The organism is Microbacterium galbum, from assembly GCF_032464915.1.
Taxonomy (GTDB): Bacteria; Actinomycetota; Actinomycetes; order Actinomycetales; family Microbacteriaceae; genus Microbacterium; species Microbacterium galbum.
Map to the genome: position 1 here is coordinate 507946 of NZ_JAWDIS010000003.1, position 115343 is coordinate 623288.

The window sequence follows — 115343 nt, forward strand, 5'->3', positions numbered from 1 at the left end:
AGGCCACCGCGGTCGAGGATGCCCCCACTGTCGTGCGTTACCCCAAGGGCAAGGTCAACGACGACGTCGAGGCGATCGAGCGCCTGCATGACGGAGTCGACGTCCTCAGTCGCGGTTCGGGTGAGGACGTCCTCCTGGTCGGCATCGGCCCGATGGTGCACCTGGCCCTCGAGGTCGCAGAACGGCTCAAGGCGCAGGGCATCGGCGCCACCGTGATCGACCCGCGCTGGGCCATCCCCGTGCAGCCCTCGATCGTCGACCTGGCGCGGGAGCACCGTCTGGTCATCACCATCGAGGACGGCATCCGCGTGGGCGGTGTCGGCACGCGGGTCCGTCAGGTGCTGCGCGAGGCCGGAGTCGACACGGCGGTCGACGAGCTCGGCATCCCCGATGAATTCATCGATCACGCCACGCGCGAGCAGATCCTCGAGGATGCCGGTCTCACGGCGTCGAAGATCGCCCACGACGTGGTGGCCCAGGTGCTCGGCACCCGCATCCCCATGGCCCGCCAGACGCCCACCGGCTCGATCCCGACGATCGAGGAGTGGGAGAAGTCGCGCCCGTAGGCGCGTGAGCAAGCGCGAACGGGCCGGGATGCCGATATCCCGGCCCGTTCTGCTTGTTCGGCGCCGATCCGCCGTCACCAGTACAGGGGAGCCGACGAGAACAGGCTGAGATCGCAGCAAACGGCCTGCCCTCGTCGCACAGCCTGTTCTCGTGATCATGCCGCGGGCACGCCTCGCGCACCCTCGCCGTCACGAAAACAGGGCGATGCACCGAGAACAGGCCGAAACGGCCGGAATCGCCCTGTCCTCGTCGCGCACCCTGTTCTGGTGACGGCGCTCGACTTGCGCGAACGACGACGGCGCCGCCCCCGAGGGGACGACGCCGTCGCGAGGGAGAGTCTCAGCCTCCGATGCCGCGGATGGGCGGGTGGTGGAACGTGTCGCCGAAGGCGCGCTCCGACGCCCCCTCGCGGTCGAGGTAGGGCGAGGCCCCACCGTCGATGAAGGGCCAGCCGGCGCCGAGGATGAGGCACAGGTCGATGTCCTGCACCTCGGGGACCACGCCCTCGTCGAGCATGATCTTGATCTCCTGCGCGAGGCCGTCCTGCACGCGGGCGAGGATCGTCTCGGGCGCGACGGGCGTCTTGCCGGTGACGAGCACCTTCTGCGCGGCCTTGGTCCAGCCGGTGACACGGCCGCCCTTGTCCTTCTCGACGACCTCGGGGAGAGCGGCGAGCTCGTGGAAGTTCTCCGACGAGAAGAACCGGTCGGGGAACGCGTGCGCCATGGTGTCCTGCACGTGCGCGGCGACCTTCCAGCCGACGAGGTCGATCAGCTGGAACGGACCCATCGGCAGGCCGAGCGGTGCGAACGCCTTCTCGACGACCGTGATCGGCGTTCCCTCGTAGACTGCCCGGGCCGCCTCGCCCATGACCTTGGCCAGCAGACGGTTCACGACGAAGCCGGGCGCGTCCGCGGTGAGCACCGCGTTCTTACCGAGGCCCTTCGCCACGACGAACGCCGTCGACAGAGCGGCGTCGGAGGTGGCATCCGTCTTCACGACCTCGATGAGCGGCATGACCGCGACGGGGTTGAAGAAGTGGAAGCCCACGAGACGCTCCGGGTTCTGCAGCACCGAGCCGATTTCAGCCACGGAGAGCGACGAGGTGTTCGTGGCCAGGATGGCGTCGTCGGCGACGATCTTCTCGATCGCGGAGAACACCTCCTGCTTCACGCCGACCTCTTCGAAGACGGCCTCGATCACGAAGTCGCAGTCCGCGAACTCGCTGCGGTCGGTCGTGCCGTGCACGAGCGCGCGCAGCTGGTTGGCGGTGTCGCCGTCGAGGCGCCCCTTGGCCTCGAGCTTGCCGATCTCGTCTCGAATGGATGCCACGCCCTTGTCGACGCGTCCCTGGTCGAGGTCGGTGATGATCACCGGCACCCGGAGCTTGCGCACGAACAGCAGCGCGAACTGCGAGGCCATGAGACCCGCGCCGATGACGCCGACCTTCGTGACCTTCTTCGCCAGCGCCTTGTCGGGGGCCCCGACCGGACGCTTCGCGCGCTTCTGGACGAGGTCGAAGGCATACATGGATGCCGCGAACTGGTCGCCCGTGATGAGCTCGGCCAGCGCCTCGTCCTCGCGGGCGAAGCCCTCGGCCTTCGTACCGCTCTTCGCCTTGTCGAGCAGGTCGAGCGCGACGTAGGGGGAGCGGGGCACGGTGCCGATCTTCGACTCGAGCATTCCGCGGGCCATCTTGATCGCGATGGGCCATTTGGTCAGGCGCTCGAGCTTGCCCGGCTCGTTCTTGCGCTCGACCTTGACGCGGCCGGTCAGCACGCCGTCAGCCCACCGCAGCGAGTCCTCGAGGTAGCTGGCCGCCGGGAAGAGGGCATCCATGATCCCGAGGTCGAAGGCCTGCTGGGGCTTCAGCATCCGGTTCTGCTTGAGCGGGTTCGAGATGACGACCTCGAGCGCATTCTCGATGCCGATGAGGTTCGGCAGCAGGTAGGCGCCGCCCCAGCCGGGGATGATCCCGAGGAACACCTCGGGCAGCGCGATCGCCGCCGCCGAGGAGTCGACCGTGCGGTAGGTCGAGTTCAGCGCGATCTCGAGGCCACCGCCGAGGGCGAGGCCGTTGACGAACGCGAACGAGGGCACGCCCAGCTCCGACAGCGAGCCGATCACCTGGTGTCCGCGCTGCGCGATGAGGCGGGCGACCTCCGTGGAGGGCAGCTTCGCGACATCGGACAGGTCGGCACCGGCGGCGAGGATGTACTGCTTGCCGGTGATCGCGACGGCGTGGATCTCGCCCGCGGCGGCGCGCCTCTTGAGCGTCTCGAGCGTCTGCCCGAGTTCGGCCAGGGTCGCGGGCCCCAGGGTGTTGGGCCGGGTGTGGTCGCGCCCGTTGTCGAGCGTGATCAGCGCCAGCACGTTGCCCGAGGGCAGACGCACGTCGCGGACGGGGGAGTGGGTCACGACCTCGTCTCCGGTCAAGGCGTCGAGAGGCGAGAAGTCGATCGAGGTGTAATCGGTCACTTGCGCTTCTTCTTTCCGTCGAAGAACGGGTTCTCCCAGATGACCGAGCCGCCCTGGCCCAGGCCCACGCACATCGCGGTGAGGCCGTAGCGCACGTCGGGTCGCTCGGCGAACTGCGCCGCGAGCTGGATCATGAGGCGGACTCCGGATGCCGCGAGCGGGTGCCCGACAGCGATCGCGCCGCCCCACGGGTTCACGCGCGGGTCGTCGTCGGCGATGCCGAAGTGATCGAGCAGCGAGATCACCTGGATCGCGAACGCCTCGTTCAGCTCGAAGAGCCCGATGTCGTCGATCGTGAGTCCGGCCTTCTTCAGCGCCTTCTCGGTCGAGGGGATCGGACCGATGCCCATGATCTCGGGCTCGACGCCCGCGAACGCGAACGACACCATGCGCATCTTGGGCGCGAGACCGAACTCCTTCACCGCGTCGGCGCCGGCGAGGAGGCTGATGGTCGCCCCGTCGGTCAGCGGCGACGACGTGCCGGCGGTCACCCGACCGTGGGGGCGGAACGGTGTCTTCAGCGTCGCGAGACCCTCGACCGTGGTCTCGGGACGCCGCCCCTCGTCCTCGGTCGCGAGGCCCCAGGCACCGTCGGCATCCTTCACCGCCACCGGCACGAGATCGGGCTGGATCTTCCCGGCCTCGTATGCCGCCTGGACCTTGTGCTGACTCGCGGCGCCGAAGCGGTCGGCACGCTCCTTGGTCAGGTGCGGGAAGCGGTCGTGGATGCGCTCGGCCGTTACGCCCATGTTGAGGGCGCCCGGGTCGACGAGCTTCTCGGTCACGAAGCGGGGGTTGGGGTCGACGTTGCCGCCGATGGGGTGGCGTCCCATGTGCTCGACACCGCCCGCGAGGGCGAGGTCGTACATGCCGACGCCGATCGAGGCGCCCATGGTCGTCACGCTCGTCATGGCGCCGGCGCACATGCGCTCGATCGCCAGCCCCGGCACGGTCATGGGCAGACCCGCGAGGATCGCCGCCGTGCGCCCGAGGGTCAGCCCCTGGTCACCGGTCTGCGACGTCGCGGCGATCGCCACGTCGTCGATCCGGTCCTTCGGCACGTCGGCGTTGCGCTCCATCAACCCGATGATCGCTTTGACGACCAGGTCGTCGGCGCGGGTGTTCCAGTACATGCCCTTCTCGCCGGCGCGCCCGAAGGGGGTGCGCATTCCGTCGACGAAGAAGACGTCCGTCATCTCGGCCACTCTGCCTCCATAGTTTGGGATGACCCCAGCCTAGGAAGAGCACTCGACCGCGCCGAATCGGTTGTCCGAACCTACGAATCCGTGCCAGGGGCCTCGTCGGCCGGTTTGAGGGAAGCTACAAAGCTATCGACGATCACCTGTGCAGTCTGGTCAATCTGCCACGGGCGTGCGCCGAGATCCGCGAGAGCGGCCCCGACGTTCTCGACCGTGAGGTCGGCCGGGGGCGCCCATGCCAGACGGCGCAGCGACTCGGGGGTGAGCAGGTTCTCGGTCGGCATCCGCAGCTCCTCCGCCCGCGCCTCGACCGCGGGACGCGCGGCCTTAAGGCGACGGTCGGCCTCGGGGTTGCGGTCGGCCCACGCGCGCGGCGGCGGAAGGGTGTCGCTGGGCACTCGGTCGGCGGGGAGGTCCGTGGTCTCGCGTCCCGCCACGATGGCGTTCCACCAGCGGTCCAGCTGCGTACGGCTCGCCCGACCGTTGAACTCCTTGACCGCCGCGAGCGCCTGCTTGCTCGAGGGATCCGCGAGGACGGCCGCCACCAGGGCGCGATCGGGCACGAGTCGACCGGGAGCGACGTCCTGCTCGCGGGCGAAATCCTCGCGCGCCTGCCACAGCGCCCGGGCGATCGCGAGGGAGCGGCGCCCCCGCACGGTGTGCAGGCCGCTCAACCGGCGCCACGGGTCATCGCGCGGAGGCTTGGGCTCGCGATCGAGCACGGCCTGGAACTCCTGCCGCGCGAATTCCGTCTTCCCCTGCTCCGCCAGCTCGGCGACGAGCACGTCCCGCACGTCGATGAGGTGCTCGACGTCGAGACCGGCGTACTCGAGCCAGGATGCCGGCAAGGGGCGCGTCGACCAGTCCGCGGCAGAGTGCGCCTTGGCGAGCGTGATGCCGAGGGTCTGCTCGACGACGGCGCCGAGACCCACCCGCTCGTGGCCGAGCAGGCGCGAACCGAGCTCGGTGTCGAAGATCACCGGCGGCTCGAGACCGCGCTCGCGCAGCGACGGCAGATCCTGGCTGGCCGCGTGGAAGACCCACTCCGCCTCGCCGATCGCGTCCTGCAGGGGGGAGAAGTCGTCGATCGTCGTGGGATCGAAGAGGAACACGCCGGCATCCCGGCGGAACACCTGGATGAGATAGGCGCGCTGCGAATAGCGGAAGCCCGAGGCCCGCTCGACGTCGACCGCGACCGGCCCCGTTCCGGCGGCCAGCGCCTCGCACGCGGCAAGGAAGCCCGCAGCATCCTCGATGACGATGTACTCAACCACGCGTGGGCCTCCGGGCTCCGAACACGGCAACGCCCTCCGACCCCGGGGGGAGGCCGGCGAGCATGCACACGAGCTCCGCCCACGCCTCGAGGTGCGGGCGGAAGGGACCGCGCGGCGACCATGACGCGCGAAGTTCGATCTGCGACCCCTCACCCTGGGCGGCGAGAGCGCCGAACCCGGTCGAGAGGGTCTTGGTGGCGGTGCCCGACTCGGAATGACGGTCGGCTCCGCGCGAGTCCAGCGCGTCGATGAGCCACGACCAGGCGACGTCGGCCAACAGAGGGTCGACCCCGATCTCCGGCTCGAGCGGCGCCTGCGCGAAGCAGACGATGCGCCACGCCCCTCCCCAGGGCTCGGGCTCCTCGGGGTCGTGCAGGAGGATGAAGCGACCGGTGCCGAAGGGCGAGTCGGTGGCGTGCTCCTCGGGGCGCACATCACCGGCGAGGGCGAGCGAGAAGGGCGCCAGACCCGCCGGGGAGGGGATCTCCCGCACGACGAGGTCGTCACGGAACGTCGTGGCACGCACCTCCTCGGCGGCACGCGCGAACGGTCCGGCGGCCTCCGCCGGGCGATGGTCACTCACGGCAGCAGACTAGAGTGAGGCCTCGATGAACGCTCCCAGGCGCGCCGCGGGTCCCCGCGCATCGCGGCGCCGCATCACCGGTTTCCGCATCGCCCTCTCCTCCCTGGGTCTCGCCCTGGCCGCCTCGGTGGGCGCACTCAGCGCCGTCTCGCTGCGCGTCGCCCGCACCGTCGTGCGCCCGGCCGGCCGTCGCCCCGACACCCGCATCCTGCGCCTGGACGCCGCCGCGCAGACCATCACCCTGGCGCGAACGCCCGACACCGCGCTGCCCGGCCGATACGGACTCTTCACCGTAGGTTCGGCCGAGTACCTGCGCCTCGGCGCCATCGTCGGCAGCGAAGAGACGAGCGTCACCCGCAAGCTGCTCACCCACGTCGCCGCCGACAGCGATCTCGCTGCCGAGGCCGCATTCAGCGGCTGGTACTACGACCAGCCCGGGCAGCTGCATCTGCCGTTCCACGATGTCGACATCGAGACCGCAGTGGGCCCGTGCCCCGCATGGGAGTTCCCCGCCTCCGACCCCACCGACGTCTGGGTGATCCAGGTGCACGGTCGCGGCACCACCCGCGCCGAGACCCTCCGCGCCGTCCCGGTCTTCCACGCGCTCGGCATCACGAGCCTCGTCGTGTCGTATCGCAACGACGGCGACGCCCCGACGAGCCCCTCGGGCACCTACGGCCTCGGCGCGACCGAGTGGCGCGACCTGGATGCCGCGATCGGGTACGCCCGACGGCAGGGGGCGCGCCGCGTCATCCTCATGGGATGGTCGATGGGCGGTGCGCTCGCCCTGCAGGCGGCCCTCGAGTCACCGCACGGCGACGTGATCGCCGGTCTCGTGCTCGACTCGCCCGTCGTGGACTGGCGCACGGTCCTCGCGTTCCAGGGACGCATGATGCGTCTGCCCGCGCCGGTCATCGTGCTGGCCCAGACCACGATCCGCTCCGGCTGGGGCGCGGCGATGCTGGGCGCTGACGAACCCATTCCCCTCGATCGGCTCGACGTGGTCGCCCGCGCGCGGAGCCTTCGGCATCCCCTGCTCATCCTCCACAGCGACGACGACGGCTTCGTCCCGTCGGACGCCTCGCACGCGCTCGCGACGGCCCGGCCCGACCTCGTCACGATGGAGGCGTTCACGACCGCCCGCCACACCAAACTGTGGAACTTCGACGAGACGCGCTGGTCCGACGCCATCGCGCGATGGCTGCGCGAACAAGGTCTTTCCCGAGAGAGCTGATCCCGGATGCCGGAACCCGGCGGGACCACCGAGATCGGCTCGACCCCGAGGGGGGAGCGCTTCAGGCGGCGCGCTTGGCGCGCACCTGGCGCTTGGCACGCATGAGCATGCCGGTCATGCCGGCGATGCGGAGCGGGCTCACGGCGCGGGTGAGACCGATGCTCTGCGGGAAGTCATCGGGCACGGCGAGCATCTCGTCGGCGCTCAACCCGGTCAGCCCCTGCGCGAGGATGCTGGCGAACCCGCGCGTGGTCGGCGCCTCGGCGGGCGCCGTCGCGTGCATCGCGACGCGGTCGTCATCGTCGACGGTGACGATGATGAACACCGGCGACTGGCATTCCGCCACCCGTTCAGCGAGCTCCGGGTGATCCGCGTACTCCGCGGGCACCTCGGGCAGCTCCTGGGAGAACTCCAGCAGCAGCTGCAGGCGGTCGGGCTCGTCGAGCTCGAGGAACTCCTCGCGGATCTCGGCGAGGCGGGCGGGGAGGGCGATTTCGGACATCACCGTCATCCTCCCACGCCCACCGCGGCCGGGCTCAGCGACCCGGGACCTCACCCGGCTCGGCGCCGGCGACGATCGGCACGCGCACGGCGCTGCCCCACTCGGTCCACGAGCCGTCGTAGTTGCGCACGTCGTCGAAGCCGAGCAGGTGCTTGAGCACGAACCAGGTGTGGCTCGAGCGCTCGCCGATGCGGCAGTACGCCACGATCTTGTCGCCGTCGGCCAGGCCCGCACCGTCGCGGTAGATGGCATCCAGTTCGGCACGCGACTTGAAGCCGCCGTCCTCGGCGACCGCCTTGCCCCACGGCACGCTCTGCGCGCTCGGGATGTGACCGGCGCGCAGCGCGCCCTCCTCGGGGTAGGCGGGGGCCGTGGTGCGCTCGCCGGAGTACTCCTCGGGGGAGCGCACATCGATGAGGGGGTTGCCGAGGTGGGCGAGCACGTCGTCCTTGTAGGCACGCAGCAGGGAGTCGTCGCGCTCGACGACCGGGTAGTCGGTGGGCTCGACGACGGTCTTTTCGGTGGTGAGGGGGCGTCCCTCGGCGATCCACTTGTCGCGGCCGCCGTCCAGCAGCCGCACGTCCTCATGGCCGAACAGCGAGAACACCCAGAGGGCGTACGCGGCCCACCAGTTGTTCTTGTCGCCGTAGATCACGACGGTGTCGTCGCGGGAGATGCCCTTGCCGCTCAGCAGCTTCGCGAAGCCCTCGCCGTCGACGTAGTCGCGCACGACGGGGTCGTTGAGCTCGGTGTGCCAGTCGACCTTCACCGCCCCGGGGATGTGACCCGTCTCGTACAGCAGCACGTCCTCGTCGGACTCCACCACGACGAGCCCCGGCGCCCCGAGACGCTCCTGCAGCCATTCACCGGTGACGAGTCGGCCGGGCTCGGAGTACTCGGCGAATTTGGGGGAGGTGGTGTCGATCTCGACGGTCACGGAGAACTCCTCTTGTCGGGGCGGCAGGAACGGCGGCATAGGGTGGACACCGCACCATCGACCCTAGATCCGCGGCAGGGGGCACGCACCCCTCCCGTAAGACTGCGACACAGGACGGCCATGACCTCTACGCCCGCGACGACCGGCCTCATCCACCTCACCGATCGCGAGCCCGCGGTCACGGGCGCCGAGATGGTGAGTGCACTGGTGCCGCCGCCGCAGTTCGACGGGGCGACGTTTGAGTCGTACCGAGCGGACGACGCGTACCCCTCGCAGCAGGAGGCCAAGGAGCTGCTTCAGGCCTTCGCGGGCAAGCACTCGGCCCCGGCCAAGAAGGGCGGGTTCTTCCGCCGCGCCGAGAAGACGCCGCCCATCAAGCCCGGGGTCTACCTCGACGGCGGGTTCGGCGTCGGCAAGACGCACCTCCTCGCGTCGATCTACCACGCGATGCCCGCCCGCCGGAAGTACTTCGGCTCCTTCATCGAGTACACCGCCCTCGTGGGCGTGCTCGGCTACGCGAAGGCCGTGGAGCTGTTCCGCGGTTCCGACCTGCTGTGCATCGACGAGTTCGAGCTCGACGACCCGGGCGACACGATGGTCATGACGCGGCTCCTCGGCGAGCTGGTCGCATCCGGAACCCGACTCGCCGCGACCTCGAACACCCCGCCGAACGCGTTGGGCGAAGGTCGCTTCGCGGCGCAGGACTTCCTGCGCGAGATCCAGTCGATGTCCGACAGCTTCCGCACGATCCGCATCGACGGCACCGACTTCCGCCAGCGCGCCATCGACGGTGAGGCGAAAGTGCTCTCCGGCGACGAGTACCGGACAGCGCTGGATGCCGCGGCCTCCGGCTCGGTGGCCTCCGACGACGCGTTCACCGACCTCGTCGGGCACCTGGCTCGGGTGCACCCGTCGCGCTTCATCCGCCTGATCGACGGCGTCGACGTCATCGGTCTGCGCGATGTCGAGGTGCTGCACGACCAGTCGGCCGCCCTTCGCCTGGTGGCCTTCGTCGACCGCGCCTACGACGCCCAGATCCCGATCCGCGCCACGGGGGTCGCGCTCAACTCGGTGTTCGGCGACGAGATGCTCGCCGGGGGATACCGGAAGAAGTACCTCCGCGCGGTGTCGCGCCTGGTCGCGCTGACGCACTCCTGAACCCGGTTCATCAGCGCCTCCCATCGGCGCGAAACGCGATGTTTACCGGAGGGCCGCGCCTGTAACCTTCGCGAAACACGGGGCGGACGGCGGTGGTAACCGCGACTGGGAACACTGAGGGGACCCGACGCTTTACCTGCGTCCCTGCAGAGAGGTTTCCTCCGAGATGGATCAAGGCAACACCGCATTCATCCTGATAGCAGCGGCACTCGTGCTGCTCATGACGCCAGGACTCGCGTTCTTCTACGGCGGCCTGGTCAAGGCCAAGAGCGTCATCAGCATGATGATGATGAGCTTCGGCGCCATGGGCCTCATGGGGGTCCTCTGGGTGCTCTACGGCTACTCGATCGCGTTCCCGACCACGGCTGAGGGCACCACCCAGTTCCCGTGGGCGATCGACCCCAGCAACTTCAGCCTCGCCGGCGTCCTCGAGACGCCCGAGGGCGCGGCCTACCCGCCGCTCGCCTTCGTCGCGTTCCAGGCCACCTTCGCCATCATCACCGTCGCCCTGGTCTCGGGTGCCATCGCCGACCGCGCCAAGTTCGGCGCGTGGATGATCTTCGCCGGCATTTGGGCCACCGTGGTGTACTTCCCGGTCGCCAGCTGGGTGTTCAACTTCGGCCTCGCCGACGACGCGTCGTTCTCGTACGGCGGCTGGATCACGCACGGTCTGCAGGACGTCTTCGGCGTCGGCGCGATCGACTTCGCCGGTGGAACCGCTGTGCACATCAACGCCGGTGCCGCCGCCCTGGCCCTCGCTCTGGTGCTCGGCAAGCGCGTCGGCTTCCAGAAGGGCGCCCACGTCCCCCACAACCCGCCGTTCGTGCTGCTGGGCGCCGGTCTGCTGTGGTTCGGTTGGTTCGGCTTCAACGCCGGCTCCGAGCTCGCCGCCGACGGCACCGCCGCGCTGGCCTTCGTCAACACCATCGCCGCCCCGGCCGCAGCTCTCCTGGCCTGGCTGATCGTCGAGAAGATCAAGGACGGCAAGCCCACCTCGGTCGGCGCCGCCTCCGGTGCCGTCGCGGGTCTGGTCGCCATCACGCCCGCCTGTGCCGCCCTCACGCCGTTCTGGGCCATCGTCCTGGGTCTGCTCGCCGGTGCGGTCTGCGCCCTGGCCATCGAGCTCAAGTTCAAGCTCGGCTTCGACGACTCGCTCGACGTGGTCGGCATCCACCTCGTCGGCGGTCTGATCGGAACCCTGTACCTGGGCATCTTCGCCACGGGCACGGGCCTCATCAACAGCGGTTCGTTCAACCAGCTGATCGTCCAGGCGATCGCGGCCCTCGCGGTGCTCGTGTACTCGTTCGTGCTCGCCTTCGTCATCGGCTTCGCGATCGAGAAGACGATCGGCTTCCGCGTGAAGAACGAGGACGAGATCGCCGGTATCGACACCGTCGTCCACGGAGAAGAGGGCTACGTGCTCTCCGACGTGCGCGGCTGAGTCCGCTTCACCCCGAGCGGGGCGCCACCGATTCGTCGGCGGCGCCCCGTTCCGCGTGTCTAGGGTGGGCCCATGGGAACGACTTCTCGCGTGCTGTCGGCGCTGCTCGGCCTCTTCCGGTCCGGATCCGCGCCCGCCACCCCCGCCCGCCCCCCGCGCCCGGCCACGGCCCCTACACGGCGCCCAGCGAGCCCCTCACGGCCCGCCACCGCCTCGACCGCGCCCGCAGGCACCGAGACCGTCGGGATCGATCCTCCGCGGCGCCTGACGCTGTCGTACGCCCCGGAGCGCGACGACGCACCCGACGGGGGAGAGATCATCTGGACGTGGGTGCCCTACGAGGAGCGGGACGGCCGCGGAAAAGACCGCCCCGTGCTCGTCCTCGGCAGAGCGGATGCCACCCGGTCCTACGCCGTGCGCCTGACGAGCAAGCCGCACGACGGCGACCGCCAGTACCTGTCGCTCGGCACGGGGGAGTGGGACCCGCAGCGCCGACCGTCGTGGGTCGACGTGGAGCAGGTGTACCTCGTACACGACGCGGGCATGCGGCGCGAGGCGGCCGCCCTCGACCGGAAGCGCTTCGACGCCGTCGCGGCAGCCCTGCAGAAGCGGTACGGGTGGTCGCGGGCGTGAGCGAGATGCTCCTCGACGGACCGAGGGGACGACGGCTGTGTCTCGAGTACGCGTGTCGCGATCCGCGGCTCGCCGACCTCGTGAGCTCCTACGCCTTCCACCATCGGGACGAGCGGTCCACGGTCATCGCGTTCGACGATGGGGAGCCGGCACCGATCCCCGACCCCGGCGTGGGCGACATCGCCGACGTGCTGGCCGCGGCATCCGCGGCTCCGCTCGACGACGTCGCCCTCGCGGCCGCGCTGCGCGCGACGGTCGATGTCGCGCGGTACTGGCAGGAGCCCGACACCCTCGACGGGCTCTGCTCCGATCCACGCGTCATCGGAGCGCTGAGCCCGCTCGCCCGCGACCTCCTCCGCCACGCGGGGGGCCGGTGGAACCGCGAGCGGAACGAAGAGCAATGGGCCGTGCAGTGGCGGCGGCCCGAGGCGACCGGGCCTCTCGCCCACGACGCCGCCAGCGCGCTCGCGGCGTGGGACGCCGGCATGCGCGCTCTGGAGGAGAGCGCGCGTGAGGAGTGGCCGAGCGATCCGACGGCCCGCCTGTCGGGCGAGTGGTGGTCGGTGCCCGTGCGGCTGCTGTCGACGCGAGGGAGCGTCGACGCGGCGCTCGACCTCGTCGAGGACTCCCTCGGCGAGGAGGTCGCGACGGTGGTCCCGGTCGTGGGATCGGGGCGCACGCTCGAGATCCGCGGCGCCGCGGACTGGGCGGCGCTCTGCCGGCGGTACCCCGTCGAGGTGACGGCCTCGCGCCGGCACGACTGGTTCCGCACGACGGGGCGCGACGGGCGCTGGCTCGTACCCGACTGGGGCCGCGTCGCCCACGAGTGGGAGGCCGTGCACCTGACCACCCTCGGCTACCTCGCCGGCGCCACACGAGCCATCACCGTCGACGACGAGTACGCGAGCGTCATCGCGGGATGGGAACCGGATTCGACGATCTGGCTCGCTGATGCGGTGGTCGAGAACGGTGATCGACAGGAGTGGAGACGCGATCATCCGAATGCCGCGTGGACGCGGGTCGCGTGAGTCGACACCCCGGGAACGACGAAGGCCCCCGGATGACCGGGGGCCTTTTCGGTGGGCGATACCAGACTCGAACTGATGACCTCTTCCGTGTGAAGGAAGCGCGCTACCAACTGCGCCAATCGCCCGCATCCCGAACGGGACTCATCGATCGTACCGGATGCCGAGAGGTGCTCCCGACCATTCCGGGAGACACGCGCGGGGCGCACCTCGTTTTGCGCGCGCGCTCAGATCGGGTAATGTCTTACGAGTGCTCGGGGCAAGCCCCGGGAACGAAATGCGGATGTAGCGCAGTTGGTAGCGCACAACCTTGCCAAGGTTGGGGTCGCGAGTTCGAGTCTCGTCATCCGCTCGAGTGGAGGGAACTGTCATCAGCACGGCTGGTGAACAGATCACGACACGTGGGTCGAACCACATCACGGTGGCGTGGCCGAGCGGCTAGGCACCGGCCTGCAAAGCCGTTTACACGGGTTCGAATCCCGTCGCCACCTCAACTCACAAGAGAACAGCCTGTATAGGCGCGATTGGCGCAGCGGTAGCGCGCTTCCCTGACACGGAAGAGGTCACTGGTTCGATCCCAGTATCGCGCACCGAATGAAACCCCCGGTTCGCCGGGGGTTTTTTCGTTCGCGTCATGGGGGATGACGAGCCGGCATCCCGGGCGCCTGTTCGCGCGAAAAGACGCCCTGCCGAATCAGGTCAAGCGTGGCCGGCGCCGTCGACGCGATCTTCGCGCGAGGAAAGTGCTCGCGGCCTCACGTGCGAGCTCCTGACGGGTGGGCGGATCGGCGTCACCGTGCCGAAGCCGACTTCGAGTTCCTCGTCGCTGAGGAACTCGTCCACCGGCGATGGCATCCCGGGCGAACCGGGGGAGTGGTCGTTCCCGCCGCCAGTAAGGGGGGCTGCGGAGTGCCTGGCGGCGGGAACGAGACGACGCTAACCCATGTCCACCGAAAGGGGGACACGAATCCACCGGTCTTGCGGCACCGTTGCGCATTCCTTGCGCCGGCGTTGAGGTTCGGCATAGTCGCCGCACAGGCGGGTCGATCAGATCACGTCGAGGCTCTCGAGATACTGCGCCACTCGCTCCTCGTCGACGACGTCCAGCGGCTGGCCGTTCACCCGGCGGACGGATGCCAAGGTCGTCATCGACTCGTTCGTCAATCCGAACCGGTACGTCTTCAGTGACACGACCACAGGCCCCACCTGCGGGACGTCATAGCTCCCCATGACCGCGAGCGTAGGGGCGCGGGAACACCACATGGAAGCGCTCCCATGAACAGTCTTCGCAATCCGGCCGCCCTCCGGCGTCTCGCGCAACCCCCGAGTGGGCTGTTCGTACCTCGCTAGCGTGGAACCATGACGGTCCCCGACACCCACTGGCGTGAGATCGCCTCGTCGCTCTTCGTTTCGCTCGGCACCTTTCGCAAGAACGGCGCACTCGTCGCGGTTCCGGTGTGGATCGCCCGCGACGGCGACGAACTCGTCGTCACCAGCGAGCGTTCCACGGGGAAGGTCAAGCGCCTGCGCAACGATCCGCGGGTCGTTCTGCGCCCCTGCAGCCGCATGGGGTCCATCGACCCGGATGCCATCACCGTCGAGGCGCATGCGCGCATCGCGGGGCCCGCGACCGACGATGACCGGGCCGATCGCGCCCTACGCCGGAAGTACGGCCTGCAGTTCCGCATCATCCTCGGCGTCGAGGCGCTGGTCCGGCGCATCCAGCGCAAGCCCGGTGATCGGGTGATCCTGCGCATCTCGCGCGCCGGCTGACGTTCGGCATCCGTCCGGGATGGACGCATCGCGCGACCCACTACCCCCGTAGCGACGGAGGAACAAGGGGGTTTGCGCCGGACGGCTGGATGGGGGACAGTGCACGAAGAGACGGCGATGGAACCCCGGCCATCAGCGTTCGACTTCTCGCCGAGAGATGCGCACTCCGGGGCGACGATCGCCCGGGGGTCATCATGGGCAAGTTCATCTACGACGGCGACGTCAAAGTCGATTTCGAGGACCGTCTCCTTGCGCACCTCCAGGCGGTGATCATGGCCAAGGTGCGTCGCGGGGAGTCCTTCCCCTTCACCTGGAAGGACGACATCAGCACGGGCGGAGGACGGACGACGGTGTACATCCACCCCAACGTCTCCCTGGTGTTCAAGTACCACGGCAGCCGGACGCCGCAGCTGAGCCCGGCATGGCTGCACGCGCTCACCTACAACGCCAACTCCGGGCGGGGCCTCTACGTCATCCCCGAACCCGACGAGTTCTCGCCGCGCGAGAGCCTGCAGCGGGAGGAGATGGTCTTCCGCGAGGTGCCGAACGAGCAGGCCCCCGCCCCCGCGCAGTCCTGAGAACGGGAATGCTCGGCGGTCGCGCGGCGGTTACGACTCGCATGACCTCCTGGACCGATGCGAAGCCCTTCTTCGAGACGAACGCCGTCGCCCACCTTTCCACCCTCATGGCGGACGGCTCTCCTCACGGGATCCCGCTGTGGGTGGGTGTCGACGGGGAGCGTCTCATGATCTTCACCGAGGTGGACACGCTCAAAGACCGCAACATCCGGCGTGATCCCCGCGTCGCCATCTCGGTGACCGGCACGGACAACCCCTACGCCATGGCGTTCGTTCGCGGCGAGGCGGTCGAACGCATCGACGGCGAGGACGCGCTGCCGTACGTCGACCGCATCTCGACCCTTTATACGGGTGAACCGTACGGCCTTCGCGACGGCCTCGCCGTGTGGTTCATCGAGCCGCGCAAGGCGTGGTCGCGCACCTACGAGGACTGACCCTCAGAGCGCGAGCGGCAGGACCCCGAGCAGCAGGATCAGGGGGGCGATCACGGCGCCGAGCACGATGAAGCGACTCCAGCGCACCTCGACACCCGCCGCCACGAGCCGGTCGTGCCACAGCAGCGTCGCGAGCGACGCCCATGGCGTGACGATCGGCCCGGCGTTGACGCCGATCAGCAGCGCCGCCAGACGCACGGGGGAGCCCGCGACGGATTCCAGCGCGAGGTACGCGGGCAGGTTGTTGATGCCGTTGGCCACGAGCGCCCCGACTCCGGCGAGCTGCCAGAGCGACCCCAGGTCGTCGCCCGTGCCCGCGAGCACCGAGGTGACCCGTCCGATGCCGAGGGCCTCGAGGGCTCCGACCGCGAGGAACAGCCCGCCGGCGAACACGAGCAACGACCAGGGCACCAGCCGGATGCCGAGGCTCTTCGGCGCGCGCAGGGCGAACGCGACGACCAGCACGACGGCAGCGGCGACCGCCGGCATCCACGGTTCGAGACCGACCACGAGCAACGGCAGCAGCGCGAGCGTGACGATACCCGCCACGCGCAGGAGAACGGGGTCCGAGACGGTGGGGGCGGCGGCATCCGGGTAGGTCCGGGGGAGACGACGGAGGAAGACGACCGTCAGAACCACCACCGACACCGCGATCGCGATGACCGCGGAGGGACCGAGCAGGGCCAGGAACGCCACCGGATCGTGTCCCCCGCCGAGGGCCTCGGATGCCAACAGGTTGGTGAGGTTCGACACGGGCAGCACGAGCGAAGCGGTGTTCGCGAGTACCACGGTCACGAAGGCGAACGGCAGAGGATCCATCCTGCGTGCGACCGCCATGGCCACCACGACGGGTGTCAGCAGCACCGCGGTCGTGTCGAGGGAGAGGAAGGCGGTCGCCACGGTCGCGAGCAGCACGACGAGAGCCCACAACAGGGCGGTACGTCCTCGCGCGATCTTCGCCAGACGCGCCGCGACCACGTCGAAGAGCCCCGCTTTGGACGCCAGTTCCGCCACGATCGTCACGGCGACGACGAAGAGCAGGATCGGCCACACGCGATCGGCGACGGCGAGGGCGTCGGCGGCGGGGAAGGCGCCGGTGAGCAGCGCGATGATCCCGAGGATCCAGAGCACGCCGCCGATGATGGCCAGAGTCACCGCTCCACTATGGGGCACGTCCGGTGCGATCGAGGCCACGCCCGCCCGGTAGCCTGGAACAGACCCCTTCAGGAGATGTTTTGTGACTGATTTCCCCGCCGATGGCTTCGCCCTCTTCCCCGACCGCTCGGTCGTCGCCCTGCGCGTGAACGGGGAGCTGAAAGACCTGGCCACGACCGTGACGGCCGACGATCAGGTCGAGCCGGTCACCATCGACAGCGCCGACGGTCTCTCGATCCTGCGCCACTCGACGGCGCACGTGCTCGCGCAGGCCGTCCAGCGTGTCAAGCCCCAGGCCAACCTCGGCATCGGGCCGCCGGTCACCGACGGCTTCTACTACGACTTCCAGGTCGACGAGCCCTTCACCCCCGAGGACCTGAAGGTCATCAAGAAGGAGATGGAGCGCATCGTCCGCGAGAACCAGCGGTTCGTGCGCCGCGTCGTCTCCGACGACGAGGCTCGCGCCGAGCTCGCCGACGAGCCGTTCAAGCTCGAGCTGATCGGGCTGAAGGGCGGGTCCGCCGAGGCCGCCGAGGGCGCGTCCGTCGAGGTCGGCGCCGGCGAACTGACGATCTACGACAACGTCACACGCGACGGCGAGACCGCGTGGAAAGACCTGTGCCGCGGACCCCACGTGCCCGGCACCCGTCTGATCGGCAACGGCTGGGACCTCACGCGTATCGCCGGCGCCTACTGGCGCGGTAGTGAGAAGAACCCCCAGCTGCAGCGCATCTACGGCACCGCGTGGCCCACGAAAGACGAGCTGCGCGCGTACCAGCATCGCCTCGAGGAAGCCGCGAAGCGCGACCACCGCAAGCTCGGCAAGGAGCTCGACCTCTTCTCGTTCCCCGACGAGATCGGTCCGGGACTCTCGGTGTTCCACCCCAAGGGCGGCATCATCCGCTACGAGATCGAGCGCTACATGCGCGAGCGCCTGCTCGCGAGCGGGTACGAGGTCGTCAACACCCCGCACATCACCAAGGGCGACCTGTTCATGACGAGCGGGCACCTGCAGTGGTACGCGGACGGCATGTACCCCCCGATGGTCCTCGACGAGGTCGTGGATGCCGACGGGCACGTCTCGCGGGAGGGCCAGGAGTACTACCTGAAGCCCATGAACTGCCCGTTCCACAATCTGATCTTCCGCTCGCGCGGACGCAGCTACCGCGAGCTCCCCCTGCGCCTCAGCGAGTTCGGGTCGGTCTACCGCTACGAGAAGAGCGGGACCCTGTCGGGCCTCACGCGTGTGCGCGGCATGACCCAGGACGACACGCACATCTACGTCACGGCCGATCAGGTGAAGGACGAGCTGACCCACAGCCTCGACTTCGTGCTGCAGACGCTCCGCGACTACGGTCTCAACGACTTCTACCTCGAGCTGTCGACCAAGGAGGACGGCAACCCGAAGTTCATCGGCGACGACGCCCTCTGGACCGAGGCGACCGAGACCCTCCGCGAGGTCGCCGAGGCCTCCGGACTCGAGCTCGTTCCCGACCCGGGCGGGGCGGCGTTCTACGGACCGAAGATCTCGGTGCAGGCTCGTGACGCGATCGGCCGCACGTGGCAGATGTCGACGATCCAGCTCGACTTCAACCAGCCGGAGCGCTTCGAGCTCGAGTACACGGGCCCCGACGGCGAGAAGCACCGTCCTGTCATGATCCACCGCGCGCTGTTCGGGTCGGTCGAGCGCTTCTTCGCCATCCTGCTCGAGCACTACGCCGGGGCCTTCCCCGTGTGGCTCGCGCCGGTGCAGGTCGTGGCCGTGCCCGTCGCCGCCGAGTACGGCGACTACCTGCAGGGCATCGTCGCCGACCTCAAGACCAAGGGCGTGCGCGCCGAGGCCGACCACAGCGACGACCGCATGCAGAAGAAGATCCGCACCCACACCACGCAGAAGGTGCCGCTCATGCTGATCGCCGGCGAGCAGGACCGCTCCAACGGCACGGTGTCGTTCCGGTTCCGTGACGGCACGCAGCTCAACGGCATCCCGGTCGACGAGGCCGTGGCGCGGATCACCGGCGCGATCTCCGAACGCACGCTCGTCAACACCGCCGAGGACCTGGCATGACGGACGATCCGGATGCCGCCGCGGCGGGCCCGTCGCCGGTGACCGGCGCGACGGCCCCCGTCGGCGGGTCCGGATCGCCGACGACCGACGCCGAGCTCGTCGACGCGATGACCCTGCCCGGCGTTCCCGACGAGTTCCAGCGCCTGTGGACTCCGCACCGCATGGCGTACATCTCCGCGGGGCGGGAACCGATGGAGCAGAACTGTCCGTTCTGCGCGGCGCCGGACAAGAGCGATGAAGACGGGCTGATCGTCGCGCGCGGGAAGACCGCGTACGTGCTTCTGAACCTCTTCCCCTACAACTCGGGCCATCTGCTCGTGTGCCCGTACCGTCACATCGCCACGTACGATCAGGCGACCGACGAAGAGGTGGCCGAGATCGGTGCCCTCACCCAGCGCGGAATGCGGGTCCTGCGGGCGGTGTCGAACTGCGACGGCTTCAACCTGGGGATGAATCAGGGAGCGATCGCGGGGGCCGGGGTGGACGCTCACCTGCACCAGCACATCGTTCCGCGGTGGGCGTCGGATGCCAATTTCTTCCCCATCATCGCCAAGACGAAGGCGCTGCCGCAGTTGCTCGGCGACGTGCGTCGGACGGTGTCGGAGGCCTGGAACGCCTGAACCGGCGTCATCCACAACCCCGCTCGGCGCGGGCGGCCGCCTGGTTATGGTGTTCCGATGAACGCTCGAAATCGCCCCTTCGTGCTCACGCTGACACTGACCGCCGTCGTCGTGGCGACAACCGCGTGTCTTCCGCTTCCGAGCCCGCTCGACCGCGGAGAAGCCGGTGAGGTGTCCGCGGCGACCCCCACCGCGGCGCAGCCGTCCACGCCCGGCGACGAAGCGACCGCCGATCCTGACGACTTCGCCGACGTCTTCGCCGAACGGGACGAGTTCTTCCGCGCGCAGCAGCTGCCGATGGATGGCACGCCGCTGGTCGCGGTGACACCGGCTCAGCAGGACTTCATCGCGCAGCAGCGCGCGTACGTCGAACAGCAGGGGCTCGAGTGGACGGCATCCGATGAGAATCTCGCCCTCGCCCTCGCGGGCGACGCGTGCGAAACCGCGATCCTGAGCCGTCATCAGGTGGACTCGTCGACGCTCATCGCCCACGTGACCACGTCGCCGCTGTTCGCTCAGCTCATCCCCGCCGAGCTCGACGGCGACGCCCGCACGCAGGCGGAGGCCCCGATCGCGAGCGTGATGGTCTTCGGGACGACGTTCCTCTGTCCCGACGACGGTACGCAGTGGGTGACCGCGTACCGCGAGGTGTACGGGGGCTGAGGCCTCGCCGCCCCGCGGCTCGCAGGTCGGGCTCGGTCCCTTCGACAGGCTCAGCGACATCCGCTTGCGCAGGTCACGCACGCGGGTCGGCGCCTTCGACAGGCTCAGGGGCTCCGCTCGCGCGGGTCGCGCACACGGACCGGAGCCTTCGACGGGCTCAGAGGACTCGACGGGCCGACGAGAGCAGAACCGGTGGCCGAGCCCGTCGAAGCGGCAGGGCCGTCGCCGGGGTGCTAGCGCACCTGGCGCACGGCGAACTGCAGGCGCGGGTGGGCGTAGGCCTCTTGCGACTCGACGAGACGCAGCTCGCGCGAGCCCGACTCGTACGTGTTCGACAGCAGGTCGAAGACGCTCGACGCGGTGCGGGCCAACGCGTCGGCCGCATCGCCGGAGCGGCGGTAGTGCGCGGTGAAGAGCGCCGCGGTCACGTCGCCCGAGCCGTTCGCCTTCATGGGGATGAGGGGGGTCTGCACGATCCAGGCGCCGGCATCGTCGATCACCATCATCTCGATGGTGTCGGCCTCCCGGTCGGGGCGCTCGACGCTCGTGACCAGGACCGTGCGCGGGCCGCGCTCGCGCACGAGATCGGCGGATGCCAGGGTCGAATCGATGCTCCCGGGCTCGGTGCCGGTGAGGAAGCCGAGCTCGAACTGATTGGGCGTGATGATGTCGGCCACGGGCACCACGCGCTCGCGCAGCAGCTCGGGGATGGCCGGAGCGACGAAGCAGCCCGACTTGGCGTTGCCCATCACGGGGTCGCAGGCGTAGACGGCATCCGGGTTGGCCTTCTTCACACGCGAGACGGCGTCGATGATGACGTCTCCGATGCCCTCTCCGCCCTGGTAGCCCGAGAGCACCACGTCGATCTCGGGGAGGACACCGCGGTCCTCGATGCCGGCGATCACGGCGGCGACGTCGTCGGGCGAGATGAGCGGTCCGCGCCACGCGCCGTAACCGGTGTGGTTCGAGAAGTTCACCGTGTACACGGGCAGCACCTCGACGCCGATGCGCTGGAGAGGGAAGACGGCGGCGGAGTTGCCGACGTGCCCGTACGCGACGGCGGACTGGATCGAGAGAACCTTCATGCCTCGATCCTTCCACTTCCCGCGTCCGCGCGGAGCACCCGGCACGCACGCGCGAGATCGTCGGCCAGGGTGCGCGCCGAGGCCTCGTCGAGGTCGTGCACGGTCAACCGCAGGAACGCGCCGTGGTCGCCGTCGCCGAGGAAGAACGGGTCGCCCTCGCGCACCAGCCACCCGCGGCGCATGAGGTCCTCGCGGACGCGGGCAGCGGCGACCGGGAGCGGCACCCACAAGTTGAGACCGTCGCCGGGGGAGACGGGGACCCCTCTCTCGGTGAGCGCGCGGGCAAAAGCGGCGTTGCGCTCGGCATAGTGCACGGCGGCACGTTCGATCCCGGCGCGCACCCCCTCATCGGTGACGAGCGCCAGGGTCAGTCGCTGGAGGATGTGGCTCACCCACGTCGTGCCGGGGGTGAGCCGCACCGCGAGACCGTCGGCGGTGTCGGCATCGGATGCCGTGACGGCCAGGCACGTGTCGGGTCCGAGGAACTTCGACATCGAGCGGATGCGCGCCCACCGCCGCTGCGCGGGGCCGATCACCGTGTGCAGCGGCGCGCGCGACAGCAGGGAGAAGTGGTCGTCTTCGATGACGAGCACGTACGGATGCTCGGCGAGCACCGCACGCAGCGCCGCGGCCCGGTCGGCGGTCAGGCTCGCCCCGGTGGGGTTGTGCGCGCGCGGGGTGACGACGACCGCGCGGATGCCGGCGGCCAGCGCCGCGCGGAGTCCCTCGACGGTCATGCCCTCGGCATCCACCGGGACGGGTACCGCGCGATAACCGCCGGTGCGCACGGTGTGCAGCGCCGAGAGGAAGCACGGGTCCTCGAGCGCCACCGCGTCGTCGCGTTGCAGCGCCTGCGCGAGCAGCCGCTCGATCGCATCACTCGCGCCGCTGGTGACGGTGATGCGCGTGTCGTCGTGGGGGAGCTGATCGGTCATCCACTGACGCGCCCACGCCTCGAGTCCGGGGTCGATGACCGGCTCGCCGTAGAGCACGGGACGCGCGGAGCGGGCGAGGGCCGCGGTCGGGTCGGGGATGAGGGCGGGATCGGGATTGCCCGTGCCGACGTCGCGCAGCACGGTGTCGGGCGCGTAGCCCTCCTGGGCCACGGCGGCGCGGTCGGCCACCCGGGTGCCGCCTCGACCGCGCGCCTCGACGAGCCCCGCCTGCGCGAGCTGGCGATACGCCGCCACGACGGTGTTGCGGTTCACGCCCAGCTCGGCCGCGAGCGTGCGGACGGGAGGGAGAAGGGTGCCCGGGGGCAGCTCGCCGCGTTCGATGCGCGTGCGGAGCCCGGCGGCGATCTCGGATGCCGAGCGCCCGGTGATGTCGATGGTCATGTGCCCCCCGGAGTCGACGTCCAGCCTATGTCCTGAGCCATGCTACGGTTTGGCCTAAGCCAATAGATCGCGCCCCGAAGCGCGGAACGGAGCAGTCATGACCGACACCGGAACCTCCCGCGTCAAGCGGGGACTCGCCGAGATGCTCAAGGGCGGCGTCATCATGGACGTCGTCACCGCCGAGCAGGCCCGCATCGCCGAAGACGCGGGCGCGGTCGCCGTGATGGCGCTCGAGCGCGTGCCCGCCGACATCCGCGCCCAGGGCGGCGTGGCGCGCATGAGCGACCCCGACCTGATCGACGACATCATCGCTTCGGTGTCGATCCCCGTCATGGCCAAGGCGCGCATCGGCCACTTCGTCGAGGCGCAGATCCTGCAGGAGCTCGGCGTCGACTACATCGACGAGTCCGAGGTGCTCTCGCCCGCCGACTACGTCAACCACATCGACAAGTGGAACTTCACCGTGCCGTTCGTGTGCGGCGCGACCAACCTCGGCGAGGCGCTCCGGCGCATCACCGAGGGCGCGGCGATGATCCGGTCCAAGGGCGAGGCCGGCACGGGAGACGTGTCGGAGGCGACGAAGCACATCCGCACGATCCGCTCGGAGCTCAACGCCCTGCGCGCGAAGACCAAGGACGAGCTCTACGTCGCGGCGAAGGAGCTGCAGGCCCCGTACGACCTCGTCGCCGAGATCGCGGAGACCGGCGAGCTGCCCGTCGTGCTCTTCACCGCCGGGGGAGTGGCGACTCCCGCCGACGCCGCCATGATGATGCAGCTCGGCGCCGACGGCGTGTTCGTGGGCTCGGGCATCTTCAAGTCGGGCAACCCCGCCCAGCGCGCCGCGGCGATCGTCAAGGCGACCACGTTCCACGACGACCCGAAGATCGTGGCGGAGGCGTCGCGGGGACTCGGCGAGGCGATGGTCGGCATCAACGTCGCCGACCTCCCCGCCCCCCACCGCCTGGCCGAGCGTGGCTGGTAACGGTCCCCGCGTCGGCGTCCTCGCCCTGCAGGGCGATGTGCGCGAGCACCTCGCCGTGCTGACCACCCTCGGAGCCGACGCGCAGCCCGTGCGTCGGCCCGAGGAGCTCGCCGCCGTGGAGGGCCTCGTGCTCCCCGGCGGCGAGTCGAGCGTCATCGACAAGCTCGCGCGCGCCTTCGGCCTGTTCGACCCGATCCGCCAGGCGATCACCGACGGGATGCCGATGTACGGCACCTGCGCCGGGCTCATCCTCCTCGCCGACCGCATCGACGGCGCCATCGCCGGCCAGCGCACCTTCGGCGGAATCGACGCGCGGGTGACCCGCAACGCCTTCGGCTCCCAGACGCAGTCCTTCGAGACCGACCTGGAGGTGCCCGCGCTCGGCAGTCCGCCGGTGCACGCGGTGTTCATCCGCGCGCCCGCGGTCGTGGAGTGGGGCCCGGATGCCGAGCCCCTGGCATCCCTCCCCGATGGGCGCGTCGTGGCGATCGAGCAGGGGGCGCTGCTCGGAACGGCGTTCCATCCGGAGTCGACGGGGGAGACGCGCTTCCACGAACGGTTCCTGCACCGCGTGCGCAACCGACGCGGCGCAGGCCGTGTCGCACCGTAAACTGGACCAATGTCCGGACATTCCAAATGGGCCACGACCAAGCACAAGAAGGCGGTCGTCGACGCCCGCCGCGCGAAGTCGTGGGCCAAGCTCATCAAGAACATCGAGGTCGCGGCCAAGCTCGGCGGTGCCGACCTGCAGGGCAACCCGACCCTCTTCGACGCCGTTCTGAAGGCCAAGAAGACCTCGGTCCCCAAAGACAACATCGATCGCGCGATCAAGCGCGGCGCGGGCATCGGCGGCGAGGCCGTCGAGTACGCCTCCATCATGTACGAGGGCTACGGTCCCAACGGCGTCGCGTTCCTCATCGAGTGTCTGACCGACAACAAGAACCGTGCGGCCGCCGAGGTGCGCACAGCTCTCAGCCGCAACGGCGGCACCCTCGCCGATCCGGGCAGCGTCGCGTACAACTTCAGCCGTAAGGGCGTCATCGTGGTCCCCGCCGAGGGCACCAGCGAGGACGACGTCATGCTCGCGGTCCTCGAGGCCGGCGCCGAGGAGGTCGAGCCCCACGGCGAGGGCTTCGGCGTGATCACCGAGGCGAGCGACCTCGTGTCCGTGCGCAGCGCCCTGCAGGACGCCGGGATCGAGTACGACTCCGCCGACGTCGAGTTCGTCCCCTCGCTCAAGGTGGAGGTCGACGCCGACACCGCCCGCAAGGTGTTCCGCCTCATCGACGCGCTCGAAGACAGCGACGACGTGCAGAACGTCTACACGAACTTCGACATGACGCCCGAGGTGCAGGCCGAGCTCGAGAACGACGAGTAAGGGCGCGCCCTTCTCCGCGACACGGCCCCTGCGCTTAGCGTGGGGGCCGTGTCCCGTTCTCTGCGCGTCCTCGGCATCGATCCCGGCCTCACGCGCTGCGGTATCGGGATCGTGGACGTCTCGCCGAACCGCACCGCGTCGCTCGTGCATGTCGGCGTCGCGCGGTCGGCGCCCGGCGACCCGATCGAGAAACGTCTCGCGGCCATCGCCGTCGGCATCCGGGAGGTGCTCGTCGCCCACCAGCCGGACGTGGTCGCCGTCGAGCGCGTCTTCGCACAGAACAACCGGCACTCGGTGATGGGAACCGCACAGGCGAGCGGCATCGCGCTGCTTCTGGCCGCCGAGCACGGACTGACCGCGGCGACGCACACCCCCAGCGAGGTGAAGGCGGCCATCACGGGGTACGGCGCCGCCGACAAGGTGCAGGTGCAGACCATGGTCGCGCGCGTGCTGCGCCTCGACACGCTGCCCCAGCCGGCCGACGCCGCCGACGCGCTCGCGATCGCCCTCTGCCACGCCTGGCGCGGCGGCCCGGCGACCCCCTCGGCGGAGGCCGCCCTCACGCCTGCTCAGCGGGCCTGGCGGGATGCCGAGAAGCGACGTTCTCCACAGCCCCGTGTCGCTCGAACACATGTACGAACGCCCGGCGTAGGCTGATCGCATGATCTCTTCGCTGCATGGGTCGGCGGCGCACGTCGCCGACGATTCGCTCGTGGTCGTCGTCGGAGGCGTGGGCTTCTCGGTCGCCGTGACCGCGCAGTTCGCGCGGACGGTTCACCTCGGCGACGATGTGCACCTGCACACCAACCTCATCGTGCGAGAAGACGCCCTGTCCCTCTACGGCTTCGAGACGCGGGAAGAGCTCACGGTCTTCACCCAGCTCATCAGCGTGACCGGCGTCGGACCGAAATCGGCCCTCGGGGTGTTGTCCTCCCTGACCGTGCCGCAGATCGCGCAGGCCGTCGCCGACGACGACGACGCTCCCTTTCGTCGCGTGTCGGGTATCGGCCCCAAGACCGCCAAGCTCATCGTCGTGCAGCTCGCCGGGAAGCTCGCCGTCACGCCCGCGTCCGCGCCCGCCGCCGTCGCGCCGCACGGCCAGATCCCCGTCCAGGTCACCCAGGCGCTCATCGGCCTCGGGTGGACCGAGCGCACCGCGGCCGAGGCCGTGGCATCCGTCGCCGAGAACGCCTCCGAGGCCGACCGCGCCTCCGTCCAGGCCCTGCTGCGCCTGACGCTGGCGCTGCTCGGTCCGGCACGGAAGGAGAACGTGGGTGGCTGACGTCCGCGACGCCGGCACCCCCGACGACGAGACCGAACTCGCGATCGAAGGAGCCCTCCGCCCCACCTCGCTCGCAGAGTTCGTCGGTCAGCAGAAGGTGCGCGGGCAGCTGCAACTCCTGCTCGATGCCGCGCGCATCCAGCAGCGCTCGCCCGACCACATCTTGCTGTCCGGCCCTCCTGGGCTCGGTAAGACCACCCTGGCCATGATCGTGGCGCATGAGAGCGGACGTCCTCTGCGCCTCTCCAGCGGGCCGGCGATCCAGCACGCGGGTGACCTCGCGGCGCTGCTGTCGTCGCTGACGCCGGGAGAAGTGCTGTTCATCGACGAGATCCACCGGATGGCGCGCTCCGCCGAAGAGATGCTGTACCTGGCGATGGAGGATTTCCGCATCGACATCATGGTCGGCAAGGGGGCGGGTGCCACGAGCATTCCCCTCGACCTGTCTCCGTTCACCCTGGTCGGAGCGACCACGCGCGCGGGCCTGCTCCCCAACCCCCTGCGGGACCGTTTCGGCTTCACCGCGCACCTGGAGTACTACGAACCCGAAGAACTCGAGCAGGTGGTCTCGCGGTCCGCGGCCATGCTCGACGTCGGCCTGCCGGGTACCGCGCGCTCCGAGATCGCCCGACGTTCGCGGGGCACGCCGCGCATCGCCAACCGCCTGCTCCGGCGCGTGCGCGACTACCTGGTGGTCCACGGCCCCTCGGCGGGCGCCGAGGACGGTGATGCGGACGTGCGCACGGTCGGCGCCGCCCTCGATCTCTACGACGTGGATGCCATCGGGCTCGATCGCCTCGACCGAGCGGTCCTCGACGCCGTCGTGCGTCGATTCCGCGGCGGACCGGTGGGTCTCAGCACGCTCGCGGTGGCCGTCGGCGAAGAACCCGAGACCATCGAGTCGGTCGTGGAGCCCTACCTCGTCCGTATCGGTTTCATGGGACGCACGCCGCGCGGACGCGTCGCCACCCCCGAGGCATACGACCACCTCGGCGCCCCTCACCCCGACGGCCTGCTCCGGTTCAGCCAGGGGTCATGACCTATACTCGGCGAGGGATTCCCCGACCCCCGCTTGACTCACGCTAGGCAGTGCCGCACGGCGCGCCTGACTCGAAAGGTGCACCGCCTCGATGGATATCGCCCGGTTCTTCGCTGATTACGGCATCGTCATCCTGCTCATCGCCCTGCTGATCTTCATGTTCTACAGCTCGCGGCGCCGCATGCAGAAGCAGAAGGCGGAGCTCGAGAAGAAGTCGCGCGAGACCGTTCCCGGCGCTGAGGTGCTCCTGCAGGGCGGCCTCTACGGCACCGTCGTCGAGTACGACGGCGTCGACCTCGACAAGCCCGCCCTGGTCGAGATCGCCCCCGGTGTGGTCATCAAGGTGCACAGCCAGGCCGTGCTGCGCATCGTCGACCCCGCTCAGGGCGCCGTCACCGAAGACGAGTTCATCGAGGCGGAGGAGACCGAGGCCGAGTACGTCGCCGGGGTCGCCGACGGCGACATCACCTCGATCAGCGACGACCAGCGCGCCGCCCGCCAGCACGCGGCCGACCCCGACCAGACCGACAAGGACCGCCCGCAGGCCTGACGCCCGCTCCGCCGTTCCCGCCCGCCGCACAGAAAGCCGACTCCGTGGCGCCCTCGACCCCTGTCCGTCATGCCTGGCGCGTACTGACCGGATTGCTCGCCATCGTCGGCGTGCTCTTCGGCATCAACGCGCTGGGCGTGTACGTCTTCAACGCAAGTTCCTGGACGCCCGAGCTCGCGCTCGACCTCCAGGGCGGGACGCAGATCATCCTGCAGGCCCAGACGACCGACGGGGCGGCCCCCGACAGCGAACAGCTGGCCCAGGCCGTCACGATCATCCGTCAGCGCGTCGACGCCTCGGGCGTCGGTGAGGCCGACGTCGCCACCGAGGGCGGGCGCAACATCGTCGTGCAGATCCCCGGTCAGGCCGACGACGCCACGCGTCAGCGCATCCAGAGCTCCGCACAGCTCCAGCTGCGGCCCGTGCTGTTCACGGGTTCGCCGGCGACGTCGTTCGTGGGCGAGGACGGCAACAACACCCCGTACCCGACGCCCGACCCGAGCCTGCCGGCGACGCCCACCGCGTCGCCGACCAACGCGAGCGACCCCGCGTACATCACTCCCGCCCTCCAGGCCGAGTTCCTCTCCTACGACTGCGCCAACCCGCCGTCCAACCCCGCGCAGTCCCCGGCCGATCAGCCGATGATCACCTGCGACGTCAACGGGCAGGCGAAGTACATCCTCGGCCCGGTCGAGCTCGACGGAAACGACATCTCCGACGCCACCAACGGCCAGGAGCAGAACACGGGCCAGTGGGCCGTCAACCTCGTCTTCAACGACCAGGGCACCCAGAAGTTCGCCGACGTGAGCCAGCGTCTGTACGGAGCGCAGGCCCCGTTCAACCAGTTCGCCTTCGTCCTCGACGGCAGCGTGCTGTCGGCCCCGTCGATGAACGGCATCATCGTCGACGGTCGACCCAGCATCACCGGAAGCTTCACGCAGGAGTCGTCGAAGGCCCTCGCCGACCAGCTGAAGTACGGTGCCCTGCCGTTGAGCTTCACCGTCGTCAGCTCCGACACCGTCTCGGCCACCCTCGGCTCCCAGCAGCTCCAGGTCGGCTTCATCGCCGGGCTCATCGGCCTCGGTCTCGTGGCGATCTACTCGCTGATCGTGTACCGCGCCCTGGGCACCGTGATCATCGCGTCTCTCGCCGTGATGGCGGTGTTGACGTATCTCGCCCTGTGCATCCTGGCCTGGCGCGCGGGCTTCCGACTGTCCCTCGCCGGCGTCGCGGGCCTGATCGTGACGATCGGCTTCACGGCAGACTCGTTCATCGTCTACTTCGAACGCATCCGCGACGAGCTGCGCGACGGCAAGTCGATCACCGCGGCCGTCGAAGACGGATGGTCGCGCGCCAAGCGCACGATCTACATCTCGAAGTCGATCAACGTCCTCGCCGCCGTCGTGCTGTACATCCTGGCGGATGCCACGGTGAAGGGCTTCGCGTTCACGCTCGGACTCACGACCGCGATCGACGTCCTCATCTTCATCCTCTTCACGCACCCGGTCATGCAGCTGCTCGCGCGCACGCGTTTCTTCGGCTCCGGCCACCCGCTCTCGGGTATGGACCCGAACGCGCTCGGCGCGGTGTACCGGGGCCGTGCGCAGTTCCGCGCCCCAGTGGCCGATGCCGGTCGCGCCAAGCGGTCGCGCGGCGAAGCTCAGCGCCGCCAGACGATCGCTGAGCGCAAGCAGGCGGAACTCGCTCCCGCCGCGCGCGGCGATAGCGGCTCCACGAAGGAGGGAAGCGACTGATGCGCTCCATGTCGCAGCTCGGTAACGACCTCTACTCCGGGAAGACCTCCTTCCCGTTCGTGCAGCGTCGTCGCCTGTGGTTCATCATCGCGGCGGTCCTCGTGATCGGCGCCGCTCTCGTGCCGCTGTTCCGGCCCGTGCAGTTCTCGATCGAGTTCACCGGCGGGTCGCAGTTCACCGTGTCGAACCCGACCTCCTTCGATCAGGCCCTCGCAACCGACGCGGTCACCTCGGTCGTTCCGGGAGCGACGACCCGCGTCACGACGATCAGCGACCAGGCCGTTCGCGTGCAGACCGACCAGCTCGGCAGCGACGAGACGCAGGCCGTCTCGGCCGCCCTGGCCAGCGCGTACGACGTTCCTGCGTCGGAGGTCACCGACTCCTTCATCGGTCCCACCTGGGGTGCCGACGTCACGCGTCAGTCGTTGTGGGGTCTGTCGATCTTCCTCGCGCTGACATTCCTCATCCTCGCCCTGTACTTCCGCACGTGGAAGATGTCGGTCGCCGCGATCATCGGCCTCGTCGATGTTCTCGTCATCACGATCGGCGTCTACGCGGTCTTCGGTTTCGAGATCTCACCCGCTGCCGTGATCGGCTTCCTCACGATCCTCTCCTACGCGCTCTACGACACCACCGTCGTCTTCGACAAGGTGCGGGAGAACACGAGAGAAGACGGGGAGATCTCCGGCCGCACGTTCGCCGAGTCGGTCAACCTCGCGGCGAACCAGACGCTGATCCGCTCCATCAACACGACCGTGGTCGCGATCCTGCCCGTCGGCGCGATCCTGTTCATCGGTGTACCGCTGGGAGCGCGGACGCTCAGCGACATCTCGCTGTCGATCTTCGTCGGCACCATCGTCGCGGCCTACTCGACCCTGTTCGTCGCCGTCCCGATGTACGCCCTGCTGCGCGAAGGCGAGAAGCCGATCGCCCAGCGCGATCAGCGCGTGCGCGCCGCCCGGGAGAAAGCCGGCATTCCGGCCTGATCACCGCAGCACCCCCGCGTACGCCCATCGTGCGCGCGTGAGCTCCCCCGACGTGCCCTCTTCGGCACGTCGGGGGAGCGTAGACTTGATCGACTGGCCGTGAGGAAGGGGTGACGATGACAGAGACCGCCTCTTCTGCGCCGCCGCCGTCATCGCTGCGACGCCTGGTTCCGCGCATCTTCTCGCGCGCCGCCCGCCGCGACGACGTCGACAAACTGCTGCGAACTGTCCGTACGCATCACCCCAAGGGCGACCTCGCGATCATCGAGCGCGCATACGCCGTTGCCGACAAGGCGCACGACGGTCAGAAGCGCCAGAGCGGCGAGCCCTACATCACGCACCCGCTCGCGGTCGCGCAGATCCTCGCCGAGCTGGGGCTCGGACCGAAGGCGATCGCCGCCGCCCTCCTGCACGACACGGTAGAGGACACGGGCTACCCGCTCGATGAGCTCGCGGCCGACTTCGGCGACGAGGTCGCCATGCTCGTCGACGGGGTCACCAAGCTCGACAAGGTCAAGTACGGCGACAGCGCTCAGGCCGAGACGGTGCGCAAGATGATCGTGGCGATGTCGAAAGACATCCGCGTCCTGCTCATCAAACTCGCCGACCGTCTTCACAACGCGCGCACGTGGGGCTTCGTGCCCCCGCACAAGGCCGCGAAGAAGGCCACCGAGACGCTGGAGATCTATGCGCCCCTGGCGCACCGTCTCGGCATCCAGGCCATCAAGAGCGAGCTCGAGGACCTCTCGTTCGCGGTCATGCATCCCAAGCTGTACGCCGAGATCGACAGCCTGGTGAAGCAGCGCACCCCGCAGCGCGAGCAGTACGTGCAGAACGTGATCGACGCGGTCGACGCCGATCTGCGCGAACTCCGCGTGCGCGGTCGGGTCATGGGCCGCCCGAAGCAGTTGTACTCCGTGTACCAGAAGATGGTCGTACGCGGCCGCGAGTTCGACGACATCTACGACCTCATCGGCATCCGCATCCTGGTCGGCACGGTTCGCGACTGCTACGCCGTGCTCGGCGCCATCCACGCGCGATGGACGCCCCTTCCCGGGCGGTTCAAGGACTACATCGCCACGCCCAAATTCAATCTCTATCAGTCGCTGCACACGACGGTGATCGGTCCCGGCGGTCGTACCGTCGAGATCCAGATCCGCACGAACGAGATGCACCAGCAGGCCGAGTTCGGTGTCGCCGCGCACTGGAAGTACAAAGAGCGCATGGCGGGCGGCAAGGCGGATGCCAAGGCCGTCGACGCCGACATGGCGTGGATCGCGCACATCTCCGACTGGCAGGCCGAAACCGCCGACCCGGGGGAGTTCCTCGACTCGCTGCGCTTCGAGATCGGCGCGAAAGAGGTCTACGTCTTCACGCCGAAGGGCCGGGTGGTCGGCCTTCCGACCGGGGCGACTCCGGTCGACTTCGCCTACGCCGTGCACACCGAGATCGGTCACCGCACGATGGGCGCCAAGGTCAACGGCCGCCTCGTGCCGCTCGAGTCGACCCTGCAGAGCGGCGACGTCGTCGAGGTGTTCACCTCGAAGAACCCCGACGCCGGCCCCAGCCAGGACTGGCTCGGATTCGTCAAGAGCACCCGCGCGCGCAACAAGATCCGCGGCTGGTTCACGAAGGAACGCCGCGAAGAGGCGATCGAGCAGGGTAAGGACTCCATCGCCCGCGCGATGCGGCGGCAGAACCTGCCGCTCCAGCGCCTGATGAACCAGGATTCCTTCACCGAGGTCGCCCGCGGTTTCCACTACGAGGACGTCTCGGCGCTGTACGCGGCCGTGGGCGAGGGGCACGTCTCCACGCAGTCGGTGATCGAGAAGGTCACCGCACTGGTCAGCGCCGAGGAGACCAACACCGGACCGATCGACATCCCGGTGGGCCGCAGCCGCGCACCGCGCGGTGGCGATTCGGGTGTGCTCGTCCGTGGAGCGCCCGACATCCTGGTCAAGCTCGCCAAGTGCTGCACGCCGGTTCCGGGCGACGAGATCGTCGGCTTCGTGACACGGGGCAGCGGCGTCTCGGTGCACCGGGGCGACTGCACCAACGTGCGGTCGCTGAAGGAGGAGCCCGACCGTCTCATCGATGTCGAGTGGGCCCCCACGACGAAGAGCGTGTTCCTGGTGCAGATCCAGGTCGAGGCTCTCGACCGCTCCGGCCTGCTGAGCGATGTGACGCGCGTGCTCAGCGAGCATCACGTCAACATCCTGTCCGCGACGGTGTCCACGACGAACGATCGACTCGCGCTGAGCAAGTTCGTCTTCGAGATGGGCGACACCGTCCACCTCGACCGCGTGCTCAATGCCGTGCGGCGCATCGACGCCGTGTACGACGTGTACCGCGTCACTTCGTCGTAGGCCGGGGATCCGCCACCCGACGACCTCGCGTCAGTCGTCGGCATCCGCCCCGACCCCTTCCGCAGGGACGGCACCCGCGTCAGCGACGGCACGGAGCAGACGTGTGGCGCGGTGGACATGCGGAAACCGCGGATGCCGCTCGAACCAGACCTCGGCATCCCTTCGAAGCAGCGGGTCGCGGTACGCCCATGCCCGCGCCGCGGCGATCTCCTCGCGGGCGTCGGATCGGGCCAGATCGACGAGCGTCCGCGCGGGGGTGCTGACGGGAACCCCGGCGACCGACATGATGTCGTCGGCCGGGAGGCGCACGTCGTGGAACACGGCGCGAAGGTCGCATCCCGCGCGGACACGGGCGGCGCGGACGCGTTGCAGGTGATGGATCGCCGGCTCCTGGGCGATGCCACCGTGCACCCATGCCGCGGTCAGACGGATGGCTGCCCACCGATCGCCGAGCAGGGGCGCCACACTGCGCGCGCGCATCCACTTCGTCTCCGCCGCGTCAGCGGGCATGTAGCCCTCGCCCAGAGGAACGAGCGCCCCGTCGAGGCACGCCGCCGTGAGCTCGGCGAGCGAGAGTCTTTCGTCGGCGAAGAAGAGAAAGGGCGACACCATCCCGCCAGTGTGGCGGAGCGGTGTCGCCCCTGACGGCGAACCGTCGGATCTGTGGAGAGCTGGTCAGCCGCCCAGGGCGCGCAGCCAGGTACGACGCGCCTCGAGCGCCTCCGAGGCCTGCGCGGCGGCACGCTTGTCGCCGCGTGCCTCGGCCTCGGCGACCTCGGCCCCGAGCTTGTCGATCGCGTCGGTGAGCTGACGCGTCATGTCGTTCGCACGCGCCTTCTGCTCCGGATCGTTGCGCTTCCAGTCAGCGTCTTCGCGCGTGCGCACGGACTGCTCGATCTTGCGGAGCTCGTCGTCGAGGGTACGTTCCTTGTCGCGCGGGAAGATACGACCGATCTCGTCCCACTGCCGCTGGATCGCCGTGAGCTTCTGACGGGCCGTCGCGAGGTTCTTCTCGTCGACGATGGGCGCCGCCTGCTCGAGCAGGGCGCGCTTCTGCTCGATCTTCTCCTTGGACGCTTCGGCGTCAGCCGTCTCGCGCTCGATGCGAGCACCGTACAGCGCGTCACCGGCCGCCTTGAACCGCGCCCACAGGGCGTCGTCGACCTTGCGGCCCGCGCGGCCCGAAGCCTTCCAGGCATCGAGCAGATCGCGGTACGCCCCGATGCCGTCCTCCCCGCGGGGAGCGAGCGCCTCAGCGCGCTCGACGAGGCGGGTCTTCGCCTCGCGGGCGGCCTTGTGCGTCTCATCGAGCGACGAGAAGAACTCCCGCCGGTGGCGGTCGACCGTTGCACGGGCGTCGCGGAAACGACGCCACAGCTGCTGCGCCGTGGACTTCGACAGACGCGGGCCGTTCTGCTGATGGGCCTGCCACCGGTCGAACAGGGCCGCCATGTCGGCGGTCATCTGCTTCCACTGCACCGACTGCGGATCGCGGGCGGCCAGGGCCTCGGCCTCTTCGACGATCGCGGTGCGCTCGCGCACCGCCTCCTCGGATGCCTGCTTGTTGGCGACGGCCTCGGTCTCGCTCGCCTCGGCGAGCTCGGCCGTGAGGGCGTCGACGCGGCCGAGGAGGGCGCCGAGGTCGCCGACCGCGGCGGCCCCGTCGAGCTTCGCACGCAGCGTCTTCGCGGTCGATCGGAGATCGGATGCCGAGGCTCCGCCGCGACGATGACGGGTCTCGAGCAGCGTCACCTCGCCGGCCAGGTCGGCGAACTTGCGCTGGAAGTAGGCGAGGGCCTCCGCGGGGGTGCCGTCGGGGTACTGACCCACGACGCGCCAGCCGTCGCCCTCTCGGACCGAGACCGTGCCCTCGTCGTCGACGCGACCCCAGGGCTGGCTCGCCGTCTTCGACGCCGTGGCGCCGGGCGGGGGACCGGGGATGCGTGCGCCCGGTACGGGGCGCGCGGCGGGCTGCGGCGCGGCGGGGGTGTCCGCAGCCTCGGGCGCATCGGCTGCCGGTTCGGCGTCGGCGGTCTCCGCCTCGGCGGTGCCGGGCTCATCGGAGGAGGAGCCCGCCGCGTCATCAGTCGGCTCGGGCGCAGCCTCGGCCGCGTCGACGGCGTCCGTCGACTCGTCGGCGGGGGTCGCGGCATCCGCCGACTCGTCGGTCGCGGAGGAGGCCGAAGGCGCGGGCGCCTCGGCATCCGTGATGTCGGCCGCGATCTCGGTCGCGGCGGGATCGACCTCGGGGGTGCTCGCGTCGTCGCGCGGGTCGGAGGTCTCGGGGGAGGGAACGGAAGTCACGGGTAGCACCTCATCGCGGCAGAACCGCCTGGGGGAGAAGGACCCTCCGAGCCTAGTACGAGCGGCCGCGCCGCCACAGGTGCGTTGACCGCGGGGGATAGGCGTCGACCTTCTCGCCGCCGACGAGGCGGCGGGTCAGGGAGCCGTTGTCGGAGCTGTGGTCGGCGACGCGGGCGACTCAATCGCGGGTGCAGACGGGCTCTGCGCCGGTGCGGGCGCGCCCGGGCCGGCGACGAAGTACGCCGTCTGCGCACCGACCGCCCCGGCGATGACGACGAGACCGATCACGACGCCGAGCACGTCGTCGCGGGTGCGACGGCGGCGCTGACGCTCGTGAAGGGCGACGCGGACCTGATAGGCGCGGGCTCGCTCGCGTTGTTCCCGCGTCTGCCGGTCTTTCCCGCGCGTCGCCACATCGACCTCCTCCGCCCGCCACCGGGCTCCTCGATCCTACAAAGCCCGCGAGCAGGCGTCCGCGGGACCGCCGCGCTCGGAACCGGTGTCGGAGGCCGCGGTTAGCCTGGAGGGGTGACACCCTCCTCCGCGCTGTTCCAGGGCCAGACGCCGCTCGCGGTCCGGATGCGCCCGGTGAGCCTCGACGAGGTGGCGGGTCAGGGGCATCTGCTGCGCCCCGGGTCGCCGCTGGTCACCCTCGCCACCACCGATTCCTCGGCATCCGGGGCTGCGGTCTCCGTCATCCTCTGGGGTCCGCCCGGCACCGGCAAGACGACCCTGGCTCAGGCCATCGCGCGCTCGTCGGGGCGACGGTTCGTGGAGCTCTCGGCCATCACCGCTGGGGTAAAAGACGTGCGGGAGGTCATGCAGGAGGCACTGACGCAGCGCGATCTGTACGGACAGTCCACCATCCTGTTCCTCGACGAGATCCACCGCTTCACCAAGGCGCAGCAGGACGCCCTCCTCCCCGGCGTCGAGAACGGGTGGGTGGTGCTGATCGCGGCGACCACCGAGAACCCGTCGTTCTCGGTCATCTCGCCCCTGCTGTCGCGGTCGCTGCTGCTGACCCTGCGCCCGCTCGGCGACGACGACCTGGGCGCGCTCGTCGATCGCGCGGTCACCGACCCGCGCGGTCTCGCCGGACGCGTCGTGCTCGACGACGACGCCCGAGCCGCACTCGTGCGACTGGCATCCGGCGACGCGCGCCGCGCGCTCACCGCGCTCGAGGCCGCTGCGTCGGTCGCGGGCGACGACGGGGGATCCCCGAGCGACATCATCCGCTCGGGAGGGGACGAGGACGACGAGGACGACGACGGGGCCCCGTTCGAGCTGACGGAGACGGAGCCACCCGTCATCACGGCCGACCACATCGCGCAGGCCGTCGATCGGGCTCTGCTCCGTTACGACCGCCAGGGCGACGAGCACTACGACGTCATCAGCGCCTTCATCAAGTCGGTGCGCGGCTCCGACCCGGATGCCGCGATCCACTACCTCGCGCGAATGATCGAGGCCGGCGAAGACCCCCGGTTCATCGCGCGCCGACTGGTCATCTCCGCCGCGGAGGACATCGGCATGGCCGACCCGCAGGCGTTGCAGATCGCCGTGGCCGCCGCAGACGCCGTCGCCTTCATCGGTATGCCCGAAGGGCGCATCCCGCTCGCCGAGGCGACGATCTACCTCGCGACCACGGCCAAGTCGAACGCCGCGTACAACGCCATCAACGCCGCGATCGCCGATGTGCGAGCCGGCGGGTTCGGGCGCGTGCCGATGCACCTGCGCGACGCCCACTACCCGGGCGCCAAGCGGCTCGGACACGGCAAGGGATACAAGTACGCCCACGACAGCGAGATCGGCATCGTCGCCCAGCAGTACCTTCCCGACGAACTCCGCGGGCGCCGGTATTACGAGCCGACCACCCACGGCACCGAACGCGACGTATCGGCGCGGTTGGAGAAGATCAGACGCATCCTCGAGGGGAAGTGACGCGTGCAGGGGTTCCCCGGGGCGCTCTGATAGCATGAACCGGCTCGAAACAGGGTTTTCGGGCATCCCCTCCTTTCTGTGATCACCTTCCGACGCGCCCCGGCGTGCGCGTCGGATCGGGCGGAAGGGGGCGATACGCCCGTGAGCCGTGAAAGGCGCGGCCACGTCATCGGAAGGAGAACTTCGTGACCACGAAGTCTCAGGACCGCCGCAAGGTGCGTCTGTCGCGCGCCCTCGGCGTCGCACTCACCCCCAAGGCCGCCCGCTACCTCGAGAAGCGTCCCTACGCTCCCGGCGAGCACGGTCGCACCAAGCGCAAGGCCGACAGCGACTACGCCGTCCGTCTGCGCGAGAAGCAGCGTCTGCGCGAGCAGTACGGCATCCGCGAGAAGCAGCTGCGCATCGCGTTCAACGAGGCCCGCCGCACCGACGGCCTGACCGGTGAGAACCTGGTCGAGCTGCTCGAGATGCGTCTGGACGCCCTCGTCGTGCGTTCGGGCTTCGCCCGCACCACCGCGCAGGCCCGTCAGCTCGTCGTGCACCGCCACATCATGGTCGACGGCCAGCTCGTGGACCGCCCGTCGTTCCGCGTGAAGCCGGGTCAGCAGATCCACGTAAAGCCCAAGAGCGAGGGTCTCGAGCCCTTCCAGGTCGCCGCCGCCGGCGGGCACGCCGAAGTGCTGCCCCCCGTCCCGGGCTACCTCGAGGTCGACCTCTCGACGCTGCAGGCGAAGCTCGTGCGTCGCCCCAAGCGCGCCGAGGTGCCCGTCACGTGTGACGTGCAGCTCGTCGTCGAGTACTACGCCGCCCGCTGATCCCAGCGAGCAGAGAAGGGCGTCGGGTTCTCCCGGCGCCCTTCGCGGTTTCAGGACGCGCTCTCGCGCTGCCCTCCGTCGTCCGGGTCGCGCTCTCGCGCGGCCGTCTGTCGTCTGGGACGCGCTCTCGCGCGACTCTCTGCCGTCCGGGTCGCGCTCTCGCGCGGCTCTCTGCTGTCCGGGTCGCGCTCACGCGCGGCTCTCTGCTGTCCGGGTCGCGCTCACGCGCGGCCCCTTGTCACTTCTGGGGCCGTTGGCGGCCTGTGGAGCTGACGCTGCAGTGTGCGGCGAACATCGATCGCCGCCGTTCGACTGCCCGAGACAGCGGATCGTGCCCGGCCTCACCGCCCATCGGCGGCAAACGAACGAAAAGGCCACGCGCTCGCTCGCCCCAGAACGCCGCCCCTCACCGAGCCACCGACCACCCGCGGCAAACGAACGAAGACGCCACGCGCTCGCTCGCCCCAGAACGCCGCCCCTCACCGAGCCGCCGACCACCCGCGGCAAACGAACCAAGACGCCACGCGCTCGCTCGCCCCAGAACGCCGCCCCTCACCGAGCCACCGACCACCCGCGGCAAACGAACCAAGACGCCACGCGCTCGCTCGCCCCAGAACGCCGCCCCTCACCGAGCCACCGACCACCTACGGCAATCGCACGCAGAGGTGCCGGTCCTGCTGCCCCGGTCGGCGCCCACGCGGGTGTGCGGTCGCGTCCGGTACGCGGTGGACTCCGGGGAGTCGGCATCCACAGGTCTCTTGCACGAGGCACGGGGGCCGTCGCCTACGATGAAGGATGCCGCGACCGCGGCGTCGCCTCGAGGAAGAAGTCGTGATCGTGAAAAGCCTCTTCTGGTTCGCGCTGGGGATCGCCGGCGGATTCGTCGCCGCGCATCTCGTCAACAAGGACCCCCGCGGTCAGGAGTTGCTCGCCCAGCTCGATTCGCGGATCGGGGAGTTCACCGACCACATGAGCGACGCCTACCACCAGCAGGAGACCCGCCTGTCGGAGATCATCGACGACGCCAAGGGCGTCGCCGCCTCCGCGGTCGACCGGGCCTCCGAGGCGATCGGCGACGCCGCCGCCTCCGCAAAGACCGCGGCATCCTCGACCGACTGACCTCCCCGGCATCCGGCCCCCGATGACCCGGGGTCGGCCACCGCACGCGCACGGAAAGACCCGCCATGAAAACCGCCGAGATCGCCCAGCGCTTCCTCGACTTCTTCGAGAAGAAGAACCACACGATCGTCCCCTCGGCCTCGCTCGTCACCGACGACCCGGCCCTGCTGTTCACCGTGGCGGGCATGGTGCCCTTCATCCCGTATCTCAGCGGCGTCGTGCCGCCGCCCTACCTGCGTGCGGCGGACGTGCAGAAGTGCATCCGCACCAACGACATCGAAGAGGTCGGCAAGACACCGCGGCACGGCACGTTCTTTCAGATGCTCGGCAACTGGTCGTTCGGCGACTACTTCAAGGAAGACGCGATCCGCTTCGCCTGGGAGCTGTTGACCGCGCCCGAGTCCGAGGGCGGCCTGGCCTTCGACCCGAAGGACCTCTGGGTCACCGTCTACGAGGAGGACGACGAGGCTCGCGACCTCTGGCTGAAGCTCAGCACCCTGCCCGACGAGCGCATCCAGCGCCTCGGGAAGGACACGAACTACTGGTCGACGGGCCTTCCCGGCCCCGCGGGCCCCTGCTCGGAGATCTTCTTCGACCGCGGTCCGGACTACGGCATCGACGGCGGTCCCGCGACCGACGACGACCGGTACGTGGAGATCTGGAACCTCGTGTTCATGCAGTACGAGATCACGAACGTGCGCTCGAAGTACGACTTCGACATCGTCGGAGAGCTCCCCGCGAAGAACATCGACACCGGCATGGGCCTCGAACGCATCGCGTTCATCAAGCAGGGCGTCGACAACATGTACGAGACCGACCAGGTGCGCCCCGTGCTCGACCTAGCGGCGAAGCTGGCCGGCAAGGCGTACGGAGCCGAGTCGCATGAGGACGACGTGCGCCTGCGCATTGTCGCCGACCACGTGCGGTCCTCGCTCATGCTGCTCGCCGACGGAGTGACCCCCTCGAACGAGGGCCGCGGCTACATCCTGCGGCGCATCATGCGTCGCGCGATCCGCTCGATGCGCCTGCTCGGCGTCGAGGGCGCGACCTTCCCCGAGCTGTTCGCGGCCTCGCGCGACGCGATGAAGGAGTCGTACCCCGAGGTCGAGACCGACTACGCCCGTCTCTCGGCCTACGCGATCGCCGAGGAGCAGACGTTCCTCCGCACCCTCGCGGCCGGCTCCGCGATCCTCGACCAGTCGGTCGCCGAGGCCAAGACCGGCGGCGGCACGACGCTGTCGGGCTCCGAGGCGTTCCTGCTGCACGACACCTACGGCTTCCCGATCGACCTCACGCTCGAGATCGCCGAAGAGGCCGGGCTGTCGGTCGACCGCGGCGCGTTCGACCAGCTCATGCTGGAGCAGCGCACGCGTGCCAAGGCCGATGCGCGTGCCCGCAAGGGTGCCATCGCCGACCAGAGCGCGTACCGCGAGTTCCGCGCGCTCGGCGAGACCGTGTTCACCGGATACACCGAGCTGCAGACCGAGTCGAAAGTCCTCGGCATCCTGGTCCAGGGGCAGGGGACCGACCGCGCCTCGGAGGGTCAGATCGCCGAGGTCATCCTGGCCGAGACCGCCCTCTACGCAGAATCCGGCGGCCAGGTCGCCGACAAGGGCGTCATCGTGGGCCCGGGTTACGAGCTCGAGGTGCTCGACGTGCAACGTCCCGTGCCGGGTCTGGTCAGCCACACGGTCGAGGTGACCACCGGTGAGGTCGCCGTGGGCGCACCCGCCACCACCGTCGTCGACGGACTCAACCGCCACGCGGCGCAGCAGGCGCACACCGCCACGCACCTCGTGCACGCGGCGATTCGCGACACTCTCGGCAAGACCGCGACGCAGACCGGGTCGCTCAACCGTGCCGGCTACATGCGCTTCGACTTCAGCTGGGGCTCGGCGCTCTCTCCCGAGACCCGCACCGAGATCGAGGACATCGCCAACAACGCCGTCCGCGACAACCTCGAGGTCACCACGCGCGTGATGTCGCTCGACGAGGCGAAGGCCGCGGGCGCCATGGCCCTGTTCGGCGAGAAGTACGGCGACACCGTGCGCATGGTCGACATCGGCGGCCCGTGGTCGCGCGAGCTCTGCGGCGGCACGCACGTCGCGCGCAGCGCCGAGATCGGCCTCGTGAACCTCGTGGGCGAGCAGTCGGTCGGCGCCTCGAACCGACGCGTGGAGGCGCTCGTCGGCCTCGACGCCTTCCGTGACCTCGCCGCGGAGCGCGCGATCGTCTCGCAGCTGTCGACGTCGCTCAAGACACCGCGCGAGCAGTTGACCAATCGCATCGCCGAGCTCGCCGCGAGCCTCAAAGCCGCCGAGAAGAAGATCGCCGCCTTCGAGGCACAGGCCCTCACCGGCCGCCTGCCGCAGCTGGTGGAGTCGGCGGTGGCCGTCGGCACCGTCAAGGTCGTGGCGCAGAGTCTCGGCGAGGGCGCCTCGGCCGACGACGTGCGCTCCCTGGCCCTGCAGGTGCGCGACCGCCTCGGCAGCGACCCCGCGGTCGTCGCCCTCGGTTCGGTCGCCGGCGGCCGCGCGACGGTCGTCGTCGTCACGAACGACGCGGCACGCGAGCGCGGTCTCGCCGCCGGTGCCCTCGCGAAGGCCGCAGCCGCCGTGCTCGGCGGCGGCGGCGGCGGTCGTCCCGACGTCGCGCAGGGAGGCGGAACGGATGCCGCGGCCCTGCCGCAGGCGCTCGACGGCATCGTCGCCGACGTGCGGGCGACGACCGCGTGACGGAGTTCCGACGCGGCATCCGTCTGGGGATCGACGTCGGGCGCGCCCGCGTGGGCGTCGCCCGCTCGGACCCGGACGGCGTGCTGGCCGTGCCCGTCGAGACGGTGCCGCGCAAACGCGAGCCGGTGCGCCGGATCGCCGCACTGGCGGCCGAGTACGAGGCGTTCGAGGTGCTGGTGGGTCTGCCGCTCAACCTCCGCGGGGAGGACACCCCGTCGACCACCGATGCACGGAGATTCGCCGAGCAGCTCGCATCCGCTCTGCCCATACCGGTGCGGCTGGTCGACGAGCGACTGAGCACCGTGTCGGCGCACGGCGTGCTGCGGGAGGCAGGTCGTTCCCAGCGCGACTCTCGTAGCATTGTGGATCAAGTCGCCGCTGTGGTGCTGCTGCAGCAGGCGCTCGACGTGGAGCGACAGTCCGGCGAGCCGGCCGGACCCGCCGTATCACCGGGACAGGAGCCCGCCTGACATGCCCGAGAACCAGCCCCCCGAGAGCGATCCGTTCGCCGACCTGTACGGTCGCCTGCCCGACCCGCGCAGCGGCGCGCGCGCGGCCGACGATTCGGCCGACGCCGCTCCGCCCTCGCGTCGCGCTGCTCGTGAGGCGCGCCGCGCGCAGACCGGCCCGACCGACACGACACCCGCCGTCGCCGCGGCCCCCGCCCCGGACGGCGCCGCCGCCCCGGCGCCCCGGTTCGACGCGGCGCGACGCGCGCCGGAGGAGACCTCCGCGCCGGAGCCCACCCGCGCCGCGGAGCGCATGCCCGCGCCGCGTGCCGCCGAGCCCGCGCCGCGCACCGCCGCACCCACCCCGGCGCCCCGCGCCACCGAGCCCGCGTCCGCGCCGCGAGCCACCGACGCGGCCGCAGCCACGGCATCCGCCTCATCCTCGGACGTCGCACGTGACGGCGGAGCATCCGCGCCCGGACCCCGCCGGACGAGCGCGCCGGCGACGATCGACGACGTCTCGCGCGAGGGGCAGCCGGCGCTGATCGGTTCCGCGACGGCCGGACGCCCCGCTCCGGGTGCCGCCGGCATGGCCTCCGGGTCGCTCGAAGACCTCTTCACCGGCCAGACCACGACCCACGAGATCGGCCACGCCGCGCCCCGCGCCCCCAAGAAGCGCCGTCGCGTCGGCGGCTGGATCGCCCTCGCCGTGGTCCTGGTGCTGCTCGGCGGCATCGCCGCGGGCGGCATGGTCGTCTGGAACACCTACGGCGATCGCATCCAGGCGTTCTTGGGCAACGGCGAGCCCCTCGACTACGAGGCGGGGCAGGCCACGGGCGAGGCCCGCGTCACCATCGTCTCGGGCGACACGGGGGAGTCCGTCTCACCGAAGCTGTTCGAGGCCGGCATCACGAAGGCCTCGAATTCGCTCTACAAGTACATGGTCGACAACTCCGTCGCCTTCACCTTCCAGCCGGGCGTCTACAAGCTGCAGCAGCAGATGACGTCGGAGGCGGTCCTCGCCGCTCTCCGAGACCCCGCGAGCCGTCTGGACTACTCCGTGCAGCTGCGCGAGGGGCTCACCCTGACGCAGTCGCTCGACGTCATCTCCGAGCAGCTGAGCATCCCGCGCGCCGATCTCGACGCCGCCGCCGCCGACCCGTCGGTGTACGGCGTGCCCGCCTCGACGCTCGAGGGGTGGATCTTCCCGGCGACCTACGACTTCGACGAGGGCGTCACCGCCCAGCAGGTCATCGAACGCATGGTGCAGCGCACCATCCAGTCGCTCGACGCGGCGGGGGTCCCGGAGTCCGACCGGGAGCGCATCCTCATCGTCGCGTCGATCATCGAACGCGAGGCGCGCAGCAGCGAGGACTTCTACAAAGTCTCGCGAGTGATCGAGAACCGCCTCCAGCCCGACAACACCGAGACCCACGGCCTGCTGCAGATGGACTCGACCGCCCAGTACGGCGCGGGAGAACTGGATGCCGGGTCGTCGTCGTCGTCCGAGAACGCGCTCACCAGCGACAACCCGTGGAACACCTACGTGCGCCCGGGTCTGCCGATCGGGCCCATCGCCAACCCCGGCGATCTCGCGATCGACGCGGCGATGAAGCCGGTGGACGGCTCGTGGTACTACTTCACCACCGTCAACCTCGCCACCGGCGAGACGGTGTTCTCGACGACCTACGCCGACCAGTTGAAGGCCGTGGACCAGTTCCGTGCGTGGTGTCGCGAGAACCCCGACGGCGGATGCTGACCGACGCCACCCGGTTGGCCGTCTGGGGCGACCCGATCGCGCATTCGCGGTCGCCCCGGCTGCACGCCGCCGCGTACGGCGTGCTCGGACTCGACTGGGAGTACGGACGGCGATGCGTCGACGAGGCGACCTTCGACACGGAGGTCGACGGGTTGGATGCCACCTGGCGCGGCCTGTCGTTGACGATGCCGTTGAAGCACGTCGCGGCCGCCCGGGCCACCACCCTCGACGATGACGCGCGACTGACCGGCGCCGTCAACACCTACCTGCTGACCGACGGGAGAGCCCACGGCTTCAACACCGACGTGGGCGGACTCGCCCGCGCCCTCGACGAGGTCGGCGTACGCCGACCCGAGCGCGTGCGCGTGCTGGGCGCGGGGGCGACGGCGACCTCGGCCCTCGTCTCGGCGGCCCGCGCCGGAGCGGTCGAGGTGGAGGTACGGGCTCGGCGCCCCGAAGCGGCAGCGGCCCTCGCCGAGCTGGGGGCGCTCCTGGGCGTCGCGGTGCGGACCGCGCCTCTCGACGCGCCCGATCCCGTCCAGGTCGACACGACCATCGCCGCCCTGCCCGGCGGCACCGACCTCGGCGCCCTCGCGGGGGCGCTGGCATCCACGTCCGGACCCCTCGTCGACGTCGTCTACGGCGGCTGGCCCACACCTCTGGCGCGGGCCTGGGAGAGCGCCGGGGTGGCCGCGCACGACGGGCTCACGATGCTGCTGCACCAGGCACTGCTGCAGGTGCGCGTCTTCGTCGCCGGTGACCCTGCGCAGCCACTCGTCCACGAGGACGAGGTGCTGGCCGCAATGCGCATCGCGCTCGTGGGAGACTAGACGAATGCTTCGCGTCTTCACCGCCGGCGAGTCCCACGGCCCCGAACTGATCGCCCTCATGGAGGGGATGCCGGCCGGTGTCCCGGTCTCCTCGGCCCAGATCCGCGCCGAACTGGCGCGCCGTCGACTCGGGTACGGTCGCGGCTCGCGCATGAAGTTCGAAGAAGACGAGCTGACGCTGTCGACGGGCATCGTGCACGGCTTCACGATCGGCAGCCCGATCGCCCTGCGCATCGGCAACACCGAGTGGCCGAAGTGGACCGAGGTCATGAGCCCCGAGCCCGTCGAGCTGTCCGACCGCTCCCGCGGACGCGGAGCCGCGCTCACGCGCCCCCGCCCCGGCCACGCCGACCTCGTCGGCATGCAGAAGTACGGCTTCGACGAGGCCCGCCCCATCCTCGAGCGCGCTTCCGCCCGCGAGACCGCAGCACGCGTCGCCCTGGGCGCCGTGGCCCGTTCCTTCCTCAGCGAGCTCGGCATCCGCCTGGTCAGCCACACGCTCTCGATCGGTCCCGTGCGCGTGCCCGACGACGCCGCACTGCCCACGCCCGACGACGTCGACCGGCTCGACGCCGATCCGTTACGGTGCTTCCACGCCGACACCAGTGCGGCGATGGTCGCCGAGGTCGACGACGCGAAGAAGGCGGGCGACACGCTCGGCGGCATCGTCGAGGTGCTCGCGTACGGCCTGCCCCCGGGGCTCGGCTCGCACGTGCAGTGGGACCGCCGTCTGGACGCCCGCCTCGCCCAGGCGCTCATGAGCATCCAGGCCATCAAGGGCGTCGAGGTCGGCGACGGCTTCCTCACCACGACGCGCCGCGGTTCTCAGGCGCACGACGAGCTGTTCGCCACCGAAGACGGCATCACCCGATCGTCCGACCGTGCCGGCGGCACCGAGGGCGGCATGTCGACCGGCACCGTGCTGCGCGTACGCGCCGGTATGAAGCCGATCGCGACGATCCCCAAGGCCCTGCGTACGGTCGACGTCGCCACCGGCGACACCGCCGCCGCGCACCACCAGCGCTCAGACGTCTGCGCGGTGCCCGCGTCGGGCGTCGTCGCGGAAGCCATGGTCGCGGTGACCCTCGCGGATGCCGTGCTCGAGAAGTTCGGGGGCGACAACGTCGCCGAGACCCGCCGCAACCTCGAGTCGTACCTCGCGAACCTGCCCGAGACCCTGCGCACGACCGACGCGTCGGACGCCGCGCTTCTCGCGCATGACCTCGCCTGAGCAGGCGCCCGCCGGAGCCGACGACCGTACGCCGGTGACCGGGACCGGTTCGGCCGTCGTGCTCATCGGTCCGATGGGCGCCGGGAAAACCAGCGTGGGGCGCCGCGTCGCCCGCGCCCTGGGCACCCCCTTCACCGACACCGACAAGCTCGTCGTGCGCGAGCACGGGCCGATCCGAGACCTGTTCCTCGTCCACGGCGAAGCACACTTCCGCGCGCTCGAACGCGACGCGGTCGTCGAGGCGCTGGGCCGCGGGGGCGTCGTCGCGCTCGGCGGGGGAGCGGTGCTCGACCCCGCGACGCGGGAACGCCTGACCGCGCATCGCGTCGTCCTGCTCACCGTGGCGCCGCACGTGGTGGCATCCCGTATCCACGGCGACGATCGGCCCCTCCTCGGGGGCGAAGACCCCGTCGAACGCTGGCGGCGCATCTACGACGAGCGGCGCCCCGTCTACGAGGCCACGGCCGACATCACCATCGACACGTCGTCGGGGCCGCTGTCCCGCGTCGTCGACGACATCGTGGCCTGGGCGCAGAGCGTCCCGGCCCAGGAGACATCATGAGCGACACCACCACGATCAGCGTCGCCGGCGACCCCGGCTACGACATCACGATCGGCCGGGGCCTGCTGGCCGCGCTGGGCGAGAAGCTGCCCGCCGCCGCCCGGAAGGTGCTCGTGGTGCACCCACCCACCCTTGCCGCGCAGGCCGAGGCTCTGCGCGCGCAGCTGGTGGGCGATCGCCAGGTACTGCTGGCCGAGATCCCCGATGCCGAGCAGGGCAAGCGCGTCGAGGTCGCCGCGTTCTGCTGGCAGGTCATGGGCCAAGCCGACTTCACGCGCACCGACGTCGTGGTCGGTTTCGGCGGGGGAGCCGTGACCGACCTCGCGGGCTTCGTCGCGGCGACCTGGTTGCGCGGGGTCGCCCTCGTGCAGGTCCCGACCACCGTTCTGGGCATGGTCGACGCCGCCGTGGGCGGGAAGACCGGCATCAACACCGCCGAAGGCAAGAACCTGGTCGGTGCGTTCTGGCCGCCGGTGGCCGTGGTCTGCGACCTCGACCTGCTCGACACCCTCTCGAAGAACGAGGCGACCGCCGGCTTCGCCGAAGTGGTCAAGGCGGGCTTCATCTGGCATCCCGAGATCCTCGATCTCATCGAGGCCGACCCGACGGGCATCGTCGATCCGAAGGGCGACGCGTTCCGCCGCTGCGTCGAGCTCGCGATCGACATGAAGGCGCGCGTTGTCGGGGAAGACCTGCGCGAGGCGGGCCTTCGCGAGGTGTTGAACTACGGGCACACCCTCGGCCACGCCATCGAGCATGCCGAGCGCTACCGCTGGCGTCACGGGGCGGCGATCTCGGTGGGCATGGTGTTCGCCGCCGAGCTGTCGCGCCTCGCCGGGCGCCTGTCGGACGACGTCGCGCAGCGGCACCGCACCGTGCTCGAGTCGCTGGGGCTGCCGACGACCTACCGCGCCGGGGCGTTCCAGACGCTGAAGGCGACGATGCAGCGCGACAAGAAGAGCCGCGGGAGCATGCTGCGCTTCATCGTGCTCGACGACCTGGCGCGGCCCACCGTGCTGCAGGCGCCCGACGAGTCGCTGCTGTTCGCGGCCTACCAGGAGGTCGGTGCGTGACCACCTCCGTGCGCCGCGTGCGCGCGGGGGAGGGCGGACGCGTCCGTGAGCTGCGGCTGCGCGCGGTCGGCGACCCGGCGGCATCCATCGCGTTCCTCACGACCTACGACCAGGAGCTCGAGCGGGACCAGGCGTTCTGGGACGAGCGAGCGGCGGGCGGCGCCGACGGCGACTCCGCCGCGATGTTCGTGGCCGAGAGCGCCGACACGTGGATCGGCACGTGCACGGTGCTCGTCCGGCGCGCGGGCGACGTCGACCACACCGGGCGACGACTCACCACGGGACGCGCCGACGTCGTGGGGGTCTACGTCGATCCCGCACATCGCGGATCCGGCGCGATCGACGCCCTGCTCGACGCCGCGGCGCGTTGGAGCGCCGATCAGGGATTCGAGACGCTCTCGCTCGACGTGCACGTCGACAACGCCCGGGCCCAGGCCGTCTACCGCCGCGCCGGCTTCGTGCCGACGGGCGAGACCTTCACGAGCCCCATCGGCGACGAGCTCGCGATGAGCCGGTCGCTTCGCACACTGTGACACGACCCGGGCCGGCCGGCCGACGCTCCCGTCGGACGAGCGCAACGGGAGGCCGCTGATAGCGTGCGGGACATGACCACGCCCCGCCGACTGCTCCTCGTCAACGGCCCCAACCTGAACCTCCTCGGCACCCGTCAGCCCGAGATCTACGGCCGCGACACCCTCGCCGACGTCGAACGCGTGACGGCCGAGGCCGCCGGCCGGCACGGCCTCGAGGTCCGCGCGATCCAGAGCAACCACGAGGGCGTCCTCATCGACGCGATCCACGCCGCCCGGCTCGACTGCGCGGGCATCGTCATCAATGCCGGGGGGTACACACACACCTCCGTCGCGCTGCGCGACGCCCTGGCATCCGTCGATCTCCCCGTCGCCGAGGTGCACATCTCGAACATCAAGGAGCGCGAGGCGTTCCGGCACTTCTCGTACATCGAGGACGTCGCCGCGGTGCACGTGATCGGCGAGGGCGTGCCCGGATACGCGCGAGCCGTCGACCTGCTCGTGGAGGTCATCTCGGGCCGCGCCGACGGCTGAGCCCGCTCATCACGTAGACTCTGACGTCGGGCTCTCGCCCACTTCGACTCACGAAACGGAATATCGGCACTCATGGCATCCACCGCAGACATCAAGAACGGCGTCGTCCTGAACATCGACGGTCAGCTCTGGAGCGTCGTGGAGTTCCAGCACGTCAAGCCCGGCAAGGGCGGCGCCTTCGTGCGCACCAAGCTCAAGAACGTCATGAGCGGCAAGGTCGTCGACCGCACGTTCAACGCCGGCGCCAAGATCGACCTCGAGAACGTCGACCGTCGCGACTTCACCTACCTCTACAACGACGGCGAAGGCTTCGTCTTCATGGACGTCGCCGACTACGACCAGATCACCGTGGGAGCCGCGACCGTCGGCGACGCGGCGAACTTCCTGCTCGAGAACCAGCAGGTGCAGATCGCGCTGAACAACGGCAACCCGCTCTACATCGAGCTGCCGCCGTCGGTCATCCTCGAGGTGACGTACACCGAGCCCGGTCTGCAGGGCGACCGCTCGTCGGCCGGCACCAAGCCCGCCACCGTCGAGACCGGTTACGAGATGCAGGTTCCGCTTTTCCTCGAGACCGGCACCAAGATCAAGGTCGACACTCGCACGGGCGAGTACCTCGGCCGCATCAGCTGACGTCTCGATCCCGACAGAATGAGTGCTCGTACCAAGGCGCGCAAGCGCGCCCTCGACATCCTGTTCCAGGCCGACGTGCGCGGCGAGGAGCTGCCCGTGATGCTGGCCACCGAGGCCAAGCGCGCGGCCTCTGAGCCCGACCGTCAGGCCTCGTGGCTGTACGCCCGCGACATCGTCGACGGCGTGATCGACAACCGCGATGCGATCGACGAGCAGATCACCACGTTCGCCAAGGACTGGTCGCTGCAGCGCATGCCGGCCGTCGACCGGGCGCTGCTGCGGATCGGCACGTGGGAGATCCTCTACAACGACGAGGTGCCCACCGCCGTCGCGATCGACGAGGCCGTCGAGCTGGCGAAGGAGTTCTCCACCGACGACTCCGGTTCGTTCGTGCACGGCGTTCTCGCGCGCATCGCCCGTTCGTCCTGAGCGCGGCTGACGCGATGCGACGCGGTCCCGGCTGCCCGCCGGTGACCGCGTCGTGGCGTTTCCGGGTGGAGTGCCGGGGCGTGCTGTGGGACCGGATGTCACGGCGTCTGCGCGCAAAGGATCGCGGTGCGCGGTGCGGCGGGGTCGCTGCGGCGTCCGGCGCCATGCAGGGCGGCGGGGTCGCTGCGGCCTCCGGCGCCATGCAGGGCGGCGGGGCGTCCGGCGGCGCGCGGTGCGGAGAAGCCGCCGCGGCATCGATGAACGCTATCGCCACCGAAAAACGCGATGTCGCCGCGTTCCTCGAGCTCGAGGGCGTTTCTCGGCGCGAACGGAACGGTCTCGCGCGGCCGGTCCGCCGCCCCCTGTCGGAGGTTCGCGGCAGGATGCTCCCGTGACCTCCTGGCGCGAGCTGCTTCCCGGGAGCGAGACGGCCGCGTTCGAGCCGCTCGCCCTCGGCATCGAGCTGCGCCAGCGCGAGGCGTACGACCCGTCCCGGTGGGAGGCCCGTGCCGTCGTGCCGGTGACGCCGCGCATGCTCGCCCAGCGCCAGGACGACCTGCAGCTCGTCGCCCGTCCGCTCGTCCGAGGCGCACGCGAGGCGTGGATCAAGGCGGATGCCACCTGGGACACCGTTCGCCGATCCTCCGGCCGTTTCGACCCCATGCAGGTGCGCTGGTTCGCCGAGCTGCACGCCCTCGCGCAGGCTCTGCGGACGACGGGACCGTTCGCCCCGTCCGGCGACACGGTCGCCCTCGACACCGTCGACTCGCCGTTGCTCTGGCCGCACCTTCTCGCGGCCGAGGGGCTCGGCATCCGGATCGTCCCGATGCATCCGCAGCAGAGCGTGCGCCTCGCGCGCACGGCGACCGCCCGGGTCGCGCTCGACGCGGTCGGCGGGGGAGCACTGCGGTTGTCGGCCGACCTCGAGATCGACACGCGTCCCGTCGACGCGACCCACGCGCGCGCCATCGGCACCGCGGGGCTCTTCGCCTTCGAGATCGATCGCGACCCGGTGCCGATCGTGCTCGCGGCCGTCGACCTTCCGGTGCCGCTGCCCGCCCTGCTCGGCGGAGCCGCCGTCGAGGTGCCCGCGACCGAGGCGACGGAGTTCGTGGCGGAGGTGTACCCGCGACTGGCGCGACGCGCCCCGCTGTCCGTCGGCGCGGGCGTCCCCCCGCCGCCGCCGGCGCGACCGACGCTGACGGTCGACGTCTCTTATCTCGACGACGACGCCGTCGAGTACCGGCTCGACTGGGTCTACCCGGGCGGGTTCCGGGCCGCGTACGACGATCGGGGCGACCACGCCGAGCGCGATCCGCGCGCCGAGGCGCAGATCGGCGAACGGTTCGAAACGGCGTGGATGGCGGCATCCGATCTGCCCGCCCTCGCGAGGGCGACCCTGCGGGATGCGGATGCCGCGGTCTTCGGCGCGCGGGTTCTTCCCGCCGTCGACGTGCTCGACGAGGTGCGGGTGCGCACGCGCGGCACGCAACCCACGTTCCGCGAGCTGCGCGGCGATCCGTCCCTGCGCATCACGGCCGTCGAGTCGCTCGACCGGGACTGGCTCGATCTCGGCATCGTCGTGACGATCGAGGGCCGCCTGATCCCGTTCGGCGTGCTCTTCAGCGCCCTTTCGCGGGGCCGGACGCGCATCAAGCTGTCGGACGGTGCCTGGTTCTCGCTCGCGCACCCGGCTTTGCAGCGTATGCGCGAGCTGCTCGAGGAGGCCGCGACGCTCGACGAGTGGGAGACGGGACCGCGCCTGCCCCGCACGCACCTCGCACTGTGGGCGGAGTTCGAGGACCTCGCCGATCAGTCCGAGGCGGCGGTCGAGTGGCGAGAGCTCGCGCGGGCGCTGCGCGACGTGAGCGAGGTGCCCGAGGTCCCGACCCCGACCGGGTTCCGCGCCGAACTGCGTCCCTACCAGCGCGAGGGCCTGTCGTGGCTCGCGCTGCTGCACGCGCACCGACTCGGCGGCATCCTCGGCGACGACATGGGCCTCGGAAAGACCCTGCAGCTGCTCGCGCTCATCGCGCACAGCCGCGCGCGCGGCGACGCACGACCGTGGCTCGTCGTCGCCCCGACCTCGGTGCTGCCGACCTGGCGCGATGAGGCCGCACGATTCGCCCCGGGCCTGCGGGTCGCCGTCATCGAGGCGACCGCGGTGCGCCGCGACCGGGCCATCGCCGAGATCGCGGCGGACGTCGACGTCGTCGTCGCGTCCTACGGCGTCGTCCGAACGGATGCCGAGGAGTTCGCCGCACCGCACTGGTCGGGCGTGGTGCTCGACGAGGCCCAGTTCGTGAAGAACCCGGCCACGCGCATCCACCGCGCGATCGCGGCGCTCCGCACCGACGCCGTGTTCGCGGCCACCGGAACACCCATCGAGAACGGTCTCGACGACCTGTGGGCGCTGCTCGCGCTGACGGCGCCCGGGCTGTTCCCCTCGATCCGGCAGTTCCGGGAGGACTACACCCGCGCGATCGAGCAGCTGCCGTCGGACGCCCCCACCGATCTGTCGGCCGCGGCCGCGGGCGCGCACCGAGAGAAGACCCTCGAACGTCTGCGCCGTCGGGTCCGCCCTTTCCTCCTCCGGCGCACGAAAGACGTGGTGGCCTCCGATCTGCCCCCGAAACAGGAGCAGGAGATCGCGGTGCCGCTCGACCCCGCGCATCGGGCGGTCTACGACCGTGTGCTGCAGAGGGAGCGGCAGAAAGTCCTCGGACTGCTCGACGATCTCGACCGACAGCGGTTCATCGTGTTCCGCTCGCTCACGCTGCTGCGCATGCTGGCGCTGGCACCGGGGCTCGTGGACGATCGCGACGCGCACCTGGGCTCCGCCAAGCTCGACGTGCTGCTGGAGCGCCTCGTGGAGGTCGCGGCCGAGGGGCACCGTGCACTGGTGTTCAGCCAGTTCACCTCTTTCCTCGACATGGCGGCGGAGAGACTGGATGCCGCCGGCCTCGCATACGCCCATCTCGACGGCGGCACCGCTCGGCGCGGAGACGTGGTCGCGGGCTTCCGCGCGGGGGAGGCGCCCGTCTTCCTCATCAGCCTCAAGGCCGGGGGATTCGGACTGACGCTGACCGAGGCGGACTACGTCTTCGTCCTCGACCCCTGGTGGAATCCCGCGGCCGAGGCCCAGGCGATCGACCGTGCGCACCGCATCGGGCAGAACAAGAGCGTCTTCGTCTACCGGCTCATCGCCTCGGGCACGATCGAAGAGAAGGTCCTCGCGCTCCAGCGCCGCAAGGCGGCCCTCTTCGACGCGGTCATCGATGACGGCGAGGCGTTCGCCGCGTCGTTGGACGCGGCTGACGTCCGGGGGTTGTTGGGACCGTGACGCGAGCCGGATAGTGTCGGAGCCCCGTCGCTACTCGACGGGGAGGGAAGAGGCGGACGACGTCATGACGCACACCGAGGCGCTTGAGCCCGGCTACCATCCGCCCGCCTTTCCTCTGTACGAAGCGGTGTTCAGAGCCGGAGGAGCGCCGCCACGGCGGTGGCTGAGCGGCTGGAACGGCCTCGTGACCGCGCCCGCCACAGATGTGACACTCGCGGCGAAGACCGAGCGCGACTCCGCGCTGGTGGCCTCATCCCGGTGGAACGAGGTAGCGGAAGCCCGTGCCACGGGAGCATTGCTGCTCTCGGCCTATCGCGTCTTCGCACCGGCGACCCCCGTCGACGAGGTGCTGAGGCTCGCCGAGGACGACACACGGTGGAACGCCGCGACCGTGGTCGTCGACGGTCGACCGTTCCCAGCCGTGGCCACCGCCGTTGAGGGCGTGACGATCACCTGCTGCGTCGATCGCGCTGCAGACGTGCACGTCGCTGTCGCCTCGATCGGTGAATTCTCCTTGCGCCGACTGATCGCGGGCCGGAACGAGGTCTATCCGGCCGATCCGTTTGTCGCTCACGCGTACGCCGATCTGCCCCCGGTCGACGACATCGTCGACTGACGAACGCGGGATGGCGTTAGGACCCGTCGCGACTCACCACAGCTCGCCGGTGACGAACTCGGGCTGGTCAGCGACCGCGATCGGCAGCGATTCATCGTGTTTGGGTCGTTGACGCTGCTGCGCATGCTGATCGAAGAGAGAGTGCTCGCGCTCCAGCGCCGCAAGGCGGCCCTCTTCGACACGGTCATCGATGACGGCGAGGCGTTCGCCGCGTCGTTGGACGCGGCTGACATCCGGGGGTTGTTGGGACCGTGACTCCGGGGCGTGCGAAGGGGTCGGGCGCGGGGTACCACCGCGCGGCACCGATCCGCGGTGTGTGAGAGGGTACTCGCGTGCTCTCCCCGCAATCGCTCAGCGAGAACGACCGACGAAGGGTGGCGGCGTGGGCGGCCGACTGCGCCGAGCGGGTTCTCCCCCTGTTCGAGGCGGAGGCCCCGCTCGATGACCGGGCGCGCGACGGCATCCGGCGAGCGCGAGCCTTCTCGCGAGGCGAGCTGGACGCCGCGGGGGAGATCCGCCGGCGTTTCGTGGCCGGACGCGCCTCCCAGTCGGCGACCACCGCGGTGGGAAAGGCCGCCGCGTGGGCGGCGGGGCAGGCGGCGGGCGTTGCGCACATGGGTGCCCATGCCCTCGGCGCCGCGGCCTTCGCGGCGAAGGCCGCCGAGCTCGCCGATCCCGGTCGCGGCGGGGCCGCCGAACTCGCGTGGCAGGTCGCCCGTCTCGACGTCGACACGCGAAACGCATTGTCGCTGCTTCCCCGGCTCGGGGAGGATCCCTCCGGGCCACTGGGATCGGGACTTCTCGCCTCGGGCGTACTCGGCGAGAACATCCGCTTCCTCCAGACGGCGCTCACAGCCCGCTGACCCGCGAGCGATCCGCGAGGGAGGGCCGTGGCATCCGTTCGTCTCTCGAACCGCCGCGGCACCCCGCGGCCTCGCAGCAACCCCCGCGTAGACTCGTCAGGTTCCGTCCACGACACAGGAGCGACATGAGAATCACCGGCCTCGGCCACGCGGGAATGTTCATCGAGACGCGCGGCGGCAGCATCATCTGCGACCCCGTCCTCGGTCCGAGCTTCTTCGGCTCGTGGTTCCCGTTCCCCGACAACCGTGCCCTCGACTGGGAGCGCTTCGGCAAGGCGGACTTCCTCTACATCTCGCACCGTCACCGCGATCACTTCGATCCGGCTCTGCTCGAGCGGTACGTGCCGAAGGACATCAAGGTGCTCCTGCCCGAGTACCCGACCGACGACCTCGAGCAGGACCTCCTCGGCCTCGGCTACACGAACCTCGTCCGCACCGAAGCGGGCGTGCCTTTGCAGTTCGGCGACCTGAAGCTCATGGTGACGCCGCTGCGCGCCCCCTCCGACGGTCCGATCGGCGACTCGTCGCTCTCGCTCGACGACGGCACCGCCTCGGTCCTCAATCAGAACGACTCCCACCCGCTGGATCTCGAGAAGCTGTTCGACTTCGGCAAGCCCGACGCGTACTTCACCCAGGTCTCGGGCGCGATCTGGTGGCCGATGGTCTACGACCTTCCCCAGGATGCCAAGCAGAACTTCGCCCAGCTCAAGCGCGACGCGCAGAACAAGCGCGCGATGTACTACATCGACAAGGTCGACGCCGAGCACGTGTTCCCGATGGCGGGCCCGCCCATGTTCCTGCGCGAAGAGCTGTTCCGTTACAACGGCACGGGCCTCGAGAACGACTCGATCTTCACCGACCAGCGCGAGTTCCTCGCGCACATGAAGGAGCAGCGCCCCGACCAGAAGGGCTATCTGTTCCTTCCCGGCACCGAGGTCGAGGTGCAGGGCTCCGACGTCACGGTGACGCAGACGCTGTACACGGATGCCGAGATCGAGCGCGTCTTCGGCGACAAGTGGAACTACCTCGCCGAGCAGCGCGACAGCCGCCAGGCCGAGGTGCGGGCCGAAGAGGCGACCCGCGCGGACATCATCCCGCCGGCCGAGATGCTCGCCGCCCTCAAGGAGTGGTGGGAGCCGCTGCTGCGTCGCGCCCGCACGATCCGCAACGGCGTGGGCGGCATGGTGCGCTTCCGCATCGGTGAGCTCGACATGGTCGTGGACTTCCCCAAGGCGAAGCTGCGCGAGTACGCGGGGGAGGAGTGCATCTACTGGTACACCATCCCCGCCGACCTCGTCTCCACGAACATCCGCGACCACGAGATCGACTGGTCGAACTCGATCTTCCTGTCGATGCAGTTCGAGGTCGGTCGCTCGGGCAAGTTCAACGAGTTCCTCACGACGTTCCTCAAGTGCCTCTCTCGCGACCGCATCGAGTACGTCGAGAACTGGTACGCCGAGCAGTCGGACCAGACCGAGGATGCCGAGATCGGCGACTGGACCGTGCAGCGTCGCTGCCCGCACCTGCGCGCCGACCTGACGAAGACCGGCAAGATCGAGGACGGCGTGCTGACGTGCTCGCTGCACGACTGGAAGTGGGACCTGGAGACGGGTCGCTGCCTGACGACGACGGGGCATCCCATCCGCTCGTCGCGCGTGCGCACCACCCCGAGCGGAGAGCGCGCCGCCGCCGAGGTCGCCGCGGGCTGACGCCTGTCGGGATCCCGGTCCGACGACACCGCGCGAGACCACATCATCCCGACGAACACGCACGAACCGACGCGCCGACTCGTCACCGTCCCGCGTTTTCGCCGCGATCGGTGGCACCGCGCGGTGACACCGTCCCGTGCGACCACGGAAACCACCCCGCCCACCCGCTAAGCTGGTCGGCGAACCACAGCAACCTTTAACCCCGTCCCGTGAGGCGGAGAAGGGAGCGGCGGATGAATACGCGCACCGTCATGCACGATGCCGATATCGCCCGCGCTTTGACGCGCATCTCGCACGAGATCCTGGAGTCCAACAAAGGACCGGAAGGACTCGTCCTCCTCGGCATCCCGACCCGCGGCGTCACGCTCGCGAACCGGATCGGCCCCCTCGTCAGCGAGTTCGGGGGAGCGGCCATCCCGGTCGGATCCCTCGACGTGACGATGTACCGCGACGATCTGCACCGCAACCCCACGCGGGCCCCGCGCAAGACCGAGATCCCCGCCGGCGGCATCGACGGCAAGACCGTCGTGCTCATCGACGACGTGCTGTTCTCGGGGCGGAGCATCCGCGCCGCCCTCGACGCCCTGCAGGACATCGGACGCCCCGCCGCGGTGCGCCTGGCGACGCTGATCGACCGCGGCCACCGCGAGCTGCCGATCCGCCCCGACTTCGTCGGCAAGAACCTCCCGAGCGCTCGCGACGAGCGGGTCAACGTGCGTCTCGCCGAGATCGACGGCGTCGAGGAGGTGACGATCGAGTCATGAGGCACCTCCTCGACACCCAGCACCTCTCCCGCGCCGACGCGCTCGAGATCCTCGACGTCGCCGAGGACATGGCCGACACCCAGCGCCGCGAGATCAAGAAGCTCCCGACGCTGCGCGGCAAGACGGTCGTCAACCTCTTCTTCGAGGACTCCACGCGCACCCGCATCTCGTTCGAGGCCGCGGCCAAGCGTCTTTCCGCCGACGTCATCAACTTCTCGGCGAAGGGCTCTAGCGTCAGCAAGGGCGAATCGCTGCAGGACACCGCGCAGACGCTGCAGGCGATGGGGGCGGATGCCGTCGTCATCCGCCACGGAGCCTCCGGCGCACCCCGCACGCTCGCCACCAGCGGCTGGATCAGCGCGGGCGTGGTCAACGCGGGCGACGGCACGCACGAGCATCCCACTCAGGCACTGCTGGACGCGTTCACCATCCGCAAGCGCCTGCACGGCGACGACAGCCGCGGCCGCGACCTCGACGGCATCCGGGTCACGATCGTCGGCGACGTGCTGCACTCGCGCGTCGCCCGCTCGAACGTATGGCTGCTGCACACCCTCGGCGCGCACGTCACGCTGGTCGCCCCGCCGACGCTCGTGCCCCAGGACGTCAGCGGCTGGCCCGTCGAGGTGGACTACGACCTCGACCACGCGATCGCGGCCGGACCCGACGCGCTCATGATGCTCCGCATCCAGCTCGAGCGCATGTCGGCTGCGTATTTCCCGACTGAACGGGAGTATTCCCGCCGGTACGGTCTCGACGCGCGGCGTCTGCAGGCCCTCCCGGGCGGTAGCATCGTTCTACACCCCGGTCCGATGAACCGGGGCCTGGAGATCTCCGCCGAAGCCGCCGATTCCCCGCGCTCGACGGTGCTCGAGCAGGTCACGAACGGTGTCTCCGTGCGGATGGCCGTGCTGTACCTGCTGCTGGCGGGCGAGCGGCCCGACAGCGAGAGAGAGGACCTCCGATGAGCCACGCCACCCCCCAGACCCTTCTGGTGCGCGGCGCACGCGTCGAGGGTCAGGATGCCACCGACCTCCTCGTGAAGGACGGCGTCATCGCCGAGACCGGCTCCGGCCTCTCGCACGCGGGCGCCACGGTCGTCGACGCCGACGGGCTCATCGCCCTCCCGGGTCTCGTCGACCTGCACGTGCACCTGCGCGAGCCCGGCTACGAGGCGTCCGAGACGATCCTCACGGGCTCGCGCGCCGCGGCGGCGGGCGGGTTCACCACCGTCTTCGCGATGCCGAACACCTCGCCGGTCGCCGACACCGCCGGCGTGGTCGAGCAGGAGCTCGCCCTCGGCGAGGCCGCCGGCTACGTCCACGTGCAGCCGATCGGCGCCGTGACGGTGGGGCAGAAGGGCGAGCGCCTCGCCGAGCTCGGCGCGATGGCCGACTCCCGCGCGCGTGTCCGCGTCTTCAGCGACGACGGGTTCTGTGTCTTCGACCCGCTGATCATGCGCCGAGCCCTCGAGTACGTGAAGGCCTTCGACGGCGTCGTCGCGCAGCACGCGCAGGACCCGCGCCTCACCGAAGGCGCGCAGATGAACGAGGGCGCCGTCTCGGCCGAGCTGGGCCTCACCGGCTGGCCCGCGGTCGCCGAGGAGTCGATCATCGCGCGCGACGTGCTGCTGGCCGAGCACGTGGGCTCCCGCCTGCACGTGTGCCACCTGAGCACGGCGGGCTCGGTCGACATCATCCGCTGGGCCAAGAAGCGCGGCGTGAACGTGACCGCCGAGGTCACCCCGCACCACCTCCTGCTGACCGATGAGCTCGTGCGCGACTACGACGCGCGGTTCAAGGTCAACCCGCCGCTGCGCCGCGAGGAAGACGTCATGGCCGTGCGCGAGGGCCTCGCCGACGGCACGATCGACATCGTGGCGACCGATCACGCTCCGCACCCGACCGAGGCGAAGGCCTGCGAGTGGGCCGCCGCGGCGAACGGCATGGTGGGCCTCGAGAGCGCCCTGCGCGTGGTGCAGCAGGCAATGGTCGACACCGGGTTGCTCAGCTGGGCCGACGTGGCGCGGGTGATGTCGAAGACCCCCGCGCGGATCGGCCGCCTCGAGGGGCACGGCACCTCCGTCGCGGAGGGCCGGCCGGCCTCGTTCACCCTGTACGACCCGCGCCCCTCGCGCACGTTCGTGCTCGACGACCTGCGTGGCCGGAGCAAGAACTCCCCGTACCTCGGCCGAGAGCTCCCGGGAGAGGTGCGCTGGACCGTGCGCTCCGGCATCCCCACCGTCGTCGACGGTTCCGTTCTCGACACCCCGGGAGTGCTCGCGTGAGCAAAGAGGGTGCCCTGCTCGTCATGATCGGCGTCGCCGTCGCGCTCCTCGCGGTTCTCGCGTGGGCGTGGTGGCGACGAACGCGGCGCGATGCGCGCTACTCCGCCCCGGTGGGGGAGCTGCCCGCGGACGCTGTCGAGACGGCGGTGTTCCCGGGGCTCTACGTCGCCACGACCCGTCATGACGAGCCGCTCGAGCGTCTCGCTGTCAAGGGCCTCGGCTTCCGCTCCCGCGTCGACGTCACGGTCACCTCGGCCGGCGTCGCCCTCGACCTCCCGGGCCAGCCCCGCATCGCGCTCAACCGTGACCGCCTGGTGGACGCCGCCCAGGCCACCGTCGCCATCGACCGCGTGGTCGAGGCAGGCGGCCTCACGCGCGTCACCTGGCGCATCGACGACGACACGATCGTCGACACCTACCTCCGTCCTCAGGACGCCTCGGCCAAATCACTGGCCGACGCCATCCGCCCCCTCACCTCGACAGGAAGCGACGCATGACCTCCCTGATCCCTTCCGCGCTCTCCGCGCGGGAACCGGCCGTCCTCGTGCTCGAAGACGGCACCCGCTACACCGGCCGCGCTTACGGCGCACGCGGCGAGACCCTCGGCGAGGTCGTCTTCGCCACCGGCATGACCGGGTACCAGGAAACGATCACCGACCCCTCGTACGCGGGCCAGATCGTGCTGCAGACCGCCCCCCACATCGGCAACACCGGCGTGAACGACGAAGACCCCGAGTCGCGGCGCATCTGGGTCGCCGGTTACGTCGTGCGCGACCCCTCGCGCATGGTGTCGAACTGGCGCGCGAACCGCTCGCTCGACGAGGCGCTCGTCGAAGACGGCATCGTGGGCATCTCGGGCATCGACACCCGCGCCGTCACCCGCCGCATCCGCTCCTCGGGCAGCATGCGCGGCGGCGTCTTCTCCGGCGAGGCCGCGAGCCTGGATGCCGAGGAGCAGCTGCGTCGCGTGCGCGAGGCTCCGGGCATGGCGGGCCGCAACCTCTCGGCCGAGGTCTCGGTCACCGAGGTCGAGGTGACCCCCGCGACCGCGGAGCGCATCGGCAACCTGGCGGTGCTCGATCTGGGCGTGAAGAAGTCGACCATCGACAACCTCGCCGCGCGCGGCTTCGACGTGCACGTGTTCCCCCAGTCCGCCACGATCGACGAGATCCGCGCGATCGAGCCGGTCGCGGCGTTCTACTCGAACGGCCCCGGCGACCCCGCGGCATCCGACCAGCACGTGGAGCTCCTGCGCGAGGTGCTCAGCGACGGCCTGCCCTTCTTCGGCATCTGCTTCGGCAACCAGCTTCTGGGCCGCGCCCTCGGTTTCGGCACCTACAAGCTGCCGTTCGGACACCGCGGCATCAACCAGCCCGTGCTCGACAAGACCACCGGCCGCGTCGAGATCACGTCGCAGAACCACGGCTTCGCCGTCGACGCGCCGCTCGACGCCGTCATCGACAGCCCGAACGGCTTCGGCCGGGTCGAAGTGAGCCACATCGGCCTCAACGACAACGTCGTCGAGGGTCTGCGCGCCCTCGACATCCCCGCGTTCAGCGTGCAGTACCACCCCGAGGCCGCCTCGGGTCCGCACGACGCCAACTACCTGTTCGACCGCTTCCGCGACATGGTGATCGCGACCCAGGAGACCAAGACCAATGCCTAAGCGCGACGACATCACCTCCGTCCTCGTCATCGGCTCCGGCCCGATCGTCATCGGTCAGGCCTGCGAGTTCGACTACTCCGGCACCCAGGCGTGCCGCGTGCTGCGCGAAGAAGGCGTGCGCGTCATCCTCGTCAACTCCAACCCGGCGACGATCATGACCGACCCCGACTTCGCCGACGCGACGTACATCGAGCCCATCACCCCCGAGGTGATCGAGTCGATCATCGCCAAGGAGAAGCCGGATGCCGTGCTCCCCACCCTCGGCGGACAGACGGCCCTGAACGCGGCGATCCAGCTGCACAAGCGCGGCATCCTCGAGAAGTACGACGTCGAGCTCATCGGCGCCGACTTCGACGCGATCAACCGCGGTGAGGACCGCCAGATCTTCAAGGAGCTCGTGCTCGAGGCGGGCGCCGACGTCGCGGCATCCGTCATCTGCCACTCGATGGACGAGCTGCTGGCCGGAGCCGAGAAGCTCGGCTACCCGCTGGTCGTGCGTCCGTCCTTCACCATGGGCGGCCTCGGCTCCGGCTTCGCGTACGACGAGGCTGACCTCCGCCGCATCGGCGGTGCGGGCCTGCACGACTCGCCCACCAACGAGGTGCTGCTCGAGGAGTCGATCCTCGGGTGGAAGGAGTACGAGCTCGAGCTCATGCGCGACACCGCCGACAACACGGTGGTCGTCTGCTCGATCGAGAACGTCGACCCGGTCGGCGTGCACACGGGCGACTCGATCACGGTGGCTCCCGCGCTCACCCTGACCGACCGCGAGTACCAGCGCCTGCGCGACATCGGCATCGACATCATCCGCGCGGTGGGCGTCGACACCGGTGGCTGCAACATCCAGTTCGCCGTCGACCCCCAGACCGGCCGCATCATCGTCATCGAGATGAACCCGCGCGTGTCGCGGTCGAGCGCGCTCGCGTCGAAGGCGACGGGCTTCCCGATCGCCAAGATCGCGGCCAAGCTCGCCATCGGCTACCGGCTCGATGAGATCCCCAACGACATCACCAAGGTCACCCCGGCGAGCTTCGAGCCCACGCTCGACTACGTCGTGGTCAAGGTGCCGCGGTTCAACTTCGAGAAGTTCCCCGCCGCCGACACCACGCTGACGACCACCATGAAGTCGGTCGGCGAGGCGATGGCGATCGGCCGCAACTACTCCACGGCCCTGCAGAAGGCGCTGCGCTCGCTCGAGAAGCGCGGCTCCAGCTTCCACTGGGGCGAGGAGTCCCGCTCGGTCGAGGAGCTGCTCGAGATCGCGAAGACCCCGACCGACGGCCGCATCGTTGTGCTGCAGCAGGCGCTGCGCAAGGGCGCGACGCCCGAGCAGGCGTTCGACGCCACGGCGATCGACCCGTGGTTCATCGACCAGATGGTGCTGATCAACGAGGTCGCGGAGTTCATCGCGCAGGCCGACGAGCTGGATGCCGACACCCTCCGCGTCGCGAAGGAGCACGGTTTCAGCGACGCCCAGATCGCCGAGATCCGCGAGCTCGACGAGACGGCGGTGCGCGAGGCCCGCTACGCGCTCGACGTGCGCCCGGTCTACAAGACGGTCGACACGTGCGCGGGGGAGTTCCCGGCCCTGACGCCGTACCACTACTCCTCGTACGACGCCGAGACCGAGGTCACCCCCTCCGACCGCACGAAGGTCGTCATCATCGGCTCGGGCCCCAACCGCATCGGCCAGGGCGTCGAGTTCGACTACTCGTGCGTGCACGCCTCGTTCGCCCTGTCGGACGCCGGTTACGAGACCGTCATGGTCAACTGCAACCCCGAGACCGTGTCGACCGACTACGACACGTCCGACCGCCTGTACTTCGAGCCGCTGACGCTCGAGGACGTGCTCGAGGTGCTGCACGCCGAGAGCCAGTCGGGCACGATCCTCGGCGTCGTCTGTCAGCTCGGCGGACAGACACCTCTGGGCCTCGCGAAGGGCATCGAGGCCGCGGGCTACACGATCCTCGGGACCAGCCCCGAGGCGATCGACCTCGCCGAGGAGCGCGAGCTGTTCTCGCGCCTGCTCGACGACGCCGGCCTCGTCGCACCCCGCAACGGCACCGCGATCGACGTCGAGGGCGCCGTGCAGGTGGCCGAGGAGATCGGCTACCCCGTGCTCGTGCGCCCGAGCTTCGTGCTCGGCGGACGCGGCATGGAGATCGTCTACTCGACCGAGGCGCTGCGCGACTACTTCGTGCGCGTGGCCGATCAGGCGATCATCGGACCCGGCCTGCCGCTCCTGGTCGACCGCTTCCTCGACGACGCGATCGAGCTCGACGTCGACGCGCTGTACGACGGCACCGACCTGTACATCGGCGGCGTCATGGAGCACCTCGAGGAGGCCGGCATCCACTCCGGCGATTCCTCCTGCACGCTGCCGCCCGTCTCGCTCGGCCGCACCGAGGTCGACCGCGTCCGCGAGGCGACGCTCGCGATCGCGAAGGGCGTCGGCGTCCGCGGCCTGCTCAACGTGCAGTTCGCGATCTCGGCGGGAGTCCTCTACGTCATCGAGGCGAACCCCCGCGCGAGCCGCACGGTGCCGTTCGTCTCGAAGGCACTCGGCATCCCGCTCGCGAAGGCCGCCAGCCGCATCATGGCCGGTAACACCATCGCCGAGCTCATTGCCGAGGGACTGCTGCCCGAACAGGACGGCTCGCGCGTGCCGCTCGATGCGCCGGTCGCCGTCAAGGAGGCCGTGCTGCCGTTCAAGCGGTTCCGCACCGCCGACGGGCACACCGTCGACTCGGTCCTCGGACCCGAGATGCGTTCGACGGGCGAGGTCATGGGCATCGACCGCGACTTCCCGACCGCGTTCGCGAAGTCGCAGGAGGCCGCGTACGGCGGCATGCCGACCTCGGGCACCGTGTTCATCTCAGTCGCCGACGCCGACAAGCGCGCCGTCATCCTGCCCGCCCACCGCCTCCAGGAGCTCGGCTTCCAGCTCATGGCGACCGAGGGCACGGCCGAGATCCTCGCGCGCAACGGCATCCGGGTGAAGGTCGTCGAGAAGTACTCCGAGACGCAGGGCTCCGGCCAGCAGAACGTGGTCGACCTGATCAACGCCGGCGAGATCGACATGATCGTCAACACGCCCTCCGGCGGCACCGCGCGCGCCGACGGCTACGAGATCCGCGCCGCCGCCGTGGCCGCCGACAAGGCGCTGTTCACCACGATGGCCGTCCTCGGCGCCGCGGTGAGCGCTCTCGGCGCCATGAAGGACGGCTTCGCGGTGCGCAGCCTCCAGGAGCACGCCACCGACCGCGCGGGACGCCTGTGAGCGACACGTTCGGTCAGCGCCTTCACGCCGCCCTCGACCTGCACGGCGCCCTGTGCGTCGGCATCGACCCCCACGCCGCCCTCCTGTCGGCGTGGGGGCTGGATGCCACGGCCGAGGGCGCGCGGGAGTTCGGCCTGCGCACGGTCGAGGCCGCGCGGGGGAGGGTCGGCGTGGTCAAGCCGCAGGTGGCGTTCTACGAGCGCTACGGCTCCCGCGGCTTCGCCGCCCTCGAGGACGTCATGGCCGCCGCCCGCGACGCGGGGCTCATCGTGATCGCCGACGCCAAGCGCGGTGACATCGGCACGACGATGGAGGGCTACGCCCACGCGTGGCTCGAGCCCGGTTCTCCCCTCGAAGCGGATGCCGTGACGCTGACGCCCTACATGGGTGCCGACTCGCTGCGCGACACGCTGTCCCTCGCGGTGCGCCACGGCAAGGGGGCGTTCGTCCTCACCGCGACGAGCAACCCCGAGGCCCTCGCGCTGCAGAGCGCGATCGTCGACGACGCCCTCGCCATCGGCGACCACGAGCACGTGGCGGCGCGGGTCGCCCGCGACGTCAACGAGGCCAATGTCGGCGCCCCCGGCGCCCTCGGTCCCGTCGGAGTCGTGGTGGGGGCCACCGTCGACCGTGCGGCCTTCGGTCTCGGCGACGTGGCCCTCGCGGGCATGCCGATCCTCGCGCCCGGCTTCGGCGCTCAGGGAGCCGCGCCCGCCGACCTCGGCCGACTCTTCGGATACGTGGCCTCGGCCGTCGTCGCCAACGAGAGCCGAAGCATCCTCGCGGTCGGGCCCGAACGCCTCGCCGCCCGCATCGACGAGCGCGCCGCGCTCTACCGGGAGTCCCTGCATGGCTGAAACCCGTCGTCCGCCCGAGGTCGACCGCGCCGCCGCCTCGCGCCGAGCCGTCGAAGCGCGGCGCGAACGCGCCGCGCTGAAGCGCGACGTCTCCACCCGCGTGATCTCGCCGCAGGAACTGCTGCGCCGGGGCCTGGCCGACCCGCTGTCGCCGGCCGGGGCGATGCGTGTCACCGAGTTCCTCACCGCGATCCCGGCGATCGGCGAGAGCAAGCGCGACCGCATCCTGGCCTCCCTCGGAATCTCGCCCGTGAAGCGGCTCGGCGGTCTCGGCACCCGCCAGCGCGACGCGCTCCGCGACTTCCTCGACACGCGGTGGCCCGAGCCGGGGCCGCGCGACGGACGCAGCCGCCTCATCGTGCTCGCCGGGCCCACGGCCGTCGGCAAGGGCACGGTTGCCGCGCACATCAAGGAGAACTACCCGGAGATCCACCTGTCGGTGTCGGCGACCACGCGCACCGCGCGCCCGGGTGAGGTCGAGGGCGAGCACTACTACTTCGTCGACGACGCGGAATTCGACCGCCTGGTCGCGTCGGGGGAGCTGCTGGAGTGGGCCGTCGTGCACAACAAGAACCGCTACGGGACCCCGCGCGCTCCCATCGAGCGCGTCCTCGCCGAGGGGGGCACCGCCCTGCTCGAGATCGATCTGCAGGGCGCGCGTCAGGTGCGCGCGGCCGACCCGTCGGCGACCCTGGTGTTCCTCCTGCCGCCGAGCTGGGACGAGCTCGTCCAGCGCCTGGTCGGGAGGGGGACGGAGGATGCCGAGGAGCGCGCCCGGCGCCTGCGCACGGCCCGCGTCGAGCTCGCCGCGCAGAACGAGTTCGACTACCGGGTGGTGAACGACGAGGTGGCGCACGCCGCCGCCCAGGTCGTCGCCCTCGCCGCCGCTCAGCACTGACCGGGGCCTGAACCGGGTTCGCGGCGGATTCCCGTCATCCGGGCGTGGAAGATCCGCCCCGGACGGCGTGACCCGTCCCGAACCCGCGAGCCCGACCCACCCGACCGCCCTCGGCACGAGCCGCGCGGGCGTCGGCTAGAATAAGAGGATGCTTCGGCGCTCCAGCGCCGCATCCACCCCATCCGCCGAACCAGGAGGTTCCCCATGGCCGGACGTGACAAGGGCATCATCGACCCGCCCATCGACGCTCTGCTCGACAAGGTCGACTCGAAGTACCAGCTCGTCATCTACGCGTCCAAGCGCGCGCGTCAGATCAACGACTACTACTCCGACCTGCACGAGGGCAACCTCTTCGACAACGTCGGCCCGCTCGTCGACTCCACCGTCGAAGACAAGCCGCTGACGATCGCTCTGCACGAGATCCACGAGGACAAGCTGCGCCTTCGCGCCGCCGAGTGATCTGTTCACAGATGTGACGATGCCCCGGGCGGCCTGGCGCCGCCCGGGGCATACTTGTGCCCGTTCCCCGCTCGCAACCACCCCGGAGTCGTCTTGACCGACCTGCGCCTGTTCACGTCCGAGTCCGTCACCGAAGGACACCCCGACAAGATCTGCGACCAGATCTCCGACAGCATCCTCGACGCCATCCTCACCGACGACCCCACCGGTCGCGTGGCCGTCGAGACCCTCGTCACGACGGGGCTCGTGCACGTCGCCGGCGAGGTGTCGACGAGCGCCTACGTCGAGATCCCCGCGATCGTGCGCGACGTGGTCAATCGCATCGGCTACACCTCGAGCGACACCGGCTTTGACGGGGAGTCGTGCGGGGTCAGCGTGTCGATCGGCGCGCAGTCGTCCGATATCGCCGCGGGCGTCAACAAGGCGTTCGAGCAGCGCGAGCGCGGCTCCGTCGACCCCCGTGATCTCCAGGGCGCGGGTGACCAGGGCATCATGTTCGGCTTCGCCACGAACGAGACGCCCCAGCTCATGCCGATGGCCGCGTGGACCGCCCACCGCATCGCCGAGCGCCTGGCATCCGTCCGCAAGAGCGGCGCGCTGCCCTTCCTCCGCCCCGACGGCAAGACGCAGGTGACCCTCGGCTACGACGGCTTCACCCCGCGCACCGTCGACTCGGTCGTGCTCTCCACGCAGCACCACCCCGACATCTCGCAGGAAGACCTGCGCGCCGAGGTGCAGGCGGCGGTCATCGACCCGGTGCTGGCCGAGACGGGTCTCGAGCTGCCCGACGTGAAGTACTACATCAACCCCGCGGGACCGTTCGTCATCGGAGGGCCCAAGGGCGACGCCGGGCTCACCGGCCGCAAGATCATCATCGACACCTACGGCGGGGCCTCGCGTCACGGCGGTGGCGCCTTCAGCGGAAAGGACCCGTCGAAGGTCGACCGCTCCGCGGCCTACGCCATGCGGTGGGTCGCCAAGAACGCGGTGGCAGCGGGCCTGGCCGACCGTCTCGAGGTGCAGGTCGCCTACGCGATCGGCAAGGCGAACCCCGTCGGTCTGTACGTCGAGTCGTTCGGAACGGCGCACGTAGCCGACGACGTCATCGTGCGGGCCATTCGCGACGTGTTCGACCTGCGACCTGCCGCGATCGTCGAGCAGCTCGACCTGCTGCGTCCGATCTACGCGCAGACGGCGACCTACGGCCACTTCGGCCGCGAGCTCTCCGACTTCACGTGGGAGCGCACCGACCGCGTCGACGAGCTGCGCACCTCCGCCGGACTCTGACGGTGGGTGGGGGAGAGCACCCCGCCCGCGTCGAGGGTGCGTGCCAGGGAGGCTCGCGCGGTGACGCGGCCGCTGCCGGCCGCCCGGCTGCTGAGCGGGCCCGCGGCGAGGATGCGCGCTCATGAGCGAGCGCCGCGTCGCGCGCGTGCAGCTCGAGTCGCCCGTCCCTCAACTCGACCGCCTGTTCGACTACGCCATCCCGCACCCCCTCGTCGCCGACGTGGCACCGGGGGTGCGGGTCAAGGTGCCCCTGCGGTCCGCCGGTCGCATGATGGAGGCGTTCGTCGTCGAGGTCGTCGCCGACGACGGCACCGAACGTCCGCTCTCCTCCGTCGAGGCGGTCGTGTCCACGACGCCCGTGCTGCCGGCACGCCTGTACACGCTCGCTCGGCGCGTCGCCGATCGCGCGGCGGGTTCGGTCAGCGACATCCTGCGTCTGGCCGTGCCCAAGCGCATGGTCCGCGCCGAGAAGGCGTGGGCGGCGGCCCCCGCACCCGAGACGCCCGACGTCGTCCCCGCCGCGCGCGACCACGCCGACAGCGTCCTCGGCGCGTATCCCGGCCTCGGCGCCGCCCTCGACGCGGGCGAGCGCCTCGCGGTCGACGCCCCGCCGCACCCGCACCCCGAGCTGCCACGCGGCGCCTGGGCCGACCTCCTCGCCGCCGCCGCGACGCGCACGCTGGCACGCGGCCGGAGCGCTGTGCTGATCGTGCCCGACTACCGCGACCAAGCACAGCTGCTGGCGGCCCTGGCCGAGCTCGTGCCCGCGGAGGCGATCGTCCGCGACGACGCCGACCAGTCGGGTCCCGCGCGCTACGGGCAGTATCTGCGCACCCTCGCCCCCGTCCCGTGCATCGTCGTCGGACGTCGCTCGGCGGTGTACGCCCCCGCGCACGACACGGGCCTGGTCGCGCTGTGGGACGACGGCGATTCGCTGCTCGCCGAACCGCTCTCGCCGGGCGTGCACGCGCGCGACGCCGCCCTCGTGCGACAGGAGATCGAGCACTCGGCGCTCGTATTCGCCGGACACACGCGCACCTCCGACGTTCAGCGACTGGTCGACGTCGGCTACGTGCGCGAGGTGCCCCAGGCACGACGCCCCAGCCCCCGTGTGGTGCTGAGTGCGACGCGCGAGGGCGAGCAGCGGCAGTCCCGCGTCCCGTCCTCGGCCTTCGCCGCCGCGCGCGAAGCCCTGCAGCACGGACCGGTGCTCGTGCAGGTCGCGCGTCCGGGCTACGCGCCGTCGCTCGTGTGCGCCGACTGCCGCCGGCCCGCGCGGTGCCCGCACTGCGCGGGTCCCCTCCGCGCCGCCCGCCCCGGGGCGACGCCGGTGTGCGCGTGGTGCGGCCGCAGCGCGCACGCGTGGTCGTGCGGCCACTGCGGGTCGGTCAAACTGCGCATGGCCTCTTCGGGCAGCGAGCGCACGGCCGATGAGCTCGGCCGGGCCTTCCCGAACACACGGGTGATCGTCGCCGACGGCGCGCACCAGGTCGCCGAGGTGGATGCCGCCCCGGCCCTGGTGATCGCGACGCGCGGCGCCGAACCGCTCGCGCGCGGCGGGTACCGCGCCGTGATCCTGCTCGACGGCGACCGCATGCTGCAGAACGAGGCGCTGCGCATCGGGGAGCACTGCCTGCGCTGGTGGTCGAACGCCGCGGCCCTCGCCGCGCCCGGCGCGCCCGTTCACCTCGTCGGCGTCGCCGGGCCCGTCGCGCGGGCGCTCGCGACCTGGACGCAGCCGGCCTACGCCCGCGCCGAGCTCGCGGACCGCGCGCCGCTGCGGATGCCCCCGGCCGTCCGCGTGGCGAGCGTCGACGGACACGCTCGGAGCGTCGACACGCTCCTCGCCTCCCTCCGTGAGACGGTGCCCGATCTCGACGCCCTCGCCGTCCTGGGGCCGGTCGACACCTCGACAGACCCCGACACCGCGACGGCCCGCGCGCTCGTGCGCTTCGACTACGCCCACGGCCGCGCGGTCGCGGAGGCGCTGCGCGCGGGAGTCATCGCCGACGCGCTGCGGGCGCGCAAGTCGCGCAAAGATCGCGGTCCCCGCCCGCGCAGTACGCTCAGAGTCCGCCTCGACATCCCCGAGCCCGACCTCTGAGCGCGCCCCCACCCATCCGCCCGCTTCCGAGAGTCTGAGGAGAACCATGCGCCTCGTCTTCGCCGGCACCCCCGCCGTCGCCGTCCCGTCGCTCCGCGCCCTGGCATCCGGTCCCCATGAGATCGCCGCGGTCGTCACGCGCAGCGACGCCCCGCTCGGACGAAAGCGCGTCCTGACGCCGTCGCCGGTCGCCCAGGCCGCCGACGAGCTCGGCCTGCCCGTCATCAAGGCCGATCGCCTCGACGCCGACGCCACGGCCCGCATCGCCGCGCTCGAGCCGCACCTCGGCGTGATCGTCGCCTATGGCGGTCTCGTGCGCGAGCCGCTGCTCTCGACCCCCGATCGCGGCTGGATCAACCTGCACTTCTCGCTGCTGCCGCGCTGGCGTGGAGCCGCCCCCGTGCAGCGCGCGCTCATCGCGGGCGACGCCGTCACGGGAGCCAGCGTGTTCCAGCTCGTCGCCGCCCTCGACGCCGGCGACGTCTTCGCCGAGGAGCGGTACGAGGTCCCGTCGGGGGCGACCTCGGCGGACCTCCTGGACGCCCTCGCCGACATCGGCGCTCCTCTGCTCGCGCGCGTCGTCGACGGGATCGCCGACGGCACCGCCGTCGCGGCCCCGCAGGAGGGCGAGCCCACCCTCGCCCCGAAGCTCACCCTCGACGACGGCGCCCTCGATCTCACCCGCGACGCAGCCTCGCTCCTGCACCAGATCGCGGGCGTCACCCCCGAGCCCGGGGCCCACACCACGTTCGACGGCGCCCGATTCAAGGTGCTGCGCGCGTCGGCGTCGGACGCACCGCCCCTTCCGCCCGGCCGGGTCACGGCATCCGGCAAAGAGGTCGTCGTGGGCACGGGCACTTCGCCGCTGCGTCTCGAGACGGTTCAGCCGGCCGGCAAGGGCGCGATGAACGCGGGCGACTGGTTCCGAGGCCTGCGCACCGACCAGCCGGTGCTGGGCGCATGAGCGTTCAGGGAGCACGCGCGGCGGCCTACGAGGTGCTGCGGGCCGTCTCGGGAGACGAGGCCTACGCCAATCTGCTGCTGCCGCACGCGATCGCCCGGCAGGGTCTGGATGCCAAGGACGCCGGCCTCGCGACCGAGCTGACGTACGGCACCCTCCGCCGTCGCGGCACGTACGACGCGATCATCGCGATCGCCGCCGATCGCACGGTCGACCGCATCGATCCCGCCGTCCTCGATGCGCTCCGCCTCGGCGTCCATCAACTGCTGTCGACGCGCGTCGCCTCGCACGCGGCGGTCAACGAGTCGGTCGAGCTCGCCCGCCGGAACGGGGGCGGGCGCGGTGCCGCCGGGTTCGCCAACGCCGTGCTGCGTCGCGTGTCGCGCGACAACCCGGGGCACTGGATGGAGCGCGTCGCCGAGGGGGCGCGCAGCGACGACGAGCGCATCGGCCTGACGACCTCGCACCCGGTGTGGATCGTGCGGGCCCTGCGTCGCGCTCTGACCGCCGAGGGACGCGCGGATGAGCTCCCCGGACTGCTCGAGGCCGACAACGTCGCTCCGCGCGTGGCGATGATCGCCCTCCCGGGCCTCGCCGAGGTCCCCGACGACGCCACCCCCGCGCGCTTCGCGCCGACGGCGTTCACCACGCGCGGGGGCGACCCCGAGCACCTGATCCGCGAGACGGGCGGACGTGTCCGCGTGCAGGACGAGGGCTCGCAGCTCGCCGCCCTGGCGCTCAGCCGGGCGCTGCCCGTGCGCGAGGGGGAGCGCTGGCTCGACCTGTGCGCCGGCCCCGGAGGCAAGACCGCCCTGCTGGCCGCGGAGGCCCTCGCCCACGGGGCCCGACTGGATGCCAACGAGATCGCGCCGGCGCGAGCGGGACTCGTGCGGCAGGCCGTGGCATCCGTCCCCCTCGAGGTCGAGGTGAGCGAGGAGGACGGGCGCGAGCGCGCGGCCCGCGCGGCGGGGGAATACGACCGCATCCTCGTCGACGCCCCCTGCACCGGGATCGGAGCCCTGCGCCGACGGCCCGAGGCGCGCTGGCGCAAGACGCCGGCCGACGTGCCCGATCTCACCGAGCTGCAGCGCGAGCTCGTGCTCGCGGCGTTCGAGGCCCTGAAGCCGGGCGGGGTGCTGGCGTACGTCACGTGCTCCCCGCACCTGGCCGAGACCTCCGGAGTGCTGGCCGAGGTGACGCGGACGCTCGGCGACGCGGCGGAGGAGCTCGACGCCCGCGCCGTCGTGCGCGCCGTGGCGGTCGACGACATCGACCTGCCGGAGCAGGCCGACGGCTCGCTCCGCGCTCAACTGTGGCCGCACCGCCACGGCACGGATGCCATGTCGATCGCCCTCCTCCGCAAGCGCTGACGCGCCCGCGCGCCGCGCCGCGCCCCGCCTCCACGCACGCATAAACGGCATCCGTGCCCGGAAACGCTCCCGCAGCGCGTTTCTGAGCACGAATGCCGTTTATGGAGCCGGGCATCGACGGAACCGGCACGCGCAGGGTCACACGCCCATAATGGTCGGGTGCCTACCGACGCCCCGCGCATCAACCCGAGCATCCTGGCCGCCGACTTCGTGAACATGGAGGCCGAGCTCGCGCGCATCGCGGGAGCCGACTTCGTGCACGTCGACGTGATGGACAACCACTTCGTGCCGAATCTCACCTTCGGTCCGCAGATGGTCGGTCGCATCCAGGAGACGAGCCCCGTGCCGCTGGACGTGCACCTCATGATCGACGACCCCGACCGCTGGGCTCCCGCGTACGCCGAGCTCGGTGCGGCATCCGTCACCTTCCATCTCGAGGCGGCGGCATCCCCGGTCGCCCTCGCCCGCCAGCTGCGCGCGATCGGTGCGCGCGCGGGCGTCGCCGTCAAGCCCGGCACGCCGGTCGAGAACCTGTTCGATTCGCTCAACGAGTTCGACCAGATCCTCGTCATGACCGTCGAGCCGGGGTTCGGCGGCCAATCGTTCATGCCCGAGACGATGCCGAAGCTGCGTGCCCTGGCCGACGAGGCGAAACGACGCGGGTCGAGCGTCTGGCTGCAGGTCGACGGGGGCATCGGCGAAGCGACGATCGCCCAGGCCGCCGAGGCCGGGGCCGACACGTTCGTCGCGGGTTCCGCGGTGTTCGGCGCCGACGACCCCGACCGCGCGATCCAGTCGCTGCGCGCCTCCGCCGCCCGCCACCGCCACTGACCGCGCGTTCGTCACCGCCCCCCAGCCGCCCCGCGACAACCCCACCCCCGTCGACCCGATACCCTGGAGGGGTGAAGACCTTCGACGACCTGTTCGCGGAACTCAGCGCCAAGGCCGTCGAGCGACCCGAAGGCTCCGGCACCGTCGCGCAACTCGACGCCGGCGTGCACGCGATCGGCAAGAAGATCGTGGAAGAGGCCGCCGAGGTGTGGATGGCCGCCGAGTACGAGTCCGACGAGGCCGCGGCCGAGGAGATCTCGCAGCTGCTCTACCACCTGCAGACCCTCATGCTCGCGAAGGGGCTGTCGCTCGAAGACGTCTACCGACATCTCTGAGCCGCACTCGCCCTCCCCACGCTCACACAACACGAAAGCCCCCGTCATGCTGCGAATCGCCGTGCCGAACAAGGGGTCGCTCGCCGAGACCGCCGCCGAGATGCTCTCGGAGGCCGGATACACCGGACGACGCGACTCGAAAGACCTGTACACGGTCGACCCCGTCAACGAGGTCGAGTTCTTCTACCTGCGTCCCCGTGACATTGCGACCTACGTCGGCTCCGGCGCGCTGGACGTCGGCATCACCGGTCGCGACCTGCTGCTCGACGCCCGCATGCCCGGCGCGCGAGAGGTCGAGTCCCTCGGCTTCGCCGGCTCCACCTTCCGCTTCGCGGGTCGCCCCGGCCGCTTCACCGACGTGCAGGACCTCCAGGGTCTCCGCGTCGCGACGGCCTACCCGGGCCTGGTCGACGCCTTCCTCGACGAGCGCGGCATCGCCGTCGACATCGTGCCGCTCGACGGCGCGGTCGAGTCGGCCGTGCAGCTCGGAGTGGCGGATGCCGTGGCCGATGTCGTCTCGACCGGCACGACGCTGCGCCAGGCCGGGCTCGAGATCTTCGGACCGGTCCTGCTCGAGAGCGACGCCGTGCTGATCGCCGGTCCGCAGGAGGCCGACGGCACCGAGACGCTGCTGCGACGCCTGCGGGGTGTCCTCGCCGCCCGCAAGTACGTGCTCATCGACTACGACCTGCCCGCCGCCCTCGTCGAGCAGGCGGTCGCGGTGGCCCCGGGTCTGGAATCGCCCACGATCTCGCCGCTGCGCGACCCCGAGTGGGTCGCCGTGCGGGTGATGAGCCCGCGCCGAGACGTCAACCAGGTCATGGACGCGCTCTACGCGATCGGCGCGCGAGCGATCCTCGTCACCGAGATCCTCGCCGCGAGGCTCTGATGACCCTCGCGCGTCGCGTCATCCCCTGCCTCGACGTCGCCGCGGGCCGCGTCGTGAAGGGCGTCAACTTCCTCGACCTGCGCGACATGGGCGACCCTGTCGAGCTCGCGAAGCTCTACTTCGACCAAGGCGCCGACGAGGTCACGTTCCTCGACGTCACCGCCACCGTCGACGAGCGCTCCACCACCTACGACGTCGTGCGCCGCACGGCCGAGCAGGTCTTCATCCCGCTCACCGTGGGCGGGGGAGTGCGCTCGAGCGACGACGTCGCACGACTCCTCGCCGTCGGCGCCGACAAGATCGGCGTCAACTCCGCCGCGATCGCCCGTCCGCAGCTCATCGACGAGATCGCCGACCGCTTCGGCGCCCAGGTCGTCGTGCTCTCGCTCGACGTCAAGCGGGCGGCATCCACCCCGTCCGGCTTCGTGGTGACCACCCACGGCGGCCGCACCGAGACGACCCTCGACGCGCTCGAGTGGGCGCGCGAGGCCGTCGAGCGCGGAGCCGGCGAACTGCTGGTGAACTCGATCGACGCCGACGGCACCAAGCAGGGCTTCGACCTCGAGCTCGTGCGCCTCATGCGCCAGGTCGCCGCGGTCCCGGTCATCGCCTCCGGCGGTGCGGGCGCGCTCGAACACTTCGCCCCTGCCGTGCAGGCCGGTGCCGACGCGGTGCTGGCGGCATCCGTGTTCCACTCCGGTCAGCTGACGGTCGGAGAGGTCAAAGACGCCATGGCCGCCGACGGGATCGAGGTGCGCCGATGAGCGTCGACCGTGTCACCTACAACGCCGACGGTCTGGTTCCCGCCGTCATCCAGCAGTTCGACACGCGCGAGGTGCTGATGATGGGGTGGATGGATGCCGAGGCCCTGAACCGCACCCTCACCAGCGGCCGCGTCACCTTCTGGTCCCGCTCGCGTCAGGAGTACTGGCGCAAGGGGGACACCTCCGGGCACATCCAGATCGTGAAGGGCGCGCGCCTAGACTGCGACGGCGACACACTGCTCATCGAGGTCGACCAGATCGGCGCCGCGTGCCACACCGGCGACCACACGTGCTTCGACGCCGACGACCTGCACGCCGTCGTGGGGGAGCGCTGATGCGACGCGCCCGCTCCCTGGCGGTGCTCGCGATGCTCGCCGCGGGGGCGATCGGCGTCATCGCGTCGACGCAGACGTGGATCGACGTCACCCTCGACGACGGTGCGCAGCAGACCATCGCCGTCTCCGGCGCGGACGCCCTCCCCGTGCTGACCCCCCTCAGCCTCGCCGCCCTGGCCCTGGGCGCGGCCCTGTCGATCGTCGGCCCCGTGCTGCGGTACCTGTTCGGAGTGCTCGGCATCCTGATCGCGGGTCTCGTGGGCGTCGGAACCGCGCAGCTGCTGTTCGCCACCCCCGTCTCGGCGACGGCCGCGGCGGTCACCGAGGCGACGGGGATCTCGGGGACGGATGCCGTCGCCTCGCTCGTCAGCGGCCTGTCACTCACCCCCTGGCCCGCCGTGACGCTGGTGGCCCAGGTCGTCCTCGCCGCGGCGGCCGTCTTTACGCTCGTCACCGCGCGCCGATGGGCCTCGGGCGCGAGCCGCAAGTACCGCACGGCCGAGGAGGCCGGCACCGCCACCGGTCGACCCCACGACGCGATCGACTCGTGGGACGACCTCTCCCGCGGCGACGACCCCACGGCCTGAGACCGACCTCGCGACATCGAGACGACGGCGGGAGAGGCCCACCGCGCTTCGATAGACTGGTCGAACGCTTTCCCCCGCGCCCGCGCGCGACTGTTAGGAGTCCCATGAGCAACCCCATCGGCGATCCCGGCCACGGACACTCGCCCGCCGCCTGGACGGCCGTGATCATCATGCTGGTCGCCTTCACGCTCGGCACGCTGTTCTTCTGGCTCGACATGCCGGTGCTGGTGTGGGCGTCGGTGGGTCTGCTCGTCGTCGGCGCCATCGTCGGCTGGGCCATGACCAAGGCCGGTTACGGCGCGAACGGCGCGAAGTCCAACCCGAAGGCGCACTGACCGTGCTGGCCGATCTGACGGCCGGAGCGGTGGAGGATGCCGAGCAGCGCGCCCAGACGCGCTCGCTCGCCGATGTCGAACGCGACGCCCTCGCGCAGACCCCGGCCCGTGACGCGCTGGCCATGCTGGCCCCCGCCGACCGGGTGAAGGTCATCGCCGAGGTCAAGCGCGCGAGCCCCTCGCGCGGCGACCTCGCGTCGATCCCGGATCCCGCGCGACAGGCGCGCCTGTACGAGGAGGGCGGCGCTTCGGCGATCTCCGTGCTCACGGAGGGCCGCAAGTTCAAGGGGAGCCTCGCCGACCTCGAGGCCGTCCGTGCCGCGGTGAGCGTCCCCGTGCTGCGCAAGGACTTCATCGCCACGCCCTACCAGGTGCTCGAGGCTCGCGCGTCGGGCGCCGATCTGGTGCTGCTCATCGTCGCCGCACTCGACGACAAGACGCTCGGCGAGCTGTACGGTCTCGTCACCGACCTGGGCATGACCGCCCTCGTCGAGACGCACTCGGCCGACGAGCTGGAACGGGCCTCGCAGCTCGGGGCGAAGCTCATCGGCGTCAACGCCCGCAACCTCTCGACGTTCGAGCTCGACCGCGACCTGTTCGGCTCGCTCGCCGATCGCTTCCCGACCGATGCGATCAAGATCGCCGAATCCGCCGTGCTCGCCCCCGCCGACGTCGCCCACTACCGCGCCGCCGGCGCCGACGTGGTGCTCGTCGGCGAGGCCCTCGTGACCGGCGACCCCGTCGCCACCCTCCGCGCGTTCCTCCAGGAGACGTCATGACCACCGTTCCCGTCCAGAAGCTGCGCGACCAGAAGGGGCCGTTCTTCGGCGACTTCGGCGGGCGCTACATGCCCGAGTCGCTCATCGCCGCGATCGACGAGCTCACCGAGGTCTACGAGTCGGCCATGGCCGACCCGGAGTTCCACGCCGAGTTGAGCGCCCTGCTGCACGACTACGCGGGTCGCCCCTCGGTGCTCACCGAGGTGCCGCGCTTCGCCGAGCACGCGGGGGGCGCACGCGTCTTCCTCAAGCGCGAAGACCTCAATCACACCGGCTCGCACAAGATCAACAACGTGCTCGGCCAGGCGCTGCTCACCAAGCGCCTCGGCAAGACGCGCGTGATCGCCGAGACCGGAGCCGGTCAGCACGGCGTCGCCACCGCGACCGCGGCCGCGCTGTTCGGTCTCGACTGCGTGATCTACATGGGCGAGGTCGACACCGAGCGTCAGGCGCTCAACGTCGCGCGCATGCGCCTGCTGGGCGCCGAGGTCGTGCCGGTCACGACGGGGTCGCGCACCCTCAAGGACGCGATCAACGAGGCCTACCGCGACTGGGTCGCGTCGGTCGAGACCACCAACTACATCTTCGGCACCGCGGCGGGCCCGCACCCGTTCCCGGCGATGGTGCGCGACTTCCAGAAGATCATCGGCGAAGAGACGCGCGCCGAGTTCCTCGAACGACTCGGTCGCCTTCCGGATGCCGTTCTCGCCTGCGTCGGCGGCGGATCCAACGCCATCGGCATGTTCGACGCCTTCCTCGACGACGAGGGCGTGGCCCTCTACGGCGTCGAAGCGGCGGGCGACGGCGTCGACACCCCCAAGCACGCGGCGTCCATCGGTCGGGGTCGCCCGGGCGTCCTCCACGGCGCGCGCACCTACGTCCTGCAGGACGAAGACGGTCAGACCACCGAATCGCACTCGATCTCGGCCGGCTTGGACTACCCCGGCGTCGGCCCCGAGCACGCGTGGCTCGCCGACATCGGCCGTGCCCAGTACATCCCGGCCACCGACGACGAGGCCATGCAGGCCCTGCGCCTGCTCTCGCGCACCGAGGGCATCATCCCCGCGATCGAGTCCGCGCACGCCCTCGCGGGCGCCCTGCGCATCGGGCGCGAGCTCGGCCCGGATGCCGTCATCGCGATCAACCTCTCCGGCCGCGGCGACAAGGACATGGACACCGCCGCCCGGTACTTCGACCTCTACGACGCGGAGCACGCGCCGGAGATGGCCGAGGGCCGTGCGCAGACGCGCGCCGCCGAGACCGTGGCATCCGCTCCCGGATCCCCGGTCGACGTCGCGCCGGCGCCCGACGCGGCCAGCGGTGCGGGGGTCGAGCTATGACCTCGCGCGTCGCCACGGCGATCGAGGCCGCCCACGCGGACGGTCGCGGCGCGTTCGTCGGCTACCTGCCCGCCGGCTACCCCGACGTCGCCACGAGCATCGAGGCGGCCGTCGCCCTCGCCGAGGCCGGCGCCGATGTCATCGAGCTCGGACCGCCCTACAGCGATCCCGTCATGGACGGCCTGGTCATCCAGGAGGCGACGCAGACGGCGCTGGCAGGCGGCTTCCGCATGCGCGACCTCTTCACGATCATCCGCGAGGTCACGGCGCGCACCGACGTGCCCATCCTCGTCATGACGTACTGGAACCTCGTCGAGCAGTACGGCGTCGACCGATACGCCGACGAACTGGTCGCCGCCGGGGGAGCGGGCCTCATCACGCCCGACATCACCCCCGACGCGGGCGAGGCCTGGATCGCGGCGAGCGAGCGCACGGGGCTCGACCGCGTCTTCCTCGCCGCTCCCACCTCGTCGGACGAGCGCTTGAAGATGATCGTCGACGCCTCCACGGGCTTCGTGTACACCGTGTCGACGATGGGCATCACGGGGGAGCGCGCTTCTCTCGACGCCGCCGCGCGGGGTCTCGTGGAGCGGCTGCGGGCGTTCGGGGTGCAGCACGCGTGCGTGGGTATCGGCATCTCCAACGCCGAGCAGGTCGCCGGTGTCGTCGAGTACGCCGACGGCGCGATCGTCGGCACCGCGCTGGTCAAGGCGCTGCGCGACGGCGGTGTCGACGGCCTCTCCTCCCTCGCGAGGGAGCTGTCCGCGGGCGCCGTTCAGCGCGCCTAGACTCGTCTGCATGACGTTCGCCCTCTCGAGCGCCGCCTCCGGCGTGCTCGCCAGCATCCCGAGCCCGACGATCTCCTACGTCGATCTCGGTCCGCTCCGCATCCACTTCTATGCCCTGTGCATCGTCGCGGGCATCATCGTCGCGGTGTTCCTCACGAACGCCCGTCTGACGCGTCGCGGCGCCGAGAAGTGGGTCGTCATCGACATCTGCCTCCTGGCGGTGCCGCTCGCCATCATCGTGGCGCGCATCTACCACGTGGCCACGCATACGGGCTTCTACTTCGGCCCCGGCTCCAACCCGTGGAACATCACGCAGCCCGGGTCCGTGTGGGCCATCTGGGAGGGGGGCATCGCCATCTACGGCGCCCTCATCGGCGGCGCCATCGGCGCAATCCTCGGATGCCGCTGGACCGGCATCCGGTTCTGGACCTTCGCCGACGCCCTCGCGCCCGGCCTCATCATCGCCCAGGCCATGGGACGCTTCGGCAACTGGTTCAACCAGGAGCTCTTCGGCCAGCCCACCGACCTGCCGTGGGGGCTCGAGATCGCCGCGGGCAACTCCGCGCTCCCCGTCGGCCTGCCCGCGGGCACGCTGTTCCACCCCACCTTCGCCTACGAGGTCATCTGGAACCTGCTCGGCGCCGCGGTCATCCTGTACGTCGGCAAGCGTTTCACGCTCCAGTGGGGCAAGCAGTTCGCGATCTACCTGGTCTGGTACAGCGCCGGCCGCATCGTGTGGGAGTCCATCCGCATCGACCCCAGCGACATCATCCTGGGCCTGCGCACGAACGTCTGGGCCGCGATCTTCGGCGTCATCCTCGGCATCGTCATCTTCGCCGTGCAGTCGCGCCGTCACCACGGTCTCGAGCCGTCACCGTACGTCCCGGGGCGCGAGTCGAAGGCTCCGGGGGCTGTAGACTCAGGCGACCCCTCTGACTTCGTCGACGTGAGCGAGCCGCCCGCGACGAACGACACCGTCGGCACCAGCGCCACAAGCAGCCCCGCCACGAACTAACACTCTGGGCCGACGTCGTCCCATTCGAAGCATCAACGTGAGGACGGTTGATATGGCTTCCAGCCTGCGCTCCGACACCGTCGGAGGAGCATTCCCCGCCCGACAGGGAATGTACGACCCGTCGTTCGAGAAAGACGCCTGTGGCCTCGCCATGGTCGCCACTCTCCGCGGCGAAGCCGGTCACGACATCATCGACCTGGCGCTGACGGCGCTGCGCAACCTCGAGCATCGCGGCGCCATCGGCTCCGACGCGGGCACCGGTGACGGTGCCGGCATCCTGACGCAGATGCCCGACGCATTCCTGCGCGCCGTGGTCGACTTCGACCTGCCGCCGGTGGGGGAGTACGCCGCCGGCATGGTGTTCCTGCCCCTCGGGCACGACGAGCGCGTCGCGATGAAGGCCGGGATCGAAGAGATCGCCCGCCACGAGAACCTCGAGGTGCTCGGCTGGCGCGAGGTGCCCGTCGAGCCCGAGAACCTCGGCAAGCTCGCTTACGAGGCACGCCCCGCGTTCGAGCAGCTCTTCGTGTCGCGCCCCGCCGTCGGCGACCAGCCCGCCCTGGCGGGTATCGCGCTCGACCGCCGCGTCTACCGGCTCCGCAAGCGCGCGCGCCACGAGCTCGAGGCGTACTTCGTCTCGCTCTCCAGCCGCACGTTGGGCTACAAGGGCATGGTCACGACGCTGCAGCTCGAGCCGTTCTACCCCGACCTGCAGGACGAGCGATTCGCGTCCGAGCTGGCCGTGGTGCACTCGCGCTACTCGACCAACACCTTCCCGTCGTGGCCGCTCGCGCAGCCGCTGCGCATGCTCGCGCACAACGGCGAGATCAACACCGTCAAGGGCAACCGCAACTGGATGCGCGCCCGCCAGTCGCAGCTCGAGTCCGAGCTGATCGGCGACGTGCGCCCGCTGCTGCCCATCTGCACCGAGGGCGCCAGTGACTCGGCATCCTTCGACGAGGTGCTGGAGCTGCTGACCCTCACCGGTCGCAGCCTGCCGCACGCGATCATGATGATGGTGCCCGAGGCCTACGAGAAGCAGGCCACGATCGACCCCGATCTGCGCGCCTTCTACGACTACCACTCCATGCAGATGGAGCCGTGGGACGGACCGGCCGCGCTCATCTTCACCGACGGCACGCTCGTCGGCGCCACGCTCGACCGCAACGGTCTGCGCCCGGGCCGGTGGACCGAGACCACCGACGGCCTCGTCGTGATCGGCTCCGAGACCGGTGTGCTCGACTTCGCGCCCGAGCGCATCAAGCGCCGCGGTCGTCTGCAGCCCGGACGCATGTTCCTCGTCGACACGGCCCAGCGCCGCATCGTCGAGGACGAGGAGATCAAGGCCGACCTCGCGGCGCTCCACCCGTGGGGCGAGTGGGTCGACAAGGGACGCGTCAAGCTCAGCGAGCTCCCCGAGCGCGAGCACATCGTGCACCCCATCGCCTCGATCACCCGTCGCCAGCGCACCTTCGGCTACACCGAGGAGGAGGTGCGCATCCTGCTGACCCCCATGGGCCAGGGCGGCACCGAGCCGCTCGGTGCGATGGGCAGCGACGCGCCCGTCGCGGTGCTGAGCGATCGTCCGCGTCTTCTGTTCGACTACTTCTCGCAGCAGTTCGCGCAGGTCACCAACCCGCCTCTCGACTCGATCCGCGAGGAGGTCGTCACTTCGCTGTCGCTGGGTCTCGGCCCCGAGCGCAACCTCCTCGACTGGGGCCCGGACCACACCCGCACGGTGACGCTCGACTTCCCCGTCATCGACAACGACGAGCTCGCCAAGATCCAGCACATCGACACCGCCCTGGCCGGGCGCTCCTCGGTGACGATCCGCGGCCTGTACCGCGTCGAAGCGGGGCACAAGGGGCTCCAGAAGCGCCTCACGCAGATGTGCACCGAGGTCGACCAGGCCATCGAGGACGGCGCCGAGTTCATCGTGCTCAGCGACCGCGACAGCAACAAGGACCTCGCGCCGATCCCGTCGCTGCTCATGCTGGCCGCCGTGCACCACCACCTCATCCGCAAGGAGACGCGCATGAAGGTGGGCCTCGTGGTCGAGGCCGGTGACGTGCGCGAGGTGCACCACGTCGCCACCCTCATCGGCTACGGCGCTTCGGCGGTCAACCCCTATCTGGCGATGGAGACGGTCGAATACCTCGTCCGCGCCGGCTTCATCACCGGTGTGACGCCCGAGAAGGCCGTGAAGAACCTGATCTACGCGCTCGGCAAGGGCGTGCTGAAGATCATGTCGAAGATGGGCATCTCGACCGTGTCGTCGTACGCGGGCGCTCAGGTGTTCGAAGCCGTCGGCCTCTCCCGGGAGTTCATCGACGCGTACTTCACCGGAACCGAGACCAAGCTCGGCGGCGTCGGCCTCGACGTCATCGCGGCCGAGAACGCCGCGCGTCACGAGTACGCCTACCCCCAGGATGCCGCGGCGCGCGCGCACGAGCGCCTGTGGACCGGTGGCGAGTACCAGTGGCGTCGCGACGGCGCCCCGCACCTGTTCAACCCCGACACGGTGTTCCGCCTGCAGCACGCGACCCGCGAGCGCCGGTACGACATCTTCCGCGAGTACACGCAGCTCATCGACGACCAGGCGCACGAGCTGAAGACCCTGCGCGGACTCTTCGGCCTGCGCACCGGTCAGCGGCCCGCCGTGCCGATCGACGAGGTCGAGCCCGTCTCCGCGATCGTCAAGCGCTTCTCCACCGGCGCCATGAGCTACGGCTCCATCTCGAAAGAGGCGCACGAGGTCCTCGCGGTCGCGATGAACCGCATCGGCGGCAAGTCGAACACCGGTGAGGGCGGGGAGGACGTCGACCGTCTTCTCGACCCCGAGCGCCGCAGCGCCATCAAGCAGGTGGCATCCGGTCGCTTCGGTGTGACGAGCCTGTACCTGACCGAGGCCGACGACATCCAGATCAAGCTCGCCCAGGGCGCCAAGCCCGGCGAGGGCGGTCAGTTGCCGCCGACGAAGGTGTACCCGTGGGTGGCGCGCACGCGTCACGCGACCGCGGGAGTGGGTCTCATCTCGCCGCCGCCGCACCACGACATCTACTCGATCGAAGACCTCAAGCAGCTCATCTTCGACCTCAAGCGCGCCAACCCCTCGGCCCGCATCCACACGAAGCTCGTCAGCCAGTCGGGCATCGGCGCGGTCGCGGCGGGCGTCGCGAAGGCGCTGAGCGATGTCATCCTGGTCTCGGGTCAGGATGGCGGCACGGGCGCGAGCCCGATGAACTCGCTCAAGCACGCGGGCACCCCGTGGGAGCTGGGCCTGGCCGAGACGCAGCAGACGCTCATGCTCAACGGCATGCGCGACCGCGTCGTCGTGCAGGTCGACGGACAGATGAAGACCGGCCGCGACGTCATCATCGGCGCCCTGCTCGGCGCCGAGGAGTTCGGCTTCGCGACCGCGCCCCTGGTCGTCTCGGGCTGCATCATGATGCGCGTGTGCCACCTCGACACCTGCCCCGTGGGCGTCGCGACGCAGAACCCGGTCCTGCGCCAGCGCTTCACCGGCAAGGCCGAGTACATCGTGAACTTCATGGAGTTCATCGCGCAGGAGGTGCGCGAGTACCTCGCCGCCCTCGGCTACCGCTCGATCGACGAGATCGTCGGCCGGTCCGAGCTGCTCGATGCGAACGAGGCGATCCAGCACTGGAAGGCGCGCGGTCTCAACCTCGCGCCGATCCTCGAGGGACCGCGCTTCGCCGACGACGAGCCGCGCCGTCACGCCCGCAACCAGGACCACGAGCTCGACGACCACTTCGACGTGCAGCTCATCGAGCGTGCGCAGGACGTCATCGCGCACGGAGGCCAGCTCACGATCGACCTGCCCATCCGCAACACCGCCCGTGCGGTGGGGACCATGCTGGGCCACCACGTCACCAAGGCGCGGGGCGAGCACGGTCTGCCGGAGAACTCGATCGACGTGCGCCTGACCGGTTCGGCCGGGCAGTCGTTCGGCGCGTTCATGCCCGCCGGCATCACGCTGCGTCTCGAGGGCGACTCGAACGACTACGTGGGCAAGGGGCTCTCCGGCGGAACGATCGTGGTACGCCCGCCGCGCGGGTCGTCCTTCGCCGCGAGCGAGAACGTCATCGCCGGAAACGTCATCGGCTACGGCGCCACGCAGGGACAGATGTTCCTCAACGGTGTGGTGGGCGAGCGCTTCCTCGTGCGCAACTCCGGAGCCACGGCGGTCGTCGAGGGTGTGGGCGACCACGCGCTCGAGTACATGACCGGCGGACTGGCCGTCATCCTCGGCGCCACCGGCCGCAACCTCGGCGCCGGCATGTCGGGCGGACAGGCCTACGTCTACGAGCTCGACCGCGACAAGGTGAACCGCGAGGCCATGGCATCCGGTGAGCTCGTCCTCGGCGCCCTCGGATCGGGGGATGCCGAGATCCTCCGCGACCTGCTCGAGAAGCACGTCGCGGAGACCGATTCCACGCTGGCCCGTCGTCTGCTCGACGACTTCGAGGCCGAGGTGGACAACTTCGTCCGGGTGCTGCCGCGCGACTACGCCGCTGTGCTGCAGACCCGCCAGGAGGCGGTGGCCGAGGGGCTGGACCCCGACGGCGACGTCGTCTGGACGCGCATTCTGGAGGTGACGGGTGGCTGACCCGAAGGGCTTTCTCAAGACCACGGAGCGCGAGCTCCCGAAGCGTCGACCGGTGCCCGTGCGCATCATGGACTGGAAAGAGGTGTACGAGCCGGGTGATTCGGCCGTCATCAAGCGCCAGGCCGGCCGCTGCATGGACTGCGGTATCCCGTTCTGCCACAAGGGGTGCCCGCTCGGAAATCTGATCCCCGAGTGGAACGACCTCACATGGCGCGGCGAGGGCCGCGCGGCGATCGAGCGCCTGCACGCGACGAACAACTTCCCGGAGTTCACGGGGCGCCTGTGCCCCGCGCCCTGCGAGAGCTCGTGCGTGCTCGGCCTCAACCAGCCGGCCGTGACGATCAAGCAGGTCGAGGTCTCGATCATCGACGAGGCGTTCGGCAACGGCTGGGTCGAGCCCGAGCCGCCGGAGCGTCTGACGGGTAAGACCGTGGCGGTCGTCGGCTCCGGGCCCGCGGGTCTCGCGGCCGCGCAGCAGCTGACCCGCGCCGGGCACACCGTCGCCGTCTTCGAGCGCGACGACCGCATCGGCGGTCTGCTGCGCTACGGCATCCCCGATTTCAAGATGGAGAAGCGCCACCTCGAGCTGCGCCTGCGCCAGATGCAGGCCGAGGGCACCCGCTTCCGCGCGGGCGTCGAGATCGGCACGGACATCTCGTGGAGCGACCTGCGCGCGCGCTACGACGCCGTCGTGGTGGCCACCGGTTCGACCGTGCCGCGCGACCTCGCCATCCCGGGTCGCGACCTCGACGGCGTGCACTACGCCATGGAATACCTCATCGAGGGCAACAAGGCCGTCGCGGGCGACCAGATCCCGCAGCAGATCAGCGCCGCCGGCAAGCACGTGGTGGTCATCGGCGGCGGCGACACCGGCGCCGACTGCATCGGTACGGCCCACCGCCAGGGCGCGCTGAGCGTGACGAACCTCGCGATCGGCAAGCAGCCGCCCTCCGAGCGTCCGTCCGAGCAGCCCTGGCCGATGATGCCGAACCTGTTCGAGATGGCATCCGCTCACGAGGAGGGCGGGGAGCGCACGTTCCTCGCCTCGACCGTGGAGTTCCTCGGCAATGCCGCAGGAGAGGTGCGCGCGCTGCGCGTGGCCGAGACGGAGTACGTCGACGGCCGTCGCGTGCCCAAGAGCGGCACCGAGCGCGAGATCCCCGCCGACCTCGTGCTGATCGCGATGGGCTTCACCGGCCCGGAGCGGGAGCACCTGGAGAGCCAGCTCGGCACGCAGTTCACGAACCGCGGCAACGTCGAGCGCGACGCGACCTACGCCACCACGACGCCGGGCGTGTTCGTGGCCGGCGACGCGGGGCGCGGACAGTCGCTCATCGTGTGGGCCATCGCGGAGGGCCGCGCGGCCGCCGCCGAGGTCGACACCTTCCTCATGGGCGAAACGGTGCTCCCCGCGCCGGTGCGCCCGACCGATGTCGCCATCGGCCTCCTGCCCGCCTAAGCTGGCAAGGGCCGATCGGCCACTTCCCGAAAATCCTCACGGAGCTTGAAAACGGATGAGACGCGCCAAGATCGTCGCAACACTCGGGCCCGCCACGTCGTCGTATGAGATGGTTCGCGCCATCATCGACGCCGGGGTGGACGTCGCCCGCCTCAACCTGAGCCACGGAGACTACTCCGTGCACGACGCCAACTTCGCCAACGTGCGCAAGGCCGCAGAGGACGCCGGTCGCCCGGTCGCCGCTCTCGTCGACCTCCAGGGCCCGAAGATCCGTCTCGGCAAGTTCGAGAACGGTCCGCACGACCTGCTGCCCGGCGACATCTTCAAGATCACGATCGAAGACATCCTCGGCACCAAGGAGATCGTCGGCACGACCTTCAAGGGCCTGCCCCAGGACGTCCGCCCGGGAGACTTCCTCCTCATCGACGACGGCAAGGTGCGCGTGGAGGTCGTCGAGACCGACGGCACCGTCGTGACCACCAAGGTCATCGTCGGCGGTCCCGTGTCGAACAACAAGGGCATCAACCTGCCCGGCGTGGCCGTGAACGTCCCCGCGCTGAGCGAGAAGGACGAGTCCGACCTGCGCTGGGGCCTCAACGCCGGTGCCGACCTCATCGCCCTCTCGTTCGTGCGGGATGCCAAGGACATCGAGCGCGTGCACGAGATCATGGCCGAAGAGGGACGCTACGTGCCCGTCATCGCCAAGATCGAGAAGCCGCAGGCAGTCGACAACCTCGAAGAGATCATCGACGCGTTCGACGGCATCATGGTCGCCCGCGGCGACCTGGGCGTCGAGCTTCCGCTCGAGGCCGTGCCCATCGTGCAGAAGCGCGCCGTCGAGCTCGCCCGCCGCATGGCCAAGCCCGTCATCGTCGCGACGCAGATGCTCGAGTCGATGATCACCAACCCCGTCCCCACGCGCGCCGAGACGTCCGACGTCGCCAACGCCGTGCTCGACGGTGCCGACGCGGTCATGCTGTCCGGCGAGACCAGCGTGGGCGCCTACCCCGTGGTGGTCGTCGAGACGATGGCCCGGATCGTGGAGTCGACCGAGGAGCACGGTCTCGAGCGCATCGCGCCGCTGACCAACAAGCCCCGCACGCAGGGTGGCGCCATCACCCTCGCCGCCGTCGAGGTCGCGGACTTCGTCGAGGCGAAGTACCTGTGCGTCTTCACCGAGTCGGGCGATTCCGCCCGCCGGATGTCGCGCCTGCGCTCGACCATCCCGATGATCGCGTTCACGCCGGAGCCCGGCATCCGCCGTCGTCTCGCGCTGACCTGGGGCGTTCGCTCGACCCTGGTGGAGCACGTGTCGCACACCGACAAGATGTTCCTGCAGGTCGACGACTACCTGCTCACGCACGACCTGGCCAAGGTCGGCGACAAGGTCGTCGTCATCTCCGGTTCCCCTCCCGGAATCGCCGGTTCGACGAACGACCTGCGCGTGCACCGCGTGGGCGACGCCGTGCACGGCGCGGCCCCCGGGTACCAGGAAGTCTGAGCCCTCACGACGCGCGCCGGAGACCCCGGCGCGCGTCGTGTTGCGTTCCCGCCCGGTACATTGGGAACACAACACCTGCCGGTGTGGCGGAATGGCAGACGCGGGGCACTCAAAATGCTCTGTCGAAAGACGTGTGGGTTCGAGTCCCACCACCGGTACGCCCTATCGCATCCGCGGTCTCCCGTGGGTGCGCGAATCCACGTTCTAGGATGGTCTCGTGACTGATCAAGAAGCCGCCCCGGCCACTGCGCCGACCGCACCGCGTCGCGTCGTCGTCGCGGAAGACGAGTCGCTGATCCGCCTCGACATCGTCGAGATCCTCCGCGACAACGGCTTCGACGTCGTCGGCGAGGCAGGTGACGGCGAGACCGCCGTGCAGCTGGCCACCGAGCTGCGTCCCGATCTCGTGATCATGGACGTCAAGATGCCGCAGCTCGACGGCATCAGCGCCGCCGAGAAGCTCAGCAAGAACCACATCGCCCCCGTCGTGCTGCTGACGGCGTTCAGCCAGAAGGAGCTCGTCGAGCGCGCCAGCGAGGCCGGCGCCCTGGCCTACGTGGTCAAGCCCTTCACGCCGAACGACCTGCTGCCGGCGATCGAGATCGCCCTGGCCCGGTACGAGCAGATCATCACGCTCGAGGCCGAGGTCGCCGACATGGTCGAGCGTTTCGAGACCCGCAAGCTCGTCGACCGCGCGAAGGGTCTGCTGAACGAGAAGATGGGCCTGAGCGAGCCCGAGGCCTTCCGCTGGATCCAGAAGGCGTCCATGGACCGCCGCCTCACCATGCAGGACGTCGCCAAGGCGATCATCGAGCAGCTGGCGCCCAAGAAGGGCTGAGCGCAGCGCCTTTCGAGAATGGATGCCACGTGCGTGGCATCCATTTCTCGTTGTGCCCGGACCCTTCGACAGGCTCCGGGTCCTCCCGCGCAAATCCGGGTCAGGGCTGCGGGGCGTCCTTGATCATGTTCGTGATGCGGATGGTCGAGCAGCGCCGGCCCTGTTCGTCGCTCACGGCGATCTCGTGGACCGTCAGCGAGCGACCGAGATGGATCGGGGTGCAGACCCCCGTGACGATGCCCGAGGTGGCCGAACGCGTGTGCGTGGCGTTGATGTCGATGCCGACCGCGAGCTTGCCGGATCCGGCGTAGAGATTGGCCGCCATCGACCCGAGCGACTCGCCGAGGACGACGTAGGCGCCGCCGTGCAGGAGACCCACCGGCTGGGTGTTGCCCTCGACGGGCATCGTCGCGACGCTGCGCTCGACCGAGAACTCGACCCACTCGATGCCCATCTTCGCGGCGAGGGCCCCCATGCCGCGCTCGCGCGCCCAGTCGAGGCCACTGCGGGTGTCGGGAGTCGTGGAGCTGCTCATCGTCGCCTTCGTCGTACCGGGCGGGACGGCCGCGAATCGGGCCGAGCCGGGGGAGTGTCCGTGGTTCTCGTTACGCTGGGAGAGTGACGGATGCCGAAAAGCCTACTCTCCTCGTCGTCGACGGCCACTCGCTGGCCTACCGCGCGTTCTACGCGCTGCCGGTCGACAATTTCTCGACGAAGGACGGCCAGCACACCAACGGCATCTACGGCTTCCTGTCGATGTTCGTGAACCTCGTGAAGGCCGAGAAGCCCACGCACCTCGCCGTCGCCTTCGACACGTCGCGGCAATCGTTCCGCACGCGCGAATACACGGAGTACAAAGCCAACCGCAGCGAGTCGCCGGCCGAGTTCAAGGGGCAGATCCCGCTCCTGCAGGAGTGCCTGGCCGCGATGGGTGTTCCGGTCTTGAAGAAAGAAGACTTCGAAGCCGACGACATCCTGGCGACCCTCGCCACGCAGGGGGAGGAGCAGGGCTTCACGGTGCTGGTCTGCTCGGGTGATCGCGACACCATCCAGCTCGTGACCGACGACGTCACGCTGCTCTACCCCAACGTGCAGGGCGTCTCGCAGCTCAAGCGCTACGACACCGACGCGGTGATCGAGAAGTACGGGCTGCCGCCGGCTCAGTATCCCGAGATCGCCGCCCTCGTCGGCGAGACGAGCGACAACCTGCCCGGCGTGCCGAAGGTGGGCGAGAAGACCGCCGTCAAGTGGCTGACACAGTGGGGGTCGCTCGAGGCCCTCCTCGACAACGCCGACAAGATCCCCGGCGTCGTCGGCAACAACCTGCGCGAGCACCTCGACGCCGTCAAGCGCAACCGCGCGCTGAACCGCCTGCTGCGCGATGTCGAGCTCCCGGTCGGCCCGAACGACCTCGCCGTCCAGCCGCTCGATGCGCAGGCCGTCCGCGACATCTTCGCCCGCCTGGAGTTCCGCACGCTGCTGCCGCGCGTCTTCGACGCGCTGGGCGCCGAGGGCGGCGTCGTCGAAGAGGTCCGCCCGACCGCGACCGCTCCCGCGCCGCAGCGCCTCGACCCCGCGGCCCTCGCGGCGTGGGCGACCGACGCGCACGGCGAGGTGGGGGTCACCCTCAGCCTCTCCGGTTCCGTGCCCACGGCGATCGGTCTCGCGTCTGCTGACGCGGCCGTCGAGGCCGAATGGAGTCCGGCCGTCCGCGACGCGCTGGCGCCGTGGCTGGCATCCGATGCCCCCAAGGTGTTCTGCGATGCCAAACCCCAGATCAAAGCCCTCGCCCGCGAGGGAGTCACGGTGGGCGGCGTGGCATTCGACGTGCTGCTGGCCGGATGGCTCGTTCGCCCGAGCTTCCCCGACAAGTCGCTCGCCGACCTCGTGGAGCGCGAGCTCGACGAGAAGCTGCCGGTCGCCGATCCCACCCAGCTCGTCCCCGAGACGGAGGGCGCGACTCCCGGCCAGCTGTCGTGGTTCACCCGCCGCGTCGCCGAGGCGCAGCGCGGGACGCTGCCCGAGAAGGTCGCCTCCGTGCTCGACGACATCGAGCTGCCCACCCTCACGGCGTTGGCCGACATGGAGCTGGCCGGGGTGGCCGTGTCGCACGAGAAGCTGTCCGGGTTCTCGGCCGAGCTCGGTGCGCGCGCCGACGCCCTCGCGCGCGACGCCTACGCGGCGATCGGGCACGAGGTGAACCTCGGCTCGCCCAAGCAGCTGCAGGAGGTGCTCTTCGACGAGCTTCAGCTGCCCAAGACGCGCAAGACGAAGAGCGGGTACACGACGGATGCCGCTGCCCTCGCCGACCTGCAGGAGAGCGCTCCGCACCCGTTCCTCGACCTGCTGCTGCGCCACCGCGAGGCGACGAAGCTCAAGCAGATCATCGACGCCCTCGACACCGCGACCGGCGCCGACGGACGCATCCACACGACGTATGTGCAGACCGGCAGCCAGACCGGCCGCCTGTCGAGCACCGACCCGAACCTGCAGAACATCCCGATCCGCACCGAGGAGAGCCGTCGCATCCGCGCCGCGTTCGAGGTCGGCGAGGGCTACGAGACGCTGCTGACCGCCGACTACTCCCAGATCGAGATGCGGATCATGGCGCACCTCTCCGGCGACCCCGGTCTGATCGAGGCGTTCAACTCCGGCGAAGACCTGCACCGGTTCGTCGGCGCGCGCGTCTTCGGTGTCGATCCGCAGGACGTCACGCCCGCGATGCGCACGAAGGTGAAGGCCATGTCGTACGGCCTCGTCTACGGACTGTCCGCCTTCGGCCTGTCGAAGCAGCTGCGCATCGAACAGTCCGAGGCCAAGAAGCTCATGCTCGAGTACTTCGCCCGCTTCGGTGCGGTGCGCGACTACCTGCGGGGCTCGGTCGAGCAGGCCCGTCAAGACGGCTACACCGAGACGATCTTCGGTCGACGCCGGCCGTTCCCCGATCTCACCAGCATGAACCGGGTCCTGCGCGAGAACGCGGAGCGCGCGGCGCTGAACGCCCCCATCCAGGGCAGTGCCGCCGACATCATGAAAGTCGCGCTGTTCCGCATCCGCGACGAGTTGGCATCCGCGGGACTGCGTTCTCGCGTGCTGCTGCAGATCCACGACGAACTCGTCGTCGAGGTCGCGGCGGGGGAGTGGGATGCCGTGGAGGGCATCGTGCGCGCGCGCATGGCCGACGCGGCCGACCTGTCGGTGCCCCTCGACGTGCAGATCGGTCGCGGCGGCGACTGGGACGAAGCGGGTCACTGATCCCGGCCACCCCTCCTCCCCGACGCCTCCACCGGCGGGGGCGGGGTGCGCCATCGCTGAGCCTTCCCTAGGCTCGGAGGATGACTGACGCACACCGCAGCCCCACGCCGATCGACACGATCGCAGACGCGTGGGTGGACACCCTGGCCGAGCGCGAGCCGACACTGGCGACCTACATCGGCCGGTTCGAGCACAACGGCCGCTTCGGCGACTACAGCCCCGAGGGGGCCGAGGCCCTCGTGTCCGATGCGCGCGCGACGCGGAGCGCGCTCGAGACCGCCGAGCCCGTCGACGCGATCGACACGGTCACGAAGATGGACCTGGGTCGCGAGCTCGACCTGACGATCGAGCAGCACGAGGCGAAGACGCATCTGCGCGACCTCAACGTCATCGCCTCGCCGGCGCAGGACATCCGCTCGACGTTCGACCTCATGCCCACCGCCACAGTGGACGACTGGTCGATCATCTCGGAGCGCATGAAGGCGCTCCCGGCTGCGATCGACGGGTATGTCGCGACGCTCCGTCGCGGAATCGCCGAGGGCGTCGTTCCGGCCCGCCGTCAGGTGACCGAGGTCGTGACGCAGATCGCCCGATACACGTCCGACACGGGGTTCTTCGCCGAGTTCGTCGGTGATGCCGCTCCCGAGGAGGGCCAGCTGCCGGCATCCCTCGCCCGCGACCTGTCCGCCAACGCCAACGCCGCACGCGTGGCCTACGACGCGCTCGCGACATTCCTCGCGGGGGAGCTCGCCCCGGTGGCGGGCGACGTCGACGCCGTCGGCCGCGAGATGTACGCGCTGCACTCGCGCCGCTTCCTCGGGGCCGAGATCGACCTCGACGAGACGTACGAGTGGGGCGTCGAAGAGCTCGCGCGCATGGTCGCCGAGCAGGAGGCCATCGCGAACGAGATCCTGCCCGGCGCGAGCGTCGAGGAAGCCGTGGCCTTCCTCGAGAAGGACGAGTCGCGCAAGCTCCGCGGAACGCAGGCCCTGCAGGAGTGGATGCAGCGCACCAGTGACAAAGCCGTCGAGGAGCTGGGTCGCACGCACTTCGACATCGCCGAGCCCATCCGTCGCCTGGAGTGCATGATCGCGCCCACGAACGAGGGCGGCATCTACTACACCGGTCCGACCGACGACTTCTCCCGACCGGGTCGCATGTGGTGGTCGGTGCCGGAGGGCGTCGACACGTTCGACACGTGGCGCGAACTCACGACCGTCTACCACGAGGGCGTGCCGGGCCACCACCTGCAGATCTCTCAGGCCGTGTACAACCGCGCGGAACTCAACTCGTGGCGCCGCCTGCTGGCCGGCACCAGCGGGCACGCGGAGGGCTGGGCCCTCTACGCCGAGCGTCTGATGGAGCAGCTCGGCTACCTCGACGACCCCGCCGACCGTCTCGGCATGCTCGACGGGCAGCGCATGCGCGCGGCGCGCGTGGTGCTCGACATCGGCGTGCACCTGCAGAAGCCGCGCCTCGACGGCAACGGCACCTGGGATCACGACTACGCCCTCGCCTTCATGCTGAAGAACGTCAACATGAGCGAGGAGTTCGTGCGCTTCGAGGTCAACCGGTACCTCGGGTGGCCGGGGCAGGCACCGTCCTACAAGGTCGGCCAGCGCATCTGGGAGCAGGTGCGCGAGGAGGAGCGGGAGCGCCGCGGGGCGGACTTCTCGATGAAGCAGTTCCACACCCGGGCCCTCGACATCGGCGGCGTCGGTCTCGACACGCTGCGCACAGCTCTGGCATCCGTCTGATTCCCCGAGGGGTGCCGCTGCGGCGGTGCCCCTCGTCGATGCGGGGGAATACCCCGAGCACGCGTAAAGTTCATTCATCCGAATGCAAGGAGACCTCATGGACGTTCGCCCTCTCGAGCTCGGCCTCGACACCTTCGGAGACATCTCACGCGGCCCCGACGGGTCGCTGCTGTCCGATGCGCAGACCATCCGCAACGTCGTCGACCAGGCGGTCCTGGCCGACCAGGTGGGCGTGTCGTTCTTCGGGGTGGGCGAGCACCACCGCAAGGACTTCGCCGTCACCAGCCCCGAGATCGTCCTCGCCGCGGCGGCCGCGCGGACGCGGGACATCCACCTCGGCACGGCCGTCACGGTCCTCTCCAGCGACGACCCCGTGCGCGTCTACGAGCGGTTCGCGACCCTCGACGCCGTCTCGCACGGGCGTGCCGAGGTGATCCTCGGGCGTGGATCGTTCATCGAGTCGTTCCCGCTCTTCGGCTACGACCTCGCCGACTACGAAGTGCTCTTCGAGGAGAAGCTCGAGCTGTTCTCGCTCCTCCTGCAGGAGAGGCCCGTCACGTGGTCGGGCCGCACGCGCCCCGCCCTGCAGGACGCCGACGTCTACCCGAAGACCGAGAACGGTCTGAAGGCGTGGGTGGGAGTCGGGGGCTCACCCGAGTCGGTCGTGCGCACGGCGCGCTACGGGTACGGCCTGGTCCTCGCGATCATCGGCGGCTCGGCGGCGCGGTTCCGCCCGTACGCGGACCTGTACCGCCGTTCGCTCACCGAGCTCGGCAAGCCGCAGATGCCCATCTCGGTGCACTCGCCCGGGCACGTCGCCGGCACCGACGAACAGGCGTGGGAAGAGGCGTACGAGGGCGTCGCAGAGCTGAACAACACGATCGGGCGCGAGCGCGGCTGGCCGGAGTACAACCGCCTGCGCTTCCAGCACGATGTCGGCCCCGAGGGCTCGATGTACGTGGGCTCGCCCGAGACGGTCGCCCGCAAGATCGCCGCGACCGTTCGAGCGCTGGGCAACAGCCGCTTCCAACTGAAGATGGCCAGCGGGTCGATCTCGCACGACCACCTCCTGAGCAGCATCGAGCTGTACGGCACGCAGGTGCGACCGCTCGTGCACGACATGCTCGCCGACGCTCCCGTCGCCCGGTGACCACGAGCACCGACACCGTCCGGGTGTCCGAGCGTCTCGACGCCCTGCCGTTCACCCGGCGGCACGGCAGGATCCTCGGCGGATCGGGGCTGGGATGGGCCCTGGATGCCATGGACGTCGGGCTCATCTCGTTCGTCATCGCCGCGCTCAGCGTGCAGTGGCAGCTGGCCCCGACGCAGGCGTCGTGGATCGCGTCGGCGGGGTTCGCCGGAATGGCGATCGGGGCGAGCGTCGGCGGACTGCTCGCCGACCGTTTCGGCCGCCGTCATGTCTTCGCCCTCACCCTGCTGGTGTACGGCGTCGCCACCGGCGCGAGCGCCCTCGTGGGAGGGCTGGCGGCGCTGCTCGTGCTGCGCTTCGTCGTCGGATTGGGCCTCGGGGCGGAGCTGCCCGTGGCCTCGACCTACGTCAGCGAGTTCGCGCCGGCGCGCATGCGGGGGCGTCTCATCGTCTTCCTCGAGGCGTTCTGGGCGGTCGGATGGACGGCCGCCGCGGTGATCGGCTACCTCGTGGTGCCGTCGTCCGCCGACGGCTGGCGGTGGGCCTTCGCCCTCGGCGCGATCCCCGCGGTGTACGCGCTCGTCGTCCGGTGGGGGCTGCCCGAGTCCCCGAGGTGGCTCGCCTCGCGCGGACGCAACGCGGAGGCGGTCGTGATCGTGCGCGACTTGGAGGCCGCCGCCGGTCGCATCGCCCTCGAAGCGTCGACGGAGGGGGTCGCGGCATCTTCTCCCGCCCCCCGGCCGCGCGTGAGCGCACTGTGGGCACCCGCCCTCCGGGCGCGCACCGCGAGCCTGTGGGTGCTGTGGTTCTGCGTGAACTTCTCGTACTACGGGGCGTTCATCTGGATCCCCACGATCCTCGTCTCGCAGGGCTACGACCTCGTGCGCTCGTTCGGTTTCACCCTGGTGATCACGCTCGCCCAGCTGCCCGGCTACGCCGTCGCGGCCTGGCTGATCGAGGCGTGGGGCCGCCGTGCGACACTCGCGACGTTCCTCGCGGGATCCGCCGTCTCGGCGGTGTTGTTCGGCACGGCGTCGGGCGAGGTCGCGGTGATCGCAGCGGGCATGGCCCTGTCGTTCTTCAACCTCGGCGCGTGGGGCGCGCTCTACGCCGCCACCCCGGAGACTTACCCGACGGCCCTGCGTGCGACCGGCGCGGGGTGGGCCGCGGGGGTCGGGCGCATCGCATCCATCCTCGCCCCTCTCGCGGTGCCGCCTTTGCTCGGGCTCGGCGGAGCGCCCCTGCTCTTCGTCGTCTTCGCGGCGTTCTTCGCCGTCGCCGTCGTAGCCGCCCTCTTCCTGCGCGAGCAGAGGGGTCGGGCACTGGCGTAGCCCCGCTTTTCCCGGCGCAGCCGCTCACGGAGGCCATGTTCCCTTGGTTCGGGGCGGATTCCACCGTTCGGGGCGCGAACCATCCGCCCCGAACGACGGGATGCGCCCCGAACCAGCGGATATGGCGGGCAACCGACTGCGCGTCGCCTGTGCGTCGCGCGCGTAGGCTCGGGGCATGGCATCCGTGCGCTACGTCGCGATCGGCGACTCGTTCACCGAGGGGGTCGGCGACGAACTACCCGACGGCACCGTACGAGGCTGGGCCGATCTCGCAGCCCAAGGGTGGGCGGATGCCGCGGGGGAGCCGATCGAGTACGCGAACCTCGCTATCCGCGGCAAGCTCATCGAGCCGATCGTCGCGCAGCAGCTCGAGCCGGCGCTCGCGCTGAAGCCGACCCACCTGTCGTTCAACGGCGGCGGCAACGACATGCTGCGCCCGCGGACCGGCATCGAGCGCATCGTCGACCTCTTCGACCACGTCGTTCGCCGCTGCGATGAGGAGGGCGTGCAGCTCATCGTGCTCTCCGGTGCGAACCCCTCGGCGGGGCTGCCGCTCGGCAAGCTCATCGAAGCGCGCGGAGACCGCCTCTCTCACGCGGTCGAGAAACGCCTCGAGACACGGCCCGACGTGCTCACCGCCTACAACTGGTTCGACCGGGAGCTGGCGGGCGCGGAGTTCTGGTCGGTGGACCGCCTGCACATGAATCCTCGCGGCCACCATCGCGTCGCCGCCCGCGTGATCGAGTCCGTCGGCCTCGCCCCGCCGGGGGAGTGGTGGCACCTGCGCGAGATCCCCGAGATCGAGCGGCTGAAGGGCTCCGCCTACTATCGCGAGCACGTCGCGCCCTGGGTGCGGCGGCGGTTGACCCGCACGTCGTCGGGCGACGGCCGCGAGCCGAAGTTCGGCGGCCGATGGGTGACTCTCGAGCCGCTCGGCTGAGGGCCGGGCCCGCACCCCCCTGACAGATCGGCGCGACGGTGAGCGGACACGGATGGCAGCGGGTGCGCGTCGGCGACGTGACGATCTCGGTCGCCGACGACGAGCCGATCGCCGTCGTTCGTCGTCCCGGCGAACCGGAGCGCGTGGCGACATGGCCCGACCTCGACCTCGGCGCACGGGCGACGGGGATGACCCTCCTGTCAATGCCGGACGGAGTGTGGGTCGTGTACCGCCCCCTCGAGGCGCAGGACGAAGGAATCGCTCCCGGGCGGAGCGCCGCTGTCTACGTCGGTCTGGATGCCCGCCTGCGCATAACCGACGGATTGGGCGACGCGCAGCTGGTCGGCGCGACGTCGCACGGACTGTGGTTGCGGCATCCGGCAGCGTCGAGCGACCCCGACGAGGCCGAAGCCTGGCTGTCGGACGACGTGCGCATCCGGGCCGTCGACGGCTCCGAGCACCGGATGCGAGTGGACCGCCGCATCGCGTGGGTTTTCGTTGCGGGAGCCCGCACGTATTTCGCCGTGCACACGGACGCACCCCGGCGGGCGCCTCGCGGCTGGACGTATGCCACCGCGGAGGTCGCGGTGCCGCCCGGGCCGCTTCCCGCGGAACTCCGCACCCGCGATCAGACCCACGAGCCGATCGACGATGCGGCGATGATGTCGCTGATGGGCGAGCTCCTTCCCGAACCCGTTCCGCGCGTGCCGAGCGATCCCCGCGCGTCGTGGCGGCTGGCCGATGTCTCGGTCGTCGAGCGAGAGGCGGCCGTCACGGCGGTGGTGACCGAGTTCGCGGAGTTGGACGCGTACTGGACCGGACCGACGGGGGAGACCGGCCCCCTCTCGCAGGGCCTGGCCGAACCCCGGGTCGAGGTGCGCGGCGAGTGGCCGGGCACGCGCGTCGAGGTCAGCTTCCGGCATCCGTTCTTCCCGGCCGGACGCCTGCGGCGAACGCTGCGCGTCTTCGATGCGGCGGGGCGTTTCTCGCCGCCCCTGTACGCGTCGGTGCATCTCATGGAAGACCTCGCAACGAGCCGGCTGCCCCCGATCGAGGCGGCGGTCGACGGCATCCTGGACATCTGAACGCGGGACGCGGACGTGCCACAGCGCTCCCTCCGACGTAGCGACCGGGAGCATGATGGATCCATGACCCTCGCACTCGTCACCGGCACCTCCAGCGGCATCGGCCTGCACACGGCCATCGAACTCGCGAAGACCGGGGTGTCGATCGTCGCCACCGTGCGGGACACCTCGCGGGCCGACGCGCTGCGCTCCGCGGCATCCGCGGCGGAGGTCGAGCTCGACATCCGCGCCCTGGAGGTGACGGATGCCGCTGCAGCCGAGGCCTTGATCGAGGCCGTCGGGCCCGTCGACATCCTCGTCAACAACGCCGGGCGCGGCGCCGTCGGCACGCTCGAGCAGCTGTCGGATGCCGATCTCCAGGCGCAACTCGACACGAACTACCTCTCGGTCGCCCGTCTCACCCGTCTCGTGCTGCCGGGAATGCGCGAGCGCGGCCGCGGCCGCATCGTGACCGTGACGAGCGTCGGGGGAGCGGTCGGCCAGCCGTTCGCCGACGCGTACTGCGGGGCGAAGTTCGCCGTGGAGGGGCTCATGCAGTCCCTCGCCCCGGTCGTCGCGCCGTTCGGCATCGACGTCTCGATCGTCGAGCCCGCGGCGGTGGCATCGTCGTTCACCGACTCGGTGCACCGCGCCCCGGCCGGCCCGTACAGCGAACTGCAGCAGGCTTACCTCGACCGCACGGCCGCGTCGTTCGCGGCCGCGCAATCGGCGGAGGACGCCGCGAAAGCCGTCGTCGAGGCGGCCACCACGTCGGAGCCGAAATTCCGGTGGCAGACGTCGGAGGCCGCGGTGCGCTTCGCCGGCCTGTCGCTGGGCGATCTCGACGGGTCGCGGGTGATCGGCGTCACGTCGGAGTGGATCCGCACGGGGTCCTGACTCGGACGGAGAGACAGCGCACGGGTTTCCCTCGGCGCGGGGGATCCGGTCGATCAACGTAAACTGACATAATGTGCATTATCGGCTTGCGTCACCGGCGGCCCAGCGGCCACGCAGCAGCCCGCCTCAGCCGAAGATCTCCGACAGGAACGCCTTCATCGCCGCCCAGCTGCGTCGCTCGGCGGTGGCCTGGAACTGCGCGCCCTGCTCGGGAGCATCGGCATCCGGCAGCGTGAACGCGTGCATCGCGTTCGCGTACGACACGAGCTGCCAGTCGACCGACGGCGCCGTCCGCAGATCGTTCTCGAAGGCGATCATCGCGTCGTCGGGCGCGACGGGATCCGCCGCGCCGTGCAGCACCAGGATGCCGGCGGTGATGTTCTCCGCTTCACCCTCGGGCCCGGTGAGCAGGCCCCCGTGGAAGCTGACGACCGCGTCGACGTCCGCGCCCGTGCGAGCGAGCTCGAGCACCGAGGAACCGCCGAAGCAGTAGCCGATGGCCGCGGTGCGGTCGGCATCCACCGAGGGGTCGACGCGAAGCTGCTCGAAGGCCTCGACGAGGCGCTTCCGCCACATCGGACGATCCTGGTAGAAGCGCCCGGCGACCGCCGGGGCTTCCTGTGGGGTCGGTCGCACGTCTGCGCCGTACACGTCGGCGGCGAACGCGGCGTAACCGAGCCGGGCGAGCATGTCGCACCGCATGCGCACGTAGTCGGTCACACCGAGCCAGTCGTGCACGACCATGACGCCCGGATACCGCCCCTCGCCGGCCGGCCGCGCGCGATACCCGCGATACGCGACGCCGTCGATCTCGTACGCGACGTCGTCCGAGTCGATCCCGGATGCCGGCAGCGGTTCACGCTCGAGGATCTCGGTGAGGTTGGCGGGGTAGGTGTTCACTCGGAGCTCCAGACGGTCGATGGCCCCCGACGGGGATGTCAGGAGCCGAGGATAGAGCCGCGTCCCGGGCCTCCCCCGGGACTTGCGCCGCTGCCCGTGACCCGACACGCCCCCGCTCCGTGCGAAGCTCCCTCCCGCCCCGCACCCGCGTCACGGCCGCCTCCGCGCCCCCGCTACGCTCGAGAGGATGCCTCTCTCCCCCGCCCCGTCCCGTCACGGGATCCACGCGTGAGCGGCATCCTCACCGGATTCGCCGTCGTCGGCCTCGCCGTGATCGTGGGCTATGTCATCGCGCGCATCGATCTGCTGGGTCCGCACGCGCGGCACGTCCTCAGCCGCCTGACCTTCTTCGTGCTGTCGCCGTTCCTGCTGTTCACGGTGCTCGCCACGGCCGACGTGGCGACGCTGTTCTCGGCCCTGCTGCCGGTGTCGATGATCACCGCCGCCGCGATCATCGCCGTCTCCGTGCTCATCTCGGCGCTGATTCTGCGCCGACCGGTCGGTGAGACCGTGATCGGCGCGCTGTCGGCGGGGCAGGTGAACAGCAACAACATCGGCATCCCGATCTCGCTCTACATGCTCGGCAACGCCGCGTTCTCGGCGCCCGTCATCCTGTTCCAGCTGCTCGTGCTGATGCCCATCGCCCTGGGCATCCTGGATGCCGCGACCTCGGGCTCCCGGAACATCGGACGCATCCTGGCGCAGACGGCGAAGAACCCGATGCTCATCGGCTCCGCGCTCGGCGTCCTCGTCGCGCTGCTCGGCATCGACCTGCCGCCCATCGTCTTCGACCCCCTCCATCTCATCGCGGGCGCGTGCGTCCCCGTGCTGCTGATGTCGTACGGCATGTCGCTGTACGGCCAGCGCGTGCTGACGGAGCCCGGGCGCCGCGTGGACATCGTCATCGCCTCGGCGCTAAAGCTGATCGCCATGCCCGCGATCGCGCTGCTGGTGGCGTCGCTGTTCGGTCTGCCCGAGGAGCAGATCTTCATCGTCGTGGTGCTCGCGGCACTTCCCACCGCGCAGAACGTGTTCAATTTCGCACAGCGCTACGGCGTCGGCGAGATCCTCTCGCGCGACGTCGTGTTCATCTCGACGGTCGGGTGCCTGCCCGTACTGTTCGCGGTCGCGCTCCTGCTCGACCACTCCCCCGCGTGACCGTCCGCGACGGGACGTTCGCGTGGGTTTCACGCCCGGGTCTAGGGTGAGCACTGTTCTCAGCGTTCACTCAGAAAGGCTCGCCATGTCGCCCTCGTCCACGACCAGTCCCGCCGTCGGAGCCGTCCGGACCGCCCTCGGCGTGAGCGGCGCGCTGTCGCTCGTCATCGGCCTGCTGATCCTGCTCTGGCCCGGTCGCACAGCCCAGGTCGCCGTCGGGATCATCGCCGTCTACGTCATCATCGCCGGGGTGGTGAACATCGGTATCGGTCTGTTCTGGCGCTCCGGCTGGGCGCGCATCGGCTACATCGTGCTGGGCGTGCTGTTCATCGTCGCCGGCATCTTCTCCTTCACCAACCTGCCGGCCACCGCCGCGTGGTTCGGCGTCTTCATCGGCACGCTCGTCGGCATCCTGTGGATCATCGAGGGCGTCGTCTCGCTCACCACCGCGGGCCACGGATCGAAGGCGCGCGCATGGACGATCTTCTTCGCGATCGTCAGCATCGTCGCCGGCGTCGTCCTGCTGTTCTCGCCGCTGCTGGGGGCGGTCACGCTGTTCCTGCTGATCGGCGTCTCGCTCGTCATCCTCGGCGTCTTCCAGATCGTCCGCGCGATCCAGTTCGGCAAGGCCGTCTGACCCCGACCGCCGGACGGCCCGGATGCCCTCGCGTCCGGGCCGTCCGTCAGGTCACCGGCAGATGCCGGCCCCACCACTCGAGCACGGCCTCGAACCGCTGGACGCGGTGCTGCGGCCGCCCGGCGCGGGTGAGCTCGTGATCCTCGCCGGGGAAGACGAGCATCTCGGCCTCGGTCCCCTGCTGCTTCAACGCCGCGTAGTAGCGCGTGGCCTGTTCGAGCGGGCAGCGGAAGTCGAGCTCGGAGTGGAGCACGAGCGTCGGCGTGCGCACCCGGTCGACCACAGCCATCGGACTCTGCGCCGCGACCTGCGTCGGCTCGGTACCGATGTACTCCTGGCCGAAGAACGAGCCGATGTCGCTCAAACCGGGGAAGGAGGCGGGGTCGAGGAAGCCGCGCTCGACGATCGCGCCCGCGAAGCGGTGGTCGTGCGCGATGATCCACGCCGTGAGATACCCGCCGTACGACCCGCCCATGACGCCGACGCGTCCCGCGTCCAGCCGCGGGTCGGCTGTCACGACGGCGTCGAAGAAGTCCATGACGTCGAAGAAGTCGAGCGTCCCCATGCGCTGCCGGATCGCTCGCCCGTGGGCGCGACCGTATCCGGCGCTCCCCCGCGGGTTGCTGTAGACCACCGCGTAGCCGGCATCCACCAGCACCTGGGTCTCGTCGAAGAGGTGCACGCCGTAGGCGGCGTAGGGTCCGCCGTGGATCTGCAGGATCACCGGGAACGGGCCCTCCCCCTCGGGGACGGCGACCCAACCGTGCACGGGGTAGCCGTCGCGCCCGGTCACCTCGTGATCGATCGGCACGACGACGCCGCGGTCGCACGCCGCGGCCCCGAACCTCGTCAACGCCCGCATCTCGCGCCCGTGCATCATCACGAGTTCGCCGAACGACTCGGGAGAGGCGACGGATGCCACGACCCGTCCCGCCGCCGCGGCGTGGCCGTTCACCTCGAGGTCGCCGCCGAGGACCTCGGTCACGGTGCCCGTCCGCGTCACGCGCAGCAGGCGCACCCGCCCGCGGGTGCGATCCTGCACGAGGACGTCGTCGCCGTCGAACGAGAGATGGCTCCCCACCTCGCCGAGGTCGATCGTCTCGGGGTCGGTCAGCACGCGTGGTGCGTCGCCGTCGAGGGCGAACAGCGCCACGCCCGGCGCGACGAAGTCCACGCCCGAGCCGCCGACATCGTGCGCGAGGAGGAAGACCGTTCCGTCGGGCGCCGTCTGGACCGCCGACACCGACAGGTTCTCGGCGATGCCCAGCACCTCGCGCTGCACTCCCCCATCGACGGCAATCGCGGCGACGCGGTCGCGCAGGTCGCGCCGCGAGGTCTCGATCATGTCGGGCACGCTGAGCACCTCGGCGCCGTCGAGTGTCCAGGCCACGCCGGCCCAGCTCGTGCCGCCGCGGGTGAGCTGCGTCGCAGGGTGGGGCACGACGCGCGTCTCGGGCTCGTCGATCGCGGGCGCGGGCTCGTAGAACGGCTCCGCGTCGGTGGACGGCACGTCGACCACGAACACCTGCGCGGGACGATCGAGATACCCGAGGCCGTTCGCGTGCCACCGGATGCCGGTGATGCGCCGCGGGGGTTCGGCACCGGCATCCCGCCCCTCGACGGTGCCGTAACGCCCCGGCTCCGGCACCCGTGCCGTGAACGCGAGACGTCGGCCGTCGGGCGAGAAGGCGAGGTCGGTCACTCCCCCGGGTCGGTCGGTGACCTGCACGGGCTCACCGCCGGAGGCACCGACGACGAAGATCTGCAGGCGCCCCTTCGCGTCGCCGCGGAGGAAGGCGACGACGGCGTCATCGGGTGAGAGACGCGGCGACCGATCCTCCACCCCACGGGTGAGACGGCGCGACGAGGCCGTGGCGAGATCGGCCCGCCAGAGTTGTCCCACCGCACGGTCGGCGGCGAGGTCGGGGCGTGAGGTCGCGAAGACGGCGAAGGCGCCGTCCGAGGAGATCGCGGGCCGACCGACCCCGATCAGGGACTCGATGTCGGTCGGCCGCATGCTCACTCGCCTCCGAACGAACCCGTGTCTCCGACGAGGCGGGTGTTGTCGGCGGGCACCGGGTCGACGGCCGCACGCGCGACCTCGGCGGCGAACTCGGCGACGTTGTAGAGCTTGCCGGCGTCGTCGCGGCGGGCGGCGATGGCGCCGGGGTTCGCACGCTCGAGCAGCGTCGCGGTGATCGTGCCCTCGATCATGTCGCCCGAGACCACCGTGAAGCCGATCCCGCGCTCCTCGAGGGCGGGGATCTCCTCGCGCAGCGCGTCTTCTCCCGCGCGCTTGGAGAGGGCCACCGGCTCGTACTCCGGCATCGTCGGGGTCGAGCGGATGAAGTGCGCCTGGTGGCTGGTGACGAAGACGACGCGCGCGTCGTCGTTCAGCAGCGGCAGCGCCGTCTCGAGCACGTTGACCTGTGCGTCGCGGTTCAGCAGCAGGGCGTAGTCCTCGGCCATGCCCGACTCCATGCCGCCCGAGGCGTTGAGCACGAGGATGTCGAGGCCGCCGAACGTGCGCTCGACCTCGCCGAACATCGCCGCGACCGACTCGGGGTCGGTCAGGTCGGCGCCCACCACGAGCGCCTCGACACCCAGCTCGCGCAGCTGGGCGGCGAGCTTCTCGGCCCGCGGCGCCTTGTTGCGGAAGTTGATGACGACATCGGCGCCGGCCTCGGCGAAGTAACGGACGGTGTCGGCGCCGATGCCGCGCGACGAACCGGTGACGAGGGCGGTCTTGCCGCTCAGCGAGCCGGACGGGAGGGTCTGGGACACGGGAGAACTCCTGAGGATCGTGGGTCGACTCCCCAGCCTACCGACCGCCCCGCCGCCCTCTCGGGAAGGGTAGCTCCTCGAGCGGCGGAGGCCCTCGGTCGGCGAAGCCGGTCGGCCGGGGAAAGCTTCTCCGCCGGGGAAGCCTGTGCGGTCGTCGGGAAGCGGCCCGGGTGGCGTTCCCCGGTGCTACGTTCGGGCTCAGGAGGTGCGACATGGACGTTCTCTCCCTCATCGACACGTGGGCATGGATCGGGTGGCTCGTGCTGATCCTGGTCTTCCTGGTCGTCGAGATGCTCACGGGCGAGCTGACGTTCCTCATGCTCGCCGGCGGCTCCGCGGTCGGGCTCGGCGCGGGAGTACTCGGCGCACCGCTGTGGCTGCAGGTCGTCTCAGCCGCCCTGGCCGCCGTCGCGCTCCTCGTCTTCCTGCGCCCCCCGCTCCTTCGACGACTGCACCGCGGCGCCGACGCCCGCCCGTCGAACGTGGAAGCGCTCCTCGGGCTCGAGGGTCTCGTGCTGTCGCGGGTCTCTCCCGCCGTCACGGGGCAGGTCAAGCTCGCGAACGGCGACGTGTGGACCGCGCGCAGCGACGGCGACACCCGACTCGACCCCGCCACGCGCATCGAGGTCGTCCGCATCGACGGCGCCACCGCCGTCGTCCGCTCGAAGCCAGGAGGCACCCCCATGAGAATCGGACCGTCATGAACCTCGCAACGTCGATCCCGGCCACCATCGGGTGGGTCCTCGCGATCGTGGTGGCGGCGTTCGTCGTCATCGTGCTCGTGCGCGCCATCCGCATCATCCCGCAGGCCCGCGCGGGGGTCGTCGAGCGTCTCGGGCGCTACCACAAGACCCTCACGCCCGGCCTCAACCTCGTCGTCCCGCTCATCGACCGGGTGCGACCGCTCATCGACATGCGCGAGCAGGTCGTGTCGTTCCCACCGCAACCGGTGATCACCGAAGACAACCTCGTCGTCTCGATCGACACCGTCGTCTACTTCCAGGTCACCGACGCGCGCGCCGCCACCTACGAGATCGCCAACTACCTCGGCGCCGTCGAGCAGCTCACGACCACGACCCTGCGCAACGTCGTGGGCGGGTTGAACCTCGAGCAAGCGCTCACCAGTCGCGACAACATCAACGGGCAGCTGCGCGTCGTGCTCGACGAGGCCACGGGGAAATGGGGGATCCGGGTCGGGCGCGTCGAACTCAAGGCGATCGATCCGCCCCTTTCGATCCAGGATTCGATGGAGAAGCAGATGAGGGCCGAACGCGACCGGCGCGCCGCGATCCTGACCGCCGAGGGCTCGAAGCAGTCGCAGATCCTCGAGGCCGAGGGCCGCCGTCAAGCGGCGATCCTCGAGGCCGAGGGCGACAAGCAGGCGGCGGTGCTGCGCGCGCAGGGCGAGGCCGAGGCCATCCACTCCGTCTTCACGGCGATCCACGAGGGCCGTCCCGACGACAAGCTCCTCGCCTACCAGTACCTGCAGACGCTGCCCAAGATCAGCGACGGCGCCGCGAGCAAGCTGTGGATCATCCCGAGCGAGTTCACCGAAGCACTTAAGGGCTTCTCCGGAGCCTTCACCTCCCGCACTCCCGGCGCGGACGGCCCCGCGTCGCTCTCGCCCGACGCGGACCCCTCCACGCCCCGATGATGCGGCATCCCTACCTGTCCCCCGCCGCTCCGCGCGTGCTGGCCCACCGCGGACTCGTGACGGCGGATGCCGCCTCCCACGGCGTCGTCGAGAACTCCTTCGCCGCCGTCGCCGAGGCGCACGCCGCCGGGGCCGCGTACGTCGAGTCCGACTGCCACGTGAGCGCTGACGGAACGGTCGTGCTGTTCCACGACGACGATCTCCGGCGCGTGGCCGGCGACCCGCGGCAGATCGCCGATGTGCGCCTCCACGAGCTCGAGGAGCTCATGGCCGACCGCGGCGGTCTCATCACCCTCGCGCAGGCCCTCGAGGCGTTCCCCGAGCTGCGGTTCAACCTCGACGTCAAGGCGGCTGCCGCCGCTGACGGTGTCGGGCGGCTGGTCGCACCGCACGCCGAGCGGGTGCTCGTGACGAGTTTCTCCGACGATCGCCGCCTCGAGGCGCTCGCCGCCGCGCGCGCAGCCGGCGCCGCGCAACGCCCCGCGACATCGCCGGGACAGGCGACGGTGGTGCGGCTGCTCGCCGCGCGCGCCCTGCGACGGGCGGGGCGCGTGGGCGCCCTCCTCGACGGGCTCGACGCCCTGCAGGTACCGGAGAGGCAGGGGCCGCTGCGCATCGTCACGCGCGGCCTCGTGCGCGATGCGCACGCGCACGGCGTCGAGGTGCACGTGTGGACGGTGAACGCCGACGACGACATGGAACGCCTGCTGGATCTGGGCATCGACGGCCTCGTCACCGACCGGGCCGACGCGGCCCTCCGGAAGGTGAACACGCGGGGAACTCCAGCTGTCTGAGCATCCTCTGTGAAAGGCGCCACGATGCCCGTCGTTCGAATAAAGCGCACAGGTGCGGACGTTATACATGGTGACCGACGAGAGGACCACAAAATGGCAGACCGCAGTCTCCGCGGCATCCGACTCGGCGCCCAAAGCCTCCAGAGCGAAGACGGCGTCGTGTTCCACGACCGTGCACAACACACCTACATCTGCAGCACCTGCGGACGCGACACCGTCCTGACCTTCGCTGCGGACGCCGAGGTTCCGGAGTCCTGGGAGTGCCGCACGTGCGGCGCCGAAGCGCTGCTGCGCATCGGCGACGGCACCGCGACCGTCGACCACTCGGGCGACAAGGCCGCCCGCACGCACTGGGACATGCTGCTCGAGCGCCGCACGCTCCCCGAGCTCGAAGAGTTGCTCGAAGAGCGCCTCGCCTTCGTGCGCGCCCGTCGTGGCGCGGGCAACGAGAAGCTCAGCGCCTGACGTGCCGATCAGGGCGTCCTGATCAGGACGTCCTGACCGAAGCGCCCTGAGAATTCAGACGCCGGCCCCCGTGGGGGTCGGCGTCTTCTTCGTGCGCCGCGCGCGCACCGCCAGCGACAGCCCTGCCGCGAGAAGACCGGCGAGGCTCCCCCACCCCAGCACCATCTTCACGGCGGGACCGATCACCACCGCGGGCGTCAGGCCGGTGCGGAGGGGCACGTCGGTCAGCATGTGGCCGGCCTCGTCGATCGGCAGAGCATCGAGCGTCGACCCGTCGGGCGCGATGACCTGACTGGTCCCGACCGTCGACAGGTTCACGACCGCACGCCCCGTCTCGATCGCGCGCATCTGCGCGAACGCGAGCTGCTGCAGGTTCTCGTCGGTGCCGCGGAAGTCGGCGTTGTTGGTCTGGAACATGTAGACCTGGGCGCCCGCGTCGGCCCCGTCCCACACGACGTCGTCGTAGATGACGTCGAAGCAGATCGCCAGCCCCACGCCCACGCCGTCGATGTCGATGAGCGGACTCGCCGTGCCCGGCGTGTACTCGCGACCGATGAGCCCGATGAGGTCGGGAGCGAAGGGCTCCCAGAACGCCCGGTCGGGCACGTACTCGCCGAACGGCACCGGATGCCGCTTGTCGTACGTCGCACCGGACTGCCCGTCGGCCGTCCACAGCAGCGCCGAATTGAACAGGTCGGGCCCGCGCTCCGTCACCGCGGACACGAGCAGCGGCGCGTCGACGCGGCGCGACAGCTCTTCGAGCACCGCGGAGGTCGAGTTGTTCGCGGTCGGGTCGGAGTCGACGCCTCCCTCGGGCCAGAGGAGCACGTCCATCTGCTGGCCGAAGAGCGGGGCGGATGCCGCCAGCTGCGCGTTCAACACGGCATCGCGCGCCCGCTGGTCGAAGTACCCGGCTGGGCCGTTGCCCTGGACCGCGCCGACGCGGAGCGACCCGGCAGCCGCGGTCGGGAACTGCGGCAGCACCAGCAGCACCACGAGCAACCCGGCGGCGGGGACGGCGGCGAGGGGCCTGCGAAAACGGCGAAGGCGAACGAGCTCGACCGCCATCGCACACAGCAGCACGATGAGGAACGACAGGCCCGACATCCCCACCCACGACGCGACCTCGGCGAACGGCCCGTTCACCTGCGACACGCCGATGCGCCCCCAGGGGAAGCCGCCGTAGGGCCACGACCCGACGATCTGTTCGCGCAGCACCCATAGCCCCGCGACGAGCGCCGGGAGCGCGAGCGTGCGGCCGAGCACCCCGGGAACCACGCGGGGCACCCACCGGTACGCCAGGGCGATCGGCACCGCGAGCACCGCCGTCAGCAGCGCCTCGAGCACGAAGAGCGCGGCCCACGGGATGGGTCCCAGGTAACGCGCCGTGAAGAGCAGGTTGACCGAGAAGAAGGCCACGCCGAAGAGGAAGCCCACCAAGACGGCCGACCAGAACCGGCGGCCGATGAGCGTCAGCAGGGCCAGGGCGACGGCCGGGAACGCCAGGGGCCACCACGCGAGCGCGGGATAGGCGGTGACCAGAAGGAGTCCCGCCACGACCGACAACGGCGCGGCGAAGGCCAGGCGCAGCAGAGGTCGCGGCGGCGGGGTCGTGCCGCTCATGCCGACGTGTACGCCACGATGCCCCGGCGCACCGCGTCCAGTGCGGTGCGCGCGGTCTTCGCGAGCGGCGGCTCCGCGACGAGCGAGATCTGGTCGAGCAGGTCGATCGTCTGCTTGGCCCATCGCACGAAGTCCCCCGCGGCCATGTCGGCCAGGGTCAGCACGCTGTCCAGCGGCAGGCCGCGCGCCCAGGCGTGCATGGCCGGCGCCAGGCCCGAGGCGGGGCTCTCCGAGCCGGGGAGGCGGTGGTCGCGTTCGAGGTCGTCGAGCTCCTGCCACAGCGTCTGCGTGGCATCCAGGGCTCCTCGGAAGGCACCGCGGGGAAGTCCTCGCTCCCCCGGTCCGGCCTCGTCGCGCCGCGGTTCGTACACGAGGCAGCACGCGAGAGCGGCGAGCGAGGGGGCGTCCAGCCCGTCCCACAGGCCCTGGCGCAGCGACTCGGCCACTAGCAGATCGCGCTCGCCGTAAATGCGGCGCATCGTGCGGCCGGCGCGCGTGAGCACCGTCGCGCCGTCGGCCTCGATCGCCACGTACTCCAGCGCGGCAAGCACCTCGACGACCCGGTCGAACACGCGCGCCACGGTGCCCGTGCGCTGATTGATCTGCTGCCGGGTCTTGTCGGTCGAGCGTTTGAGCTTCCAGTACCGCTCCGCCCAGCGCGCATGCGCCTCGCGGTCGGGGCACGAGTGGCACGGATGCCGCTGCATCCGCTTGCGCAGCGACTGGATCTGCTGCTGGCGCTCGTCCCTCAGGCGCCGGGGCGCGGTGGCGTCGCGACGGTTGATCTTCTCGAGGTCGCTGAGCTCGCGGCGGATCGTGGAGTACTCGCGGAAATCGCCGCGGTCGCACGTCATCGCCTTCTCGTAGCCGTCGAGCGACTCCTCGGCATCCTTCACCTGACGCGCCAGACCCACGACCGAGCGATCGGCCTGGAACTGGGCGAACGAGGACTCGAGGATCTCGCGCGCGCGGGCCCGCCCGAACTGGTCGATGAGGTTCACGGCCATGTTGTAGGTGGGGCGGAAGCTCGAATTGAGCGGGTAGGTGCGACGTGAGGCGAGGGCCGCGACCGACTGCGGGTCGAGCCCCTCGGTGAACTGCACGACCGCGTGGCCCTCGACGTCGATGCCGCGACGGCCGGCACGGCCGGTGAGCTGGGTGTACTCGCCCGAGGTGATGGCGACGCGGGCCTCGCCGTTGAACTTCTCGAGCTTCTCCAGCACCACGGTGCGCGCGGGCATGTTGATGCCGAGGGCGAGCGTCTCGGTCGCGAAGACGACCTTCACGAGCTTGCGGCGGAAGAGCTCTTCGACGACCTCCTTGAACGCCGGCAGCAGGCCCGCGTGGTGGGCCGCCATTCCGCGCTCGAGGTTGTCGCGCCACTCCCAGAAGTGCAGCACGGCGAGGTCTTCGTCCTTGAGGGTGAAGGTCAGCTCGTCGACGATCTGGCGGATCTCGACGCGTTCCTCCGCCGAGGTGAGACGCACGTTCGCGCGGCGCAGCTGCTGCACGGCCGCGTCGCACCCGGCGCGACTGAAGATGAAGAAGATCGCCGGCAGCAGGTGGTTGCGCTGCAGCAGCTCGACCACCTCGGGACGGTCGATGCGCTCGATGCGCGGGCCCTGCTGCGCGCGCAGCGGCTTGTGTCCGCCGCGGCGCTGATGCGCGTGGCGCGGGCCTCCGGCGTGGCGGGCGGAGCGGTACTCCTGGGCTCGCCGGTTGTTCTCGTACCCGCCCGCGTTGCCGCCGCGGATGCGCAGCAGCTCCTGGTTGACCTGGGCCGTGGCCACGCCGGCGCGGTCGTCGAACAGCGGCAGCAGGTCGCCCCGCACGAGCACGTGCTGTTCCAGAGGAACAGGACGCGTCTCCGACACGATGACCTCGGTGTCGCCGCGCACGGTGTCGAGCCAGTCGCCGAACTCCTCGGCGTTCGACACGGTCGCCGACAGCGACACGAGCTTCACCGACGGCGGGAGGTGGATGATGACCTCTTCCCACACGGCGCCGCGGAAGCGGTCGGCGAGGTAGTGCACCTCGTCCATCACGACGAATCGCAGGCCCCGCAGCGCCGGTGAATCGGCGTAGAGCATGTTGCGCAGCACCTCGGTGGTCATCACGACGATGCGCGCCGAGGCGTTGATGTTGGTGTCGCCGGTGAGCAGGCCGACCTCGTCGTCGCCGTACACCTCCTGCAGCTCGTGGAACTTCTGGTTCGAGAGCGCTTTGATGGGCGTGGTGTAGAACGCCTTGTCGCCCGGCTCGAGCATCGCGAGGTGGATGGCGAACTCGCCGACGATGGTCTTGCCGGCACCGGTGGGCGCGGCGACCAGGACGCTCCGCCCGTCCTCGAGGGCGTGGCATCCGGCGATCTGGAAGTCGTCGAGCTCGAACCGCTGCATCTCGGCGAAGTCGGCGGTGTGCGGGTGCGACGAGCGAGCGCTCGCGCGGGCGAAGCGCTCCGCGGGGCTGGGGGAGGTCACGCGATGGGCCCCGGCGCCATCTCCGCGGCGACGCGACGGGCCTTGCGGCGGTCGAACAGCAGCGACAGTCCGGCGGCGGCGAAGAAGAGCACGATCAGGATGCCGGCCAGCATCAGCATGCTCACGACGTCGGCCGCGGGGGTGGCGAGGGCCGAGAAGATGACGGCGATGAGGATCGCGACTCGCCATCCCTTCAGGATCGCCCTGCCGCTCATGACGCCCGCGACGTTGAGGGCGACCAGGAACACCGGCAGCACGAACGAGACGCCCACGACGATCAACAGCTTGAAGACGAAGTCGTAGTAGTCCACGGCGTTGTAGAAGTTGACCCCGCCCTCGGGGGTGAAGCCCCACATGAGCTCGATCACGTGCGGGACGATGAGCAGACCGACCCAGCACCCCACGAAGAACAAGGGAACCGCGGATGCCACGAAGCCGACCGTGTAGCGGATCTCCTTGCGCGTGAGACCGGGCATGATGAACGCCCAGATCTGCCAGAGCCAGATCGGCGCCGACAGGAAGATGCCGATCGAGAAGGCGATCCGCATGCGCAGGTCGAACGCCGACGTCACCGAGGTGAAGTTCAACGCCGAGAAGTCGTCTCCTCGCCGCGCGGCGATCTCGCGGATCGGCTCGGTGATCAGGTGGATGATCGGATCGGTGATGATGAACGCGACCACCATGCCGACCACGAGGGCGAGCGCGGCGATCATCAACCGCTTGCGCAGTTCGACCAGGTGCGCCCCGATCGACATGCGCTTATCGCGCCGCGGTTCCTCGGGGAGGTCTATCCGCGGCGATCGTGCCGTCGCCACGCGTCAGACGGTGGGGTCGGTCGACCTGCGCGGTTCGGGTGCCACGGCCGGCGCGGTGCCGCTGTCGGCGGGCCGCGGAACGTCGGAGGACTGCGCGGACGCGACCTCGTCGTCGCGCTTCATCTCCTTCATCTCGCTCTTGAACACGCGAGCCGACTGACCCATGCTCTTCGCGAGCGCGGGAAGCTTGGCGGCACCGAAAAGAAGGAGGATGACAGCCAGAACGACTAGCAGGTGCCATCCGGTCAATCCCTGGAACATGAGGACTCCTCGTCTCGTTCGGGCGAGTCATCAGTCTAACCCGCGCACACGGCGGGCGACCCGACCCGCGGGGAAATCCCCGTAGCGTCCAGATACACCGCCGGCGGATCAGTCTTCGTCGATGTATTGCGCCAGCCCCGCCGCCGCCCACGCGGCCGCCGCGCGCCGCGCGCCGAGCGGCTCCAGCAGCTCCACCTCTCCCCCGCGGCGGGCCGCGAGCCGTTTCAGACTCTGCTCGTCGGCGAGGCGCAGGGATGCCACGGCCGTGTCGTCGTCGGCATCCTCGATCTCGGCGCGGTCGAGGTAGTCCGCCAGCAAAGGCGCCACGGCGCGCGGGAAGCGGAAACGCGCGACCACCTCGTCGTCGCCCGGAGCGAAGAGCTCCGGCACGGGGTCGGCACCGTGGACAGCCGCGATGTCGGTGAGGGTCGGCTCGCTCACGCGGTCGAGGAGGAAGGTGCGCACGGCCTGGCGGAGGTGATCCCAGCCCTGCAGATACCACTGGCCGTTGGCGATGTGCACCTTGATCGGGTCGACGGTGCGCGAGGCCGGGGCGGCACCCGGGGCACGGTACACGAAGGTCACCGCGACGCGCTCGCGCAGGGCGCGGTCGACCACGTCGCGGACGCCGTCGACGGGTCCGGGCGCGACGATCACGGGCGGTGGAGCGGCGGCCGCTCCCCGAGCGAGCTTCTCGAGCAGTCCGGAGACCACGTCGCTGTCGCCCACGCCGGGGAGGCTGCGTGCGAGCTGCAGACCGGCGAGCAGCGCCGCCGCCTCTCGGGCCGTCAGCCGCGGGGAGCGTTCGAGCCCGACCGTGTTCGTGATGGCGATGACGTCGTCGCGGTCGAGCAGGTCCCAGTCGATGTCGAAGAGGTCGTGCGGCAGCTGCCAGTAGCCCTGCTCGCCGGGCAGGCCGATCACGGTCAGGCGCTCGACCATCGCGCGCATCTGCTCGGGCGCGACGTCGAACTCAGCCGCGGCCTCCGCCACGCTCACCTCGCCCTTGCCCAGAAGGTACGGCACGAGCTGCAGCAGGAGCGCGGCGCGATCGAGGGCCGCGATCGGGCGGTCACCCCCGGGACGATCGACGCTCATGCCGCTCCCCCGTGCCGCTCGAGGGTCGCCCGCAGGCGCCGGACGACCTCGGTGCGCAGGTCGGCGGGGGCCACCACGCGCACCTCGGGGCCGTAGGAGGCCAACTCGTCGGCGAAGACGTGCAGATCGACGTAGGGCACGACGATGCCCTGCGGCGCCTCCTCCGCCCGCCGTGCGAGACGCAATGCGGCCTCGGTGCCCGGGTGCACCTCGAGCAGAGCCCGTTGACGCGCGGCGACGTCGTCCAGTCCCCGCAGAGCGCGCTCCCCTGCCCCCTCGCGCAACGCGGGCGGGAACTTCTCCCGGGTGACGGTGACGTCGCTGACGATGCGCGACAGCAGGAACGTGCGATCGGCGCCGACGTTGACGTCGAAGCCGTACACGTGCCATCGCGCCTCGTACTCGACGAGGGCGAGAGGACGCAGACGGCGCTCGCGCGGCTGCGCATCGCCCGGGCGCAGGTAGGTGAAGGTGACGGTGCGGCACTGCTCGATGGCGCGCTGCAACGCCCCGAAGGAGGCGTCTCGCACCCGGATGCGCGGGGCGTAGCCGATGATCGGCTCGTCGACGGCGATGCCGAGGGCGCGGATCTTGCGGAGGCCGCTGCGCGCGTCGACCGAGAGCGACTCGCTGCCCCACACCCCGCCGGCGATGTTGAGCAGCGCGATCTCCGCGGGGCTGAAGGAGATGTCGACGGGGAGCGCGTACTCCGCGGTCGGCACGCGATAACGGGCCTCCCGCAGGTCGTCGGGGTCGGTGCGATTGCCGATCGTCTCGATGGGCACGCCCAGCCCGCGGAGGTTGTCCTTGTCGCGCTCGAACATCTTCTCGAGCGCGTCTTTCGAAGACCCCGCGTCGAGCTGTTCACGGTACCCGGCCACCGACGACAGGATCGTGTCCTTCGTCAGGCCCTGCTCGGTCGCCATGAGCGCGACGACGAGGTTCACCAGACGCTCCTCGGGAGCGTTGCGGGAAGCGGCGGGCACCCGCCCATCCTAGGCCGGGGCCGGGGCCGAACCGCCGAGACCGGCCCGCGCGCGCGAGGGCGACGGCGGGCCGGTCTCGAAACGACGCGGAGGGGCGGACTCAGCCGATGGTGCCGAGGATGTCGACGACGTACACCAGCGCGGTGTTCGCCGGGGCCTGCAGCGCCTGCTGGTCCTGCTGGGTCTGGTCGGCGGGCACGACGACGAGGACCTGCGAGCCCACCGGCTGGCCCTCGAGAGCCGAGGCGAGGGCCGGGGGCAGCGCGGAGACCGTCGCCTGCCCCGGGGCGCCGTTCTTCCAGGTGGAGGCGAAGGTGGTCTTGGCGCCCCAGGCGACGCCCTGGACGTGGATGATGGCCGAGGAGTCGGCGGTCAGCACGTCGCC

106 protein-coding genes and 5 tRNA genes (2 of these 111 only partly in view) are annotated in these 115343 nt (G+C 70.5%); 86 read left to right on the top strand and 25 right to left on the bottom strand.

Features of this window, described 5'->3' with window-relative positions; all coding sequences use genetic code 11:
- Nucleotides 1-566 carry the 3' end of a 1-deoxy-D-xylulose-5-phosphate synthase gene (gene dxs, locus RWH45_RS15205; RefSeq protein ID WP_315995711.1) on the top strand. It extends 1384 nt beyond the left edge of the window, so 566 of the gene's 1950 nt are visible here — the last part of the coding sequence; its start codon lies off the left edge, out of view; the stop codon is at nucleotides 564-566.
- A gap of 340 nt (nucleotides 567-906) precedes the next feature.
- On the opposite strand, the gene RWH45_RS15210 is transcribed toward dxs, so the two are convergent.
- The 4 genes from RWH45_RS15210 to RWH45_RS15225 form a co-directional block, all read right to left on the bottom strand.
- Nucleotides 907-3045, bottom strand: a complete 2139-nt coding sequence (locus RWH45_RS15210) for a 3-hydroxyacyl-CoA dehydrogenase NAD-binding domain-containing protein (RefSeq protein ID WP_315995712.1) — start codon at nucleotides 3043-3045, stop codon at nucleotides 907-909.
- Nucleotides 3042-4250 (bottom strand): thiolase family protein, encoded by a 1209-nt coding sequence (locus RWH45_RS15215; RefSeq protein ID WP_315995713.1) that lies wholly within the window; start codon nucleotides 4248-4250, stop codon nucleotides 3042-3044. Before RWH45_RS15215 ends, RWH45_RS15210 begins: the two co-directional genes overlap by 4 nt.
- Nucleotides 4251-4321: 71 nt before the next feature.
- Complete coding sequence (locus tag RWH45_RS15220) at nucleotides 4322-5518, bottom strand: ribonuclease D (protein ID WP_315995714.1); 1197 nt, start codon at nucleotides 5516-5518, stop codon at nucleotides 4322-4324.
- Entirely contained in the window at nucleotides 5511-6101 is a 591-nt protein-coding gene (locus tag RWH45_RS15225) for a DUF3000 domain-containing protein (RefSeq protein WP_315995715.1), read from the bottom strand. The genes RWH45_RS15220 and RWH45_RS15225 overlap by 8 nt, the downstream gene beginning before the upstream one ends.
- Before the next feature lie 25 nt (nucleotides 6102-6126).
- Here RWH45_RS15225 and RWH45_RS15230 point away from each other — a divergent pair, with 25 nt between their 5' ends.
- Nucleotides 6127-7335 carry an alpha/beta hydrolase family protein gene (locus tag RWH45_RS15230; protein WP_315995716.1) on the top strand — a complete coding sequence of 403 codons (1209 nt, stop codon included), beginning with the start codon at nucleotides 6127-6129 and terminating at the stop codon, nucleotides 7333-7335.
- A gap of 61 nt (nucleotides 7336-7396) precedes the next feature.
- Here the strand turns inward: RWH45_RS15230 and RWH45_RS15235 are convergent, their stop codons facing one another.
- Both RWH45_RS15235 and RWH45_RS15240 read right to left on the bottom strand, forming a co-directional pair.
- A complete protein-coding gene (locus RWH45_RS15235; protein WP_315995717.1) occupies nucleotides 7397-7837 on the bottom strand; it encodes a SufE family protein in 441 nt (146 codons plus the stop codon).
- 34 nt (nucleotides 7838-7871) lie between these two features.
- Nucleotides 7872-8774, bottom strand: coding sequence for a sulfurtransferase (locus tag RWH45_RS15240; protein WP_315995718.1), 903 nt, complete (start codon nucleotides 8772-8774; stop codon nucleotides 7872-7874).
- 120 nt (nucleotides 8775-8894) lie between these two features.
- Here RWH45_RS15240 and zapE point away from each other — a divergent pair, with 120 nt between their 5' ends.
- The 4 genes from zapE to RWH45_RS15260 all read left to right on the top strand — a co-directional run bounded on the left by zapE (nucleotide 8895) and on the right by RWH45_RS15260 (nucleotide 13034).
- Nucleotides 8895-9932 (top strand): cell division protein ZapE, encoded by a 1038-nt coding sequence (gene zapE / locus RWH45_RS15245; RefSeq protein WP_315995719.1) that lies wholly within the window; start codon nucleotides 8895-8897, stop codon nucleotides 9930-9932.
- Nucleotides 9933-10098: 166 nt separating this feature from the next.
- Entirely contained in the window at nucleotides 10099-11373 is a 1275-nt protein-coding gene (locus RWH45_RS15250) for an ammonium transporter (RefSeq protein WP_315995720.1), read from the top strand.
- Between the two features lie 72 nt (nucleotides 11374-11445).
- A complete protein-coding gene (locus tag RWH45_RS15255) occupies nucleotides 11446-12006 on the top strand; it encodes a type II toxin-antitoxin system PemK/MazF family toxin (RefSeq protein ID WP_315995721.1) in 561 nt (186 codons plus the stop codon).
- Nucleotides 12003-13034: a hypothetical protein gene (locus tag RWH45_RS15260; RefSeq protein WP_315995722.1), complete on the top strand. Its 1032-nt coding sequence runs from the start codon at nucleotides 12003-12005 to the stop codon at nucleotides 13032-13034. Before RWH45_RS15255 ends, RWH45_RS15260 begins: the two co-directional genes overlap by 4 nt.
- A 52-nt stretch (nucleotides 13035-13086) precedes the next feature.
- Here RWH45_RS15260 and RWH45_RS15265 read toward each other — a convergent pair.
- Nucleotides 13087-13159: transfer RNA gene (locus tag RWH45_RS15265), tRNA-Val, on the bottom strand.
- A 151-nt stretch (nucleotides 13160-13310) separates the two neighbouring features.
- On the opposite strand from RWH45_RS15265, the gene RWH45_RS15270 reads away from it, so the two are divergent.
- The 3 genes from RWH45_RS15270 to RWH45_RS15280 all read left to right on the top strand — a co-directional run bounded on the left by RWH45_RS15270 (nucleotide 13311) and on the right by RWH45_RS15280 (nucleotide 13621).
- Nucleotides 13311-13383: transfer RNA gene (locus RWH45_RS15270), tRNA-Gly, on the top strand.
- A gap of 68 nt (nucleotides 13384-13451) precedes the next feature.
- Nucleotides 13452-13522: transfer RNA gene (locus RWH45_RS15275), tRNA-Cys, on the top strand.
- A gap of 27 nt (nucleotides 13523-13549) precedes the next feature.
- Nucleotides 13550-13621 (top strand) — tRNA-Val (locus RWH45_RS15280).
- A gap of 457 nt (nucleotides 13622-14078) precedes the next feature.
- On the opposite strand, the gene RWH45_RS15285 is transcribed toward RWH45_RS15280, so the two are convergent.
- Nucleotides 14079-14261 carry a hypothetical protein gene (locus RWH45_RS15285; protein ID WP_315995723.1) on the bottom strand — a complete coding sequence of 61 codons (183 nt, stop codon included), beginning with the start codon at nucleotides 14259-14261 and terminating at the stop codon, nucleotides 14079-14081.
- Nucleotides 14262-14390: 129 nt separating this feature from the next.
- Here RWH45_RS15285 and RWH45_RS15290 point away from each other — a divergent pair, with 129 nt between their 5' ends.
- The 3 genes from RWH45_RS15290 (at nucleotide 14391) to RWH45_RS15300 (ending at nucleotide 15816) form a co-directional block, all read left to right on the top strand.
- Nucleotides 14391-14804, top strand: a complete 414-nt coding sequence (locus tag RWH45_RS15290; protein WP_315995724.1) for a PPOX class F420-dependent oxidoreductase — start codon at nucleotides 14391-14393, stop codon at nucleotides 14802-14804.
- A 194-nt stretch (nucleotides 14805-14998) separates the two neighbouring features.
- Nucleotides 14999-15382, top strand: a complete 384-nt coding sequence (locus tag RWH45_RS15295; RefSeq protein ID WP_315995725.1) for a DUF7882 family protein — start codon at nucleotides 14999-15001, stop codon at nucleotides 15380-15382.
- A 41-nt stretch (nucleotides 15383-15423) separates the two neighbouring features.
- Complete coding sequence (locus tag RWH45_RS15300) at nucleotides 15424-15816, top strand: TIGR03618 family F420-dependent PPOX class oxidoreductase (protein WP_315995726.1); 393 nt, start codon at nucleotides 15424-15426, stop codon at nucleotides 15814-15816.
- A 3-nt stretch (nucleotides 15817-15819) separates the two neighbouring features.
- On the opposite strand, the gene RWH45_RS15305 is transcribed toward RWH45_RS15300, so the two are convergent.
- A complete protein-coding gene (locus RWH45_RS15305; RefSeq protein ID WP_315995727.1) occupies nucleotides 15820-16971 on the bottom strand; it encodes an SLC13 family permease in 1152 nt (383 codons plus the stop codon).
- 82 nt (nucleotides 16972-17053) lie between these two features.
- On the opposite strand from RWH45_RS15305, the gene thrS reads away from it, so the two are divergent.
- From thrS to RWH45_RS15320, 3 genes are all read left to right on the top strand, one after another.
- Nucleotides 17054-19039, top strand: a complete 1986-nt coding sequence (gene thrS / locus RWH45_RS15310) for a threonine--tRNA ligase (RefSeq protein ID WP_315995728.1) — start codon at nucleotides 17054-17056, stop codon at nucleotides 19037-19039.
- A gap of 107 nt (nucleotides 19040-19146) precedes the next feature.
- A complete protein-coding gene (locus RWH45_RS15315) occupies nucleotides 19147-19659 on the top strand; it encodes an HIT family protein (RefSeq protein WP_315995903.1) in 513 nt (170 codons plus the stop codon).
- 57 nt (nucleotides 19660-19716) lie between these two features.
- Nucleotides 19717-20322, top strand: a complete 606-nt coding sequence (locus tag RWH45_RS15320; RefSeq protein WP_315995729.1) for a hypothetical protein — start codon at nucleotides 19717-19719, stop codon at nucleotides 20320-20322.
- Nucleotides 20323-20555: 233 nt separating this feature from the next.
- Here RWH45_RS15320 and pdxY read toward each other — a convergent pair whose 3' ends face one another.
- Both pdxY and RWH45_RS15330 read right to left on the bottom strand, forming a co-directional pair.
- On the bottom strand, nucleotides 20556-21407 hold the full coding sequence (gene pdxY, locus RWH45_RS15325; protein ID WP_315995730.1) for a pyridoxal kinase PdxY: 852 nt from the start codon (nucleotides 21405-21407) through the stop codon (nucleotides 20556-20558).
- Nucleotides 21404-22744: an aminotransferase class I/II-fold pyridoxal phosphate-dependent enzyme gene (locus tag RWH45_RS15330; RefSeq protein ID WP_315995731.1), complete on the bottom strand. Its 1341-nt coding sequence runs from the start codon at nucleotides 22742-22744 to the stop codon at nucleotides 21404-21406. The genes pdxY and RWH45_RS15330 overlap by 4 nt, the downstream gene beginning before the upstream one ends.
- Before the next feature lie 97 nt (nucleotides 22745-22841).
- Here RWH45_RS15330 and pdxS point away from each other — a divergent pair, with 97 nt between their 5' ends.
- The 10 genes from pdxS to RWH45_RS15380 all read left to right on the top strand — a co-directional run bounded on the left by pdxS (nucleotide 22842) and on the right by RWH45_RS15380 (nucleotide 33081).
- Nucleotides 22842-23726, top strand: coding sequence for a pyridoxal 5'-phosphate synthase lyase subunit PdxS (gene pdxS, locus RWH45_RS15335; protein WP_315995732.1), 885 nt, complete (start codon nucleotides 22842-22844; stop codon nucleotides 23724-23726).
- Complete coding sequence (pdxT, locus tag RWH45_RS15340) at nucleotides 23716-24336, top strand: pyridoxal 5'-phosphate synthase glutaminase subunit PdxT (protein ID WP_315995733.1); 621 nt, start codon at nucleotides 23716-23718, stop codon at nucleotides 24334-24336. Before pdxS ends, pdxT begins: the two co-directional genes overlap by 11 nt.
- Nucleotides 24337-24345: 9 nt before the next feature.
- Nucleotides 24346-25104, top strand: coding sequence for a YebC/PmpR family DNA-binding transcriptional regulator (locus RWH45_RS15345; RefSeq protein WP_315995734.1), 759 nt, complete (start codon nucleotides 24346-24348; stop codon nucleotides 25102-25104).
- A gap of 48 nt (nucleotides 25105-25152) precedes the next feature.
- A complete protein-coding gene (gene ruvC, locus RWH45_RS15350; protein WP_315995735.1) occupies nucleotides 25153-25761 on the top strand; it encodes a crossover junction endodeoxyribonuclease RuvC in 609 nt (202 codons plus the stop codon).
- A gap of 4 nt (nucleotides 25762-25765) precedes the next feature.
- Complete coding sequence (gene ruvA, locus RWH45_RS15355; protein WP_315995736.1) at nucleotides 25766-26386, top strand: Holliday junction branch migration protein RuvA; 621 nt, start codon at nucleotides 25766-25768, stop codon at nucleotides 26384-26386.
- Nucleotides 26379-27425, top strand: coding sequence for a Holliday junction branch migration DNA helicase RuvB (ruvB, locus tag RWH45_RS15360; protein WP_315995737.1), 1047 nt, complete (start codon nucleotides 26379-26381; stop codon nucleotides 27423-27425). The genes ruvA and ruvB overlap by 8 nt, the downstream gene beginning before the upstream one ends.
- Before the next feature lie 91 nt (nucleotides 27426-27516).
- Nucleotides 27517-27975, top strand: a complete 459-nt coding sequence (locus RWH45_RS15365) for a preprotein translocase subunit YajC (RefSeq protein WP_298872885.1) — start codon at nucleotides 27517-27519, stop codon at nucleotides 27973-27975.
- A 44-nt stretch (nucleotides 27976-28019) separates the two neighbouring features.
- Nucleotides 28020-29729: a protein translocase subunit SecD gene (gene secD / locus RWH45_RS15370; RefSeq protein ID WP_315995738.1), complete on the top strand. Its 1710-nt coding sequence runs from the start codon at nucleotides 28020-28022 to the stop codon at nucleotides 29727-29729.
- Nucleotides 29729-30715 (top strand): protein translocase subunit SecF, encoded by a 987-nt coding sequence (gene secF, locus RWH45_RS15375; RefSeq protein ID WP_315995739.1) that lies wholly within the window; start codon nucleotides 29729-29731, stop codon nucleotides 30713-30715. The genes secD and secF overlap by 1 nt, the downstream gene beginning before the upstream one ends.
- A 116-nt stretch (nucleotides 30716-30831) precedes the next feature.
- Nucleotides 30832-33081 carry a RelA/SpoT family protein gene (locus tag RWH45_RS15380; protein WP_315995740.1) on the top strand — a complete coding sequence of 750 codons (2250 nt, stop codon included), beginning with the start codon at nucleotides 30832-30834 and terminating at the stop codon, nucleotides 33079-33081.
- Nucleotides 33082-33111: 30 nt separating this feature from the next.
- Here the strand turns inward: RWH45_RS15380 and RWH45_RS15385 are convergent, their stop codons facing one another.
- The 3 genes from RWH45_RS15385 to RWH45_RS15395 form a co-directional block, all read right to left on the bottom strand.
- Nucleotides 33112-33693, bottom strand: coding sequence for a type IV toxin-antitoxin system AbiEi family antitoxin (locus tag RWH45_RS15385; RefSeq protein ID WP_315995741.1), 582 nt, complete (start codon nucleotides 33691-33693; stop codon nucleotides 33112-33114).
- 63 nt (nucleotides 33694-33756) lie between these two features.
- Nucleotides 33757-35022 carry a DUF349 domain-containing protein gene (locus RWH45_RS15390; protein WP_437127354.1) on the bottom strand — a complete coding sequence of 422 codons (1266 nt, stop codon included), beginning with the start codon at nucleotides 35020-35022 and terminating at the stop codon, nucleotides 33757-33759.
- A 498-nt stretch (nucleotides 35023-35520) separates the two neighbouring features.
- On the bottom strand, nucleotides 35521-35799 hold the full coding sequence (locus tag RWH45_RS15395; RefSeq protein WP_315995743.1) for a dioxygenase: 279 nt from the start codon (nucleotides 35797-35799) through the stop codon (nucleotides 35521-35523).
- A gap of 114 nt (nucleotides 35800-35913) precedes the next feature.
- On the opposite strand from RWH45_RS15395, the gene RWH45_RS15400 reads away from it, so the two are divergent.
- From RWH45_RS15400 to RWH45_RS15635, 48 genes are all read left to right on the top strand, one after another.
- On the top strand, nucleotides 35914-37323 hold the full coding sequence (locus tag RWH45_RS15400) for a replication-associated recombination protein A (protein WP_315995744.1): 1410 nt from the start codon (nucleotides 35914-35916) through the stop codon (nucleotides 37321-37323).
- Between the two features lie 185 nt (nucleotides 37324-37508).
- Complete coding sequence (gene rpsD / locus RWH45_RS15405) at nucleotides 37509-38138, top strand: 30S ribosomal protein S4 (RefSeq protein WP_076675537.1); 630 nt, start codon at nucleotides 37509-37511, stop codon at nucleotides 38136-38138.
- Nucleotides 38139-38969: 831 nt separating this feature from the next.
- Nucleotides 38970-39257 (top strand): ATPase, encoded by a 288-nt coding sequence (locus tag RWH45_RS15410; RefSeq protein ID WP_315995745.1) that lies wholly within the window; start codon nucleotides 38970-38972, stop codon nucleotides 39255-39257.
- A gap of 65 nt (nucleotides 39258-39322) precedes the next feature.
- Nucleotides 39323-41992 carry an alanine--tRNA ligase gene (gene alaS, locus RWH45_RS15415; protein WP_315995746.1) on the top strand — a complete coding sequence of 890 codons (2670 nt, stop codon included), beginning with the start codon at nucleotides 39323-39325 and terminating at the stop codon, nucleotides 41990-41992.
- Nucleotides 41989-42462, top strand: a complete 474-nt coding sequence (ruvX, locus tag RWH45_RS15420) for a Holliday junction resolvase RuvX (protein WP_315995747.1) — start codon at nucleotides 41989-41991, stop codon at nucleotides 42460-42462. Before alaS ends, ruvX begins: the two co-directional genes overlap by 4 nt.
- 1 nt (nucleotide 42463) lies before the next feature.
- Nucleotides 42464-44200, top strand: coding sequence for an endolytic transglycosylase MltG (mltG, locus tag RWH45_RS15425; RefSeq protein WP_315995748.1), 1737 nt, complete (start codon nucleotides 42464-42466; stop codon nucleotides 44198-44200).
- Complete coding sequence (locus RWH45_RS15430) at nucleotides 44194-45030, top strand: shikimate dehydrogenase (RefSeq protein WP_315995749.1); 837 nt, start codon at nucleotides 44194-44196, stop codon at nucleotides 45028-45030. Before mltG ends, RWH45_RS15430 begins: the two co-directional genes overlap by 7 nt.
- 4 nt (nucleotides 45031-45034) lie before the next feature.
- Nucleotides 45035-46261 (top strand): chorismate synthase, encoded by a 1227-nt coding sequence (gene aroC, locus RWH45_RS15435; protein ID WP_315995750.1) that lies wholly within the window; start codon nucleotides 45035-45037, stop codon nucleotides 46259-46261.
- Entirely contained in the window at nucleotides 46248-46823 is a 576-nt protein-coding gene (locus RWH45_RS15440) for a shikimate kinase (protein WP_391403813.1), read from the top strand. Before aroC ends, RWH45_RS15440 begins: the two co-directional genes overlap by 14 nt.
- On the top strand, nucleotides 46820-47896 hold the full coding sequence (gene aroB, locus RWH45_RS15445) for a 3-dehydroquinate synthase (protein ID WP_315995751.1): 1077 nt from the start codon (nucleotides 46820-46822) through the stop codon (nucleotides 47894-47896). The genes RWH45_RS15440 and aroB overlap by 4 nt, the downstream gene beginning before the upstream one ends.
- Entirely contained in the window at nucleotides 47893-48429 is a 537-nt protein-coding gene (locus RWH45_RS15450; protein WP_315995752.1) for a GNAT family N-acetyltransferase, read from the top strand. Before aroB ends, RWH45_RS15450 begins: the two co-directional genes overlap by 4 nt.
- A gap of 72 nt (nucleotides 48430-48501) precedes the next feature.
- Nucleotides 48502-48960, top strand: coding sequence for a type II 3-dehydroquinate dehydratase (locus tag RWH45_RS15455; RefSeq protein WP_315995753.1), 459 nt, complete (start codon nucleotides 48502-48504; stop codon nucleotides 48958-48960).
- Nucleotides 48961-49032: 72 nt separating this feature from the next.
- On the top strand, nucleotides 49033-49593 hold the full coding sequence (gene efp, locus RWH45_RS15460) for an elongation factor P (RefSeq protein WP_315995754.1): 561 nt from the start codon (nucleotides 49033-49035) through the stop codon (nucleotides 49591-49593).
- Nucleotides 49594-49611: 18 nt separating this feature from the next.
- Nucleotides 49612-50022: a transcription antitermination factor NusB gene (gene nusB / locus RWH45_RS15465; RefSeq protein ID WP_298872920.1), complete on the top strand. Its 411-nt coding sequence runs from the start codon at nucleotides 49612-49614 to the stop codon at nucleotides 50020-50022.
- Between the two features lie 391 nt (nucleotides 50023-50413).
- Entirely contained in the window at nucleotides 50414-53365 is a 2952-nt protein-coding gene (locus tag RWH45_RS15470) for a DEAD/DEAH box helicase (RefSeq protein WP_315995755.1), read from the top strand.
- Between the two features lie 64 nt (nucleotides 53366-53429).
- On the top strand, nucleotides 53430-53981 hold the full coding sequence (locus tag RWH45_RS15475; protein WP_315995756.1) for a hypothetical protein: 552 nt from the start codon (nucleotides 53430-53432) through the stop codon (nucleotides 53979-53981).
- A 123-nt stretch (nucleotides 53982-54104) separates the two neighbouring features.
- Nucleotides 54105-54236, top strand: coding sequence for a hypothetical protein (locus tag RWH45_RS15480; RefSeq protein ID WP_315995757.1), 132 nt, complete (start codon nucleotides 54105-54107; stop codon nucleotides 54234-54236).
- 77 nt (nucleotides 54237-54313) lie between these two features.
- The gene (locus RWH45_RS15485; RefSeq protein ID WP_315995758.1) at nucleotides 54314-54844 is read left to right on the top strand and encodes a putative immunity protein; all 531 of its coding nucleotides are present in this window, start codon (nucleotides 54314-54316) and stop codon (nucleotides 54842-54844) included.
- A 125-nt stretch (nucleotides 54845-54969) separates the two neighbouring features.
- The gene (locus RWH45_RS15490) at nucleotides 54970-56553 is read left to right on the top strand and encodes a Rieske 2Fe-2S domain-containing protein (protein ID WP_315995759.1); all 1584 of its coding nucleotides are present in this window, start codon (nucleotides 54970-54972) and stop codon (nucleotides 56551-56553) included.
- Nucleotides 56554-56786: 233 nt separating this feature from the next.
- Nucleotides 56787-57317 (top strand): bifunctional pyr operon transcriptional regulator/uracil phosphoribosyltransferase PyrR, encoded by a 531-nt coding sequence (gene pyrR, locus RWH45_RS15495; RefSeq protein ID WP_315995760.1) that lies wholly within the window; start codon nucleotides 56787-56789, stop codon nucleotides 57315-57317.
- Nucleotides 57314-58282 (top strand): aspartate carbamoyltransferase catalytic subunit, encoded by a 969-nt coding sequence (locus RWH45_RS15500; RefSeq protein ID WP_315995761.1) that lies wholly within the window; start codon nucleotides 57314-57316, stop codon nucleotides 58280-58282. Before pyrR ends, RWH45_RS15500 begins: the two co-directional genes overlap by 4 nt.
- On the top strand, nucleotides 58279-59601 hold the full coding sequence (locus tag RWH45_RS15505; RefSeq protein WP_315995762.1) for a dihydroorotase: 1323 nt from the start codon (nucleotides 58279-58281) through the stop codon (nucleotides 59599-59601). Before RWH45_RS15500 ends, RWH45_RS15505 begins: the two co-directional genes overlap by 4 nt.
- Entirely contained in the window at nucleotides 59598-60098 is a 501-nt protein-coding gene (locus tag RWH45_RS15510) for a PH-like domain-containing protein (RefSeq protein WP_315995763.1), read from the top strand. The genes RWH45_RS15505 and RWH45_RS15510 overlap by 4 nt, the downstream gene beginning before the upstream one ends.
- Complete coding sequence (carA, locus tag RWH45_RS15515; protein ID WP_315995764.1) at nucleotides 60095-61267, top strand: glutamine-hydrolyzing carbamoyl-phosphate synthase small subunit; 1173 nt, start codon at nucleotides 60095-60097, stop codon at nucleotides 61265-61267. The genes RWH45_RS15510 and carA overlap by 4 nt, the downstream gene beginning before the upstream one ends.
- The gene (carB, locus tag RWH45_RS15520) at nucleotides 61260-64547 is read left to right on the top strand and encodes a carbamoyl-phosphate synthase large subunit (protein ID WP_315995765.1); all 3288 of its coding nucleotides are present in this window, start codon (nucleotides 61260-61262) and stop codon (nucleotides 64545-64547) included. The genes carA and carB overlap by 8 nt, the downstream gene beginning before the upstream one ends.
- Nucleotides 64544-65404: an orotidine-5'-phosphate decarboxylase gene (pyrF, locus tag RWH45_RS15525; protein ID WP_315995766.1), complete on the top strand. Its 861-nt coding sequence runs from the start codon at nucleotides 64544-64546 to the stop codon at nucleotides 65402-65404. The genes carB and pyrF overlap by 4 nt, the downstream gene beginning before the upstream one ends.
- The gene (gene gmk / locus RWH45_RS15530; protein WP_315995767.1) at nucleotides 65397-66302 is read left to right on the top strand and encodes a guanylate kinase; all 906 of its coding nucleotides are present in this window, start codon (nucleotides 65397-65399) and stop codon (nucleotides 66300-66302) included. Before pyrF ends, gmk begins: the two co-directional genes overlap by 8 nt.
- 204 nt (nucleotides 66303-66506) lie before the next feature.
- Nucleotides 66507-66761: a DNA-directed RNA polymerase subunit omega gene (rpoZ, locus tag RWH45_RS15535; RefSeq protein WP_055837405.1), complete on the top strand. Its 255-nt coding sequence runs from the start codon at nucleotides 66507-66509 to the stop codon at nucleotides 66759-66761.
- A 93-nt stretch (nucleotides 66762-66854) separates the two neighbouring features.
- Nucleotides 66855-68048 carry a methionine adenosyltransferase gene (gene metK, locus RWH45_RS15540; RefSeq protein ID WP_315995768.1) on the top strand — a complete coding sequence of 398 codons (1194 nt, stop codon included), beginning with the start codon at nucleotides 66855-66857 and terminating at the stop codon, nucleotides 68046-68048.
- Between the two features lie 121 nt (nucleotides 68049-68169).
- Nucleotides 68170-70152: a primosomal protein N' family DNA-binding protein gene (locus tag RWH45_RS15545; protein ID WP_315995769.1), complete on the top strand. Its 1983-nt coding sequence runs from the start codon at nucleotides 68170-68172 to the stop codon at nucleotides 70150-70152.
- A 46-nt stretch (nucleotides 70153-70198) separates the two neighbouring features.
- A complete protein-coding gene (gene fmt / locus RWH45_RS15550; protein ID WP_315995770.1) occupies nucleotides 70199-71116 on the top strand; it encodes a methionyl-tRNA formyltransferase in 918 nt (305 codons plus the stop codon).
- Nucleotides 71113-72483, top strand: coding sequence for an RsmB/NOP family class I SAM-dependent RNA methyltransferase (locus tag RWH45_RS15555; RefSeq protein WP_315995771.1), 1371 nt, complete (start codon nucleotides 71113-71115; stop codon nucleotides 72481-72483). Before fmt ends, RWH45_RS15555 begins: the two co-directional genes overlap by 4 nt.
- 159 nt (nucleotides 72484-72642) lie before the next feature.
- The gene (gene rpe, locus RWH45_RS15560; RefSeq protein WP_315995772.1) at nucleotides 72643-73314 is read left to right on the top strand and encodes a ribulose-phosphate 3-epimerase; all 672 of its coding nucleotides are present in this window, start codon (nucleotides 72643-72645) and stop codon (nucleotides 73312-73314) included.
- A gap of 71 nt (nucleotides 73315-73385) precedes the next feature.
- Nucleotides 73386-73649 carry a phosphoribosyl-ATP diphosphatase gene (locus tag RWH45_RS15565; RefSeq protein ID WP_094732978.1) on the top strand — a complete coding sequence of 88 codons (264 nt, stop codon included), beginning with the start codon at nucleotides 73386-73388 and terminating at the stop codon, nucleotides 73647-73649.
- Nucleotides 73650-73695: 46 nt separating this feature from the next.
- On the top strand, nucleotides 73696-74538 hold the full coding sequence (hisG, locus tag RWH45_RS15570; protein ID WP_076675493.1) for an ATP phosphoribosyltransferase: 843 nt from the start codon (nucleotides 73696-73698) through the stop codon (nucleotides 74536-74538).
- Entirely contained in the window at nucleotides 74538-75302 is a 765-nt protein-coding gene (gene hisF, locus RWH45_RS15575; protein WP_315995773.1) for an imidazole glycerol phosphate synthase subunit HisF, read from the top strand. The genes hisG and hisF overlap by 1 nt, the downstream gene beginning before the upstream one ends.
- Complete coding sequence (gene hisI / locus RWH45_RS15580) at nucleotides 75299-75637, top strand: phosphoribosyl-AMP cyclohydrolase (protein WP_315995774.1); 339 nt, start codon at nucleotides 75299-75301, stop codon at nucleotides 75635-75637. The genes hisF and hisI overlap by 4 nt, the downstream gene beginning before the upstream one ends.
- Nucleotides 75637-76224: a Trp biosynthesis-associated membrane protein gene (locus RWH45_RS15585; RefSeq protein ID WP_315995775.1), complete on the top strand. Its 588-nt coding sequence runs from the start codon at nucleotides 75637-75639 to the stop codon at nucleotides 76222-76224. The genes hisI and RWH45_RS15585 overlap by 1 nt, the downstream gene beginning before the upstream one ends.
- A 104-nt stretch (nucleotides 76225-76328) precedes the next feature.
- A complete protein-coding gene (locus RWH45_RS15590) occupies nucleotides 76329-76559 on the top strand; it encodes a DUF6704 family protein (protein WP_116239751.1) in 231 nt (76 codons plus the stop codon).
- 2 nt (nucleotides 76560-76561) lie between these two features.
- Complete coding sequence (gene trpC, locus RWH45_RS15595; RefSeq protein ID WP_315995776.1) at nucleotides 76562-77338, top strand: indole-3-glycerol phosphate synthase TrpC; 777 nt, start codon at nucleotides 76562-76564, stop codon at nucleotides 77336-77338.
- On the top strand, nucleotides 77335-78678 hold the full coding sequence (trpB, locus tag RWH45_RS15600; protein WP_315995777.1) for a tryptophan synthase subunit beta: 1344 nt from the start codon (nucleotides 77335-77337) through the stop codon (nucleotides 78676-78678). Before trpC ends, trpB begins: the two co-directional genes overlap by 4 nt.
- Nucleotides 78675-79466, top strand: a complete 792-nt coding sequence (gene trpA / locus RWH45_RS15605; RefSeq protein WP_315995778.1) for a tryptophan synthase subunit alpha — start codon at nucleotides 78675-78677, stop codon at nucleotides 79464-79466. Before trpB ends, trpA begins: the two co-directional genes overlap by 4 nt.
- A gap of 10 nt (nucleotides 79467-79476) precedes the next feature.
- Nucleotides 79477-80481, top strand: coding sequence for a prolipoprotein diacylglyceryl transferase (gene lgt, locus RWH45_RS15610; protein ID WP_315995779.1), 1005 nt, complete (start codon nucleotides 79477-79479; stop codon nucleotides 80479-80481).
- A gap of 52 nt (nucleotides 80482-80533) precedes the next feature.
- Nucleotides 80534-85111, top strand: coding sequence for a glutamate synthase large subunit (gene gltB, locus RWH45_RS15615; RefSeq protein WP_315995780.1), 4578 nt, complete (start codon nucleotides 80534-80536; stop codon nucleotides 85109-85111).
- Entirely contained in the window at nucleotides 85104-86570 is a 1467-nt protein-coding gene (locus RWH45_RS15620; protein WP_315995781.1) for a glutamate synthase subunit beta, read from the top strand. Before gltB ends, RWH45_RS15620 begins: the two co-directional genes overlap by 8 nt.
- A 55-nt stretch (nucleotides 86571-86625) precedes the next feature.
- On the top strand, nucleotides 86626-88071 hold the full coding sequence (gene pyk / locus RWH45_RS15625; RefSeq protein ID WP_315995782.1) for a pyruvate kinase: 1446 nt from the start codon (nucleotides 86626-86628) through the stop codon (nucleotides 88069-88071).
- 77 nt (nucleotides 88072-88148) lie between these two features.
- Nucleotides 88149-88229: transfer RNA gene (locus RWH45_RS15630), tRNA-Leu, on the top strand.
- Nucleotides 88230-88288: 59 nt separating this feature from the next.
- Nucleotides 88289-88909, top strand: a complete 621-nt coding sequence (locus RWH45_RS15635; protein WP_076675473.1) for an ANTAR domain-containing response regulator — start codon at nucleotides 88289-88291, stop codon at nucleotides 88907-88909.
- A gap of 100 nt (nucleotides 88910-89009) precedes the next feature.
- Here the strand turns inward: RWH45_RS15635 and RWH45_RS15640 are convergent, their stop codons facing one another.
- A complete protein-coding gene (locus RWH45_RS15640) occupies nucleotides 89010-89444 on the bottom strand; it encodes a hotdog fold thioesterase (protein ID WP_315995783.1) in 435 nt (144 codons plus the stop codon).
- Between the two features lie 83 nt (nucleotides 89445-89527).
- Here RWH45_RS15640 and polA point away from each other — a divergent pair, with 83 nt between their 5' ends.
- From polA to RWH45_RS15675, 7 genes are all read left to right on the top strand, one after another.
- Nucleotides 89528-92164: a DNA polymerase I gene (gene polA, locus RWH45_RS15645; RefSeq protein ID WP_315995784.1), complete on the top strand. Its 2637-nt coding sequence runs from the start codon at nucleotides 89528-89530 to the stop codon at nucleotides 92162-92164.
- Between the two features lie 80 nt (nucleotides 92165-92244).
- A complete protein-coding gene (locus tag RWH45_RS15650) occupies nucleotides 92245-93921 on the top strand; it encodes a DUF885 domain-containing protein (RefSeq protein WP_315995785.1) in 1677 nt (558 codons plus the stop codon).
- 97 nt (nucleotides 93922-94018) lie between these two features.
- Nucleotides 94019-95071 (top strand): LLM class flavin-dependent oxidoreductase, encoded by a 1053-nt coding sequence (locus RWH45_RS15655; protein ID WP_315995786.1) that lies wholly within the window; start codon nucleotides 94019-94021, stop codon nucleotides 95069-95071.
- A complete protein-coding gene (locus tag RWH45_RS15660; RefSeq protein ID WP_315995787.1) occupies nucleotides 95068-96402 on the top strand; it encodes an MFS transporter in 1335 nt (444 codons plus the stop codon). Before RWH45_RS15655 ends, RWH45_RS15660 begins: the two co-directional genes overlap by 4 nt.
- Before the next feature lie 175 nt (nucleotides 96403-96577).
- Nucleotides 96578-97342, top strand: a complete 765-nt coding sequence (locus RWH45_RS15665; protein ID WP_315995788.1) for an SGNH/GDSL hydrolase family protein — start codon at nucleotides 96578-96580, stop codon at nucleotides 97340-97342.
- Between the two features lie 38 nt (nucleotides 97343-97380).
- Nucleotides 97381-98427 carry a hypothetical protein gene (locus tag RWH45_RS15670; RefSeq protein WP_315995789.1) on the top strand — a complete coding sequence of 349 codons (1047 nt, stop codon included), beginning with the start codon at nucleotides 97381-97383 and terminating at the stop codon, nucleotides 98425-98427.
- Nucleotides 98428-98490: 63 nt separating this feature from the next.
- A complete protein-coding gene (locus RWH45_RS15675; protein ID WP_315995790.1) occupies nucleotides 98491-99303 on the top strand; it encodes an SDR family NAD(P)-dependent oxidoreductase in 813 nt (270 codons plus the stop codon).
- Nucleotides 99304-99429: 126 nt separating this feature from the next.
- Here RWH45_RS15675 and RWH45_RS15680 read toward each other — a convergent pair whose 3' ends face one another.
- On the bottom strand, nucleotides 99430-100203 hold the full coding sequence (locus RWH45_RS15680; protein WP_315995791.1) for a dienelactone hydrolase family protein: 774 nt from the start codon (nucleotides 100201-100203) through the stop codon (nucleotides 99430-99432).
- 228 nt (nucleotides 100204-100431) lie between these two features.
- On the opposite strand from RWH45_RS15680, the gene RWH45_RS15685 reads away from it, so the two are divergent.
- Nucleotides 100432-101361 carry an AEC family transporter gene (locus RWH45_RS15685; RefSeq protein WP_315995792.1) on the top strand — a complete coding sequence of 310 codons (930 nt, stop codon included), beginning with the start codon at nucleotides 100432-100434 and terminating at the stop codon, nucleotides 101359-101361.
- Between the two features lie 85 nt (nucleotides 101362-101446).
- The gene (locus RWH45_RS15690) at nucleotides 101447-101998 is read left to right on the top strand and encodes an HdeD family acid-resistance protein (protein WP_315995793.1); all 552 of its coding nucleotides are present in this window, start codon (nucleotides 101447-101449) and stop codon (nucleotides 101996-101998) included.
- A 46-nt stretch (nucleotides 101999-102044) separates the two neighbouring features.
- Here the strand turns inward: RWH45_RS15690 and RWH45_RS15695 are convergent, their stop codons facing one another.
- On the bottom strand, nucleotides 102045-104015 hold the full coding sequence (locus tag RWH45_RS15695) for a S9 family peptidase (RefSeq protein ID WP_315995794.1): 1971 nt from the start codon (nucleotides 104013-104015) through the stop codon (nucleotides 102045-102047).
- Between the two features lie 2 nt (nucleotides 104016-104017).
- On the bottom strand, nucleotides 104018-104782 hold the full coding sequence (locus RWH45_RS15700) for an SDR family oxidoreductase (protein WP_315995795.1): 765 nt from the start codon (nucleotides 104780-104782) through the stop codon (nucleotides 104018-104020).
- Nucleotides 104783-104994: 212 nt separating this feature from the next.
- Here RWH45_RS15700 and RWH45_RS15705 point away from each other — a divergent pair, with 212 nt between their 5' ends.
- The 4 genes from RWH45_RS15705 to RWH45_RS15720 all read left to right on the top strand — a co-directional run bounded on the left by RWH45_RS15705 (nucleotide 104995) and on the right by RWH45_RS15720 (nucleotide 107695).
- Nucleotides 104995-105486, top strand: coding sequence for an NfeD family protein (locus RWH45_RS15705; RefSeq protein ID WP_315995796.1), 492 nt, complete (start codon nucleotides 104995-104997; stop codon nucleotides 105484-105486).
- A complete protein-coding gene (locus tag RWH45_RS15710; RefSeq protein WP_315995797.1) occupies nucleotides 105483-106436 on the top strand; it encodes an SPFH domain-containing protein in 954 nt (317 codons plus the stop codon). The genes RWH45_RS15705 and RWH45_RS15710 overlap by 4 nt, the downstream gene beginning before the upstream one ends.
- A complete protein-coding gene (locus tag RWH45_RS15715; protein ID WP_315995798.1) occupies nucleotides 106436-107230 on the top strand; it encodes a glycerophosphodiester phosphodiesterase family protein in 795 nt (264 codons plus the stop codon). Before RWH45_RS15710 ends, RWH45_RS15715 begins: the two co-directional genes overlap by 1 nt.
- A 93-nt stretch (nucleotides 107231-107323) precedes the next feature.
- Entirely contained in the window at nucleotides 107324-107695 is a 372-nt protein-coding gene (locus RWH45_RS15720) for an RNA polymerase-binding protein RbpA (protein ID WP_315995799.1), read from the top strand.
- A gap of 54 nt (nucleotides 107696-107749) precedes the next feature.
- Here the strand turns inward: RWH45_RS15720 and lnt are convergent, their stop codons facing one another.
- The 7 genes from lnt to RWH45_RS15755 form a co-directional block, all read right to left on the bottom strand.
- Complete coding sequence (gene lnt, locus RWH45_RS15725) at nucleotides 107750-109318, bottom strand: apolipoprotein N-acyltransferase (RefSeq protein WP_315995800.1); 1569 nt, start codon at nucleotides 109316-109318, stop codon at nucleotides 107750-107752.
- Complete coding sequence (locus RWH45_RS15730) at nucleotides 109315-111798, bottom strand: DEAD/DEAH box helicase (protein WP_315995801.1); 2484 nt, start codon at nucleotides 111796-111798, stop codon at nucleotides 109315-109317. Before RWH45_RS15730 ends, lnt begins: the two co-directional genes overlap by 4 nt.
- Entirely contained in the window at nucleotides 111795-112553 is a 759-nt protein-coding gene (gene tatC / locus RWH45_RS15735; RefSeq protein ID WP_315995802.1) for a twin-arginine translocase subunit TatC, read from the bottom strand. Before tatC ends, RWH45_RS15730 begins: the two co-directional genes overlap by 4 nt.
- A 63-nt stretch (nucleotides 112554-112616) precedes the next feature.
- A complete protein-coding gene (gene tatA / locus RWH45_RS15740) occupies nucleotides 112617-112874 on the bottom strand; it encodes a Sec-independent protein translocase subunit TatA (protein ID WP_315995803.1) in 258 nt (85 codons plus the stop codon).
- Nucleotides 112875-112982: 108 nt separating this feature from the next.
- The gene (locus tag RWH45_RS15745; RefSeq protein WP_315995804.1) at nucleotides 112983-113972 is read right to left on the bottom strand and encodes a helix-turn-helix transcriptional regulator; all 990 of its coding nucleotides are present in this window, start codon (nucleotides 113970-113972) and stop codon (nucleotides 112983-112985) included.
- Complete coding sequence (locus RWH45_RS15750; RefSeq protein WP_437127355.1) at nucleotides 113969-114898, bottom strand: helix-turn-helix transcriptional regulator; 930 nt, start codon at nucleotides 114896-114898, stop codon at nucleotides 113969-113971. The genes RWH45_RS15745 and RWH45_RS15750 overlap by 4 nt, the downstream gene beginning before the upstream one ends.
- A 160-nt stretch (nucleotides 114899-115058) precedes the next feature.
- Nucleotides 115059-115343, bottom strand: the 3' portion of a protein-coding gene (locus RWH45_RS15755) for an FKBP-type peptidyl-prolyl cis-trans isomerase (protein ID WP_315995806.1). 663 nt of this gene lie beyond the right edge of the window; only the last 285 of its 948 coding nucleotides appear in the window; its start codon lies beyond the right edge, outside the window; its stop codon occupies nucleotides 115059-115061.

Bases quoted from the DNA above. Each gene is read 5' to 3' on its own strand.
- RWH45_RS15230 (WP_315995716.1), top strand. From the start codon at position 6,127: ATGAACGCTCCCAGGCGCGCCGCGGGTCCCCGCGCATCGCGGCGCCGC.
- RWH45_RS15235 (WP_315995717.1), bottom strand. From the start codon at position 7,837: ATGTCCGAAATCGCCCTCCCCGCCCGCCTCGCCGAGATCCGCGAGGAG.
- zapE (WP_315995719.1), top strand. From the start codon at position 8,895: ATGACCTCTACGCCCGCGACGACCGGCCTCATCCACCTCACCGATCGC.
- RWH45_RS15250 (WP_315995720.1), top strand. From the start codon at position 10,099: ATGGATCAAGGCAACACCGCATTCATCCTGATAGCAGCGGCACTCGTG.
- RWH45_RS15255 (WP_315995721.1), top strand. From the start codon at position 11,446: ATGGGAACGACTTCTCGCGTGCTGTCGGCGCTGCTCGGCCTCTTCCGG.
- RWH45_RS15285 (WP_315995723.1), bottom strand. From the start codon at position 14,261: ATGGGGAGCTATGACGTCCCGCAGGTGGGGCCTGTGGTCGTGTCACTG.
- RWH45_RS15290 (WP_315995724.1), top strand. From the start codon at position 14,391: ATGACGGTCCCCGACACCCACTGGCGTGAGATCGCCTCGTCGCTCTTC.
- RWH45_RS15295 (WP_315995725.1), top strand. From the start codon at position 14,999: ATGGGCAAGTTCATCTACGACGGCGACGTCAAAGTCGATTTCGAGGAC.
- RWH45_RS15300 (WP_315995726.1), top strand. From the start codon at position 15,424: ATGACCTCCTGGACCGATGCGAAGCCCTTCTTCGAGACGAACGCCGTC.
- RWH45_RS15315 (WP_315995903.1), top strand. From the start codon at position 19,147: ATGACCCTGCCCGGCGTTCCCGACGAGTTCCAGCGCCTGTGGACTCCG.
- RWH45_RS15320 (WP_315995729.1), top strand. From the start codon at position 19,717: ATGAACGCTCGAAATCGCCCCTTCGTGCTCACGCTGACACTGACCGCC.
- pdxY (WP_315995730.1), bottom strand. From the start codon at position 21,407: ATGAAGGTTCTCTCGATCCAGTCCGCCGTCGCGTACGGGCACGTCGGC.
- RWH45_RS15330 (WP_315995731.1), bottom strand. From the start codon at position 22,744: ATGACCATCGACATCACCGGGCGCTCGGCATCCGAGATCGCCGCCGGG.
- pdxS (WP_315995732.1), top strand. From the start codon at position 22,842: ATGACCGACACCGGAACCTCCCGCGTCAAGCGGGGACTCGCCGAGATG.
- RWH45_RS15345 (WP_315995734.1), top strand. From the start codon at position 24,346: ATGTCCGGACATTCCAAATGGGCCACGACCAAGCACAAGAAGGCGGTC.
- ruvA (WP_315995736.1), top strand. From the start codon at position 25,766: ATGATCTCTTCGCTGCATGGGTCGGCGGCGCACGTCGCCGACGATTCG.
- RWH45_RS15365 (WP_298872885.1), top strand. From the start codon at position 27,517: ATGGATATCGCCCGGTTCTTCGCTGATTACGGCATCGTCATCCTGCTC.
- secF (WP_315995739.1), top strand. From the start codon at position 29,729: ATGCGCTCCATGTCGCAGCTCGGTAACGACCTCTACTCCGGGAAGACC.
- RWH45_RS15380 (WP_315995740.1), top strand. From the start codon at position 30,832: ATGACAGAGACCGCCTCTTCTGCGCCGCCGCCGTCATCGCTGCGACGC.
- RWH45_RS15385 (WP_315995741.1), bottom strand. From the start codon at position 33,693: ATGGTGTCGCCCTTTCTCTTCTTCGCCGACGAAAGACTCTCGCTCGCC.
- alaS (WP_315995746.1), top strand. From the start codon at position 39,323: ATGAAAACCGCCGAGATCGCCCAGCGCTTCCTCGACTTCTTCGAGAAG.
- mltG (WP_315995748.1), top strand. From the start codon at position 42,464: ATGCCCGAGAACCAGCCCCCCGAGAGCGATCCGTTCGCCGACCTGTAC.
- RWH45_RS15430 (WP_315995749.1), top strand. From the start codon at position 44,194: ATGCTGACCGACGCCACCCGGTTGGCCGTCTGGGGCGACCCGATCGCG.
- aroC (WP_315995750.1), top strand. From the start codon at position 45,035: ATGCTTCGCGTCTTCACCGCCGGCGAGTCCCACGGCCCCGAACTGATC.
- RWH45_RS15440 (WP_391403813.1), top strand. From the start codon at position 46,248: ATGACCTCGCCTGAGCAGGCGCCCGCCGGAGCCGACGACCGTACGCCG.
- aroB (WP_315995751.1), top strand. From the start codon at position 46,820: ATGAGCGACACCACCACGATCAGCGTCGCCGGCGACCCCGGCTACGAC.
- RWH45_RS15455 (WP_315995753.1), top strand. From the start codon at position 48,502: ATGACCACGCCCCGCCGACTGCTCCTCGTCAACGGCCCCAACCTGAAC.
- efp (WP_315995754.1), top strand. From the start codon at position 49,033: ATGGCATCCACCGCAGACATCAAGAACGGCGTCGTCCTGAACATCGAC.
- nusB (WP_298872920.1), top strand. From the start codon at position 49,612: ATGAGTGCTCGTACCAAGGCGCGCAAGCGCGCCCTCGACATCCTGTTC.
- RWH45_RS15475 (WP_315995756.1), top strand. From the start codon at position 53,430: ATGACGCACACCGAGGCGCTTGAGCCCGGCTACCATCCGCCCGCCTTT.
- RWH45_RS15480 (WP_315995757.1), top strand. From the start codon at position 54,105: ATGCTGATCGAAGAGAGAGTGCTCGCGCTCCAGCGCCGCAAGGCGGCC.
- RWH45_RS15490 (WP_315995759.1), top strand. From the start codon at position 54,970: ATGAGAATCACCGGCCTCGGCCACGCGGGAATGTTCATCGAGACGCGC.
- pyrR (WP_315995760.1), top strand. From the start codon at position 56,787: ATGAATACGCGCACCGTCATGCACGATGCCGATATCGCCCGCGCTTTG.
- RWH45_RS15500 (WP_315995761.1), top strand. From the start codon at position 57,314: ATGAGGCACCTCCTCGACACCCAGCACCTCTCCCGCGCCGACGCGCTC.
- RWH45_RS15505 (WP_315995762.1), top strand. From the start codon at position 58,279: ATGAGCCACGCCACCCCCCAGACCCTTCTGGTGCGCGGCGCACGCGTC.
- carA (WP_315995764.1), top strand. From the start codon at position 60,095: ATGACCTCCCTGATCCCTTCCGCGCTCTCCGCGCGGGAACCGGCCGTC.
- carB (WP_315995765.1), top strand. From the start codon at position 61,260: ATGCCTAAGCGCGACGACATCACCTCCGTCCTCGTCATCGGCTCCGGC.
- gmk (WP_315995767.1), top strand. From the start codon at position 65,397: ATGGCTGAAACCCGTCGTCCGCCCGAGGTCGACCGCGCCGCCGCCTCG.
- rpoZ (WP_055837405.1), top strand. From the start codon at position 66,507: ATGGCCGGACGTGACAAGGGCATCATCGACCCGCCCATCGACGCTCTG.
- RWH45_RS15545 (WP_315995769.1), top strand. From the start codon at position 68,170: ATGAGCGAGCGCCGCGTCGCGCGCGTGCAGCTCGAGTCGCCCGTCCCT.
- fmt (WP_315995770.1), top strand. From the start codon at position 70,199: ATGCGCCTCGTCTTCGCCGGCACCCCCGCCGTCGCCGTCCCGTCGCTC.
- RWH45_RS15555 (WP_315995771.1), top strand. From the start codon at position 71,113: ATGAGCGTTCAGGGAGCACGCGCGGCGGCCTACGAGGTGCTGCGGGCC.
- hisG (WP_076675493.1), top strand. From the start codon at position 73,696: ATGCTGCGAATCGCCGTGCCGAACAAGGGGTCGCTCGCCGAGACCGCC.
- hisF (WP_315995773.1), top strand. From the start codon at position 74,538: ATGACCCTCGCGCGTCGCGTCATCCCCTGCCTCGACGTCGCCGCGGGC.
- hisI (WP_315995774.1), top strand. From the start codon at position 75,299: ATGAGCGTCGACCGTGTCACCTACAACGCCGACGGTCTGGTTCCCGCC.
- RWH45_RS15585 (WP_315995775.1), top strand. From the start codon at position 75,637: ATGCGACGCGCCCGCTCCCTGGCGGTGCTCGCGATGCTCGCCGCGGGG.
- RWH45_RS15590 (WP_116239751.1), top strand. From the start codon at position 76,329: ATGAGCAACCCCATCGGCGATCCCGGCCACGGACACTCGCCCGCCGCC.
- trpB (WP_315995777.1), top strand. From the start codon at position 77,335: ATGACCACCGTTCCCGTCCAGAAGCTGCGCGACCAGAAGGGGCCGTTC.
- trpA (WP_315995778.1), top strand. From the start codon at position 78,675: ATGACCTCGCGCGTCGCCACGGCGATCGAGGCCGCCCACGCGGACGGT.
- lgt (WP_315995779.1), top strand. From the start codon at position 79,477: ATGACGTTCGCCCTCTCGAGCGCCGCCTCCGGCGTGCTCGCCAGCATC.
- gltB (WP_315995780.1), top strand. From the start codon at position 80,534: ATGGCTTCCAGCCTGCGCTCCGACACCGTCGGAGGAGCATTCCCCGCC.
- pyk (WP_315995782.1), top strand. From the start codon at position 86,626: ATGAGACGCGCCAAGATCGTCGCAACACTCGGGCCCGCCACGTCGTCG.
- RWH45_RS15640 (WP_315995783.1), bottom strand. From the start codon at position 89,444: ATGAGCAGCTCCACGACTCCCGACACCCGCAGTGGCCTCGACTGGGCG.
- RWH45_RS15650 (WP_315995785.1), top strand. From the start codon at position 92,245: ATGACTGACGCACACCGCAGCCCCACGCCGATCGACACGATCGCAGAC.
- RWH45_RS15655 (WP_315995786.1), top strand. From the start codon at position 94,019: ATGGACGTTCGCCCTCTCGAGCTCGGCCTCGACACCTTCGGAGACATC.
- RWH45_RS15665 (WP_315995788.1), top strand. From the start codon at position 96,578: ATGGCATCCGTGCGCTACGTCGCGATCGGCGACTCGTTCACCGAGGGG.
- RWH45_RS15675 (WP_315995790.1), top strand. From the start codon at position 98,491: ATGACCCTCGCACTCGTCACCGGCACCTCCAGCGGCATCGGCCTGCAC.
- RWH45_RS15690 (WP_315995793.1), top strand. From the start codon at position 101,447: ATGTCGCCCTCGTCCACGACCAGTCCCGCCGTCGGAGCCGTCCGGACC.
- RWH45_RS15695 (WP_315995794.1), bottom strand. From the start codon at position 104,015: ATGCGGCCGACCGACATCGAGTCCCTGATCGGGGTCGGTCGGCCCGCG.
- RWH45_RS15705 (WP_315995796.1), top strand. From the start codon at position 104,995: ATGGACGTTCTCTCCCTCATCGACACGTGGGCATGGATCGGGTGGCTC.
- RWH45_RS15710 (WP_315995797.1), top strand. From the start codon at position 105,483: ATGAACCTCGCAACGTCGATCCCGGCCACCATCGGGTGGGTCCTCGCG.
- RWH45_RS15715 (WP_315995798.1), top strand. From the start codon at position 106,436: ATGCGGCATCCCTACCTGTCCCCCGCCGCTCCGCGCGTGCTGGCCCAC.
- RWH45_RS15720 (WP_315995799.1), top strand. From the start codon at position 107,324: ATGGCAGACCGCAGTCTCCGCGGCATCCGACTCGGCGCCCAAAGCCTC.
- lnt (WP_315995800.1), bottom strand. From the start codon at position 109,318: ATGAGCGGCACGACCCCGCCGCCGCGACCTCTGCTGCGCCTGGCCTTC.
- tatC (WP_315995802.1), bottom strand. From the start codon at position 112,553: ATGTCGATCGGGGCGCACCTGGTCGAACTGCGCAAGCGGTTGATGATC.
- tatA (WP_315995803.1), bottom strand. From the start codon at position 112,874: ATGTTCCAGGGATTGACCGGATGGCACCTGCTAGTCGTTCTGGCTGTC.
- RWH45_RS15745 (WP_315995804.1), bottom strand. From the start codon at position 113,972: ATGAGCGTCGATCGTCCCGGGGGTGACCGCCCGATCGCGGCCCTCGAT.
- RWH45_RS15750 (WP_437127355.1), bottom strand. From the start codon at position 114,898: ATGGCGACCGAGCAGGGCCTGACGAAGGACACGATCCTGTCGTCGGTG.